Below are 114,486 nucleotides of genomic sequence, written 5' to 3'. Positions count from 1 at the left end.
TGGGGCGGCCGACGAAGAACCGCATCGCGATGTCGTAGACCACCACGAGGGTGATGATCGCGATCAGCGGGGCGATCAAACGGCCGAACCACTCGTTCAAGCAGTCGATGGCCTTGGCAATGGCATTCATGGTGGGAAGTCTCGTGAGGGACCAACGAAGGCCGGCGGCCTCTCCGGGGAGAGGCCGCCGGCGGTGAGGTGACCTGACGGGCGGGCTTACTCGCCCATGCAGGCCTCGATCTCCTCGAGTGACGGCAGGTTGTCGGTCACTCGGCTCATGTTGAACGGCACCGAGACGTCGCGCCAGTTGGCGTAGTTCTCGAGGTAGCTGATCATCGAGTGGTAGATCTTGGCGTGCATCGGGTCCTCGCAGGCGCCCTGCACGATCACGTCATTGGTGATGTCCTGGATCTTCTTGAGGTCTTCCTCGGACAGCTGGTTGATCGTGGTGCCGTCGTCGAGGAACTTCACGGTGCCCTCGGTGGACTGCTTCTCGGACCAGGCCAGCGACCAGGCCATGGTGGCCTGAGCGGCGATCTTCAGCTTCTCCTGGGTCTCCTCGGACAGCGCATCCCACGACTCCTGGTTGATCATCACGCCGAAGACGCTGGCGGACTGGTGCCAGCCTGGGGTCATCCAGTAGTCGGCGACCTCACCGAAGCCCGCCTTGTAGTCCACGCCCGGGGTCGAGAATTCGGCGCCGTCGACCACACCGCGTTCGATGGCCTGGTAGATCTCGCCGCCGGCCAGGGTGACCTGGGAGCCGCCGAGCTGCTCGAGTACGCGGCCCTGGTCGCGGCCGGACAGGCGCAGGCGCTTGCCTTCGAGATCGGCCAGGCTCTCGATCGGGGTGCCGCCACGAAAGCCGGACTCGTTGTTGGTGATGCCGTAGGGCAGGTAGACCATGTTGTACTGGCCGTAGACTTCCTGGTAGAGCTCGAAGCCGCCCCACTGGTTGATCCAGTTCAGGTAGTCGACGCCATTGAACAGGCTCGTGGTGGTGGCGAGCGGCGAGAACGCCGGGCTGCGACCCGCCCAGTAGCCGGGCCAGTCGCCGGCGGCCTGGATGCTGCCGGTCTCGGTGGCGTCGAAGACTTCGGTGCCGGGCATCAGGGTGCCGCCGGCGTAGAATTCGATCTCGACCTCGTCGCCGGCGAGCTGATTGACCAGCTCCGCCCAGTGGCGGTCGATCTCGATCAGGTCGAGGTTATCCGGCCAGGTAGTGGTCATGGTCCACTTTTCCTGAGCGACGACGCTGCCGGACATGGCGGCCAGGGCGATGCCCGCGGCCAGGCCCGTCAGGGTAAACTTGGTGGTGTGCTTCATGCAGGTGCTCCCCGTGGGTTGTTCTGATTGTTGCTCGGAAGGCGATCGGGGCCTCCCTATCGATCGATAACTGGCGATAGCAGGCGGTGCCTTGGTATCCGGCACCTGGGGGTAGTGCTGCGCCGGTGGGCGGATCGTCACCGTGCGGCGCCATGGCCCCATCAAGCTAGCACGCGGCGCCAGACTTGTTCGATGCCGGTTGATGCACCGGAATGAGCCCATTTTTTGGCAGTCGCTCAGTCTTTTTGGCGACAAAAACTATAGCGTTATCAGTAAAATGAAAGGTTTATCGCGTGATTTATGCTGCGTTGCGATAGTTCAGCCAAGCGTTTAATCGCCTCTTTTATTAGACCAAAGTTGATTTCCCCGGGAGCCTCGTCATGCCGCCTTCTATGACCTTTGTCGTGCCTCCGGCGCTAAATGCCTATCAGAGCACAATGAGAAGGGGGCGCTGGCGCGGGCTGGTGGCGATAGTGGCGTCATACGAGTGCGCCGTTGCCGCCGCGCGTCGGGTCGTCGACGACCACGCCAGGCAACCGTCGGCGTCGCGTTCGCTTTGGGTCGCCAGCCAACCGGTGGCCGGCCTGGCGGCCGAGGTCGCCGTACTGCCGCCGGGCAAGGCCAGGACTCGCCTGGGCGCCGAGCATGATCTGGTGGTGATCGATGCGGTGTCACCGGGCGAAGGCCTCGACCCGGATGCCCTCGGGGCACTCTCGGGAACGCTGGTGGCGGGGGGCCTGTTGGTGCTGCTGCTGCCGGACAATGGCGGCCGTGCCCCGGACGCCGACTACCGTCGTCTCGCCGACCATCCTCGGCCCTGGGAATCGCTCTCGAGCCGTTTTCTCGAGCGCCTGCACCGCCGCTTGGGGACGCTTGACGCCGTGTTGACCTGGCACCCGGGCGAGGGGACGGTCGACGTGCCTGGGAAGCCAGCCGGTGTGGCGGGGGCGAGCGCGGTGGCCACGCCGTCCCGGCAGCGTCAACCGGGCTTGGATGCTGACTGCCTGAGCGCGGATCAGGCGGAGGCCGTGGCGCGCCTGGTGCGGTTGCGGCGGCGCCGTCCGCTGGTGATCACCGCCGATCGCGGGCGCGGCAAGTCGGCGGCACTGGGCATCGCCTGCGTGCGCTGGCTGGCGCGCGGGGAGGCCGACGGCGACGCCGTCGATATCGTGCTGACGGCGCCTCGAGCGTCGTCGGTGGATGCGGTCTTCGAGCGCCTGGTGGCCCTGCGTCCAGCGGCCCGTCGCGATGGCCTCACGCTGACCGATCCCGGCGGACGGGTGCGCTTCGTCGCCCCGGACGTCTTGAGCCAGGGCGTGGCGGAGCACGAAGAAGGGGGGGCCGGCAGCCTGCTGTTGGTGGATGAGGCCGCGGCCATTCCGGCCGCCTTGCTGGCGACGTGGCTTGGTGCCTTTCCGCGTATCGCCTTCGCCACGACCGTGCATGGCTACGAGGGCTCGGGGCGAGGGTTCGCCCTGCGCTTTCGAGCCGTGCTCGACCGGCTGACGCCAGACTGGAAGGCCTTGCACCTGACAACACCGATCCGCTGGGCCAGCGGCGACCCGCTGGAGGCGGCGACCGCCGACCTGCTGCTGCTCGATGCCCAGGTCGGCGCGCCGAGCCACGAGCAAACCGATGCCGATGTTGGCGACGGCCTGATTCGAACGCTCGATCGCGACGCGCTCAGCCGCGACGAGACGCGACTTCGCGGTGTGTTCGGCCTACTGGTTCAGGCGCATTATCGCACCACGCCGGCGGACCTGCGGGCGCTGCTCGATGCCCCGGCAACGCGCATTCTCGAACTTGCCGATGCGGCAGCCCCCCGCGCCATGACCGGCGTGCTGGTCAGCACCGATGAGGGTGGCTTCGATGTGGAGCTCGCCGAGCGAGTGGCCCGTGGCGAGCGGCGGCCCCGGGGGCACTTGCTGGCCCAGTCGTTGGCGGCTCACGCCGGCGAGCCCGAGGCGCTCACGGCGCAGCTACGTCGGGTCACGCGGCTAGCCGTCCATCCGGACCTTCGCCGCCGCGGCCTCGGCGCACGGTTGCTGAACGAGGGCATCGCCGCTGCCAGCGCCGATGGTCGGGACCTTTTCGGGGCCAGCTTCGGCGCCGATGGCGGGTTGCTGGCGTTCTGGCGTGCCCAGGGCTTCGCCGTGGTGCGCCTGGGGTTGACCCGGGAAGCCGCGACCGGCGAGCACGCGGTGATGGTCGCCCGCGCCACCAGCGAGCGCGGCGTGGCGTTGCTTTGGCGATTGCGCCAGCGCTTCGCCAGACAACTGCCGGCGCTGTTGGCCTTCGAGCTGAACGACCTGGCGCCGGACGTGCTGGTGATGTTACTGGCCGAGACCGCCACCCATCCCGCAGGCACAGAGCCTGCGCCAGGCGACATCCCCCTCGAGACGGCGCTTTCGTCGTCGGACCTGCGCGACCTTCACGCCATGGCCCACGGCGCCCGAGACCCGGCGCTGGTGCGTCCGGCCATCCAGGCGCTGGTGCAATGGGGCGCAGTCTCCGGGCGCCTTGGACCGAACGGCGCAGTCTCCGGGCGCCTTGGACCGAGCGGCGCAGTCTCCGGGCGCCTGACACAGACCACCGGCGCTGCCGATGCCGCTCTAGGACTGGCCGCCTGGGCCTGGCAGGGTCGCGACATGGAACACCTGGCCCGGTCGCTTGGGTTGAGCGGTCGTCGCCAGGTGCTTGAGGCGCTGCGTAGCGCCGTGGCACAACTGCTGGCGTGACGTGGGTGCTTCCCCTCGGCGAGGGGCGGCGGTAGAGTGCCCCGGGTCCATCATCAAGACGTGAAGCGCATGAACGCACATCTCGAACAGCTGTCTCCGACCGCCGTGTGGCGCCACTTCCGCACCCTGTGCAATACGCCGCGGCCTTCCGGTCACGAGGCGGCGCTGGTTACCAAGCTCGAGGCCTGGGCCGACGCCCGAGGGCTCGCCCACGACCGCGATGACTACGGCAACCTGCGCATTCGACGTGGGGCGAGCCCGGGCCACGAGTCGGCGCCGGGTATCATTCTCCAGGGCCATCTGGACATGGTGGCCCAGGCCAACAGCGACCACCCCCATGACTTTACTCGAGACCCCATCGAGACCCGGGTCGTGGATGGCTGGCTGACGGCGCACGAGACCACGCTAGGCGCCGATAATGGCCTTGGTGTCGCCGCCGCGCTGGCGGTGCTCGAAGATGAGACCCTGCCCCACGGCCCCCTCGAGGCGTTGTTCACCCTGGAAGAAGAGTCCTCCATGGGGGGAGCCTTGCACCTGGCCGAAGGCTGGCTCGAGGGCCGGCTGTTGTTGAACCTCGATTCTGAGGACCGTGGACAGGTGTATATCGGCTGTGCCGGGGGAGCCGATGTGGTCGTCGACGCCCAGCTGCCGCTCGAGGCCCTGGGCGACGACGAGGTCGTCCTGACCCTGTCACTGTCCGGGTTGCGGGGTGGGCACTCCGGCATCGATATCGACAAGGGCCTGGGCAATGCCAATCGCTTGCTGGTGCGGGTGTTGCGGGCGCTGGACGGCTGCGAGACGCGCCTGGTCGAGTATCGCGGCGGCACCCTGCGCAACGCCATCCCCCGTGAGGCCTTCGCGAGCCTCGCCATGCCGGCCGGCGAAGTGGCCGCTGCCCAATCTCGAGTGCTGGCCCTCGAGGCCGCTATCCGCGCTGAACTTGCGGGGATCGACGAGGGGCTGGCACTGGCCCTGACTCCGCTCGAGTCCGCCGCCGATGTACCCGCGAAGGAGGCACTGTCGCGCCACGCCACACGCCTGCTGGTGGCCGCATTGCACGCCGCGCCCTGCGGTGTCGAGCGCATGAGCGTCGAGGTGCCCGGGGTCGTGGAAACCTCCAATAACCTGGGGGTGGTCAGCCTCGAGGGGGGCCGCTTCCATCTTTGTGCCCTGGTGCGCTCGCTGCGCGACAGCGCCACCACCGACATGGCCGAGCGCTTTCGCGCGTTGTTCGAGCTGATCGGCGCCCGCACTCGGGTCGAACACGGCTACCCCGGGTGGACGCCTCAGCCGACCAGTCCCCTGCTCGAGCGCTTCTGCGAATTGCATCGCGCGCGTCTGGGCGTCGAGCCTGAGATCAAGGTGATCCACGCCGGGCTCGAATGCGGCATTCTCGGCGGCAAGTACCCGCACCTCGAGATGATCTCCTTCGGTCCGCTGATCCGCGGCGCCCACTCACCCAACGAGCGGGTCGAGATCGCGTCGGTCGAGGAGTTCTATGCGCTGCTGCGCACCTTGATCGCCGACCTGGCCGAACGGCCCGACGGTGTCGCCAGCTGATATGCCGGATATCGAGTGGATGCAACGGCTGATGGGCGATCCCGTGCTCACCGCGCTGGTGTTGGGTATGGCGTTCGCTGTGATACTGGGATTCGGCGCTGCGTTTGCCCTCGGAGCTCGCGCTCGACGCCTGGCAGGGCGACTCGATGCCGCGCGCCAGGCTCTGGACGCAGGTGAAGAGCGCTTTCGCCGGCGCGATGAGGCGGCGCATCGGCTGGAACAGGAGCTCGCCGCCAGCGATGCTCAGCTGGATGCCAGTCGCGAGCAGATTGGCGCTCTCGATGCGGCGCTCGACCAGGCGCGGGAAGGGCTTAGCGGACTGCGTGAGCGTAGCGCTCGCCTGGAGACCGAGCGCGACCAGATGGCGGTGCGCCACCGCGAGCAGCTGGCCTTGCTCGAAGAGGCCCGGGAGCGGCTCAAGAGCGAGTTTCACCAGCTTGCCGGCCAGGTCTTCGATGAGCGCCAGCAGGCCTACCAGGTGCAGAGTCGCGAGGGGCTCGAGACGTTGCTCAAGCCGTTCCGCGAACAGGTCGACCAGTTCCGCCGTCGGGTGGAAGATCTGACCGGCCAGCACAGCCGCGACGCGGTCACCCTGAAGGCGCAGATCGACCAGTTGGCCGGCCTCAATGCGCGGCTCGGGGAAGAAGCCGCGGGGCTGGCTCGGGCGCTCAAGGGCGATCAGAAGACCCAGGGCAACTGGGGTGAGCTGATGCTGGAAACCGTGCTGGAGCGCAGCGGTCTGAGACGCGATGTCGAGTATCGTCGTGAAGTGTCGATGAACGGCGAGCATGGCCGCCAGCGGCCCGATGCGATCATCTACCTGCCCGAATCGCGCCATCTGATCGTCGATGCCAAGGTGTCGCTGAGCGCCTGGACCCGGGTGGTCAATGCCGCCGACGATGACGAGCGCGAGGCCGCCATGGGGGCCCATTTGCAGTCGCTCAGAAACCACGTGCGGGGCTTGTCGGCCAAGGACTACCCGAGCCTGCCGGGCCTGCATTCGCCGGACTTCGTGTTCCTGTTCGTGCCGGTGGAGCCGGCCTTCGCCGCGGCCTTCGAGCGTGATCCTACGCTGTTCCAGGAGGCCTTCGACCGTCAGGTGGTGGTGGTCACGCCGACGACCCTGCTGGCGAGCCTGCGCACCGTGGCGGGGCTGTGGAGCATGGAGCGTCAGAACGAGAATGCGCGCCTGATCACCGCCCGTGCCGAGCGTCTGTTGGCCAAGTTCTCGGGGTTTGTCGAAAGTCTCGATGACGTCGGCAAGCATCTCGATCGCGCCCGAGAGAGTCACCACCGGGCAATGAACCGACTGTCACAGGGCCAAGGCAGCCTGGTGGCCCAGGCTGTCGAACTCGAGCGGCTTGGCGCTCGCATGAAGAAACCGCTGCCCGACGAGCTGCGCCATGCCGCCGAGCAGGACTCGCCTGCTCAGCAGCCATCACGCCAGGGCCTTGAAGACTGAGCAAGACGGTTCCGCCTGGGCTGACGCTGGTGCGCCGCGATCAATAAAAAACCGCCCTATTAGCCTGTGGCCAATAGGGCGGTTTACATCGGCTACCTCGGCGATGTCAGCCCAGGTAGGCGTTGAGCATCCAGATGGTCTTTTCCTGCTCGCGGATGTAGTCACCAACCTGAGAGGCGGTGCCTTCGTCATCGGCATCCGATGCCAAGGACAGCAGCTCCCGCTGCTGCTCGATCAGGGTCTGGAACCCCGTCAGCACGCCGCGAACACAGGCTTCACCGTCGTGCACGTCCTTGTCTTCTTCAATCTGCGACAGCTTGGCGTAGTCGCTGTAGGCGTGGACCGGCTTGTGGCCCAGGGTCAGGATGCGCTCGGCGACTTCATCGACCTTGACCAGCAGGTCGGTGTAGAACTCCTCGAATTTTTCGTGCAGTTCGAAGAAATTGGCGCCCTTCACGTTCCAGTGATAGCCGCGCACGTTCATGTAAAAGATCTGGTAGTTGGCCAGTAACTCGTTGAGCTTGCCGGCAAGATCGCTGGCGCTGCCTTCGTGCAGGCCAATAGCGTTGGTATCGCTCATGCAATGCCTCCTTGATCGCGTTTTGACGCCCAGTCTAGCGCTGGCGGTGGCGTGGGGTAAGCGAATCGTGTCCATCGCCACCATAGCCTTACTCCATGACATAAGGACGACAGATGACGTTTTCAAGCGTCGCGTCGCACGCGATGGCCGCCGCCGAGGATCGCTGCCCGGCATCTTGTGCAGGTGACCAAAACATTCGCCGCGCCCGGCGCAACGTCGCCAGCGTTCATTCGCTTTAACGCCTCAACGCCTCGTGCCGAGGTCCCGAGGCCGGACCGGGGGAGGCACGAAGCGCGAGGCGTGGCGCCATCGGCGAGGCGTGTCGGCCGGCCTGCGGCGTTGGGCTATGGGGTCGCCGCCGCCGTTGCCTTGATGACCCGGATCAGGTTTTCGCTGCGATCGGCCAATAGCTCGGCACAGCGTGACAGCGCCTCATCAAGTTCCATCGGCCCGTCGGCCAGGGCGAAGGCGGCGCTGACGCCTTCCTCCAGCGCGGCCTGCCAGCCCGGTGCCATGCGACCGGCCAGCAGAATCACGGGAACGCCGTGCTGGCGGGCGGCCCGGGAGACGCCGATGGGGGTCTTGCCCGACAGGCTCTGGCCATCGAGCTGACCTTCGCCGGTGATCACCAGGTCGGCGGCCTTCAAGCGTGCCTCCATCCCGGCCTGCTCCATGATCATCTCGATCCCCGGACGCAGTCGGCCCTTGAGAAATGCCGCCACGGCGAAGCCCATGCCGCCGGCGGCGCCGGCACCGGGCAGGTCGCGATGGTCATCACCCAGCGCCTTGGCGGTGTGGTCGGCTAGATGGGCCAGCGCTCGGTCGAGGCGGGCCACGTCGTCTTCGGTGGCGCCTTTCTGAGGGCCGAAGATGGCGCTGGCGCCGTGGTCGCCGAGCAGCGGGTTGTCCACATCGACGGCGGCTTCGACGTCGATCTCGCCGAGTCGCGTGTCGAGGCCCGAGAGATCGAGGGTCGCCAGTCGCTCGAGCGCCGCACCGCCCGGGGCGAGTGGCTGGTTATCGGCGTCCAGCAGGCGGGCGCCGAGAGCCACCAGCATGCCGGCACCCCCATCGTTGGTCGCACTGCCGCCCAGGGTCACCAGCAGGCGCTCGGCGCCGGCGTCCAGCGCCTCGAGAATGAGTTCGCCGACGCCGTGGGTGGTGCTGTTAAGCGCGGTGCGCTCGTCCCGGGTCAAGGCCTGCAGACCGCTGGCCTCGGCCAGTTCGATGTAGGCGGTGTGGCTGGCGCTGTGCCACCCCCAGGCGGCGTCGCAGGGGCGACCCAGTGCGTCCTGGACCCGGGCGCTGCGTCGCTCGGCGCCGGTGGCGGCGAGCAGAGCATCGAGACTGCCTTCGCCACCGTCGGCCAGCGGGCATTGGTCGATGGCAAGTGAGGGATCGGCACGCAGGGCGCCCTCGGCGATGGCGCGGGCGGCGTCGCGGGCGGGGAGGGCATCCTTGTAGCTGTCGGGGCAAATTAGCAGGTTCATGATGGGCTCATCTCACGCAGAAATTTTGTGGAAACAATTTCCACATAGATACACTAGCCGATCCTGCGACGAACAGCACCCCCGAGGATGCGTTTTCTGGCGGCACAGGACAGCGTAGACTCCATGAAGTATTCCACAGGGGTCTTGAGGAGGTCGTGATGCGCATGCCCAAATCCATGCCCCCGATCCGCCGGTCGAGAGCGTCGAGCGCTCTCGTCTCGCTGAGCGTGATCGGGGTGACGTTGGCCATGGCTGGCTGCCAGGCCACGCCGACCGACCTGCCCCAGGCACAGCCGGCGGTATCGACCAGCTGCGAGTGGTCGCCGGCGCCCGGTAGCGTCGCCATGACCGATGTGGTGGCGGCGCTCGAGCGCCGCGACTTTCTGGTGCGCGATACCGATGCCGCGCTCGGTGTGGTCAGCGCCGAACGGGTCGAGCGAGCGACCTATCACAATGCCGATGCGGTGCGCCCCCAACTCGGTGGCTTCGTGCTGGGCGGCAGCGGTGGGCGAGTCGGCGGGGGCGTCGGTGTCGGCGTCGGATTCGGCGGCGGCGGGTGGGGCGGCTGGGGCACCATCGACGATGCCACCCGCGTCGAGCGGGTCTCGGTTGCTCTCGATGCCGAGCGGATCCGAGTGACGCGGGATATTCGCCTGTTCGACTGGCGCGGCGATTTGCGCGAGTCACGCACCGCCAGTGATAGTGAGTTCTGTGTGGCGCTGCGCAACGACCTGCTGGCAGCCGGCCCCGAATCCACCGAGGAGACACGCTGATGCGCCTTGCGTTGCTGTTGATGGTGGTACTGGGGGTGAGCGGCTGCGTCACCTCGGCGCCATCCTCCGAGCCTGCCCGGCAGATGGCGGTGATGGCCGATGCCGAGCGAGCCCTCGATGAGAGCCTGGCGCTGCTGATGCAGCGTGGGTACGTCATTACCATGGCCGATGGAGGGCTGGGCCGCATCGACGCCTCTCTGGCGCGCTCGCCAGGCTACCGGGTCGAGGTGAGGGTGACCGAGAACATGCCATCCGGCGCGAGCATCGCGCTGCAGGCCTTTCGCGGCGGTCGCCTGCTGCCGGCGACGACGGTCGAGCCGCTATTTGTCGAGCTTCAGCGGCGACTCGCCGAGGCGCCATAGGGTATGCACAGGACGAGCATGAGGATCCATCGTGAATAAGGGAAACACGGGCCGGGGCTGCTGGTCGCTGCTGGTCGCTCTCGGCGCCGCGCTCATCGCTTCGCCACTTCAGGCCCACCCCCACGGCTGGGTCGATCTGTCGGTGCGCCTGGAGGTCGATGATCGGCAGCGGCTGACGGCGCTGCGCCAAGCCTGGCGCATGGATCCTTTCTACAGCCTGGTGCTGCTCGAGGAGATTGCCGCCAGCGACCAAGGCATGGAGGCGGCGCTGGATCGGTTGGGCAGCGAGATCGCCGAGACCCTTGCGCCCCAAGGGTTCTTCACCGAGGCCAGCCGCGATGAAGAACCACTGAGTTTCGCTCATGTGACCGATACCTCGGTGCTCAATCGCGATGGCCGTATCGTGCTGCACCTTCGCCTGCCGCTGGCCGAGCCGGTGCCCCTGGACAACGCTCGCCTGACCTATCGGGTCTTCGATCCGTCCTACTACATCGAAGTCGTGCACGAAGCCGACGACGACGGGGTGCCCCTGGCGAATGCCCTGGTGGTGCCCGATGGCCTCGACTGCGTGCATCGAATTCTCGCCCCGGACCCGGATCCGGCACAGATTCAGGCCGCGGCCGAGCTCGACAGAGACGACCGCGCGGCGCCCGGACTCGGGCGCTTCTTCGCCGAAACTGGCGTGGTGGAGTGTTAATGGGAGGCGCACACAAGAGCTCGAACGCGGCGCTGTGGTGGCTATCCCTGTTGGCGCTCGGTGTTGCTGCCATCGCGTGGCTGGTGGGGGCCGGAGACGGTGGGCTGGGCGCCGTCGGGCGCTGGATCTTCACCACCCAGCGTGACCTCCACCATGCGTTGACCGATGCGGTGACCTCGCTGGACCGTGCGCCATCGCTGCCAGCCTGGTGGACGCTGCTGGCCTTGAGCTTCGGCTATGGGGTCTTCCATGCGGCGGGCCCCGGCCACGGCAAGGCGGTTCTCTCGACCTATCTCGTGTCCCAGGGCGGGGCGTGGCGCCAGGCCTTGGCCTTGTCCTGTGCGGCGGCCCTGCTACAGGGGTTGGTGGCCGTCCTGCTGGTGCTGGCGCTAGTGGAGGGGCTCGGCTGGATGACGCGGGAGGCGCTCGGCAGCGTGGTCTGGGTCGAGCGCTTGAGCTTCGCCCTGGTGACCGTGCTGGGTCTCGGGTTGTGCCTGAGGGCATGCCGCGATCTCCTGCGCCTGAGGCGATCAACGGCACCGGCCGGGGCGTCGGTGTTGGCCTCAGCGCCACCACTCGGGCAGCCCGGCGCCACCGGCCATGGCCGCGTCGAGGACGCGTTCGACGCCCGCCAGCCCGAACCGGTGTTCACCTCTTTCGCCGCGGTCACGGCGGCAACAACGACGCCTTTCCCGGCGGTGGGGCATGCCCCCGGTGCTGCCTGTTGCTCCGGCCACCATCACCTCACGCCACACGCCATCGAGGGTCGACGTAGTGCGCTGTTGGCGGTGCTGGCCATCGGCGCGCGTCCGTGCAGCGGTGCGGTGTTGCTGATGGGGGTCACGGCCTTGCTCGGGCGTCCATGGATGGGCGTGGTGGCGGTGTTGTGCATGTCGCTGGGAACGGCGCTGACGGTCTCCCTGTTGGGGCTGGCAAGCGTACTGGCCAGGGGATGGGCCGAGCGGCGCCTCGCCGCAGCGCCTTCGCCGAGCCGTCTGGCCTGGGTAGCGCCACTAGTCGCCCTCGCCGGCGGTGTGGTGATCGCAGCGCTCGGGGTGATGCTGAGCCTGCAGGTGGACGAGGGCGCAGGCAGCCTGCCGCTGTTGATGAGGCCGGCGGGGACAGGATTGACGGGGCCTTGAGTCGAAGCGCCTGTCTTCAGCGCGCAATGGCGGATGCTACTTGTCGAGCTTCAGGCCGCTGACCAGCGCCAGCACGGTGTCACGCATCGTCGCCAGCGATGACTTGTCGTAGGGGGCGGCCTGGCCCTGCCCCCATACCGGGCCGGGCCAGGCGGCGTCGTCTTTCTTGCGCACGATCACGTGCAAGTGCAGCTGCGCCACCATGTTGCCAAGGGTGGCAACGTTGAGCTTGTCGCCGCCTTGATGGGCCTTCAGGGCCTGCCCGACCCGAGAGGCTTCGCGCCACATCTGTTGCTGATCGTCTTCGCTCATGTCGAACACCTCGACGGCGCCTTCACAGCGCGGAATCAGCACCAGCCAGGCGTAGCGGGCATCGTCCATCAGGCGCAGCTGGCACAGCGGCAATTCGGTGATCGGATAGCTATCGTCGACCAGACGTGGGTCGAGGGCGAAGTCGGTCATGTCGGGCTCCGATGGGCGGCGTTACCCACAGGGTACACCAGCGGTGCGCCGGTCGGCGGATTTCCCCGCTGCGCACGTGGCGGGTATTCTGATGGCCGCTGTCTTTCCGGTGCTGTGTTCGGCGCCGTCTGTCGCTCAAGGAACGCGCATGACACTCTTCGAGGCCATGGCCCTGCTCGGTATCGGCGTTGTCGCCGGCTTCATCAACGTGCTGGCGGCGGGGGGATCGATGCTGACGCTGCCGCTGTTGATGTTCTTCGGCTTGCCGCCCCAGGTGGCCAACGGCACCAATCGGGTGTCGATCACCCTGCAGAGTGTCTCGGCGGTGGCCAACTTCTTTCGTGCCGGCGCTCGGCATATTGGCTTGAGCCTGCGCTTGTCGGTGCCAGCGGTGGTGGGGTCCGTTCTCGGTGTGTGGCTGGCGCTTAAGGTCAGCGATGCCTTGTTCGAGACCATCCTGGTGGTGGTCATGGTCGTTGCTGCAGTGATCATGCTGCTGCCGCAGCCGAAGATCGATACCCGGCCACTGACGGCCGAACGCCTGACACCGAGCGTGTACGCCGCGATGTTCGTCATCGGCGTCTATGGTGGCTTTCTCCAGGTCGGCGTCGGCATCCTGTTTATCATCGTGCTCTACCGCATGCTCAAGATCGATCTTGCCCAAGTGAATGCCTTCAAGGTGCTGATCATTCTGGTGTACACCTTGCCGGCGCTTGGCATGTTCCTGTGGCACGATCAGGTGCGCTGGAACTATGGCCTGGTGCTGGCGCTGGGGGCGATGACCGGCGCCTGGTTGGCGGTGAAGGTCAACATGAGCTCGCGGGGGGCGCTGGTGGTGAAGTGGCTTACCGTCGCGATAATCGCGGTTATTATCGTCAAGCTGGTGATATCTTGAACGGCAGGCACAAAGGTGTGCGTTAACGCATCGTCGGCGGCGATAGCACCTCGCCGGTTGATCGCTTCGTGCTAGATTGTGAGTGCATGACGTATGTCGCATACATAAGGAGAGGGCTTCATGAAGAGAACGCTGGCGATTGTACTGGTGTCGCTGTTTACGCTTGCCTTGCTGAATGGTTGCAACACAGTACGCGGCGTCGGTCAGGACATCGAAAAGGGTGGCGAAGCCATCCAGAAAACCACGACCTGATACGCAGGGATGCGTCGTCGAGGCTGTCGGTAGCCTCGACGGCGATCTCCCCACCCCACGGTCACGATGATCGCTGGCCTTGATTGCTGGCCTTGATCGCTGGCCTTGATCACTGGACTTGATCGCGGGATGTGATAGCTAGGCTTGCGCTCGCCGCGTCGGTCGCTGTCCTGTTTCTGTTGTCATATCGCCTTCCCGAATGCCCCCGATGATGTCGTGTAATACGACGCGGACAGTGCTGGCACGCGACCCGGCTGGGTCGGCACGATAGACTGTCCAGGAAGATCGAGACGTCGCCCTTGGCGGTACCCTTGTGACGTTTTTCTGCAAATTCTTCTGTCAGCCTGTTGCTGACAGCGTTGTCAGGCAATGGAGGCCATCATGACCCGAACACTTTTCGCTGCGCTACTGGTTACCCCGCTGGTGCTGGCCGGCTGCACGTCATCATCCAGCTCCGTGGAGCGCGAGCCCGCCCCGGTGCCGCCGAGGATGTCCATGGAGGACGCCTGTGGTGCCGGCGCGGTGCAAGATCACATCGGCCATACCTACACCGAGGCCATGGGGCAGTCCATTCAGCAGCAAAGCGGCGCCGCCAGTCAGCGTGTGCTGCGCCCCGGTGGCGTGGCGACCATGGACTTCCGCGCCGATCGGCTGAACGTGAAACTCGATGCTGCCGATACCATTACCGACCTTAGCTGTGGTTGAGGATGCGCACGGCGTCTTGAGCCGAGCATGAATGACGACGAGGCCGCCCCCCGGGGCGGCCTCGTCGTTTGGGCGGTTTGCGATACCACGATGTGCCGGCTCTCCATCGTCGGCGCAAGATCTGCCGTGGCGGTCTCGCCGCACAAGACGCTGTCAGCGGCTATCCGGCATCGGTGGAGAGCTTGGTACGGCGCTGCTCTTCGTCGGCCTGCTTACGCAGTTTCTTGCGTAGGGCGGCTTTCTCGAAGCGCAGCTTGCGAACCGGCGTGTCCAGCGTCAGCGGAGGCACCGGCGCGGGGTTACCTTCGGCGTCCACGGCCACCATGGTTAGATAGCAGCTGTTGGTGTGGCGAATGATCTTCTGGCGGATATCCTCGGCCACCACCTTGATGCCGATCTCCATGGAGGAGCGGCCCACATGATTGACGCTGGCCAGGAAGGTCACCAGTTCGCCGACGTGAATCGGCTGCTTGAACATCACCTGGTCCACCGACAGCGTGACCACGTAGTTGCCGGAATAGCGACTGGCGCAAGCGTAGGCGACTTCGTCGAGCTTCTTCAGGATCGCGCCGCCGTGCACTTTGCCGCTGAAGTTGGCCATGTCGGGGGTCATCAGCACGGTCATGATCAACTCGTGCTGGCCGGGCAGGCTCTGTTCGTCCATCGTCGGGGGTCCTTTGAGAGCAGGGGAACGCGGTCAAGAGCGTTCTTGACCGGTGTCATGTTACACAGCATAACGCCTTGCCGTCCCCAGGGAACGGCAAGGCGTCGTCGTGCGCGGCGAAGGCTAGGCCGATGTCGGCCAGCGGCGTGTGCCCGTGAGGCTTAGAACCAGGTCAGGCCGATGGAAATCAGGATGCCCGTGACGAACAGCTGAATCAGGCAGAAGCCCATGATGTCCTTGGCCTTGAGGCCGGCGATGCCGAGCACCGGCAGGGCCCAGAACGGCTGCAGCAGGTTGGTCCAGGCGTCGCCCCAGGCCACGGCCATGGCGGCGCGGGGAATCTCGACGCCTAGCGCCTGGGCGGCGGGGATCACCACCGGGGCCTGAACGGCCCATTGGCCGCCACCGGAGGGCACGAAGATGTTGACGATACCGGCGCTCAGAAAGGTCCAGAACGGCAGGCTGGTTTCGGTGGCGAATGAGATCATCCACTGAGACATGGTCTCGGCCAGGCCCGACTGGATCATGATCGCCATGATGCCGGCGTAGAACGGGAACTGGATGACGATACCGGCGCCGCCCTTGATGCCCTCGTTGAGGCTGTTGAGCAGGCTCTGCGGGCGACGGTGCAGGACGATGGCCAGGAACAGGAACATGAAGTTGACCACGTTCAGGTTCAGGCCGCCGCCACCGACGAAGTAGCTGATCAGGTAGATCAGGCCCGGCACGCCGACCAGCAACGCCAGGGTGACGCTGTTCTCCAGGCGCTCGGCCGGGCGGGTGATGCGCGGACGATTGTCGTCGTCATCGCCGAGCAGCGCCGGGTCGATGTAGACGCTTTCCTTCTCACCGGGCAGCATCATGCGATTGACCAGCGGGACGGCGATGAACAGGGCGGCGACGATGGCCAGGTTGAACCACGAGAAGATCGTCTCGCCGGTACCGATCACGCCGATCTGCTCCATGGAGAAGTGGCCGTCGGTGGCGATGGTCAGCGGCACCGAGCCTGCGAGTCCGCCGTGCCACACCACGAAGCCGGAGTAGGCGCTCGCCACCAGCAGGCGATAGTCGACCCTGACCTTGCGTGCCAGCTCCTTGGCGAACAGCGCGCCGACCACCAGGCCAAAGCCCCAGTTGATCCAGCTGGCGGCCAGCGACACCAGCGTCACCAGCAGGATGGCCGCACCGGCGTTGTTGGCCAGGCCTGCCAGCGACGCCAGCAGGCGCTTCACCGGGGGGGAACTCGCCAGCATGAAGCCGGTGACCAGCACCAGCAGCATCTGCATCGAGAACGTCAGCAGGTTCCAGAAGCCGTCGCCCCAGTACGTCAGCACCGCCAACGGCGACTGGCGCTCGATGGCGATGGCCGCACAGGCCGCGACGATGGTCAGGATCAATACGAAGACATAGGGGTCGGGCAGGTAGCGTTCGACCAGTTTCACGGCGGGACGTGATAGCGCTCTGAGCATGGCGTGTATCGCTTCTTCTGATTGTGGGAGTGGGGCATGTTGCGTCGCCCTTGCCGAAGTTACCGTGCCGCAGCGCTCGTGGGGAGTCAAAGGCTCCTGTCAGGCATGTACAACCGGGCACAGCCTCACGCGGCTGACGCTGGCGGCAGGCCGGCCTGGCCGCGCCAACGCGTGCTGCGATAGCGGAGATAGTAGGCGATAAGGACCGTGGAACGCACTCCCGTAAAGCCGAGAAACGCCAGCCATAACCCATGGTTGCCAAGCCCCTGGGTTAGCCACCACAGCGGCAGGTAGGCCGCGAGGCCGACGAAGATCGAATTGCGCATCTCGCGGATGGCCGTGGCGCCGATGAAGACACCATCGAGCAGGTAGCTCCACACCGCGATCATCGGCATCGCCACCATCCAGGGCAGATATTCCGCAGCGGTGGCACGCACTTCCGGTAGCCCTGTGAGCAGGGCGACCAGGGCATTGCCGCCGACGGCGAAGGCCAGGCTCGCCGCAAGCGCCGTGAGCAGAGAGCACAGTGCGGCGCCGCGCACGGCCGCCGCGAACTCATCGAAGCGGCGCCGCCCGATGGCGTGCCCGGTCAGCGCTTCGGCGGCGTTGGCGAAGCCATCGAGCGCGTAGGAGGTGAGCATGATGAACTGCAGCAGCACCGCGTTGGCGGCCAGCACCGTGTCGCCCTGGGCGGCGCCCTGGGCGGTGAAGAAGGCCTGGGCGAACAGCAGTCCGAGGGTGCGCACGAACAGGTTGGCGTTGACCGAGAACAGCTCCGCATAGGCCGATAACCGGGCCAGTCGCTGGCGCAGGAAGTGGCCACCGAGTCGCGCCAGGCGTCGCCGACACCACCATAGCCCGACGGCCACCGCCGAGTAGTCGGCGATGACCGTGGCCCAGGCCACCCCGTCGCTGGTCAGCCCCAGTCCGATCACGAAGACCAGGTCGAGGACGATGTTCACGCCGTTGTTGACCAGCAGCAGGGCCAGGGTCACTCGGGTGTTCTGCTGGCCGAGGAACCAGCCGAGGATCGCGTAGTTGGCCAGTACCGCCGGTGCCGAGAGCAGGCGGATCGCCGCGTAGCTTTCGGCCAGGGCGGTCGCCTGTGGGCTGCCGTCGAGTAACCACAAGCCCAATTCGACCAAGGGGCCGCCGAACAGGATCAAGATGACGCCGATGCCTACCGCCAGGATCAGCGACTGGCCGAGCAGATGGCGCACGTCGTCGTCGCGTTCGCGCCCGGCGGCCTGGGAGGTGAGCCCGGTGGTGCCCATGCGCAGGAAGCCGAAGCCCCAGTAGAGAAAGCCGAACAGGGTAGCGCCCAGGGTCACCCCGGCGAGGTAGCGCGAATCCGGCAGGTGGCCGACCACGGCGGTATCCACCAGACCGAGCAGCGGCACGGTGATGTTGGACAGGATGATTGGCCAGGACAGCGCCGCGATACGCGGCAGGCTCGAAAAGGCAGTCTTTGCAGGGGGCACGGGGAACACTCGGCCAAAGGCATCAGAGGATGGCGGGGCGGCAAGCCAAGTGCAAGGACGATGCCGTGAGGCCCTGGCCGACGAAGGCGGGTGTGCTGTCCTCGACGCCAGGGTGAGGCGCTGCCGACGGTCTCGGCGCAGAAGGCGCCAGTATCGGGACAGTCCGCCCGGGTGCCGCGGTCGGGCTCTCCAGCACTCCCCAGGACGCCGCCTCGCACACCGCCCGGCCTAGGCCGCGGTGATGATGTGGTACTTGTCCATCAGTTGATCGTGGGTCTCGGCGCGCTCGGGGTCGAGCGGGATGCAATCCACCGGACACACCTGCTGGCACTGTGGCTCGTCGTAGTGGCCGACGCACTCGGTACACAGGTTCGGGTCGATGACGTAGATCTCCTCGCCCGGGGAGATGGCGCCATTGGGGCATTCGGGTTCGCAGACGTCGCAGTTGATGCACTCGTCGGTGATCATCAGAGACATTGAGGGTCCTCGCACAGAGTCGTGGCCGTTCGGCCAAGGTCGCCGGAGCGTCGTGGTGCAACGAGGCCTGTCCTCGTGCCTGGAACGCGCCGGGGTCGCGGCAGCGCCGCGATAAATCCAAGTGGTTTGGTCAGGTATTGTACTGGCTGTGCATCATTTCGGCGACCTTGGGATGAACGTGTTTGGACACGTCGCCGCCGAGGCGGGCGATTTCCCGTACCAGGGTGGAGGAGATATAGGAGTTCTCCACTTCCGGGGTCAAGAACACCGTCTCGAGATCCGGCATCTGGGCGCGGTTCATGTTGGCCAGCTGAAGTTCGTACTCGAAGTCCGAGACCGCCCGCAGGCCGCGCACCAGCACCCTGGAGTCGTGGGCCTTCATGAATTCCGTCATCAGGCCGGAAAAGCCGACCACCTCGACGTTGTCGTGGCCCGCGACGACGTCCCGGGTGAGGGCAATGCGGGTGTCCAGGTCGAACATCGGGCTCTTGCCCGGGCTCATGGCGATGGCGACCACGACCTTGTCGAAGAGCCTCGCGGAGCGCTCGATCAAATCGTAGTGGCCGTTGGTGATCGGATCGAAGGTGCCGGGGTAGATGGCGGTGATCATCGCCGCTCTCCTGTCAGTTCGGGCTAGGTGTGTCGGGCCTGTTGATTCGAGTGTCGAGTGTTGAGTCTAGCGTGCCGGGCTTGCCATCGCGGCCAGTAGAACGAGGACCCGGGGTGCGGGTCCATTGGCGTGACATCCCGCGGGCATGGCGGTGGCGGGTGGACGCTAGGCGTCGTCCCCATCGAGGCTACCGAAGGGGTTCTTCACCGCCAGGGAGATCGGCTGAGCGTAGCCCGGAATGCGGATGCTATCGGCACTGATGTCGAGTTCAGGACCTTCCAGCACGCCTTCCCCGAAGCGGTAGCGCACCGCGAAGTGGCCGGCGTCTGCCTCGTGGCGATAGGCCCGGGCCCGGGCCCGGGTCTGCTCGCGGCGCTCGCGCCAGTCGCTGAGTGCCGCCTCGCCGTGGCGCTTCTTCAGCAGGCGCTCGGTCGCGGCGGGGGAGATCAGCACGCCGGTGGCGTTGTTGCCACCGAAGCCCTTGGCATTGATGAAGGTGGCATCGGCGTCGAAGGCGAGGGTGTTCTGGAAGAAGCGCAGGCGCTCGCCATGCACGTCATCGGCGATGGTATCGACCGTGGCGATGCCCGGCAGCAGACCGTGGGCGAAGCTGCCGAGGGCACTGACCGCTTGATCGCCGGCGGCACTGCCCTGGGAGTGGCCGACATAGGCCTTGATCGCCACCACTGGCCACTGCTCGATGCCGTTGGCCTTGGCCACCACGTCGAACACATGGGACTCGGTGGTGCGATTCTTGGGCGTCGAGGTGCCGTGGGCATGCACGTAGGTGCGCTCACGCAGGGCCTTCTCGCCGAGCATGTCGCGGACCAGCGCACAGGCCTTGCCGAGGGTAATGTAGTTGCCGATGCCGGGGGCCGAGATCGAGCGCTTCCAGCCATCGGCGTTGACGAAGACGTCGGGGGCACTGGCGAGAATATCGGCACCGACTTCCAGGGCCAGCTCGTCGTCCATCAGCATCACGAACTGGCTGGCTTCCCCCATGGTGAAGCCGCAGTTGCGAGCGAAGGGACGGCTGGCACGCTGGTAGTCGGCGTCGGTGAGCAGCTCCAGCGCATCCAGCGCCTTCAGGCTATCATCGTCGGCCAAGGCCCCCATGGCACGAAAGCCTTCGATGACCTCCGGCGTGATCGGGGCATCGGCGGTGCCGACCATGACCACTCGGCGGCGTCCGGCGCGGATGTCGTCGACGCCCAGGCGCAGGTTGTACAGGAAGCTGGCACAGGCGCCGAGGGCGGCGCCGGTGGCACCGACGCTGCCGAGCACATAGGCGTTGAGGAAGTCGGCTGGCATCTGGCCGTAGCCCAGCGGCATCTGCTTGGAGGTGGCTCGCTTGCCGGAGACGAAGCTCTTGAGCAGACCGCCCCAGCCCTCGTCGTCGAGCTGGCCGATGGAGTTGCCGGCGTAGACGGCGATGGCATCGGGGTCGAGCCGGTCGCGCAGCCTGTCCCATTCGAGGCCACTGTCACCGAGACAGTCACTGGCGGCGAAAACCGCCATCGACAGGCCGCGGGGGTGGTGCACGCTGCGATACAGCTGGCTCGGCTCGAAGCCCGAGGGCAACTGGCCGGCGGCGCGCACCTGGGCCGGGCGGGTCTCGGGCAGCATCACGTCCATCGGCCCTGCGGGCACCGTGACCTCCAGGGTGCCGCGGTCGACCTCGCGTACCTGCCAGGTCGGCGGCAGGTCGTCGGGCAACTGGCGCCGACGCAGACGGAAGGTCAACGGCGCCTCGAGCGCCAGGTTGGCGCGGCGATTGGCGGGCAGCCCCTCGTCATTGAAGCGAGGATCTTCGATACGCCGAATCAAGGTGTGATCGAGCACACGATCACGCACCTCGGCCACCAGCGCCGCGGCATCCAGCTGCTGACCGGAAGCGTCGTGCCAGACATCATCGGCGTCGCGATGGACCAGGCGCATCATGGCCGCCAGGCCTAGCAGAGTCTTGGCCTGTTCGGCCTCGGGTAGGGCGTCGAGCACGGTACGCCGAAAGGCCTGATGGCCCGAGGTACGGCCGGCCGGATTGACGCCGCCCATGCCCACGATCACCGGTAAGTGTGACAAGCCGGGGTCCTCGTTGGAAAACGGGTGAAAGTCTCGCGCTCGGGGCGGTCGACGGTGGGCGTACCTGGCGCGGCAAACTGGGTGGCCGGGCGGGTACGGGCCCAAGCGAGACAACGGCGAGGCGACTTGCCTCAAGCCATGCCTCGTTCGCCCCTAGCAAAACGCCGTTCGATATTGCCATGGGAGAGCGTGTCAGGCCAGCGATCTTAGCATTTGGCCTAGTTGACGTCATGCGCGTTTCGGTCATGCATCCTAGGCGGTTGCACCAGAAATGTGCGTGTTTTGGCAGAACTGGATGCGCGTGACGGTAAAGTAGCGGTAAAGACGTGGCGAGGTCTCGCGCCGGCCGCGGCGGCAGGCTCAGGTCGCGAGCTCGGGTCGTGAGCTCGGGTCGCGAGAGAGGCCCTGTCGTCCCGATGCGGGACTGATAGACTTGGCGCATCGTCTTTTGCACCCGTTCTCTCGCACCCGTTCTCTGTCGAGCCTTCCCATGCACCCAGCTTCGCGCGTTATATCCAGCAGTCAGACCGGCCCCCATGAGGACCTGCCGAAACGAGTGTCACGGTCGCTGTCCCACGTCTGGCGCAAGCCGATCGCCGGCCACACCCGGGCAGCCTTCGCCGAGGCCGACGGCTGGCGTCGTTCGTTGGGTGAGCGAGGGTTGATTCTGGATGCCTGTTGCGGCGTGGGAATGTCGACCCGAAAGCTGGCCGAACGCTTTCCCGAGCACTGCGTGATCGGCGTCGACCGCAGTGCCGATCGGCTGTCGCGGGACCATGGCGAACTGCCGGATAATGCCCGGCTGGTGAGAGCGGATCTGGTCGACTTCTGGCGGCTGGCACTGGACGCCGGGTGGCGGCCCGAGCGGCACTACCTGCTCTATCCCAACCCCTACCCCAAGTCCGTCCAGCTCAAGATGCGCTGGCATGGCCACCCGGTGTTTCCGGCCATTGTCGCGCTTGGGGGACGGCTCGAGGTACGTTCCAACTGGCGGTTGTACATCGAGGAGTTCGCCATCGCGGTGGCCCAGGCTAGCGGTATCACCGCCCCGCTCGGGCCTTTCGATCCGGGTGATGACCCGCTGACCCACTTCGAGCGCAAGTACCACGACAGCGGCCAGCCGCTATGGCATCTGGTGGTCAACCTGGCGCATCGCCCGGGGCTGATGCCGGGCTTCTAGACGCCCGAAGTCGACCGCGCGATGTTCGAGCGAGTGCCGACAGCGGTTTCGGTGCAGCGCCCTGGTAGAGAGCTCTGGTGACAGGGCCTTGGTAGAGAGCTTTTGTAGAGAGCTTTGGTGGGAGAGCTCTGGGACAGAACTCTGTCGCCTTCCGAGCCCTGGCGCCGGCGGGCGACGAGGCCGGCGTCGGTAGGTACTCGCTCACCGCGCACCTCAACCTACCCCAGCGTACCTCAACGTACCTCAGCGGCTTCTTCGTCAGGCTCTTGGTTGTCGGGTTCCCCCGGCCGCTGGCGAGCGGCGGGGCCGGCGTCGGTAGGTACTCGCTCACCGCGCACCTCAACCTACCCCAGTGGCTCCTTCGTCTGGCGCCCGGGAAGCGGGCCGTCAGGCCTAGCGACCGGGCCCGCGGTCGAGTTGGCGGAAGTTCTCGCCCAGGGTGCGCCGCAGCCACAGCGCGATCGGGCCACTGCCCGCATCGCGCCGGCTCACGGTCTCCACTTCGATGCGCGGTGCTTCACCGAGGGCATCACTCGCGAGTCGCACCAGGCGTTGGCGAAAGGGCGGATAGTGGGCGATATGTTCCGGGATCAAGGCCCAACCGAGGCCCCGGGTGGCGAGTTCGGCCATGGAATAGAAACTGTTGAGCCGCCAGCACTGGGCGCTGGTCGCCGCCGGGCCCGGCTCGCGGTCGGCCCGTCGCCGCGAGGCGATCATCAACTGGCGATGGTGGGCCAGGTCGGGTGGCGAGACGTTCCGATGTCGGGCCAGGGCATGTGTGCTGCCCACGACCCAGTGCTGGCGAAGGTTGGCGATCCGGCTGCCCTCGAGGGGGCCTGGTGCGCGTACGTGGCTGAGCAGAATGCCAAGGTCGGCGGTGCGCTCTTCGACCCAGCCGGCGACATCCCCCTGGGCGCCATAGAGCAAGGTCAGGGACAGCGCCGGATAGCGCGAGGCGAGGGCCTCCAGGGTGGCATCCACCGGCGGCATCTCGACCAGCGCCTCGTCGATGGCGAGGACCAGCTGGGCCTCTTCGCCGAGGGCGAGTGTCTGCGCCCTGGCGTTCAGGCGCTGGCACTGGGCGATCACCGAACGCGCCTCCGGCAACAGCGCCTCACCTTCGGCGGTGAGTGTCGGCGAACGTGACCTTCGATCGAACAGCACACAGTCGAGATCGAGTTCCAGGTTGGCGATGGCGGTACTCACCGCCGATTGAGCCCGGCCCAGGTGGCGTGCAGCCGCGGAAAAGGACCCGCGTTCGGCGCAGGCGATGAACAGCTCGAGTTGATCCAGGCTCCAGCGCATGGGCAAGGCTCCGGGGCAGTAGCGGCTTAATCTATCTGATTTTTAGATAGTAGCTACCTGGCCTGTATCGGTAAACCCACTAGAATGGGCCGCACAAACGATCAATGTCGCTGCCAATAGCGGCGGGAGAGGCAATCAATGCGTTCCTGGAAAGAGCGTGTGATGCACATGGTGCTGTTCGAATTCGGCGGGTTGGTCATCGTGACGCCGTTGGCCAGTGCGCTGAGCGGTCACGGCCTGGCCGAGATCGGCATCCTGGCCGTGGGCCTGGCGACGGCAGCGATGGCCTGGAATCTGGTGTGGAACTGGGGCTTCGACCGCATCGTGCCGACCCGCCAACGTAGCCTGTCCCAGCGTCTTGCCCAGGCCTTCGGGTTCGAGCTGGGGCTGTTGGTGATGACCCTGCCTGCGGTGGCGTGGTGGATGGAGATTGGACTAATCGAAGCCTTTTGGCTCGATGCCGGCTTTATGCTGTTCTTTCTGATCTACGCGATGGTCTTCAATACGGTGTTTGATCGCGTCATGCAGCGGAGGTTGGCCAAAGGAGCGACCCGATGAGCTATGTGTACCTGGCGCTTGCCATCATCGCCGAGGTGATCGCCACCTCGGCGCTGAAGGCCTCCGACGAATTCAGCCGCTTCTGGCCGAGCGTGGTGGTCGTCGTCGGCTATGTGGTCGCTTTCTATCTGCTGACCCTGACTCTGCGCAGCGTCCCTGTGGGTATCGCCTACGCGCTCTGGGCCGGGCTCGGCATCGTGCTGGTGACCCTGATCGGTATCGTTGTCTATGGCGAGAAACCGGACCTGCCGGCGGTGCTCGGGTTGAGCATGATCATCGGCGGCGTTGCGGTCATCCAGGTATTTTCCTCGGTGTCCTCGCATTGACAGCGAGCCTGGTTCGCTGTCAGCGCTGCGTGTCAGTGATGTTTCCCATCGGCACCTGCCATGCCATCGGCGCCCTCGCCTGCCGGGCCGATCACCGGTCGGCCCCGGCGGGCTTTGCCAGGGACAAGGCTCAACGGGAGGACGATTCATCCGCCGGCGCCTTGTTGCCGAGCAAGTCCGTCTGGCCTTCTGGCGGCATCGTTTCGCCGACCGATTCCTCGATGGCCGATCGCTCCGACGCCAGTCCGCCTTCGGCGGCGGTTGTGTCAGCGGCGTCGCCCGCCTGGGACGTCGCTTCGCTTGTTGCTGTGGTGCTCGGGGCGACCCGAGACGATGGTCGAGGTGCCGACGATGACGGGGTCGATGGCTGGGACAGCGACACCACGGGCACGCCCTGGGGAAAGATGATCTCGCGGGCCTCGTCAGGCATCGAGATGCCGGCCTCGGTCAGGGTGTTCTTGATCTGGCGCAGCACCGCCGAGCGGAGCTTGATGCCGGCGATGGCATGGCCGTCGTACCAGAAGTAGGCCTTGAGGTTGACGGTGGAGGCGCCGAGGGCATCGACCAGTACCATCGGTTCGGGGTGCGCGATGATGGCTGCGTGGCCGGTCAGTATCTCGTGAATCAACCGCTGCGCCCGAGCGACCGAGTCGTCGTAGCCGATGCCGATATCGACGCTGGTGCGAAGGCCCGGCGAGGTGGAATAGTTGATCACGGTGGTCTTGAAGATCGTCGCGTTGGGAATCTGGATATGGTTGCCCTCGGCGGAGAGCAGCACCGTGGAGCGGGCGTTCATGTTCTGCACGATGCCATTGTGGCCGCCGACGGCGATCCAGTCGCCGCGCCGAAAGGGCTGGCGGATCGACATGATCAGGGTCGCGAGAAAGTTCTCGGCGATGTCGCGAAAGGCGAAGGATACGATGATGCCGATCATGCCGGCGCCGCCGACCACGGAAAACGCCAGTCCGGTCAACCCGGCCACCTGCAGGATGAGATAGATGCCGAGCAGCAGCACCGGGAGGGCGATGGCCCGGGCCAGTACCTGGCGCAAGAAGGGCGAGGCGATGCGGTTTTGCAGCACGCGGCGGGCCAGGGCCGCGACCAGTCGCGCCAGTAGCCAGGCCAACGGCAGCACCAGTAACGAGAGCAGTACCAGCGGCACATGGGTGAGCGCTTCGCGCCCAACGCGGCTGAGCTCATCGACGACCGGCGAGAGCGACAGCGTGAACTCCGGCTGCACTTCGATGCGGTTGACCACGGCAACGACGCCCTCGGTCTTGGTCGCCAGGGTTCCGGCCCAGTCCCGGTGGTTGCCTGACGTCGCCGCGCCGTCGAGATAGACGATGCCTTCCCTTACCTCGACGGAGAGGCCGCGATACCAACCGGCAGAGTCGAGAATGCCGGTCAGGCGAGTATCGATGGCGCCATCGTCGGTGCGCTCAGATACGGCCACCGTCTGGGCGCCGTCGAGACTCGTGGCGTCCTGGGCGAGGGCGGTGCCCACCAGTGACAGCGCGAGCAGCAGTACATGAAGTCTCCAGCGCATGGCCTCTCTCCGTGAACGCCTGACTCCTTGCAGCATGCTTGCAATTGGCCCACGCCGCCACTCGCAAGCCGGAGGCGGCCAAGGCGCCATTCGCTGGCGCCTTGGCCTGGGCGGCGCTGATGCAAGCCGGTCGTAGCGTGACCATGCTGCCGGCGCAGGCCTTCTCCCGACCCCGTCATCACGTGACAGTCGAATCCTTGATCGTCAGGCGGTAGACTCGGCCCTCGTTTCGCCGGGCACCGGCGCGACCCGAATTCAGCCCAGGAAAGCCTTCATGTTTCGCCGTTTGTCGCCGTTACGGTCGTCGTTGTTCTCTCGCTTGCAGGCGGCCCACCGCCTTGCCCCCGTGATCGCCGTCCGCAGCATCCTGCTGGGCGGCCTGTGCTCTGTGCTGCTGGCGTCGCCGGTGCAGGCGGCCGGCTTCAGCCGCCTGGCCGAGCTGTCCAATGACGGCTTTCTGATCAGCGCCGAGGCGCGCCTTCTGCCCACCGGCGCCCAGCCGGGCGAGACGCTCGGCGCCATCTCGCCGGATCGCCTGCTCACCCCGGCCTCGGTGACCAAGGTCTACACCGCCGCGGCCACGCTCGACGCCTGGGGCCCGCAGCACCGCTTCACCACCGAGCTCAAGAGTACCGCCCGCACCGGCGCCGACGGCACCCTGGCCGGCGACCTGGTGTTGGTGGGGGGCGGCGACCCGAGCCTGACCAGCGAAGACCTGTGGCGGCTGACCCAGCGTTTGCATCAGTCCGGCGTGCGTCGAGTGACCGGACGCCTGGTGGTCAGCCAGGCGCGCTTCGGCCCGGTGGCCTGCGCCACCACCGATCGCTGCAGGGCGCTGGAGCGCTCCGACAACGCCTATAGCGCGCTGTTGACCTCCGCCGGCGTCAACTACGGCAGCTGGTGCGTGCAGGTGGCCCCTGGCGCCGTCGGCGGCCCGGCCCGCATCACCGGCTGCAATAGCCAAACGCCGCTATTTGCCGTCGACAACCGGGTCACCACCCAGGCGGCCAATGCCGGCACCAGCCTCGATGCGCTGCGGGTCGCCGACGGTGGCGTCGAGCGCCTGACGGTGAGCGGTACCATTTCGGCCAATGCCCTGCCCCAGGAGGTCTACCGCGCCAGCGCCGACCCGGCTCACCAGACCGCCGAGACCCTGGCGGCCATGCTCTCGCGTTCGGGCATCGTGGTGGATGGTGGCAGCGCGACCTCCATGGAGCCGGCGCCGGCCAGCGCACGTCGGCTGGCCGCCGTCGATGGCAAGCCGCTCCAGGAAATCCTGCTGCGCATGCTCAACTACTCGAATAATTACATGGCCGATGTGCTGGCGCTTGATCTTGTGACCACGCCCCGCGCCGAGCTCGACCAGGCCGGCCAAGCCCTCGAGGCGTTCGTCGCCGGTGTGCCCGGCCATGGCCCGGTGACGCTGGAAAGCGGCAGCGGTCTGACCACCGACAACAAGACCTCGGCCCAAGGCGCCAACGCGCTGCTCGAGTATATGTTTCAGCGCCCGGCATTGTTTCCCGTATTCGCCGCCGGGCTGCAGGCGCCGGCCAATGGCCCGATGCGCTTTATTCGTCGCGGCTCCTCGACCTTCCAGAGCCACGTGATGCTCAAGACCGGGACCCTCAACCAGCCGGTGGCGGTGCGCGCGGTGACGGGCTACTTTCGCACCGCGAGCCACCGCTGGGGGGTATTCAGCGTGCTGGTCAACGGCACCGCCTCGACGCCTTACATCAGTTGGTCTCGCGTGCTGGACCTGGCCTCGTTGGACCTGGATCGCATGATTTCCGACCACTGACAGGCGCCGCAGCGCCCATGATCTCCTAACGAGGATGTCTCGATGAAGCCCGGACACACCGGCTGGCGGCACCTGATTCACTCTACCCGTTACTCGTTCAAGGGCCTCAAGGCCGCCTTTCGTCACGAGTCCGCCTTCCGCCAGGAGCTGTGCTTGTGCCTGGTGCTGGTGCCATTGGCCTGGTGGATCGGTGACACGCCGGTGGAGTGGATCCTGCTGGTGGGGAGCTGCTTTGTGGTGTTGATCGTCGAGCTGCTCAACAGTGCCATCGAGAGCGTTGTGGACCGCATCGGCACCGAACATCACGTGCTCTCGGGGCGGGCCAAGGACATCGGCTCGGCCGCGGTGATGCTGGCCCTGACCATGGTGGTCGTGACCTGGGCGCTGCTCGCCTGGGACAAGTTCGTCGGCTTCTAGGGGCGCCCGCCTGGGCTAGCTACCGAAAGGCGTGGCGAAAGACCTGGCGAAAGGCCTGACGAAAGACCTGCCATGAGGTGTCGTTGCACGGGTCGGGGGCCACGATGTGGATGGATCGTGGGGATTGGCTAGGCGCCGCGTGCCTCGCTTGAGTATGCTCAAGGGAAGGGAGAGCGTTGTCGCCGCCAGGAAGGGCGGGGGCGGCGCCATCGCCACCGCCATCAAGGAGAGCCGCCATGGACACGACCCCAGATTTCCTGCCCCGGGACGATGTCCCGGCGGCCCTTCACGGCGTGCTCGACAAGGCCTGGGGCCGGCTCAGCGATAGCCTGGTCAAGGCCGACAACCTGGCCGAGATGAACAAGCAGGAGCCGCCATCCGAGGTCTATCACGCCCTCGATGCGCGTCGTCGGGCACAGCTTGCCCGTACGCTGGCGATCTCGACCTTTGCCGTCGATAGCCTGGTGCGATACCCCGAGTGGCTGGCCTGCCTCGACTCCAGCGGTGAGCTCGATCGTGCACTGTCGGCCCAGGCGCTGAGCCAGCTGCTCGGTGAGTCACTCGAGCTTGCCGAGGATGAAGCCGCGATGCAGGCGGCCCTGCGCCGGTTCCGCCGGGCGCGCATGCTCGCCATCGTGTGGCGCGACCTGAACCGTGAAGGTGATGCCGGCTCTGATGCCGGTCGGGATGCCTGGGCCACTGGCGCCGCGGTATCGCGGCTGGCCGAGGTGTGCCTGGAGGGCGCGCTTGGCTGGCTCGAGGCCTTCTTCGAGCCGCGCTGGGGGCGGCCCGCTGAGCGCCCCGGCGGCGCCGAGCAGCGCCTCGTGGTGCTCGGCATGGGCAAACTCGGCGCCGGCGAGCTCAACCTTTCCTCGGATATCGACCTGATCTTCGCCTATCCCGAAAAGGGCGAGACGGTCGGCGGGCGCAAGGCGCTCGACCACGTCGAGTACTTCACCAAGCTCGGCCAGAAGCTGATCGCATCGCTCGATGCGGTCACCGCCGATGGCTTCGTGTTCCGCGTCGACATGCGCCTGCGCCCGCTCGGCGACGGCGGTCCCCTGGTCGGCAGTTTCTCGTCCCTGGCCGGCTACTACCAGGACCAGGGCCGCGAGTGGGAGCGCTACGCCATGCTCAAGGCGAGGCCCGTGGCCGGCGACGTGGATGCTGGCTTCGAGCTGCTCTCCAGCATTCGCCCCTTCGTCTATCGCAAGTATCTGGACTTCGGCGCCATCGAGTCGCTGCGTGAGCTCAAGGCGATGATCAATCGCGAGGTCAAGCGCAAGGGCATGCAGGGCAATATCAAGCTCGGCCCCGGCGGCATTCGCGAGGTGGAGTTCGTGGTCCAGGCGTTCCAGCTGATTCGCGGTGGGCGCGATACCGAGCTTCAGGTCACCTCGCTCAAGACCGCCATGCAGCGCCTGCCTGAGCTTGGGCTGCTGCCCCAGGCGGTGATCGACGATCTGCTGCCGGACTACGCCTACCTGCGCGATCTCGAGCACGCCATCCAGGCCCTGGAGGATCGCCAGACCCAGGCCCTGCCGGACGATGCTCTCGATCGTGAACGCGTCGCCTTCGCCATGGATGCCGAAGGCTGGCCGGCGCTGATGGCGCGGCTCGACGAGGTTCGTGCCCGCGTGCGTCAGCACTTCGATGCGGTGATCAGCGACCCCGAAGACGAGGTCGAGGAGGATGCCGACGATGCGGCCGACCTGGACACCTGGCGTCAGCTATGGCGCGGCGAGCCAGATGACGACGAGGCGACGGCGACGCTGGAGAAGGCCGGCTTCGAGGACGCCGCCACGGCGCTCAAGCGGATCAAGGACCTGTCGGGTTCACGCCAGGTGCAGGCCATGCAGCGCATCGGCTTCGAGCGCCTCGACGCGCTGATGCCGCTGCTGCTCGATGCGGTGGTCGAAAGCGACGCCCCGGACATGGCGCTGGAACGCGTGCTGCCGCTGATCGAATCCGTCCTGCGCCGCACCGCCTATCTGGCGCTGCTGCGGGAGAACCCCGACGCCCTGGGCCATCTGATGAAACTGTGCGGCTCGAGCCCATGGATCGCTCAGCAGATCGCCCGCCATCCGGTGTTGCTCGATGAACTGCTGACGCCGGATACGCTCTACACACCCGCCGACAAGGAGCGCCTGGCCGATGAGTTGCGCCAGACCCTGGCGCGCATTCCCGAGGATGACGAAGAGGCCTTGCTCGAGGCGTTGAGAGTATTCAAGCACGCCCAGGTGCTCCACGTGGCGGCCTCCGACATCGCCGGCACCCGCCACCTGATGAAGGTCAGCGACTTTTTGACCTTCATCGCCGAGGTGGTGCTCGATGCCGTGCTGGCCATGGCCTGGAAGACCCTGACCCGAAAGCACGGTTTCCCCATCGGTCACGACGGCGAACGGGCCGGCGAGGTGCCGGAGTTTCTCGTCGTCGGCTACGGCAAGCTCGGCGGCATCGAGCTCGGCTATGGCTCGGATCTTGACCTGGTGTTCCTGCACGACTGCGCGTCCCAGGGCGAGACCGACGGCAAGCGCCCCATCGACAACGGCGTGTTCTTTACCCGTCTCGGGCAGCGGGTGATTCACTTGCTTTCGGCGATGACCCCGGCAGGATCGTTGTACGAGGTCGACATGCGTCTGCGACCGTCCGGCAATTCGGGGTTATTGGTCAGCCCGCTCAAGGCCTTCGCCGAGTACCAGCGCGAGCAGGCCTGGACCTGGGAGCACCAGGCCCTGGTAAGAGCTCGGGTGGTCTCCGGCCACGAGCGCCTGGCCGAGGGCTTCGAGGCGGTTCGCCGCGAGATCCTCGGGCGTGATCGCGACCGAGACGCCCTGCGTGACGAGGTGGTCAAGATGCGCCACAAGATGCGCGACCACCTAGGCTCCAAGCCGAGCCAGGGTGACGATGGCAGCTTCGACCTCAAGCATGACCCCGGTGGCATGGTCGATATCGAGTTCCTGTGCCAGTACGCGGTGCTGGCGCTATCCCACCAGACGCCGGAACTGATGCGCTTCAGCGACAACATGCGCATCCTCGAGACCCTGGAGGAAACCGGCCACCTTGACCCCGCCGAGGCCAAGGCGCTGCGCGAGGCCTACCTGGCGGCCCGCGCCGCCAATCACAGCTCGGCGCTGACCCGAGAGCCCGCCCGCGGCGACGCCGCGGCCTTCAAGCCGCACCGCGATGTGGTGATAGGCGCCTGGAAGACATGGCTGGAGCCGGAGGGCTGACAGCCCCGAGTGATGGAGGCGACATGCGCCAAAGCGACACGATGTCTCGCTTCGAAGCCACGCTACTTCGTCCGGTGAGCTCGGGCTCCTCGGGCACGGGCGACCCATGGGCGTTTGTCATTCTGCCCAAGAGCGCGAGCGCGAAGCTCCCCAGGCGAGGAAGGACGACGGTAGAGGGCAGCCTCGATGGTGTTGCCTTTCAGGCCACGCTGGAGCCGGATGGGCAGTTGAGCCATTGGCTGCGGGTCGATGCACCGCTGCTCGAACGAACAGGCGCCACCTTTGGCGATAGGGTTGCGTTGGAGATCATGTCGGCCGCGCAGGAACCGGAGCCCGAGGTTCCCCCCGACGTGCAACGCGCACTGGCACAGGCACCCGAGGCCCTGGCCGTTTGGAAGGCCACCACCACCATCGCACGTCTGGATTGGCTACATTGGATCACCTCGGCCAAGCAGGCCAAGACGCGTGAGAAGCGCATCGGTGATGCCTGCCATATGCTGGCCGCTGGAAAGCGGCGCGTATGCTGCTTCGATCCATCGGGCTATTACAGCAAGAGTTTCGCTGCCCCCCAGGCAGCGGAATAGAGACACCTGGATCCCAGGCCGAAGGCGCGCCTCCCGATGCCTGGAAACGCTATGCGAGCCTCGACCGATCGCCCGTTTCTCCGTCTGCGATGGCCGGGCTGGAGCAAGGCCCACGCGGTCACCGACGACAGGAGACGCGGGATGAGCGACGTTGTTCTCACCACTTTCGACTGGGTTCCCGAGACACCGCGAGGCTATGTCCGCGATCTTCGCGTGCGCTGGGCGCTGGAGGAGGCCGAGCTGCCTTATCGCGTGGAGGTCACCCCCTTTGGCGACCGCACTGCCGAACATTTCTTGCACCAGCCCTTTGGACAGGTGCCCTGGTTGACCGATGGCGACATCGTGATCTTCGAGAGCGGCGCCATCCTGCTGCATCTAGGCGCGAGCAGTGACGCGCTGTTGCCTGTCGATCCGCAACGTCGCAATGAGGTGATTCAATGGTCGTTTGCGGCGCTCAATTCCCTCGAGATGGCGAGCCTGCCGTGGTCGCTATTTCTGTTCTCTGGTGACACCGAGGAGACGCCGGGCAAGCAGCTTCTGGATAAGTTTCTGGCGGCTCGCCTTGGGCATCTGGAGGCAGCCTTGGTGGGCCGTGAGTGGCTCGCCGAGACGTTTTCGATGGCCGATATACTGACGGCGGATGTGTTGCGCCTCGTCGACCGGTTCGACGGTCTGGCACAACATCCAGCCTGCCGAGACTACGTCGCACGTGCCACGGCGCGGCCGGCCTTTCTCAAGGCACACTCGGACCAGATCGCACATTTCGCCGCCGCGGACTGAAGTCAATGCGGATGTCGGTGGGCGGCCGGATGGCGCCTCGAGTGTCGGATTCACCGGTGCCTGAGCACGACGGCAGGCGCCATTGTCTGACGAGGGCGGCGGTTCGACAGCGGCCCCTATCGAGCGATTGTCGCCAATACCCGATCGAGCCCCCGCAGGTCGATCACCGTCGGGGTGTCGGTGGGGAAGGGTGAGCCCTGGGGTCTGCGGTGACGCCGATGCAGCCAGTCGTCTCCATCTGGCGTGTGGCGCAGCAATACCGGTGGCTCCGGCTTGTTTCTGCGCAGTGCCAATCCTCTGGCAACCTTGGCACTGATCTTCAAACCCACGGATCTTGGCGACGGCCCCGGATCACGGCGGAAGGTCTCAGGGGCATGTCATCGGCCAAGGCCCGGCTGGGGTTCTGGGTCTCTGACACCGATAAGGGAGTCGAAGCTCGCGGCATCTACATCGAATCAGGGTCTGAGTACGAGCAGGTTCCCGTGGCTCACGCGGCTCACGCGCAGTGGGTCGGTGGCAATGGGCAGTCCATGGAGATGGTGGTCAATGGCGTCACGCTGACCTGGACCCCAAGCAATGGCCCGCAGCAGACAACGCTGCCGATCGAGCCTGATGCCCGCGCCAACCAGATCACCGTCTACCCCAACCCCGGCATATATCCTTGGAAGCGTGGTGTTGATCCAGATGGGGAGGCGTAGCACCACACCTGCTTCTGTTTAGATTCAGGCTGAGAGGTCGGGTAACCGCGGTCATCTGGCTTTACGCTTGTTTCTTCCGTGGTCTGCCGCCTTTGAGTCCATTTGCTCGGGCAGCGCTACTCTTGGCGGCACTACGGCTTTTGCCGCCTTTTGCACCGAGCTGGCGGGCCATCCACTGTCTGGAACCAAACTGCCCCTCCAGGAGAGCTGGCACATAGAGGTCAGCATCTAGCTGAGGCCAGTGCAGACCTAGCCCCGAGGGCGATAATTCAATCTCGGATAAGTCGTCCGGTGTGGCATCGGCGAGCCCTTCCACAAGATGCGGGGGGATCGCGAGCTCGAGTCCTGTATGAAGACTAACGATCACTCGATTGCTACGGCGATCGTATCGGGCTGCCGTGGCATGAACATGACTGCGTTCGGCGGCCATACGGGCCTCTGCCTGCTTGATGACATCATCAGTCATAGCCATGAATTTCTCTCCACTTGGCGCATAAGGCCAACAGTTCTACCGATAGTGCCGACGCAATACGGTTGAGCTCCTTCGAGTTGAATTGGTAGCTCTCACGCAACTCGGGGGGACCACTTGGGCAGTGCAAGATGAAGACCGCTTCACCGCCGTTGCCGATGATGTGCACATGCGCCGGTCGATGGGATAGATGACGGCTCTCATGCCATCGAAACGGAGAAGGGTTGGCATAACGCTAGTCTAGCATAAACCTAAGCGTTTAGGTTTGTGCAGAACAGGCGACGTCGAGCGACGGCGTACACTACCCAGCCTTTTACTTAAAACTCGGACAGTGCTCAGCCGCACGGCCAACGACACCATCAGCGTGGCGTGGTGCACCAGCCGGTCGATGGCGGCCATGGCCATCATGCTGTCGGGGAAGATACTGCCCCAGGTGCTGAAGGGCTGGTTGGCGGTGATGATCAGGCTGGCCGACTCGTAGTGGTGAGCGATCGACTCGAACGGCGTATTCCGGCGATCGTGACCGGTTTGCTCATTGCTCTCTCGCTGGCCCGGGTTTTGTAAGCTGACCGGTCACGATGGGTCGACCTCTGTCGTTTACGGGCCGGTGTTCTTGCGCATCGATGCTCCTCTGAGTGTCAGGCGGTAGGGCTGTGCAACACCCGATCGAGCCCCCGCAGGTCGATCACCGTCGGGGTGTCGGTGGGGAAGGGTGAGACCCTGGGGTCTGCGGTGACGCCGATGAAGGCGGCGCGGTTGGAGCGGGCGGCTCGATAGTCGTTGTAGGAGTCGCCGATCATCACCGTGGCTCCGGGCGTCAAGCCGCGGCGGACCATCAGGTTGCCCAGTGCGGTGACCTTATCCGGCGGGGCGCCGATGACCTCATCGAAGTAGTGGGCGAGGCCTCGGTGTTCGACGGTGTCTTGCAGTTCCTGGTGGGGGGTAGCCGACAGCAGTATCAGCGGTACTCGACCCTGCCACCTTTCCAGGGCCTCGAGGGCGCCGGCAATCATCGGCGCCGCCGCGAGGCGCTCGGCCACGGTATCCTTGAAGCAGTGGCAGAGCTCGTCGATGCGGGCCTGGGACACTGAGCGCCGGAGTATCTGCCCTTCGATATGGCGGAACTTGACCTCCCGCGGCTGGCCGCCACGGCGCCCCAGGTAGGCGGCGACGGCCTGTCGGACCGGCGCCGACTGGTCATCGTAGAGAGCTGCGAAGGCGGCGCGCTTGAGTGTCGCCGAATCCATGATGACGCCGTCGAAGTCGAAGACCAGGGCATCGAAAACGGGTGCGGTTGTCGCCACGAGTCGGTCCTTGTGTGTGCGTTGGCGCTCGATACGGCGACGCCCGCAGGCGCTTGCTTGGCGCGTCTGCGGGCGCCTGTTTAGCACGTCTGCGGGCGCCTGTTCAGCGCGTCTGCGGGCGTCTGTTCAGCACGTCTGCGGGCGCCTGTTCAGCACGTCTGCGGGCGCCTGTTCAGCGCGTCTGCGGGCGCTGGGCGGGACGACCAATGGATCCACCGCCCAGGCGATCAGGCCTGTCGTTTCAGCTTGCCGGTGACCCAGGACTTGGCCGGCGTCTGGCCGAGCAGGACCAGGATGATCACCGACGTCAACACCAGTGACAATGGGTTGGTGAACAGGGCTGCCACAAACTGACCGCCCTGGTCGCCCACCGATGACATGGCCTGGCGGTAGGTTTCGTCCAGCAGCGGGCCGAGAATGACGCCGAGGATGATCGGCCCCATCTGAAAGCCGAACACCTTGAGCCAGTAGCCGAGGATACCAAACCCGAGCATCCAGTAGACTTCGGTCATGTTGCTGTTGATGGAGTAGGTACCCACCACGCACAGCACCAGGATCAACGGGATCAGGATCGCCTTGGGCACTTCCACGACCTTGGAGAATACCTTGATACCGGTGAGGCCGAAGATCAGCAGGAAGATGTTGGCGAGCGCCAGGTTACCCACGGTGAACCAGAAGATGTGGGGTGACTCGATCATCAGCATCGGCCCCGGGTTCAGGCCGTGAATGACCAGGGCGCCGATGATCACCGCGGTAACGGCATCGCCGGGCATGCCGAGGGTCAGCATCGGCACATAGGCCCCGCCGACGGCGGCATTGTTGGCGGTTTCCGGTGCGACCAGGCCTTCATAGGCGCCCTCGCCGAAGGGCACCTTGGGGTTCTTCACGGTACGCTTGGCGTGATCGTAGGCGAACAGCGACGCGATGTCGCCGCCGGTGCCGGGCAGGGCGCCGACCACTACACCGATGATGGCGGTGCGGATCGACAGCGGCAGGAACTTGAGCACCATGTTGAGCGGCGGAATGATCTTGTCGACCTTCTGTTTCACCGGCACCTTGTTGAGATTGTGCAGCTGATAGAAGGCCTCGGCGACGCCGAACAGGCCGATCATTACGACCACGTAGTGGATGCCGCCGAGCAGCTGCATGCTGCCCATGGTCAGGCGTGGCTGGGCGGTGACCATGTCCAGGCCGACCAGGCCGATCCCGGCACCGAGCGCGACCGAGAAGATGCCCCGGGCCAGCGATTTGCCGGATAGCGTGCTGACCAGCAGCAGGCCGAGCACGGCGATCAGAAAGTAGTCACGCGGGGCGAATTCCAGCGCCATGTCGGCAAGATAGGGTGCCGTGCCGGCCAGTACGAGGGTACCGATCAGGCCACCGATCACCGACATCACGGTGCTCAGGCCGATGGCGCGACCGGCCTCGCCCTTCTGGGCCAAGGGGTAGCCATCGAAGGCCGTGGTGACCGCCGAGGGGGCACCGGGAATGTTCAATAGAATGGCGGTGCGTGAGCCGCCGTAGACGCCACCGACATAGATGCCGACCATCAGCGCCAGGGCGTTGTTGATGTCCCAGGAAAAGGTGAAGGAGATCAGGATGGATACGGCCATGGTCACCGACAGGCCGGGAATGGCGCCGATGTAGATGCCACCGAGGGTACCCAGTGCGGTCAGCAGCAACAGCTGCGGATCGAACCAGGCCATCATGAAATAGGCGAAGGTTTCGTTCATGGTAGCCTCCGGGCTCACGGCAGATAGACGCGGAACACCAGGGTGAACAGCACGTAGATGATGGCGACGGCAGCAGCCGAGATGATCAGCGAACTGAGCACCTTGCCGTTACGGTAGTAGATGAACATCACCGCCAGGAAGACGAAGGTGCTGGCGTAGAAGCTGACCCAGGCGATGGCGATCAGGTAGACGATCGAGATCAGTGAGAAGGCGATGATATGGGGCTGAAAGTGCTCGGCCAGGAAGGCCTTGAGCTCGTCGCCGTGAGAGCCAAGCTCGGGGGCGCGACGCTTGCGCCGATGACTGACGAGGATGACCACCGAGGAGGCGAACATGATCAGCCCCAGTCCCATGGGGAAGGAGCCGGCGGAGTTCAGCGAGGGGATACCGTTGATCTGGTAGGCCTCGTACAAAAAGGCGCAGCTAAACAGCAGCAGCAGCCAGTCGAAGACCTTCTCGCCTGGCTTTACGATCTCGTAGTCTTGGTTCATGGGGGACTCCAGAAAGGCCGGGCGATGCCCGGCCTTTGGCTGTCGTGATGACGCTAGTCGCGCCGTGGTCGGGCCAGCCTTACTCCGCGTTACCGGGGCGGGCGATATCGAGCTCCTCCGGGGAGGTCTCGACGCTGCCGGCATCGAACATCGACCAGGCGGTCACCGACTGCCAGTTGTCGAGATACTGCTGGGCCTCTTCACCGCTCAGGTTGAGCGACTCGGCGCCAAAGTTCTCGAGGAAGGCCTGGAACTCATCGTCGGCGACCGCCTTCTGGTAGGCGTCTGCGAGCACGGTCTTGACCTCGTCTGGGGTCTCTTCGCGCACGAACACGCCCCAGAACGGCCCCCAGGGCAGGAAGCTCTCGATGTCGGGCAGCGCCTCGGTGATCGGCGGCACGCCGGGCAGTGACTCGATCTCACGCTGGGTGACGATCGCCAGCCCCTTCAGCTTGCCACCCTTGATCTGCTCGCCGGCGGCGGCCAGGCTCAGTGGCATGAAGTCGATATGGTCGCCGAGCATGGCGGTGATGCCGGGACCGTCGCCACCGAAGGTGACGGTGTTGACGTCGAGCTCGCCAACGGAGTTGATCATGGCGTGCACGGTGCTCGGCAAGCCGCCGGCCCCGGTACCGCCCATGCGCAGTTCCCCCGGGTTCTCTTTGGCGTAGGCCAGCAGGTCGCTGAAGGAATCGAACGGACTGTCGGCGGGCGCGGCGATGACCACCAGGCCCTGGCCGATGATGTTGATGGTGTGCATGTCGTCATAGCCGAAATCGGCCAGGCCCATCAGGCGATACAGTTGCGGGTTCTCGGCGCCGTAGAGCAGGTTGTAGCCGTCGGGACGTTGGGTCATGACGTGGTTCATGCCGATGACGCCGGTGCCACCGGGACGGTTGGTCAGGATCATCGTGGTGTCGAGAATGTCCTCGACGTGAGGCGTAAGGCTGCGCGCAACGTTATCGGTAGCGCCACCGGCGCCCCACTGAATGGTGCCGGTGATGTTGCGTTCGGGATACTCGGCCTGGGCGCTGCCGACCATGGCGAGTGAGCCAAGCGCCATGGCGATCGACGCGCCGAGCGACTTCAGGGGCGGATGAATCATGGAATCCTCCGGGGGATGTTGTTGGGGGCCATCCGACGCAGCAAATGGTCGGCGGCAGCCCTTCTCGTCGGGGCTTTCGGGATTGTCGTGGAGTCGGCCAGGAACCCTCGTTGGAACCGGGACTTCTATCGATATGCTTAGCGCGTTCGCTTTACGAACTTAAGTGCTGTAGGCGAACACTAGAACTCACTTCCAATAGTGTCAATGCGTTTGGGGCGCATCTTCTACCATGGTCGAATGCCGGTTCCCGGTGGCGCCTGAGGGGGCACCGCCAGGGAGTCGTGAACCCTCGGCCGCGATGGGAGGCGCAAGCGAAATGAGAAAGATGTGGCGCGCCAGACGCTTGAGCGGTGATTCGTGCATATAGTAGTAGGAGGTCAGGGCGTGGAAAGCGAGGCGTCATGCCCACGCAGGGACCGCGTCGGGGGTGCGCCGGTAATTTGCGAACAAGCGGGCGCTATGCGAACAAGAGGCGATGGTGTATAACGTCTCGTATTCGATATCTAGAACTAACTTCCAATAAATGCAGGCGCGGTTCCGGCCCTATGGTCGATGCGCGCCCGGAGGACTGCATGCGTGCCATTGCCACGGTCTGCCTGAGCGGCGACTTACGCTCCAAGCTCGACGCCATCGCCCGGGCTGGCTTCGAGGGTGTCGAGATCTTCGAGAATGACCTGATCTCGTTCGATGGAACCCCCTCTGATATCCGCGACCTGTGTGAGACGCTCAAGCTCAAGATTGTCGCCTTCCAGCCCTTTCGTGACTTCGAGGCCATGCCGGAGCCGGCGCGTTCGCGCAACCTGCAGCGTGCCGAGCGCAAGTTCGATGTCATGCAGGAGCTTGGCACCGACTTCATGCTGGTGTGCTCGAATGTTTCGCCCCAGACGCTGGACGATCGTGACCGGGTGGTGGCCGATCTTCGTGAGCTCGCCGACCGCGCCGCGGCGCGTGGGCTGCGCATCGGCTTCGAGGCGCTGGCCTGGGGGCGCCATATCAGTGACTATCGCGATGCCTGGGATGTCGTGAAGCGGGCCGATCATCCGGCGCTAGGGGTCGTGCTCGACAGCTTCCATATCCTCTCGCGCGGGCATGATCCTGCGGCCATCGCCGATATCCCCCGGGACAAGATCTTCTTCGTTCAGGTCGCCGACGCGCCGCTTCTGGACATGGACGTGCTGCAGTGGAGTCGTCACTTTCGCTGCTTTCCCGGGCAGGGCCGGCTGCCGCTGGCGCCGTTCATGGAGGCACTCGCCAAGACCGGCTACGACGGGCCGCTGTCCCACGAGATCTTTAGCGATGCCTTCCGTGCAGCGCCCACCGATGTCACTGCCATGGATGGCATGCGCTCGCTGATCTATCTCGAGAACCTGCTGCCCAATGGCCCCTGGGCCGAGGGCATTCCCCCCGCCAGTGGCTATCATGGCGTGCACTTCATCGAGTTCACCCTCGATGAGGACAGTGCCGCGCCCCTGGGGGAGTTTATTGGTGCACTGGGCTTTCGCCACGTCGGGCGCCACCGCTCGAAGAACGTCGAGCTGTGGAAGCAGGGCGAGATCCACCTGGTGCTCAACTTTGAGACCGACAGTTTCGCCCATACCTTTCGCCTGCTGCACGGTACCTCGGTGTGCGCGGTGGGCTTTCGCGTCGACGACGTGGCGGCGGCCCTGGCCCGGGCCAGGGCCTTCAAGGCGCCAACCTATCGGGGCCAGGTCGGTGAGGGCGAAATGGAAATCCCGGCGCTCCGAGGCGTCGAGGGCAGCCTGATCTATCTGGTGGATGAAGAGACCGCGCTGGACCGTCAGTGGCAGACCGACTTCGAGTTATTCGACCAAAAGACGCGAGATGAAGCCGGACTTGCGCGCATCGACCACCTGTCATACGTGTTGCCGGCGCCTCAGCTGCTGGGCTGGCAGCTCTATTACCACACGGTGCTCGGCTTCAAGGCCGACACCGAGCACGAGATCGTCGACCCCCGCGGGATGATGGTGAGCCAGGCGGTCAATAGCCCCGATGCCAGCATCCGTATTCCGCTGACCGTGTCGCAGGCCCAGGACACCAACTCCGGACGTTTCTTGAGCGAGTTTCGCGGCGGCATTCAACAGATCGCCTTCGAGAGCCGGGATATCCTTGCAAGCGTCGACGAGCTCACAGCCCGGGGCCTGCCGCTGTTGCGTATCCCTGGCAACTACTACGACGACTTGGAGGCGCGCTTCGATCTTGATCCTGAGTTCGTCGAAGCGATTCGTTCGCGCAATATCCTGTTCGATCGCAACGACGCCGGCGATTTCCTCCACGCCTACACCGATACCTTTTCGGGGCGCTTCTTCTTCGAGATCGTCGAGCGTCGCGGGGGCTACGAGCGCTTCGGTGAGGCCAATGCCGGGGTCCGCCTGGCGGCCCAGGCAGCGCAAGGATAAGCCGAGCCACCCTCTAACAGCCGAGCATTCGCTCGCACGGAGACAACAATGAAACTGGGGTTGATCGGCAAGGCCATCCTGAATTCCAGCTCGCCGGACCTGCATGTTCGGCTCGGTGAACTCACCGAGATTCCCACCACCTATGACCTGTTCGATGGCAATGAAGTGCCGATCGACTCTCTCGAGGCCAAGGTCAAGGAGGTGATCGCGGCGGGCTATCGTGGGGTCAACGTCACCTATCCGTTCAAGGAGCAGGCGGTTCATTTAGCCGACCGCGCCACGGATGGTGCGCGCATGGTCGGCGCGGCCAACACCCTGATCTTCGAGGCCGAGGGCATCGTTGCCGAGAACACCGACTTCACCGGCTTCATGAGCGGTTATCGGGCCACGCTCGGCGAGCGCGCTCCGGGGCGAGTGTTGTTGATCGGTACCGGCGGCGTGGGCAAGGCGGTGGCCTTCGGTGTCGCCCAGCTTGGCGCCAGCGAGGTATTGCTGGTCGATATCGACGTGGCCAAGGCCGAACAGCTCGCCGGCGAGCTTGAGAGGTTCGGCTTCAAGGCGTCGGCGCTGGCGTCGGACCGGGTCGCGGCCATCGCACCCGAGTGCGATGGCCTGATCAACTGCACGCCGATTGGCCATGAGAAGAGTCCGGGCTGTCCGCTGCCCGTTGGCGTGCTGCGCGGCCACCACTGGATCTTCGATGCCGTCTACGTGCCGGCGGTCACTGAATTCGTCGCTGCCGCCCGCCAGCAAGGCGCCAGGGTGATGAGTGGCGTCAGCCTGTTCGTGTTCCAGGGCGTGGACGCCTACAAGCGCTTCTGTGAGGATGAGGGCAAGCGCGCGGCGGCCGATGCGCAGGCCGCGACCCTCTTCGCCCACTATCGGCGTGAACTGTTGAAGGAGAATGTGTGATGAGCAAGGGCAAGGTGCTGGTGCTGCATGGTCCCAATCTCAATCTGCTGGGGACCCGCCAGCCGGAGATCTATGGCCATGAGACCCTGGCCGATATCGACAACGGCCTGCGCCAGCATGCCTTGCTTGAGGACTGGGGCCTGGCATCGCGCCAGTCCAACCACGAGGGCGAGCTGATCGATGCGATTCACGCCGCCCGCCTCGACGCCACCCAGGCCATCATCATCAATCCCGCCGCCTTCACCCACACCTCGGTGGCTATTCTCGATGCCCTGAACGCATTCGAGGGCACCGTGATCGAAGTGCACCTATCCAACGTGCACAAGCGTGAGAGCTTTCGTCACCACTCCTACGTCTCACTGCGTGCCGACGGTGTGATCGCGGGCTTAGGCAGCCAGGGCTACTACGCTGCGCTCGATGCGGTGATCAAGGCCGGATAGCGCCGCGCCGCTATCGCTTGTGGCAAGGCGGGGGTGCCTATGGCGGCACGTCGAGGCGGCCTGTCGAGGCGGCGGCCGGCGACGGCGACCCGCATCAGTTCGTGACCGCCGGTGTTTCAAGCAAGAAATCGACCATCAGATCACGCACGCAGGCGAACATCTCGCCGCCCTGCAGCGTGGGGCAGTGACGCTCGCGTGCCGCCGCGATCCAGGGCGTGAGCTCGGGGCTGGTGATGACGTCGCCGACGATGGTGCCGGCCGAGAGTCCTGCGGGGTCGAAGGGCAGTGGGTCGTCGGTAGCCATGCCGCAGGGCGTGGCGTTGATGACCAGGTCGAAGCCGGCGGGGTCATCGCCGCCGACGGTCACCGGACACAGGCCTAGCGAGGCCAGGCGTGCGATCAGCCCATCGCGGCGCTCAGCGTCGCCGTCGTGGATCGAAAGGCTCGCCACGCCGGCACGCACCAGGGCTTCGGCGATGGCGGATCCGGCCCCGCCGGCCCCGGCCAACAGCGCGCGGCGTCCAGTGGGCACCAGGCCCTTGGCGCGCATTGCCGCGACATAGGCGAGTCCATCGACCTGATCGCCGTGCCATCCCCCGTTCCCGGTTCGGCGCATGACATTGACCGCACCGAGAAAGGTAGCGCGCTCGCTGGCGCTGTCGCACAGCGAGTAGCTTGCGAGCTTGTGCGGCACGGTGATGATCAGGCCGTCGAGGTTCTCCGCGGCAACGACGCCTCTGACGAATCCATGGAGGTCTTGCGCCGCCACGTGGGCGGGGGCCAGCACCGCGTTGTGGCCGCGTTGCTGGAGTGCCTGGGTCACGCCCTGGGGCGATTTCACCTGGGCGATGGGGTCGCCGAGAATCAGGTACAGCCGCGAGCTGCCATCGAGGCCCCCCAGCAGGCTGGTGGGGGCCCCTTGGGAATGTCGCCTTTCGTCGGCATCATCGAGACCCACGCCATGACCGGGCGCCGGGTGTCGCCCCTGCGCCCCGCCTTGGTCTGGTGGCCGAGTCCCGGGCGTCGTTGTGGACATGGGCGTCGTGGGCTTGTTCATGGACGGTTCTCTTGGGCGCTACGGCATCGTGGGGGTTAGTGTAAGCGCCTTTTTCATAAAAATAGAACGATGTTCAACTAAAGAATCATGTTTTGAATTACCGTCGGTTGGTTATTCTCCCTTCAGGCTTCACCACAAGTCGTCGCCGCCATGGCACCCTATGGCCATTCAACGGTGCTCTGGTGCCTTGGTGCGGGTGCCTTGGTGCGGGTGCCTTGGTGAGATTGGGGCGGCAAGCCTTGCGCCTCTCGTCCCTAGCGCACCAGGGCGCTGCAGCACGAACACCGCCGATTCGGGAGAGAGTCATGGCTGGCGTAATGGAGAGAACCCTGGGAATTCTCGAGCTTCTGGCCAGGGAGGCCGAGGGGTTGCCGCTGGCGGCGATCGCCGAGCGATTGGGCATGCCCAAGAGTGCTGCGCACCGACTGCTCAGCGATCTTTCGCGCTACGGCTATGTGCGCCAGGAGCGCGAGCAGGGCGACTATCTGCTGACCACCAAGCTGACGTCGCTGGGGCTTGGCTTCCTGAGCGCGTCGGGCATCGTCGATGCGGCCCAGCCGCTCCTCGACCGCTTGGCCGATGTCAGCGGTGAGCTGGTGCGGTTGTCGGTGGTGGACGGGCGTAGCCTGACCTGGGTGGGCAAGGCCCAGGGCGCCCGTGGCGGGCTGCGCTATGACCCGGACATGGGGGCCGTTGCGCGGCTGTCCTGTAGCTCCTCCGGGCTCGCCTGGCTGAGTACGCTCAGCGATGAACAGGCGCTCGAACTGGTCGCGGAACAGGGCTTCGGTCGCCCGGAAGACTACGGGCACAACGCCCCGGTGACCGCCTCGGCGCTGATCGAGGCGCTGGCCGAGACCCGGGCTCGGGGCTTTGCCATGGCGCTGGAAACCTTCGCGCCGGGCATGCACGCCATGGCCGCGCCGGTCAGGCGCGGCGACCACTCGGCGATCGGAGTCATCAGTATCGCCGGGCCCGGCTTTCGGCTGACCGAAGAGCGGCTGGTATCGCTCGGCGACAGCCTGCTGGCGGTGGCCGATGAGCTGGCGGCATCGGCGCCAGCGTCGGGGCTGTTGCGCACCGGCAGGTGAATCACGCAAGGCGCAGGCGCCGAAGATTCCCCTGGTCGGCGAGGTTTACGGCATGTTCTCGGCGCCACCGCACTCACGTTGTCAGCAAGGAGCTTTATATGGACCCACTGCGGATCGGTGTGATGGGCACCGGGATCATCGGGCGTGAACATGTGGCGCTGATCCAGTCTTCCCCCGACACCACCCTGGCGGCGATCGCCGATGTGACCGACAGCGGTCGGGCCCTGGCCGAGCGCCATGGCGTGCCCTGCTTCGCGGACTACCGCGAGATGCTCGATCAAGGACGCCTGGACGCGGTCATCGTGGCGCTGCCCAACGCCCTGCACGTGGACGCGGGACTGGCTTGTATCGAGCGAGGCCTGCCGACGCTGATGGAGAAACCCATCGCCGACACCCTGGCGGGAGGCCTGCGTCTGGCCGAGGCGAGCGAGGCGGCCGGGGTGCCGATGCTGGTCGGTCATCACCGTCGCCACAGTCCTGACATGGTGGAGTCCCACCGAGCCATCCAGGCCGGTGAACTGGGAGATCTTTATACCGTTAGCGGGATGTGGTTGTGTCGCAAGGACGACGACTACTTCGATCAGGCCTGGCGGCGAGAGCCTGGCGGCGGCCCGATCCTGATCAACCTGATCCACGAGATCGACTGCCTGCGCTTTCTTTGCGGCGAGATCGCCACTGTCCAGGCGGTCACCGCCAACAAGGCTCGCGGCTTCGATGTCGAGGATTCCTTCGCCGTGGTCATCACCTTCACCAACGGCATGATCGGTTCCTTCGTCGGCAGTGATGCCGTGCCCTCGCCCTTCATCTGGGACGTTGCCTCCGGGCAGTCGCCGAGTTTTCTGCACGAGCCGGGCAATTGCTATGTGATCGGGGGGCGCAACGGCAGTCTGGCCGTCCCCGGGATGGAGCTGTGGCGCTACGACGACAACGGCCACTGGCGCGATCCGCTGGTCCGCCACCGCCTGCAGCCGCCTCGCACCCATTGCTACCCCGAGCAGTTGAGCCACTTCGTCGCGGTGGCCAGGGGCCAGGTCGAGCCCATCGTCAGTGCGCGAGAAGGTGTCATGACGTTGGCCGCCACCCTGGCGGTTGCCAAGGCAGCGCGGGAAGGTGGCACGGTGAAGGTCGGTGACATGCTGTGCTGATCGACTGAGCCAGTCGCTTATACGAGGTGGCAAAGGCGCAAGCAGGCTCGCCGCGTCCAGGCGATTCGTCCCGCGCTCGCAGGCGAACGATTGCCGCCTTGATTGCTATCGCCGACGTCTATCGAGGTCTTGTCCATGCCACGGATCTATTCGCTATCTCATCTGACCACCGAAGGGCTGACGCCACCGCAGATGATCGCCTTGGCGGCGCAGGTCGGCTATGACGCCGTGGGCTTGCGTCTCCTGCCCACCACGCCAGGCGGGATGGCCTTTCCATTGATGGACGAAGCCGCTCTGCTTCGCGACACTCAGACGGCCATCGCCGAGAACGGGGTGGGCGTGTTCGATCTGGAGCTGGTGCGCCTGGATGACGCCTTCGAGTTGGAGCGATATCTGCCCTTTCTCGAAGTGGGGGGCACCTTGGGGGCGAGGGCGGTGCTGGTGGCGGGCGATGATGCCGACCGCTCACGCCTGATCGACAACTACGCGGCGTTGTGTGAAGCGGCCCGGCCCTTCGGCCTCAGCGCCGACCTGGAATTCATGCCCTGGACGACGGTGAGCGGCCTGATCCATGCCAGCGACATCGTCGCTAAGGTCGCTCAGCCCAATGCCACGGTACTGTTCGATGCGCTGCACTTCGATCGCTCACGAAGCCGCCTCGAGGATCTCGACGCGTTGCCGCGCCACTGGCTCAATTATGCTCAGATTTGTGATGGCCCGGTGCCGGGCCCAACCGCTCATGCCGAGATGATCCGCGCAGCGCGGGAAGAGCGCTGGTTACCGGGGGAGGGGGGCATCGACCTGGGCGCTATCTGGCGACGCCTACCCGAGGACCTGCCGGTCAGCGTCGAGGTGCCGGATAAGCGCCGTATCGCCGCGCTAGGCGCGAAGCGCTGGGCAAGCGATGCCCTGGCGGCCAGTCGTGGACTGATCGAAGGGCTGTAGCGCGGGGGGCCGTCACGACGAGGCGTCGACCGGACCATCTTGGTGTACTCCAGCGCCAGCATGCTTGGCCACCCGCCAGCCCATCACCAGCGCAGGCCCCAGGGTGGTACCGGGGCCCGGATAGGTACCGCGGAACAGGGACGCCATGTCGTTGCCGCAGGCATAGAGCCCGTCGATGGGGCGGTCGTCTGCGTCCAGCACACGCCCGTCGCCGTCACCCTTCAGGCCTGCGCTGCAGGCCAAATCGTAGGGCCACACGGTGAGGGCATAGTAGGGTCCCGGCCCGAGCGGCCGCACGCAGGGATTGGGCGTCTGGCGCGGATCGCCGTTGAAACGGTTCATGGCGCTCGATCCGCGGCCGAAGGCGGGGTCGTCGCCGAGGGCCGCGTGGCGATTGTAGTCGTCGACCGTGGCCACAAGGCCCGCAGGGTCCACGTCCAGCTTGCGCGCCAGTTCGGCGAGGCTTCGCGCCTCGATCAGGTAGCCGTCGCGCAGGTGGCGACGCATGCCCTTGACGCCGCGGAAGACCATGCCGAACAGGTACCGCTGGAGAAAGGCGCGATCGACGATCAGATGGGCCGGAACGTTCCGGTCCGCGTCTCGATCGGCCAGCATGCCCATGACGAAGTCATGGTAGGAATCGGACTCGTTGACGAAGCGCCGTCCGGCGGCGTTGACGGCAATCAGGCCCGGCTTGGCCCGGTCGAGAAGGATATGCGGCCACACCGACTGGCTGCCATCGGGATGCGTGTGCACCGAGCAGGGCATCCACAGCGCCGGGCTGTCGAGGCCTTCGGCCAGGTGGGCCCCCTTGGCCAGAGCGCGGTCGATGCCGTCTCCGGTGTGGGTCTCGGGGGCCAGCGAACGGTGGAGTGCCGCGCCGGGAAACAGGCGCTGTCGCAGCTGTGGGTGGTGCGTGATGCCACCCGTTGCCAGCACGACACCGCGCCTTGCCTGAACGCGGCGGCGTCCCTGGGGGCCCTTGACGACGGCGCCGGTGACCTTGCCGTCCTCGAGGATCAGGTCATCGAGCGAGGTATCGAAGTGAATCGGCACGCCTGCGTCGTGCAGGCTGGCGAGCAATTGAGCGACGAGCGCATTGCCCATGACCAGCCGGGTGCCGCGGGGGTAGCGCAGGCGATCGATGGCGTAGCGCAACAGGGTCTGGGTCGCGGTCTTGAAGTTTGCGGGCGACGCCAGCGGGTGGAGCAGCGCATCGATCTCGTTGCGCGCCGCCATCATGCCCCCCAGCGCCATGAACTCCGGACGCGGGGGTCGCACGCGATTGAAACCTTCGCGGCCGAGCCGTCGTCCGTCGTATTCCATCGGCGCCAGGGCGCGGCCGCCGAAGGCCTCGCCGGGCTGATTGCCGATGTAGTCGGGATGGGCCTTGGCCGCGACCAGGCGCACCTGGGTGCGGGCGTGAAGGTCCTCCACCACCGCGGGGCCGGCCTCGAGGAAGGCGCGTCGAAGATCGGCGCCGCCGCGCTCGCCGACCACCGCCTCGAGAAACCGAGCGGCATCGTCCAGCGTGTCGGGTACGCCGGCCTCGACGCTCAATCGCGTGCCGGGAATCCACAGGGTGCCGCCGGAGGTCGCGGTGATTCCGCCGACCTGGCCGGTCTTTTCCATCAGGGCGACGTCAAGGCCATCGAGGGCAGCGATCAGCGCCGACGTCATGCCGCCGGCGCCGGCACCGATGACGAGCAGATCGACGCTGTCGTCCCAACAAGGGGTGGGGTGATGCATGGCGAGCTCCTGTGAGGGGGGGGGAGGGAGCGTCTTAGGCGTCCCGAAGCCGACGCTTTTGTCTTAGGCGTCCCGCAGCCGACGCTTTTGTCTTAGGCGTCCCGCAGCCGACGCAGGTAGGCCAAGCTCTCGGCGATGGCATCGTCCTCGCTGCCCTGGGCGTCGCGGTAGTCCGGGTGCAGGTAGTCGATCTCGAGCGCCAGCAGGCCTTGGTAGGCATGGCGTCCAAGTTCGCGGATGACGCCGGGGATGTCGATCAAGCCGCGCCCCAGCGGCACGCTGGGCCAGAAGCCGAAGGTGCGAGGGTCGCCGCGGTGGGCCTGGATATCCTTCACGTGGGTCGCCCTGGCCCAGGGGGCGAGACGCTCGATGGCGTGCCAGGGATCTTCCAGCATGCGCAGGTTGTTGCCGGTATCGAGGCAGGCACCGAGGTGCGAGTGGTCGAGGGTCTCGAGAAGCTCCACCAGTTCGTCGGTGAGCAGATCCACGTGGTTTTCGATGGCCAGGGTGATGCCGCGCTCGGCACCGTAATCTGCTGCCCGCCTGAGCAAGGGCAGCAGGGCGGCGCGGTGGCTTGACCATTCGGCGGGACGGGTGCGACGTCCGCCGGCGCAGATACGCATCACGTCCGCGCCGAGGGTCGCGGCGATGTCGATATGCTGGATCAGGTCGTCGAGGGCCTCGGGGCGAGCACCGGAGCCGAGGCCGTCCGGATGGCCCCAGGCCCAGGCGCGCTCGAGGCCGGCGGCGTCGAGTCGCGCGCGAATGGCGGCCAGACGCGAAGGGCTGTCGTCGTCGAGCATGAAAGATTCGAGCGACACGCCTTCGACGTCGAAGGCCACGGCCTTGTCGATCACATCATCCAGGGACATGGATCTCGCTGGCGCCTGCTCGAGTCCGGGGTAGACCTCCGCGAAGAAGCGGTGGAAGCAATAGGCGTCGATGGCAAGATGCATGGCGGACTCCTGTGCGTCGTCCTTGGTAACAAAGTGGAACGGTATTCAACTTTTTTTCGTTGTGCAAGCGAAATCCCTTGAGCGAGGCTTGTCTCGGGAGGCTTGTCTCGAGAGTGGTTTGTCTCGGGAGGCTTGTCTCGAGAGGTCGGCGACGTGAGAAGCGAACGCGGGGCGAGTCGGTTCGGGCCGGAGCCATGGCGCGGCCGCGCCACGCAAAGGGGCCTGGCTCGCGCCTAGAAGCATCAACGGGCAGCGTTTCGAGGCTGGTATAGATATTTAGTGGAATGGTGTTCGGATTTTGTGGACGACGTGGAAATACCTGGCTAACGTGTTCGAAGTGAGAACGTGTCGTTCGATAGGCGAACTCGGACGTCATGATCACCCCAGCGGTTAATAACAACAGCCATACGTCAGCCCGAGCGCGTCGAACGCTGACAGCGATATCGGGCGTCACAGGAGATCTCACCATGATCCGTCGCTTGCTCCCGCTTGCCGCCATTCTCTCCACCACCGCACTGATGGCGTCTCAGGCCCAGGCGGACTACCCGGAACGCGATATCAATGCCACCATCCCCTGGGGCGCCGGCGGTGTGACGGATCTCGTTGCACGCTCGGTGATTCCCCACGCCGAAGAGGCGCTGGATGAGTCGATCATTCCCCAGAACCGCCCCGGTGGCGGTGCCGTCATCGGTGTGAACTATGTGCGCACCCAACGTCCGGATGGCTACAACATCCTGATTGGCACCCAGGACACCACCCTCTACCCGGTGCTCGGTGTCGCCGACTTCGACTATGACGACTTCTCTGTCCTCAACGTGATCGGCCAGGGCCTGGTGGTGATCGCGGTACCCGCCGACAGCCCGTTCGAGACGATGGAGCAGCTGGTCGACAAGGTGCTCGCCGAGCCCGGCACGATACGCATGGGGGACGTGGGGGTGGGGGCGACGCCGCATATCACCGAGACCATCATCGACTCCGCCACCGACGCAGACTTCGATGTGCGCAAGGTCACCTTCGGCGGCGACGGCCCCGGTATCACTGCGATGCTCGGCGATCACATCGACTTCATGCCGCTGAGCCTGCCGCCGGCGGTCGAGTACCTGAAATCCGGCCAGATCCGTGGCCTGGCGATCCTTGCGAACGAGCGCATCGACTTGCTGCCGGATGTGCCCGCTATTACCGATGCGCTGCCCGAGGCCGAGAACTACTTGCCCTGGGGCTCGTTTCAGGGGGTCTTCGTGCGCAAGGACACCCCGGATGACGTCAAGCAGACCCTCGGCGATGCCTTCGAAACCGCCATCGGCGATCCCCAGTTCCAGGATCTCTACAACAACAAGCTCGGCGGGGTGACACTAAACCTGCGGGGCGATGAGGCTCAGGAGTACATCGATAACTGGCAGGCCCTGACCACCTGGCTGCTGTACGACGTGGGGGCGGCCAAGGTCTCTCCGGAAGAGTTCGGCATCGCCCGTCCCCAGGGGCAGTGATTCGACGCATCGATGTGGCCAGACGAAGACGCCCGGGACCGCTGGTCTCGGGCGTCTTGCCTTGGTGGCGGGCCTGGGAGCCGCCGACCCGGATTCGCTCGGTTGGGTCTACAGATCCTTGACCAGGCGCAGGGCGTCGTAGATGGCGGCATGGGTATTGCGTGAGGCCACGGCGTCGCCGATGCGAAACAGCTGGAAGCGTGCCGTGGGTTGGCGAACAACGCGCTGAGGAAGGCCAGCGATCAGGGCCGCGTGGTCGACTTCGCCGGCGTTGCTCGAGTGGGGCTTCAGCGCGAAGTAGAGATCATCCAACGGGGTGATGCCGCAGTTGGTCACCACTTGATCGACGTCGCGTGGGTCGTCGATAGCGCGATAGTCGCTGGCGACATGAGCGCGCAGCGCAGCGCCGTGGCGCGCCACCGACGCCAGCCGGTAGGTCGGGGTGAATCTGACGCTGGGACGCTGCAGCGAGCGCATGTAGGGCACCAGGTTCATGGCCATGATCTCCGGCGAGAACGCGCGGTCCGGCGTCATGATCTCGAGCGTTGCACCGCTGTCGGCGATGATCTCCGCTGCCTGCAGGGCGCCATGGTCGCCGGCATCGTCGAACAGCAGGACATTACGCCCTGGCGCGACATGCCCCGAGAGGATGTCCCAGCTGGTCACGGTCAACTCATCGCCGGCGCTCAGCCCGGTATAGGCCGGGTAGCCGCCGGTGGCAACGATCACGACGTCCGGTTCGACGGTCATGACGTCCTCGAGCTCGGCGAGCAGGTTGTAGCGGATATCGACGCCAAGGGCCGCGCAGCGCTCCAGTCGCCAGTCGATGATACCCATCATTTCCCGGCGCCGAGGGCTCTGGGCGGTGAGGCGAACCTGGCCACCGGCGTCGCTGGCCGCCTCCATGATGATCACCTCATGGCCGCGCTCTCCCGCCACTCGCGCGGCTTCAAGTCCCGCCGGACCCGCGCCGATGATCACGATCCGGCGGCGCGTGTCGGCGGCGGCGATGGTATGGGGCATGGTCGTTTCACGGCCGGTGGCGGCGTTGTGGATGCAAAAGGCCTCGCCGCCCTGGTAGATGCGGTCGAGGCAGTAGTTGGCCCCGACGCAGGGGCGAATCTCCTCCTCGCGGCCCTCGATGATCTTGCGTATCAGGTGCGGGTCGGCCATGTGGGCGCGGGTCATGCCGACCATGTCGATCTTGCCCGAGGCGATGGCGTGCCTGGCCGTGGCGACATCCTGAATCTTGGCGCCGTGGAAGGTCGGAAAGTCGAGCTCGCGGCGAATCTCTCCGGCGAAGTCCAGGTGCGGTGCACTCGGCATGCCCTGAATCGGGATCACGTCGGTGAGCCCGGCATCGGTGTCGATATGCCCGCGCACCACGTTGAGAAAATCGACCAGGCCGCTGTCCTTGAGGCGCCGGGATATCGCCATGCCATCGGCGGCATCGAAGCCGCCCGGCAGGCACTCGTCACCGGTGTAGCGTACGCCGAGCAGGAAGTTCTCGCCGACCCGCTGGCGGATCGCCGCCAGCACCTTGAAGGTGAAGCGCAGGCGGTTGTCTAGGCTGCCGCCATAGTCGTTGTCGAGGGTATTGGTCAGCGGTGACCAGAACTGGTCCATCAGGTGGCCGTAGGCCTGGATCTCGAGCCCGTCGAGCCCGGCGGCGTGCATGCGCTCGGCGGCATCGGCGTAGTCGCGTATCAGACGCTCGATGTCCCAATCCTCGACCTGTTTGGGAAAAGCGCGATGGGAAGCCTCGCGGCGATGGGAAGCCGATATCGCGGGCAGCCAGTCGCCCTTGTCCCAGCGCGTACGGCGTCCCAGGTGGGTCAGTTGGATCATGACCGCGGTGCCATGTTCGTGGCAGGCATCGGTGAGCTCGCGTAGCCAAGGCACGACCTCGTCGCGATAGGCCAGGATGTTGTTGAACACCGGAGGGCTGTCGCGGGCGACCGCCGCCGAACCGGCCGTCATGGTCAGGGCAATTCCCGCCTTGGCGCGCTCCACGTGGTAGGCGCGGTACAGCTCCTTGGGCATGCCGTCGACCGGGTACGCCGGTTCATGAGCGGTCAGCATCAGTCGATTCTTCAGCCGCAAGTGTTTGAGCTGAAAGGGTTGGAGCAAAGGGTCGCGGGAGGTGGGCCCGGTGGACGCAGCATCGTTGAGTTCGGGGCGGTTGGACATGGGGGCCTCATCACGGTGGTCGGCGGTGTTGTCTTTGTTGTCGTACCGGCACTGCCTGAACAACGCCCTGTACACTAGTGTCAATATAGACGACAGTGATGATCAGGCAAGTGACGTAGTACGCTGTTTCGACAAGCCAAGACGCCAGTGGGTACTTGCGGTAAATCGGGTACTTCCGGTAAATCGGACGATTCAGGCAAATCGGGCGAACCAGGCAAATCGGTAATTCAGGAGAGACGCCGTGAACGATAGCGCCGACAAGAGCCGCCGAGACGACTGGGTGGATGCGGCCTACAGCGCCCTGGTGACGTCGGGGGTCGAGGCGGTCAAGATTCTGCCGCTGGCCAAGGCCCTCAAGACGTCCCGCACCAGCTTCTACTGGTGCTTCAGCGATCGCGATGCATTGCTCGCGGCGCTGATCGAGCGTTGGAAGGGCAAGAATACGCAAGGCTTAGAGCGCCAGGCCGAGCGCTACGCCGCGACGGTGGTGGAGGCCACGCTGAACGTCTTCGACTGCTGGCTGGACGAGTCGATCTTCGACTCCGAGTTCGAGTTCGCGGTGCGTCACTGGGCGCTCAATAACGCTCAGGTGGCGGCGGAGGTCGCGGCGGCGGACCAGCGCAGGCTCACCGCGCTGACGACGATGCTGACGCGTTTCGGCTATGCCGAATCCGAGGCCAGTGTGCGCGCCCACACGCTGTATCTCACCCAGATCGGCTATATCTCCATGCGCACTCGCCAGACCAAGGACGAGCGCATCCGGCGCGTCGCCGATTACGTGCTGGTGTTCACCGGTGAGCCTTGCCAGCGCGACGATCTCGCCCGCTTCGCTTCGCGCCACACCGGCTGCCTTGTCACCTGGATGAACGATTTCGGCGCGACACCAGAAAAGACGTCGCGACCCGTCAGCGCCTCGGGGCCCTAGTGGCTGCCGCGACGAATAACATCGGAATGGCGGCACAGTAACGAGGTGCCCGTCGATGGAATCTTGCCAGAGTGCGCGCGCCCTGGGACGCTCACGGCGAAGTGGGACAGATGTTGGGCCTGTCATTACTACACTCATTGTTCACCATGCCTGGGCCGCAGTGGGGGCTTTGGCGGAACACTCGTTGATCGTCTGGTCACCCTGATGGGAACCGGGCGATCCTTCCGGCGCTACTCGGCGCGTTGCTGCGCGATGCCCGCCTGATGCTTGATGTCTCGCATTGGAGGCTGTCCATGGATAAGCAACAAGTGTTGTCGTTGCTACAACGCACCAAGTCTGCCCACACCCTGGAGCGAGAGCTCTATCTCGATGACGTTGTCTACCGCCAGGACCTCGAACAGATATGGCATCGGGAGTGGGTGTTTGTCGGGCATACCTTTGAACTGGAAAAGGCGGGGCAATTCCTTGCGCTGAGCATCGGCGACTACCCGCTGGTCGTTGTCAGGGGCAACGATGGCGAGATTCGAGTCTTCCACAATGCCTGTCGGCATCGCGGATCGAAGGTATGCACTCAGGCCAGTGGCAAGGTCGCCAAACTGGTGTGTCCGTACCACCGCTGGACCTACGAACTGGACGGCACACTACTGTATGCCGGTGATATGGGTGAGGGCTTCGATCCTGGCCAGTGGCCATTGAAGCAGGCTCACTGCGCCATCATCGAGAGCCACATTTACGTCTGCGTTGCCAAGCAGCCGCCGGATTTCGCCGCCTTTAGTGAGGCGATGCGCCCTTTTCTCACACCTCATGGCCTCTCTAATGGCAAACTGGCCTTCGAGTCCAGCATTGTCGAGAAGGGCAACTGGAAGCTGGTGATGGAGAATAATCGCGAGTGTTTTCATTGTGATGGCGCCCACCCCGAGTTGGTTCGCTCGTTTCTTGATCGCCCCGCCGTGGCTGGTGCCGACGCCGAGGATGCCGAGCTTTCTTCGTTCTGGCAGCGCTGTGAAGCCGCCGGCCTGCCCAGTCGTCTGCTGCTGGGACCGCGTAGCCAGTATCGCCTGACCCGGATTCCCCTGGCCGGCAAGACCTCGAGTTACACCATGGACGGGCGTCCCGCCGTGTCTCGTCGGCTTGATGCGTCGGGTGTGGATAACATCGGTGCACTGCTCTACTACCACTACCCCTCGACCTGGAACCATGTTCTTGGTGATCACGCCTTGAGTTTTCGGCTGCTCCCCCTGGGCCCAGCGGAGACCCTGGTCACGACGAAATGGATCGTTCACAAGGACGCCGTCGAGGGGGTGGATTACGACCTGGAACACCTGACTCGGGTGTGGAAGGCCACCAATGATCAGGACCGGGAGCTGGTCGAGGCAACTCACCAGGGCGTCTCTTCGCCTTCCTACACGCCTGGCCCTTACTCCGTTGCCACGGAGCTTGGCGTCATTCAGTTCATCGACTGGTACGTCAGTGCCATGCAGGAGCGCCTGGTGTGAGCCGGATGGGCTGGGCCGTTCCGATTGGCGTGGAATACGCGGTCATAGGCCCGATCGAGAGGGAGAGCAGTGAAGGGAAAGGAAGTGAAGGGAAGTGAAGGGAAGGGAAGAGAAGAGAAGAGAAGAGAAGAGAAGAGGGCAAGCGTGAAGAGCAGGTGCTGATCACCGAAACGGGCTGTCGCCCGCTGCCACATTACCCTTCAGGGGGATTGATGCTGCTGGTGTGATCGCCATCCTTGGGCTGCCGGCCATCTTCTTGGCTGCAGGAAACCAGAGCACGGATCAACGCCGCCCGGTTGGCGCCTGGGGCGGCGTTGCGACTCCTGTGCAGGTGGTGGTCTATTTCCTTTGTCGATGGGACTCGCAGCCGGACTCAGTTGGTGGCGACACGCCGATCACGGGGCTCGCTCATTAGTCCCTTGATGATGGCGTAGCAGGCGACCAGCAAGACCAGGGTAAACGGCAGGCCAGTCGACACCGCCGCGGCCTGCAGCGCACCGAGACCTCCGCCAACGAGCAGCGCGATGGCGATGGCTCCCTCGATGATGGTCCAGAAGATTCGCTGGGGCTTGGGTGCATCGACCTTGCCACCGGCGGTGATCGAGTCGATGACCAATGAGCCGGAATCCGATGAGGTGACGAAGAACACCACCACCAGCACGATGCCTACCACGGAGGTAATGGTAGACAGCGGAAGCTCTCCGAGCATGACAAACAACTTCAGCTCAAGCGCGGCGTCTTGCACGCCCTGGAAGCCGCTGCCGACCATCTGATCGATGGCGGTGCCACCGAAGGCGGTCATCCACAGGATCGAGACCAGTGTCGGTACCAGCATCACCGAAATGAGGAACTCCCTCACGGTGCGCCCACGGCTGACCCGGGCGATGAACATGCCGACAAACGGTGACCAGGAGATCCACCAGGCCCAGTACACCGCGGTCCAGCCCTGACTGTAGTTGGCGTCTTCGCGGCCGAAGGGCATGGACAGGGCCGGCAGGTATTCCAGATACGAGACGATGTTGTCGAGGAACCCGCCCAGAATGAGCAGGGTGGGGCCGACGAAGATGACGAAGAACAACAGCAGAAATGCCAGGGCCATGTTGACCATCGACAGGCGCTGCACGCCCTTGTCGAGGCCGGCAAGTACGGACAAGAGGGCGAGTCCGGTGACGCCGGTGATCAACACCACCATGGTGATGTTGTTGTTCGGAATACCAAACAGATAGCTGAGTCCCGCCGAGGCCTGAGTAGCGCCGAAGCCGAGCGACGTGGCGAGGCCAAAGAGGGTGGCAAAGACCGCGAGAATATCGATCAGGTGACCCGGCCAGCCCCATACCCGCTCGCCCAGGATCGGGTAGAACACCGAGCGCATCGTTAGCGGCAGGCCCTTGTTATAGGCGAAGATGGCCAACGACAAACCGACCATGGCGTAGGCCGCCCAAGGGTGCAGGCCCCAATGATAGATGGTAGCCGCCATGCCGAGCGACAGCGCTGCGGCCTCGTCACCTGCCGCGCCGCCGAGTGGTGCCCAGTCGCTGCGAACGCCGCCCTCGCCCAGGGTGATTCCGCCAAGTGACGTGCCGAAATGGCTCATCGGCTCCGACACGCCGTAGAACATCAGGCCGATGCCCATACCCGCGGCAAACAGCATCGCGAACCAACCGGTGTAGGTGTAGTCCGGCTTGGCGTCGGGACCGCCAATGCGAATCTTTCCGAGCGGCGATACGATCAATCCGGCGCATACCAGGACAAAAATATTGCCGCCGAGCAGAAAAAACCAGGTGAGATTACCGGTCAGCCAATCGCGGATTCCATTGAATAGAGGCTCGACCTGATCCTGCAGCGCTAGCGTAAGAATGACGAAAACCAGCACGATAAGCGATGAAATCGTGAAGACCTTTCCGTGAAGATCAAGGTCGATACCCAGCGTATGTGCCCGGATATTGTCTTGGCCGATCACGTAGTCGGTATCGATCATGTCGGTCGCGCCTTCGGGCTTTCTTATTCCTTCCCCTTGCGGTGCTTTTGCGTCGCCACTCGCATCAGGGTTTGCGGAGTTTCTTGTCATTGTTGTGCTTCCTTGTAGGCTTGTTTTTTTCCGTAATTCGGTGGGCGATAGTTCTCTTTTTGGTTTATTTTTTTGTGAAGTGCTTCACGTTCTTTATCGACAGTTATTCATTATTTTGAGTGATGGCTCACTATGTTCAAATGTTTGTTTTGGGAGATCATTGGTTATTTGGTCGTGCGGTGCGCCACAACAAGGCCACAAATTTCTGCCGTTGGGAAGAGATAAGCACACCGGTATTTCCGGTTCTGCATATTTCTTTAGGCAATATCTTCGTCGAAAAATAACGTCAAAAAACCTTCTTTCGCACGAAAAAAGCCACGCCAAAGTGATAGTAAGTCAGCGGTATGAAAGGCATTTGTCGGGAGTTTTTATGCGGGGGCGGTAGCTCAGGAGGTGCGATAGGGAGGCAGCTCACATTGCTCGAGAAACCAGTCGCGAAAGCGGGCCAGGGTCTCGTCATCTTCGCGCTCTGGCGGGTAGGCCAGGTAGTGATGGGTGTCTTCCAGCACTACCTCTTGGGCAACGGGTCGCACCAGGCGGCCCTGTTCCAGCAGGTGTTTCACCAAGTGGCCCCAGCCCAGGGCAACGCCCTGATGGCTCAGGACCATCTCGATTAACATATTGTAATCATTGGCATTGAAGATATGGGGACTGTCGGATGGGCGCTCATCGAGGGAGGTGGCGTGGATCGCTAGCCACACCCCCCAATCGACGTGCTCGGCAACCTGTGAACGACCGTAAGGGCTCAGGTTCAAGAGGACGCCGTCGCGCAGCGCATCGAGACGCGCTATCTCGGGGTGCCGCGCCAGATAGTCTGGTGTGCAGACGGGAAAGATCACGTCATGAAACAGCGCCAGGCTGCGGTAGCCCTCCTGGACATTGGCCATCTTGGTGATGAACACATCCGGTCGCACCCCCGGTTCGAGCGCCAGAAAATTCTGGGTTGTCATCAGGTTGAGGTCGATGTCCGGGTTGGCACTGAAGAAGCTCGGTAGCCGGCTGGACATCCACAGCGCCGAGAAGGCTGGCGAGCAACACACCGTCAGCGGGTGCTTGCCCGCGCTGCCATGGTTCTTGCGAATGCGGTCGGCGGCCTGGGCGATGTTGAGAAACGACAGCTGCGCCGCGTCGAAGAAGATCGAGCCGGCCTTGGTCAACTCCACCGAGCGCCCGGTTCGCTTGAACAAGGGGGTGCCGAGGCTCGTCTCGAGTTCTCTGATCTGGCGGCTGATGGCCGCCTGGGTCACGCACAAGGATTCTGCCGCCCGGGTGAAATTCAGGTACTTGGCTGCGGCCACGAAGGATTTCACTGCACGCAGCGAAGGCATCTTGATCAGCGTCTGGTCTGGCGCAGAGGGCTTGGTCATAACGAGAGGTCATCATTACTCGGGAGAAAAAGTCGATTCCTGGCCCGAAGCAGGCCGCCCTACACTGTGCTTAGGCCAGGCCGCGAAAGGCGTCAGACTCGCTGTGAGCGTATCCGAATTCCCGTCGGCACGACAGTATCGCAGGATTCTCAGTCGATTAGGGCCCACGACCACCATGACAATGATCACCATCGAGGGAGGTCCGCTCCGTCGATAGGCCCTTTCAAGAGAGCAGTATCATGGACCAAGCCCGTGTGTTGGAACTCATTCGCCGGCGCCAGCCGCAGCATACGCTCCCCCGCGAGCTCTACACCGACGAGGCGGCCTATCGGCAGGACCTTGCCCAGCTCTGGCATCGGGAGTGGGTGTTCGTGGGCCACACCTTCGAGCTGGAGAAACCCGGCCAGTATCTGGCACTCACCATCGGCGACTACCCCATCGTCGTGGTCAGAGGCAACGACGGTGAGGTTCGCGCCTTCCACAATGTCTGTCGACACCGTGGCTCCAAGGTCTGTACCCAGGCCAGTGGCAAGGTGGCCAAGCTGGTCTGTCCGTACCATCGCTGGACCTACGACCTGGACGGTAAGTTGCTGTTTGCCGGCAATATGGGGGAAGGCTTCACGCCGGGTGACTATCCGCTACAGCAAGCACACTGTGCACTGCTCGACAGCTATATCTACGTCTGTGTCGCCGAAACAGCGCCCGACTTCGCGACCTTTCGGCGAGCCGCCGAGCCCTTTTTGGCGCCTCATCGGCTCGCCAACTGCAAGGTCGCCCACGAGTCGAGCATCATCGAGCGGGGCAACTGGAAGCTGGTCTTCGAGAACAACCGCGAATGCTTCCACTGCGAGGGCGCGCATCCTGAGCTGCTCAACTCCTTTGTGGAAAACCTCGCGGTGGCGGGAGTGGCCGGCGCTCAAGACCCCGAGCTCGAGGCCTTCTGGGACCGCTGCGAGGCCGCCGGGCTACCGAGCCGATTGGCCATGGATGAGGCCGGGCAGTACCGCATGACGCGTATCCCTTTAGCAAAACAGGCGCTTAGTTACACCATGGATGGCCGGCCCGCGGTGTCTCGGCGGCTCGATGCCGGCGATGAAGCCAATATCGGCGCACTGCTGTATTTCCATTACCCGTCGACCTGGAACCATTTCCTCGGCGACCACGCCCTGAGCTTTCGCCTGCTGCCACTAGGGCCGTCGCAGACGATGGTGACCACCAAGTGGCTGGTGCATCGCGATGCCGAGGAGGGCGTGGACTACGACATGGAGCATCTGACCCGAGTGTGGAAAGCCACCAATGCACAGGACCGTCAACTGGTCGAGGACACCCACGCCGGTGTGGCATCACCGACCTACGTGGCTGGACCCTATTCGACCGCGGCGGAGCAGGGCGTCATTCACTTCGTCGACTGGTACTGCGCGATGATGGAGGCTCGCCTCTCGTCTTGATAGTGGTACATACCGAGACCCTGAAAGACTCAGCAATTTGCGTGTCAATATTTCGAGCCCTTCCTTTGGCCACGAGGCGAAGGAGGGGCTTTTTTATGCCCTTGAAACGGTTTTTTTCATGCCGTGGCCGATGCCGTGGGCGGCTTCATCGTGCAAAAAAAGGCCTTGCCTAGAGATAACCTCAGGTGATGGTTTGTGCGACGAAAATGTCGTTGGACCGGGAAGCGTCGAGGGCACTAGCGTTGAGTGAACAAGAGCCGGAACATTTCAGCAGGTCCGGCAAGCCGTGATGTTTTACCTGACGAATCGGGAATTCCGATGAATGAATATAATGATAATGAGATATTGTCGGTCCGCAACGTGTACAAGGTCTTTGGTCCACGACCAAGCGAGGCCATGAAAATGCTCGATGGCGGCGCCGGGAAGGACGAGATCTTCGATCAGACCGGTCAGGTGGTCGGCGTCTTCGATGCCAGTTTCTCGGTAAAACGCGGAGAAATATTCGTCATCATGGGGCTCTCCGGCTCCGGAAAGTCGACCATGGTGCGCCTGTTCAATCGCTTGATTGAACCGACCTCGGGCAGCATCTTCCTGAACGGCAAGGAGATCACGGGGCTCAAGGACAAGGATCTGCTGGGGGTCAGGCGCCGGGACATGAGCATGGTATTCCAGTCCTTCGCCCTGATGCCGCACATGACGGTGCTGGACAACACCGCCTTCGGCTTGGAGGTGTCCAACGTCGGCGAGCAGGAGCGCTACCGACGCTCCCGGGAAGCCTTGGCCCAGGTCGGCCTGGCGGGACACGAATACAGCTTTCCCAATCAGCTGTCTGGCGGCATGCAGCAGCGTGTCGGTCTGGCTCGAGCACTGGCCAATGATCCGGCCATTCTGCTGATGGACGAGGCCTTTTCGGCGTTGGACCCGCTGATTCGCAGCGAGATGCAGGGCGAGCTGATCAAGCTCCAGGCCGAGGCGCAGCGCACCATCGTGTTCATTTCCCACGATCTCGACGAAGCGCTGCGCATCGGCCACCGCATCGCCATCATGGAAGGTGGCCGGGTGATTCAGGTCGGCACCCCCCAGGAGCTGCTCAACAATCCCGCCTCTCCCTACGTCGAGGCCTTCTTCAAGGGCGTCGATGCGTCGCGCCTGTTGACCGCCGGTGATCTTGCCGAAAACGCCGGGGATCGCGTGGTTCGCTCGGACAGCGATGCGCAGGGCAAGGCGTCGAATCACCCCTATCGCTATCTCGTCGACGATCGCGACCGCTTGCTCGGCGTGTGGGATGCCAGCAGCGACACCCCCAAGCGCATCGCTCGTGAGGATCTGTGTACCGCCGGACCGGAAACGTCATTGCACGAGATGCTAGGGCTGGCCTCCTCGGTGCCCTACCCGATACCGGTGGTCGCCAATGAAGGGACCTTGTCCGGCGTCGTGTCCAAGGACGCGCTGCTCAGGTCGCTGTGCCGCCAAGTCTGACCCGGCGGCAACGGTTTGCTCAGTCACGTTCCGGGCTCGACTCACCCTCGATACGGCCTCGACAACAACAGCAAGGAAGGTAGGTATTCACCATGACCGAGTCACTGCTGCTCGACCCCTTTCAGGTGCTCCATTTACCGCTCGGTGTCTGGGTAGAAAGCGCCCTGAACTACGTGGTCGATCATTTCCGTTACCTGTTTCGCGCCGTGCGCTGGCCCATCGATCAGGTGCTCGACACCATCGAAGGCATGCTGCTCGCGGTGCCCCCCACGCTCGGCATCGTGCTGGCGTCCTTGTTCGGCTGGCAGGTGGCAGGCCAGCGCATGGGCATATTCTGCGCCATCACGTTGTTTCTGCTCGGACTGATCGGTGTCTGGGACGAGTCGATGACCACCCTTGCCCTGGTGTTGACCTCGGTCTTCTTCTGCGCGGTGTTCGGGGTGCCGCTTGGCATTCTGTGCGCTCGCAGTGATCGCCTCGAGCGAATCATCAGGCCGGTGCTCGATGCCATGCAGACCTTGCCGGCGTTCGTCTACCTGGTGCCGGTGGTCATGCTGTTCGGCATCGGCAATGTGCCCGGGGTGCTGGTCACCATCGTCTTCGCCCTGCCTCCCCTGGTGCGCCTGACCAACCTCGGTATTCGCCAGGTGGCCGAGGACAAGATCGAAGCGGCGCGGGCCTTCGGCTGCACGCCGTGGCAGATGCTGCGCAAGGTCCAGCTGCCGCTGGCGACGCCGACCATCATGGCAGGCCTGAATCAGACCCTGATGCTGTCGCTGTCGATGGTGGTCATCGCCTCGATGATCTCGGTCGGCGGGCTTGGCCAGATGGTGCTGCGCGGCATCGGTCGACTGGACATGGGCCTGGCCACGGTCGGGGGCATGGCGCTGGTGCTGCTGGCGATCTTCCTCGACCGCCTGACCCAGGCCATGGGGGAGCGCAGCGACGTTACTCGCGACAACCGGCGCTGGTTTCACAAGGGGCCGCTGGGCATCTGCCTACGCCTGGCCGGACGCGGGGTTGCGCCGACGGCAAGCGCCAAGCCCTGATCACGGCGCAGTGCCCTAACTCAACAACGACTCGACGACGATTCAATAGCGATTCAATAACAACGTACAACGAGGACGATTCCCATGACGATTCTTCACCATCGCCACTCGGCCCAGGCCGCCGCCATCACGCTCGGTCTGCTGCCATTGGCGTCGCTGGCCGCCGAGCCAGGCGCGGGCGTGTCGGTCACGCCCATTTTCCCGACCATCGCCGAGGAGCGTTTTCGCGGCGAAATCGCGATACTCGGGCTCGAGGAGCTCGGCTACGAGGTCGAGGAGGTCAAGGAGACCGATTATCCGACCATGATGATGGCGTTGTCCTACGGCGACGCCGACTTCACCGTGCACCTGTGGGACAAGCTCCATTCAAGCTTCTACGAGCGTGCCGGCGGTGACGACGTCATGGTCAAGGAAGGCGACGTCATGGATGGCGTCATCCAGGGCTATCTGATCGACAAGAAGACCGCCGATGCCTATGGCATCGACTCCCTCGAAGACCTCAAGGACCCCGAGATCGCCGCGCTGTTTGATACCAATGACGACGGCAAGGCCGACCTGACCGGCTGCAATCCCGGCTGGGGCTGTGAGGTGACCATCGATCACCATCTGCAAGCCTATGACCTGACCGATACGGTGACCCAGAACCGTGGCTCCTACTTTGCCCTGATGGCCGACACCATCACTCGCTATCAGCAGGGTGAGCCGATCCTCTATTTCACCTGGGTACCACAGTGGATCACCGCCGAACTCGTGCCGGGGGAAGACGTGGTGTGGCTCGAGGTGCCCTACACCGATCTGCCCGACGGCAACAACGACGTCAACACCGAGTATCAAGGCAAGAACCTTGGCTTCGCGGTGGATACCGTCAAGTCGGTGCTGAACAAGGACTTCGCCGAGGACAACCCGGCGGCGGCTGCCTTCCTGGCCCAGGTGCATATCACCACCGACGACGAGAGTGCCCAGAACTTGAAGATGCAAGGGGGCGAAAACAGCGAGGCGGACATCGAACGCCACGCCCAGGAGTGGGTCGCCGAGCATCGCGACACCTTCGATACCTGGTTGGCGACGGCCCGCAGCGCTACCGAATAGGCCCCGGCGCAGACGCATAACGGGGCGTCTATGACCGGGTGCCTGGCCGATTCGCCGGGTGCCGGGTCGCGCGGCCCGCTCCCCTGGTTTCCTTTGTGCCGACCAAGCACCCCGTGCCTCGGGGCCTTGGCTGGCCAACCCGATCCCGTCATCCGCCAGAGCGCCGTTATTTGAGCCGTTATTTGAGCCGTTATCCCGGCCGGTGGCACTGCCGCGGGGCACAGGTGAATCCAATGAATCTCTACGATTTTATTCAGGAATTTACGCTGGATGATCTTCCCGGTTCGACCCGCGAGCGTCTTGTCGTTTGCCTACGCGACATCCTGGGCGTCGCCGCGGGGGCACGCGACAGCGTCGCCAGTCGCGCCCTGCGAGAGTACGCGCTCGCTCATCATCGGCCCTCGGCGCTCGCCAGTCGTCTGCTGTTCGACGGACGCGCGGTACATCCTCTAGGGGCCGCCTGGGCAGGCGGCTTCAGCATCGACAGTCTGGATGCCCACGAGGGGCATTTCACCTCCAAGGGCCACGCCGGCGCGACCGTGGTCCCGGCGCTGCTGGCGCTGGTCGATGCCTTTCAGGATCGAGGACGGGCGATCACCGGCGCGGCACTGCTGGAAGCCCTTTGCATCGGCTACGAAACCGCGCTGCGCGCCGGCCGGGCGCTGATGGCGTCGACCCCGCAGTACCATGCCTCGGGGGCGTTTTCGGCGCTTGGCGTGGTCTGTGGCGGGGCGCGCTTGCTCGGCCTAAACGAGGCGAGCTTTCGTCATGCCCTCGGCATCGCCGAGTATTTTGCGCCGCGCTGCCCGATGATGCGCCTGATCGACCACCCCAGCATGCTGCGCGATGCGCATGGCGCCGGGGCTCATGCCGGTATCAATGCGCTGCTGCTGGCGCAGGCTGGGGTCACCGGGGCGCCGGCGGCGCTGGTGGAGCTTGGCGACTCCGGGGCCTGCTGGGACGATCTCGGTCGGCGCTGGGAGATCGATGCTCAGTACTTCAAACCGTGGCCGGTGTGCCGTTGGGCCCAGCCGGCGCTGACCGCGGTACAGGCGCTGCGCGAACGGTCTCCCGACTGGGACGCCAGTACCGTCGAGCGTATTCGGGTCGAGACGTTCCATGAGTCGATGCGCTTGCAGGGGCACGCCCCCACCACCCCCGATGAGGCGCAGTATGCCCTGGCCTTCCCCTTGGCGGCGCTGATCTGTCGGGGCCGCGTCGGCGCCTGGGAAGTCTCCGAGGCGGCGCTTCAGGCCGCCGACATCCGGGCGCTGAGTCAGCGCATCGAGATCGTGGAGGCGCCGGATCTCTCGCGAGCCTTCCCCGAGCGGTTGCTGTCCCGTGTCTGCGTGCGCCTGGTGGATGGCCGTGAACTCCTTTCGCCCACGACGGCGGCGATCGGTGACCCCGACAAGCCGATGGGCGAGATCGCCCTGCACGATAAATTCATCACCCTCAGCTCTGCGTCGTTGACGCCGGCGCATCAAGCCTCGCTAGAGGCGTCGATCGTCGCGCTGGTGGATGCCGGCGACTGCGCTGATCTCTTGTACTGGGCCACCCTGGGGACGAGCGATCGGGCGCCGGCATGCTCGGCGTGACGCCGGGCGTCGACGTTGACGAGTCGACCCGCTGAGCGGGGAAAGGTCGATAACCTGAGGTCATCATTTGGGCTAAGGAAAGATTGATTTCGGCGTGCCGGCAACCCCCCTAGTCTGGAGCAAGCGCAACGCCGCTAGGGTTGTCGGCTGGCGACGCGGCAGCCGAGACACACCGACACGGCCCTGGTCCTGACGATCCGCCGGATCGCGATGTTCATCCGGATCATGGCATCCAACAGCAACAACAACGCCGAGGAAAACCAATGAACTTCGATGGCATCTGGGTCCCCATCGTCACGCCGTTCGACAGCGACGGTGATATCAATATTGCTGCCCTGCACGCCCTGGCCGATGCCCTTGTCGACCAGGGGGTCCATGGCCTGATCGTCGGCGGCACCACCGGCGAATACTATGCGCTCAGCCATGACGAGCGGCTGGCCATCCTGGACAGCGTGGCGATCCATGCCAAGGGGCGCGTGCCGCTGGTGGCCGGCATCAATGCCACCACCACCGATGAGAGTCTGGCGCTCGGCCGTCACGCCAAGGCGCTCGGCTACGATGCCATTCTGATTGCGGCGCCGTACTACAGCCACCCGACCCAGGACGAGTTGCTGCACCACATCGAGCGCCTCGACGACGCCCTTGATCTGCCGATCATGCTGTACAACTTCCCCGACCGCACCGGCACGCCGATGGATCTTGCGCTTCTTGCTGCCCTGCGCGCACGTCCCAATGTCCAGGCGATCAAGGAAAGCACCGGAGCCATCGATCGGCTACACGCCCTCGCGACGGAGCATGCCGATCACCTGCAGCTGAGCTGTGGCATGGACGATCAGGTGCTGGAGTTCTTCGTCTGGGGCGCGCGCAGCTGGGTATGTGGCGCCGGCAACTTCCTCGCTCCCGAGCATCTCGCGCTGTATCAGGCTTGCGTGGTGGATCGCGACTTCGTGACCGGCCGCACGCTGGCCGAGCGCCTGCTGCCGATGCTCAACCTGCTCGAGCAAGGGGGCAAGTTCTGCCAGTGCATCAAGCACGGTTGCGCCTTGTCGGGGCACGATGTCGGCGCCACTCGAGCGCCGCTGATGGCACTGTCGGAATCCGAGAGCGCCGCGCTTGAAGCGATCGTCGAGGAGCTACGGCGCCATCGAGGCTAAGGTCCGGTGCAGGAGACGTTTGCCATGCAACTGAGGTGTCATCATCTACCCCAGGACGACGGTCGTTGTGGCTGGTATGACCTGCTGCCATCGCCGCCGCCCAGTGTGCCGTTGGTGGGCCAGCAGAAGGCCGATTGGGTGGTGCTGGGGGCCGGCTACGCCGGCCTCGCCGCGGCCCGGCGCCTGGCGGAGTTGGCGCCGAATGCCGCTATCGTCCTGATCGATGCGCGGCGGGTCGGGTTTGGGGCGGCCGGTCGCAACTCCGGCTTCATGATCGATCTGCCCCATGACCTGACCTCGCACAGCTACACCGGCAGTCGCGAAGCCGATCACGCCATGATTCGCCTCAACCGAGGGGCAATCGACTACACCCGCGAGATCGTCAAGCGCCACGCCATCGCCTGTGACTGGCGCGAACAGGGCAAGCTGCACGGCGCCGCGCAGCAGCGTGGACTGGCGTCGCTGGCAAGTTTTGCCGATGGTCTCAAGGCGCTTGGCGAGCCCTTCACCGAGCTCGATGCCCAGGCCATGAAGGCCGCCACCGGCAGCGATTTCTATCGCGGGGGCCTGCATGCGCCGGGCTGCGTGCTGGTGCAGCCGGCGGCGCTGGCCCGGGGCCTCGGGCAGACCCTGCCTGATAACGTCACGTTGTACGAGGACAGCCCGGTGAACGACATTGCCTTCGGCTCGCCCCATGTGCTGACCACGCCGTGTGGCCAGCTAAAGGCCCCCAACCTGGTGCTGGCCAACAATGCCTATGCCGCCCAGTTCGGTGGCCTGGGGCTCAAGGGCAAGCTGCTGCCGGTGTACACCTTCGCCAGCATGACGCGGGAATTGAGCGGCGCCGAGGCGCAGGCCCTGGGCGGTGAGGCGAGCTGGGGATTGATCCCGGCCGACCCGATGGGGTCGACGGTCCGCCGGCTCGCCAACGGTCGGCTCTGTATTCGCAATACGTTCTCCTACCAGCCGTCGCTCAAGGCCAGCAAGGGCGCGCTGGCTCGGGTAAGGGCGGCGCACCGGCGCTCCTTCGTGCGTCGCTTTCCCATGCTCGACGGCGTCGAGTTGACCCACACCTGGGGCGGTGCGCTGTGCCTGTCTCGCAACGGCGGGGCGCCGTTCGGTGAAATCGCCCCCAGGGTCTTCAGCGCCGTGTGTCAAAACGGCCTGGGCCTGACCCGCGGCACCATCTCCGGCAAGCTCATCGCCGACTACGCCCTGGGCGCCGAGAGCGATCTGCTGTCGATCATGCGCCAGCAGCCCAAGCCATGTCGCAACCCCCCGGAGCCACTGCTCGGCCTGGGCGTACGGTCTTCCATTGCGTGGAAGGAGTGGCAGGCAGGAATCGAGTTGTAAGACCCCATCACGAGGATAATGACAATGACCGATACGCTGACGCCGGCGGCCATCGCCGATCAGATCGCGCGACTCGACTATCGCGCCGAGGCCTTCATCGATGGCCAGTTCGTGGCGGCCCGTTGCGGCGCCACCTTCGCTACCTATAACCCCGCAACCGGGGAGGTGTTGACTCGGGTCGCGGCCTGCGACGGCGACGATGTCGACGCGGCCGTTGTGGCCGCTCGCGCCGTGTTCGAGCGCGGCGACTGGTCCCAGCTGCCGCCCGCCGAGCGCAAGGCGGTGCTGCAGCGCTTCGCCGACCTGGTGGACGAGCATCGCCTGGAACTTGCGGTGCTGGAATCGTTGGAGGCGGGCAAGCCGATCGGCGAGTGCTTCAATGTTGATATTCTCGATACCGCCAACACCCTGCGCTGGCATGCCGAGGCCATCGACAAGTTGTATGACTCGCTGTCGCCGTCGGGCAGCGGGGTGGTATCGATGATCACGCGCGAGCCGATCGGCGTCGTCGGCGCCGTGCTGCCCTGGAACTTCCCGGCGATGATGGCGGGCTGGAAGCTTGGCCCGGCACTGGCCGCGGGCAATAGTGTGGTGCTAAAGCCCGCCGAGCTGACCTCGCTCAGCACCCTGCGCCTCGCCGAGCTTGGCCACCAGGCGGGCCTGCCCAACGGTGTACTCAATGTGGTGCCAGGGCTTGGTCATGTCGCCGGCAAGGCGATCGGCCTGCATCCGGATATCGACCTGGCCGCCTTCACCGGCTCCACCGATATCGGACGACGCTTTCTGGAGTACTCTGCCGCCAGCAACCTCAAGCGCGTGGTGCTCGAGTGTGGCGGCAAGAACCCGCAGATCGTCATGGCCGACGCCACCGATCTGCCGGCGATTGCCGGCAATGTCCTGGCGTCGGCGTTCTGGAACATGGGCGAGAACTGCTCGGCGGGGTCGCGGCTGATCGTGCAGCGCGAGATCAAGGAGCCTCTGCTCGACGAGCTGCGTCGCCAGCTCGACGCCGATTGGCGAGTGGGAGATCCCCTCGATCCCGGTGTGCAATTGGGTGCCCTGATCGAAAGGGATCATCTGGACAAGGTGCTCGGCCATATCGAGAAGGCCAAGGCGGAAGGACTCGAGGTGGTCGCCGGCGGCTCTCGGATCGGCGATACCGGCTACTTTATCGCGCCGACCATCTTCGATGAGGTGCCCGCAAGCGCGGCGCTGGCCCAGGAGGAGATCTTCGGGCCGGTGCTGGCGGTGATTTGCGTGGACAGCGAGGAAGAGGCCATCGCCGTTGCCAACGACACCTGCTACGGCCTTGCCGCGTCGCTGTACAGCAATGACATCAATCGCGTGCATCGCATGGCGCGGGCCATTCGTGCCGGCACCGTGTCGGTCAATTGCTTCTCGGAAGGGGACATCACCACGCCCTTCGGTGGTTTCAAGCAGTCCGGCTTCGGCGGGCGTGACAAGTCGATCTTCGCCCACGACCAATACTGTGAACTGAAGACGACCTGGATTCAGCTCGCCGGCGGATAGTCGTCCACGTCCATGATCGATGCTCCATCGCCACCTCGGCCACGCCGACCAGGTGGCGACTTGGTAAAGGAGGCCAGGATGAACAGCGCCATCAGCAGTGAATTTCTCAACCCTGTCAGCACCCAGACCTGGTCCAATGGCCGCCATCTGGTGCGCTGCCTGAAGATCATTCAGGAAACCCGGGATGTGCGTACCTTCTGCTTCAGCATGCAGCAGCCGGTGCTGTTCTTCTTCAAGCCGGGGCAGTTCGTGACCCTGGAGCTCGAGATCGCGGGCGTCCAGGTCATGCGCTCCTACACCCTCTCCAGTGCGCCCTCGATCCCCTACAGCTTCTCGATCACGGTCAAGCGGGTACCGGGCGGTGTGGTATCGAACTGGCTTCACGATCATTTCGGCGAGGGCGATGAGATCGCGGTACACGGCCCGGTCGGGCAGTTCAACTGCATCGATCATCCTGCCGATAAAGTGCTCTATCTTTATGGCGGGGTCGGCATCACGCCGGTGATGTCCATGGCGCGCTGGTACTTCAATACCAATACCGATGTGGACATGGTGTTCGCCCACAGCGCGCGCTCCCCCAGCGATATCATCTACCGGGCGGAGCTGGACTACATGTCCACCCGTATCGACAACTTCAAGCTGCATCTCATCTGCGATCGTAACGAAAACGGGCAGGGGTGGGCTGGGTACCGCGGAATGCTCCGTCGCGAGATGCTGCATCTGATCGCCCCGGACTTTCTCGAACGAGAGGTGTTCTGCTGCGGCCCGGCACCCTATATGCGGGCGGTGCGCGCGCTACTCGACGCCGAAGGCTTTGATTTTTCTCATTATCACGAAGAATCTTTCGGCGCCACGCCGGCCGAGGACATTGCGCTGGCCGAAGACAATGCCGCCGAGGCGCAGGAGCTGGAGCAGGAGTTCGACGCGGCCGACCTTCTCGACGTCTGCTTCCAGGCGTCCGGCAAGTCGGTACGGGTGGCGAAGGGCACCATGCTGTTCGAGGCCGCCGCCAACGCCGAGCTGACGATTCCCAAGGGCTGCGGCATGGGCATCTGCGGCACCTGCCGGGTCAAGGTCCTCTCCGGTGAGACCGATATGCAGCATAACGGTGGCATCACCGACGAGGAGGTGGCGCTTGGCTATGTGCTCAGCTGCTGCACCAGCGTCAACGGCGCCGTCGAGGTCGACTATTGAGGCGCGGCCCGTCACCGTCCCCGGGGCCTAGTGGCTGCCCTGGCGCGGCTGGCGCCGTTTGGCGGTCGCCAGCACGATGCCGGCGACGGTGATTAGGGCCGCGCCTATCCAGGTCTCGGGGCGGGGCACATCGCCGAAGAATACGAACCCGAACAGCGCCGCCCAGACGATCTGCAGGTACAGAAAGGGCGAGACCAGCGAGGCCGGGGCGTAGCGCATTGCCAGAATCAAGGTCAGCTGGCTGGCGGCGCCCATCAGGCCGACGAACAGGAACAGCGGCAGGTGCCAGGGGTCGATCGGGGTCCAGAAGGCGGGCACCACGACGGAGCTGACCAGGGCACCGGCGAGGCCGGCGTAGAACAGTGACGTCAGCGGGTGGTCGTCGCGACCGAAGCGTCGGGTGGTGAGCTGGTAAAGCGCAAAGCACAGGGTCATGCCGAAGGGCAGCAGGATGGCCGGCTGGGAGCGCCAGTCGATGGGGCCGACGCAGATCAACACGCCGCCGAAACCGACCAGGATCGCCAGGCCCTGGCGCCAACTGACCCTTTCCTTGAGCAGCGGTATCGCCATCAGCGTGACCAGCAAGGGCGAGCTGAAGTTGACCACGTAGACCTGCAAGAGCGGCAGGGTACGAAAGGCCAGATAGGCAAAGGTGCTGGCGCCGAGCAGCAATAGCCCGCGCAGGCACTGACCGCTCAGCGAGGTGGTCTTGAGCATGGCCATGCCCGGGCCACGCCCGAGCCACATGAGATAGCCGATCAGCACCAGCATATGACCGACATAGCGGGCCCACACCACCTGTACCGGCGAGTAGTCCTGGGCCAGGGTCTTGACCCCGGTGTCGAGCATGGTGAACAAGAGTCCCGCCGCCAGCATGAACAGGATGCCCTTCATCGGGCGATCCCGTGACAGCGCTTGGGGCGGCGTCAGGGGCGCTGGCTCGGCGGTGGTAGCGGGGGGCGCGACAGGACTTGCATCGCTGGGCGTCGGGGGAGGCGAGGGCATAAGAGACCGGGTGGGTGAGAGGCCGATGGCGGGTCGAGGCCGCGGCTAAAAAGTAGCAGGCTAAAAGAGTCAACGGACCGATTCTACGCGCTCCCCGTGGGCCCCGCCAGGCGATGGCCCACTTTCGCCTGCGGCAAGACGTGGGTGGAGCCTTCCTTCCGGGATCCCGCACGCTGCCGTTTTACGCACCCACACGCTGCGGTTTTACGATCCCTGGTGCACGACCTCCAGCGCTGCGAATTCACCCTCCCAAGCGTTGCCATTTCCTTATTCTGAGTGCCGCACTCCCAGTACCCCGAGGGCGGCGTCGCGAGCCTTGACGGCGCGGTCCAGCGCCGAGACACCCTGTCGGTAGAGGACGTCGGTGGGCACTTCGATACTCAGCGGCATGTCGTCGGCGATGACGGCGAGCAGGCCAGCAAGGTCGGCCTGGCCGTCGCCGGGAAAGCCACGCTCGCCCCTGGCCTGCCGGATGATCTCGTCCATGCTGTCGGGCACTGGCCCTGGCACGTCACAGAGCTGGACGTAGCGCATCCACTCGCGGGGGACTGCCGCCAGGTCCCCGAGGCGACTGCCGGAGCGGTCCAGGTGAAAGGCATCGACCAGCAGGCAGGCGTTGGCATGACCACCGGCGCGCACCGCGTCGATGATACGCCTGGCCTGAAGCAGGTCCTTCACCGCGGTCCAGGGCATGAACTCCAGATGCGGGTGAAGGCCCGCTGGGGCCGCCAGCTCACATAGCGCGGCGAAGTGGTCGGTCAGACGCGCCGGGTCGTCGTCGTTGCCGGCGACCAGGATCTCGCTGGCGCCGAGTTCGGCGCCGACCTCGACGAAGCGGGCGAAGTCACGGGCCACGTCGGTCTCCGGCGTGAGCCTTAGGATCTCGATGTCGGCGACCTGCATGCCGGTGTCACGAAGGCGCTGGAGCGTGGCCTTGAGCAGCGCCGAGTCCTCGAGAATCGGGTAGCTGACTTCTTCCGCGGTGGCCGGCACCAGGCGCAGCCCCACGCGGTCGTAGCCCGCCCGGGCGGCGACTTCGACCATCTCCGGCGGCGATAGCTCGAGGACCGTCAGGGCGGCGAGGGAAAGCGGATGTCGGTTCATGCGGGCCTCTCGTTGACGTTGAGACTGCGACGCTGGGGAGCCGTACCCTGCGCTGCGGCGTGGCGCCCGGCGATGAAGCCAAAGGTCATCGCCGGGCCCAGGTTGATGCCGCCGGCGGGGTAGAAGCCGCCCATGATGCTGGCCATGTCGGTACCCGCGGCGTAGAGACCGGCGATGGGGCGGCCGTCGGCATCGAGCACGCGGGCGTGTTCGTCGCAGGTGAGACCGGCGAAGGTGCCGAACGAGCCGGGGACCACCCTGATCGCGTAGAAGGGGCCGTGCTCGATGGGCGCGATGCAAGGATTCGGCGTCACGCCGGGATCGCCCTGCTTGCGGTTGTACGGCGTGCTGCCGCGTAGGAAGGCCGGATCCTCGCCGCGTCGCGCGGCTTCATTGTAGGTTGCCAGCGTCTGCGTCAGGCCCTCGGCATCGATGCCACACGCCCGGGCCAGCGCCGCCGGTGTGTCGCCGCGTTTTAGATAGCCCCGAGCGATCCAGTGGCGGAAGGGCAGCGGGAAGGGACGGGTGATGCCGATGCCGTAGCGGCGCTGGAAGCGGTGATCGCACACCAGCCAGGAACACACCGCTTCGCCGTCGGGGACGGCCTTGAGCATGGCATCCACGTAGTCGTAGTAGCCGCTGGCTTCGTTGACGAAACGCTTGCCGTTGGCCAGCACGCCGATAAGTCCCGGCTTGCCGCGATCGATGATGTGGGGGAAGTGACCGACGCTACCATCGCGCCAGGGCACCAGGGAGACCGGCGCCCAAGCCACGGGAGAGTAGAGGGAGTGATCCACGCCGCCGCCCACGGACTCGCCCAGCGCCAGGCCATCGCCGCAGGCGCTCGCCGGCGGCAGCGGCCAGTGTTCTTCGCCGGTCGGCGTACGTGGAAACATCGCCTTGCGCCGCGCTACATGCCACGGGAAGCCGCCGGCGGCCAACACCACGCCGCACCGAGCACGCAGGGTGACGTCGCCGCGGGGTGTGCGTGCCACGACAGCGGTGACGCGGCCTTGTTCCTCGATCAGCCGGTTGGCCGGCGACGACACCCAGGTCTCGACGCCGAGGTCGTCGGCGGCCTTGGCCAGGCGCCCGATCAGGGCCACGCCATTGACCAGTTGCATGGCACGCCGGTGGCGGACGAGGTCCCACAGGTGTCGCGTCATGCGCTTGGTCACGTGGACGAAGGCGCTTGCCGAACGAGTGGCATTGAGGAAGGCGGCGAGGTCAGGCCCGGCCTGGATCGGCATGCCGAGAAAGGCGGTTTCGCGCATGGTGGTGCGCAGTTTGTGAAGGGTGGCAGGCGCCAGCTCCCGGGCATCGAAGGGCGCGGCGATCAGCGAGCGTCCTCCGCTGCCGGCCCCCGGCGTATCGGCATGAATGTCGGGGATAGCGTTGCCCGGCTCGAAGCGTAGCGCCGTGTGGTCATGAAAGAACTCGGCCATTTGTGGCGCGGCGTCGAGGAAGGCGTCGATGCGCGGGCCATCGAAGCGTTCGCCAAGCTCATGCTCGAGATAGGTGCGCACCGTCTCGCGGGGCTCATCGATACCCGCGGCCCGCGCCAGCGGGTTGCGCGGTACCCACATCCAGCCACCGGACCAGGCGGTGGCGCCGCCCAGGCGGTCGGCTTTCTCGAGCACCACCACGCTGAGCCCACGGTGGGCCGCGGTGACGGCGGCCGACAGGCCAGCGGCGCCGGAGCCGACCACGACCAGGTCGACGTCGCGAGTCGACCTGCGTGTCGGCACACGGGATGAGGCACGGGGAGACACTCCAGTCGAGCAGACGGGGTCGGGGGCTAGGGGCGGGGGCGAGCCCGCGGTGGCCGAGCAGGGGCTCGGCTCGGTCTGTGCCGGAGACGTGGGCGTTTGCATGGATGGGCCTCTGTGGCCGAGATCGGTCCTGAGCGACGTGGGCGTTTGCATGGATGGGCCTCTGTGGCCGAGACCGGTCCCGAGCGACGTGGGAGCGGGCCTCGCTGAACCGTCGGCCGACCCCGCGTGGCGCTGACAGGCAGTACCGAAAGGGCGTGGCGGCAGGCGGTATCGAATGGGACGTACCGGCGAGGCGCGATGGCGCGAATCCTCGAGATATTGGAACGATGTTCCAAAATAAACTAGAACATCATTCCACTAATTGCAATGTGCCATTCATCACAAGGTCCTTCTATCGCAAGCCCCTTTCCTCGCAAGGTCCTTTCACCGCCAGGGTCATTCGCCGCACGCGCCTGCGGCCTGCGACAAGAGGGGAGGCTTCGAGAGGCTAGCCGCCGAGGGTCACGAGCCCAGCCTGGGTCAAGGCCCAGATCACCGCGCTCAGGGTGAGGAAGCTGGCCACGGTGCTGGCCATCAGGGCTGCGGCGCCGATGCCCTCCATGCCAAACCGAGAGCCGAGCAACGGATAGACGCTGATCATCGGGCAGCTGGCGAAGAGCAGGCCACCGGCGACCAGCACCGGGTCGAAGTCGGGCGACACGGCCAGCACCAGGGCGAACAGCACAAGCACCGCCAGCGGGTGGAGCAGCAGCTTGCCGAGCATGATCTGGGAGACGCTGCGTGCCATGCCGCGAACCTCGAGTCCGTAGAGGGTTCCGCCAATGACGAACAGCGCCGCCGGCGCCGCGGCCTGGGCCAGCATCTCGATGACGCGGGTGATCGGCGCGGGAACGGGCAGTTCGGTGGCCGAGATCGTGAGCCCCACCACCAGGCCGATCAGGATCGGGTTCTTGGCTAGCCGCGTCAGGGTATTGCGCACGACGACCCAGGGGCGGGCGTCACGCTGCAGTCCGATCTCGGCCAAAATCAAGGCGCCGGGGATGATCAGCAGGTTTTCGATCAGCATGGTCAGGGCGAGCACGAAGCCTGCGGTGTTGGTCCCGAAGACCATCGCCGCGACCGGAAAGCCGACGAAACCACTGTTGGAGGCGGACATGCCGAGCGCCTGGATCGCACTTTCGCTGATCGGCTTGTGCTGGGCCCTGGCGGCGTAGAACCCCGCGCCGAACACCAACAATGAGCCGAAGCCGTAGGCGAACACGAACGACAGGTCGAGGACCTCATCGAGTGGGCGCTGGGTCAGCGCTCGAATCACCAGCGCCGGTAGCGTGCAGTAGAGGACGAAGGTGCCGACGCCGGACAGCTGGACCGGCGAGATCAGCCCCCACAGGCGAGCGACAAAGCCGATCCCGATCAGCAAAAAGATGGGAGCGGTGATGGACAGGATCTCGAGCACGCAATGCCTCCTTGCGGGTGAATCGGGTAGTGCCGGCCTGGCCATGATCGCGGAACGTCGGTGCACACATTGTGCCGCCTGGGGGCGATGCCGGTGCGGCCGGGCGCTGCGCCAAGCACTGCATCTCGTCACCGGGCATGGCACCGGGCATCGCACCGGGCATTGCACCGGGCATGGCACCGGGCATCGTCGTTAGCGGAACAGGCGCGAGCTGGCGCTGGCCTGGGAAATCTCCTCGGCGGCGCGCAGTAGCGCCGCGGCGAGGGCGGCGATGCGCCCTTCGTTCAGCCGAGCGCTGGGGCCGGCGATGCTCAAGACCCCCAAGGGGGTGCCACTGACCGGGTGGCTGATCCGCGCCGCCATGGCCGCGGTGCCCAGGGCGACGCTATCACTCAGGCGGCTGTAGCCGCGTACCCGGGTCTCGCGCAGATAGGCCCGCAGGGTGGCTTCATCACGCGGGGCGTTGGGGCCAAGCTCGGGGGAATCGTCCATGCCCTGTTCGTGGACCAGGGCCAGGGCCTCGGCGTCGTCCAGGGTGGCGAGCCAGGCGTGGCCGCTGGCGGTACAGAACAGGCGCGCCTCGCGGCCCTGATCGGGGTCATAGCGCAGGCCGCTCTTGGCGCCCTGGGCCTTGGCGATCCAGGTCAGATGGCGTCCTTCGATGACCGATAGCCGCACCAGTTCGCCGCTGTCCTCGGCCAGACGGTCGAGTATCGGCTGGAGGACGTCGTTGGCGCCGGTACTGGCCAGGTAGCGAAAGCCCAGCGCCATCAGGCGGGTGGTCAGGCGGTAATACTGCGTCGCTGGGTCCTGGCGTACGTGGCCGAGGCGGATGAGCTCATTGCAGATGCGGTGGGCCGCGCTCTTGGGAATGCCCACACGCTCGGCGATGACCAGAAGCGGTACGCCGTCGGCGTCGCCGGACAAGAGCTCGACGACGGCCAAGGTGCGTTCGATCAGACTACCGGCCATGTGCTCGCTCCTTGCGGGCCTGGTGTTCGGGCGGTGATGCGATGGGCGTGGCAGGCATCGGCGTCCTCGTTCAACTCACGTGGGCACGAATCTGGCGCGCCTTCTCCTGCAGCAACGGCAGGTACTGGCGCAGCAGGGTATCGAAGTCGACGCGTGCGGCATTGGTGCTGATGTTGATGGCGCCAATCAGCGAGCCGTTGGCGCTGAACGCCGGCACCGCGAGCGAGCGCAGGCCAGAATCCAGTTCCTGGTCGGAGATGGCGTAGCCTTGTTGGCGAACCTCGAGAACGGCACGCCTGAGCTCATCGCTGTCGGTGATGGTCTTGTCGGTGTAGCGCTCGAGCTGGACCCGGTCGAGATAGGCCTGGAGCTGGTCATCGGGCAACTGCGCCAACAAGACGCGGCCCATGGACGTATGGGCCGCCGGCAGTCGTGTGCCCACCGACAGGGTGATGGCCATCAGACGCTGGCGTGAGGCCGAGCGCGCCACGTAGGTCACGTCGTCGCCGTCGAGCACGCCGAGCGACGACGACTCGCCGCACTCGGCGGTGATGTCCTCGAGCACCTGCTGGATCACGTTGCGATAATTGTTGGCCGACAGGAAGGCGTAGCCGAGCTGCAGCACTCGCGGCGCGAGTTCGAAGTAGCGCTGGTCCTTGCGCACATAGCCCATCGCATGCAGCGTCAGCAAGAAGCGCCGAGCCCGGGCGCGGTTCATGTCGGTGCGAGCGGCGACCTCGCTTAAGGTCATGCGCGGGTTGTTCTCATCGAAGGCTAGAATGACGTCGAGGCCGCTGGCCAGCGCCGTGACGAAGTCACGGTCGTCGGGGCTCAGGGCGGCGTCTTTGAGTGCCGTATCCATCGCAGGCGTCCTTGATAATGATCGGTGAAGAGTGGCGACGAAGCGATCGGCAGCCAGCGCCAGTCGCATAGGATGAGTTGCTCGGGATCTGCTGGGTAATTTAGCATATTTGTTCGAAATGCGAACACATGTACGACTATTGGGTGACGCTCATCGCTCACCCCAACCCCCTTGGAGGTCCTACCATGCCCTCGGCCCTGTTGAGCCATCCCTTCATGAGTGCGGCGGCGCTCGAGGCCTGCCGCGACGACGCCTATGTTCAGTCGATGCTGGCGTTCGAGCTGGCGCTCGCCGAGGTGCAGGAAGAGGCCGGTGCCATTCCCGCCGGCGTTTCGCGCCGGATGCGCGACTGCCTCGAGGGGCATGCCTTCGATGCGATGGCGATTGGCGCCGGCATCGCCACCGGGGGCAACGCGGCCATTCCCTTCGTCAAGGCTGGCCGCACCGCCTTGCCCGAGGAGCTGAAGCGCTACTGGCACCTGGGCGCGACCAGCCAGGACGTGGTCGACTCGGCGTTGATGCACCTGATCACTCCTCGCCTGGCGGCCATCGATGCCTTGCTGGTGCGCTGCCGGAGCGCGGCCCTTGGCCTGATGCGTGATCACGACGAGACACCGATGGTCGGGCGCACCCTGATGCAGCAGGCATTGCCGATTGCCTTCGGGGTCAAGGTGGCCCAGTGGGCACTTGGCCTGGAGGCGGCGCGGCGTCGTCTGGCGACGATCCTCGAGGCGGGGCTGCCGGTGCAGTTCGGCGGTGCCGTCGGGGTCCATTCGGGGTGGGGCGATCAGGGCCTTGAGCTGATGGAGGCATTGGCCGAGCGCCTGGGCCTTGCCGCGCCGGTGCTGCCCTGGCACACCGATCGTCAGCCCATCCATGCCCTCGCGACGGCATTGGATGCCTGCGCGGGCGCCGCCGAGACACTGGCCCTGGATGTGTCGCTGCTGACCCAGACCGAGGTCGGTGAGGTGGCGGAACCCGCCGCTCCCGGCATGGGCGAGTCGTCATCGATGCCGCATAAGCGCAATCCGGTGCACTGTGCCTTGATGCGCGGCGCGGCGCGTCGGCTGCATGGCCACACCGGGGTGATCCTCTCGGCCACGGCTCAGCCTCTTGAGCGGGGCCTTGGCGAATGGCATGCCGAATGGGCGCCGCTGTCCGAGAGCGTGTTGCTGCTCGAGGGCATGCTCGAACACGCCGCTATCTTGCTCGAGGGCCTTGAGGTCAACGCCGAGCGCATGAGCACCAATATGGCGATCACCGGGGGTGCGATCATGGCCGAGCCGGTGGCGCGCCTGCTGACGCCCTATCTGGGGCCCGATGCGGCCAAGGCCCTGGCCGCCGAGGCGGCGGAGCAGGCCCGCCGACAGGGCACGCGATATGTCGAGGCGCTGGAGGCTGCGCTGACGGATCGCCAGTTGCTCAGCCGCGACGAGGCTGCGCTGACGGATCGCCAGTTGCTCAGCCGCGACGAGGACGGCGATGGGCTTCGCCGCGGCGAGCTCGAGAGCGCGACGGATCCAGCCTTATACCTTGGTAGCAGCAAAGCTCAGGTCGAACGCGCGGCTCGCTGGCTGGAGGGGGCGTAACCGCATGAATTAACACTATAAAACGAAGTTTGAAGGGAGCAGGCCGAGTCCGCTCCCTTTTTTTTGTGCATTTGACGGCATTTCGGGGGCGGATTATTGTGTTCGTATCACAAACCAATGTTCGGATAGCGAATAAGTGAGTCGAAGACTCCCTGTTGTTATCGAGAACCGTCGAGAACCGTCGAGAACCACACAGAGGCGAACCATCATGGCCGAGATTCTCAGCCTGCATGACGCGGTCGCGCGCTACGTCGAAGACGGCGCGACCGTGGCCATGGAAGGCTTCACGCACCTGATTCCCTTCGCCGCCGGGCATGAAGTCATTCGTCAGGGCCGGCGCGATCTGACGCTGATTCGCATGACGCCGGATCTCGTCTATGACCAGCTGATAGGGGCGGGCTGTGCCAAGAAGGTGATCTTCTCCTGGGGCGGCAACCCCGGCGTGGGATCGCTGCATCGCTTGCGTGACGCCGTCGAGAAGGGCTGGCCGCGCAAGATCGAGATTCTCGAGCACAGCCATGCGGCCATGGCGTGCGCCTTTGAAGCGGGGGCCGCGGGCCTGCCGTTGGCCATTTTGCGCGGTTATGTCGGCAGCGAGCTGCCTAGCGTCAACGACCAGATCAAGTTCATCGACTGCCCCTTCACCGGCGAGCGCCTGGCGGCGGTGCCCTCGGTGCGACCGGACGTATCCATCGTGCATGCACAGAAGGCCGATCGCGCCGGGAATGTGCTGGTCGAAGGCATCGTCGGGGTGCAGAAGGAGGCCGTGCTGGCGGCCAAGCACGCCATCGTCACCGTCGAGGAGATCGTCGACGACCTGACCACCGAGGCCGACTATCACCCCAACGCCTGCATCATCCCGGGCTGGGCGATCGCCGCCATCGCGGTGGCCGAGAAAGGCTCACTGCCATCCTATGCCCACGGCTACTACCCTCGCGATAACCGCTTCTACAAGGAGTGGGACGCGATTGCCCGCGATCGCGACGCTTTCTCTCGCTGGATCGAGGACCATGTGATGAACGGGAGGGATGCCTGATGAGCGCCATCGACACCACCACCGCGTCGGACTACACCGCCGGCGAAATGATGACCGTCACCGCCGCCCGGGCGCTGGAAAACGGCATGACCTGCTTCGTCGGCATCGGCCTGCCGTCGGAGGCCGCCAACCTGGCGCGCCTGACCCACGCCCCCGATGTGGTGCTGATCTATGAATCCGGCACCCTGCAGACCAAGCCCGAGGTGCTGCCGCTGTCGATCGGCGACGGTGAGCTGTGCGAATCGGCACTGACCACCGTCTCGGTACCGGAAATGTTTCGCTACTGGCTGCAGGGTGGCAAGGTCAACGTCGGCTTCCTCGGCACCGCCCAGATCGATCGCTACTGCAATCTCAATACCACCCTGATCGGCGACTACCAGGCACCCAAGGTGCGTCTGCCGGGCGGTGGCGGGGCCCCCGAGATCGCGACCAACGCCGGCGAGGTCTTTATCACCCTGAAGCATTCGCCCCGCGCCTTCGTCAAGGACGTGGACTTCATCACCACGCTCGGCTTCGGCCGCGACGGTAAGGGCCGCGACAAGGTCCCCCACATCGGCAAGGGCCCGACGCGGGTGATTTCCGATCTATGCGTGATGAAGCCCGACCCCGACGATCGCGAGCTGACCGTGGTGTCGTTGCATCCGGGCGTGACCCGCGAGCAGGTCCAGGAAGCGACCGGCTGGGAGATTCGCTTTGCCGCGGATCTCGAGACCACCCCGGTACCGAGCGCACGTGAGCTCGAGGTGCTGCGTGAGCTGAAGGCGCGTACCGAACGCGCTCACGCCGGGCAGTAAGCGCATTCTTTCGGTGCCATCCCGTCGCTCCCGGGTCGCGCAGGCGAACGCGGCGCAAGGCGTATAAGGCGCTAGAGGATGGCCACCGTGGTCGCGACGCGAGTATCGACCACGTCAGACTAGCCGCAGCGGGGAGAGGCGTCGCGCGCCCGACGCGCCCCGCCGCCGATCAGGAGTCGAGCATGACCAACGTCTATCTGTGTCACCCACGGCGCAGCGCCGTGGGCCGCTTCGGTGGCACCCTGGCCAGCGTGCGCCCGGATGATCTAGCCGCCGATATCTTCAAGGCGGTACTGTGCCAGGCGCCGGATCTCGATCCGGCGGCCATCGAGGAAGTCTTCATGGGCTGTGCCAACCAGGCCGGCGAAGACAACCGCAACGTAGCACGCATGGCGTCGCTGCTGGCCGGGGTTCCGCCGTCGGTGCCCGGTACCACCATGAACCGGCTGTGTGGCTCCGGCATGGATGCGGTGGGCACCGCCTTTCGCGCCATCAAGGCCGGCGAGATGGACCTGGCGCTGGCCGGCGGCGTGGAATCCATGTCCCGTGCGCCCTACGTGATGGGCAAGGCCGACAGCGCTTTTTCCCGTGGTCAGAAGATCGAGGACACCACCATCGGCTGGCGTTTCGTCAACCCGTTGATGAAAAAGGTCTTCGATACTCACTCGATGCCCGAGACCGCCGAGAACGTGGCCGAGCAGTTCGGGATTTCCCGGGAAGATCAGGACGCCTTCGCGGTGCGCTCTCAGGACAAGGCCGCCAGCGCCCAGAAGGCCGGCCGCTTCGCCGAGGAAATCGTCGCCATCGAGATCCCCCGGCGCAAGCAGGAGCCGCTGATCTTCGATGCCGACGAGCACCTGCGCCCCGGCACCACGGTGGAGAAGCTCGGCAAGCTGTCGACGCCATTCAAGGACAACGGCAGCGTCACCGCCGGTAACGCCTCGGGGGTCAACGACGGCGCCGCCGCCATGCTGGTGGCCAGCGAAGAAGCGCTGAAACAGCATGGTCTGACGCCGATGGCACGGATCGTCGGCATGGCCACCGCCGGCGTCGAGCCGCGTATCATGGGCTATGGTCCGGTGCCGGCGGTCAGGCGGTTGCTCGAGCGTACCGGCGTGTCCCTGGACGACATCGACGTTATCGAACTCAACGAGGCCTTCGCCGCTCAAGCGCTCGCCTGCCTGCGCGATCTTGGCCTCAAGGACGATGACCCTCGGGTCAACCCCAATGGCGGCGCCATCGCCCTCGGCCACCCGCTGGGCATGTCCGGCGCGCGGCTGCTGATGACCGCGGCCCACGAACTGCACAAGCAAGGCAAGCGCTATGCCCTTTGCACCATGTGCGTCGGCGTCGGCCAGGGTATTGCTACCCTGATCGAACGAGCCTGATGACGCGCCCAGCCCCCGCGTAGCGGCGATGAAGGCCCCCGCGTAGCGGCGATGAAGGCTCTGCGTCCTATGCCCGCCAATGGAGACTCCTGATGGCATTTGCAACGATCAACAACCGCGTCCTGGCCTATCGGCTGCTGGGCGCAGAGGCCCAGCCGCTGCTGATACTGGGCCATCCGCTCGGCATGAACCAGTCGGTATGGGACGACGTCCTGCCACGGCTGCTGTCGCGCTATCGAGTGCTGACCTGGGATCTGCCTGGCCATGGGGTGAGCGAGCCTTTCGCCGAGCAGAGCGACGTCACACCGGCCGAGCTTGCCGCCGACGTGGTGGCGCTGGCCGACCTCGCTGGCGCTTCCCGCTTTCACTTCGCCGGTACCTCCATCGGTGGGGTGGTTGGCCAGGCGTTGGTGGAGCACCACCGCGAGCGCCTGCTGTCGGTGACGCTGACCAACACCGGCGCCGTCATCGGTACCGCCGAGATGTGGAACACCCGCGCCGCTCGCGTGCGTGACGAGGGGCTTGCGTCCATGTCCGGGGAGATCGTGCCGCGCTGGTTCTCCCAGGCGGCGTTCGATGCCTCGCCTGCCCTGGAAGCAGGCTGGCGCACTGCCATGGGGCGTGGTGATGACAACTCCTATGCGCTGTTGTGCGAGATGCTTGGCCGCGCCGATTTCCGCGGCCGGCTCGAAGCCGCAGGGGTGAAGGTCAACCTGCTGGCGGGCCGTGAAGACCTGGCGACGCCGCCAGAGAGCCTGGAAGCGCTCGCCGGCGAGTTTGCCGACGGCGCAGACGCCGCGGCCCCGACGGTCTTCGAGGGCGTCGGCCACGTGCCCTCGGTCGAAGTGCCTGAGCGCTTCGCCGCCTGGTTGCTCGACGCCCTGGCGGTGGACCTTGGCGATATCGGCGCCCAAGGCGTCGACTACGAGGTCGGCTTGACGACGCGCAAGCAGGTGCTGGGCGAGGAGCACGTGGCTCGTTCCACCGCTAACGCCACTTCCCTCGATGCGCCCTTCCAGCAGATGATCACGCGCCTGGCCTGGGGCGAGCTGTGGAGCAATGACGATCTGACGCGTCGCGAGCGCAGCATGATCACCACGGGCATCCTCGCGGCGCTCGGGCGTGAGGAGTTGACCCTGCACCTGAAGACCGCCCGACGCATCGGCTTGAGCGAGGCAGAGCTGCGTCAGGTGCTGATGCACGTGGCGATTTACGGCGGCGTGCCCGCGGCCAATCATGCCTTTGCGCTGGCCAAGGAGCTGGGTTGGGGCACGGGCGACTGAGGGCAGGCCCGACGCCTTAAGGCGACTAAGCCTGGCAGGCCGCCATGCTTGCCGGCGCTCGTGCGGCAGTGGTAAAGAGGGCGCCGAGGAGCGCTGCTGGCGTCAGGCGGCTGGCCGATAGTGGCGGTGGATGACGGGGGAGAAGCCCAGGCTTCTTCCCCGTTCGTGTTGTATGGCGTCATCGGTGCCGCACCGCGTGACTCGATCGCATGACTCGAGCGCGAGCATCCTCGTGACCCTTGTGGATCTTGCTAGGCTAAATCAGGCAGCGAGTCCTCCGGGAACCGGAAGCCCTGGACCATGGTCGGTGACAGGAGAGCAGACACGAGGTATTACCATGTGGTGGAAGATTCTGGCAGCGTTGCTGCTTATCGTCGGTGTTGTCGCACCGGCCGGCGCCGAATGGCGCTACGCAAACGAGCATCCGGTTTTCGGCGAGTCGCCGACGGCCCTGGCATCGTCCGTCTCCGGCGGGCACGATCTGGCCCTGGTCTGTTGGCATGGCGTGCCGACGATCTCGGTGGTGGGGTTCGAGCAAAAAACCGGTAGCGACCGGCGCAAGGCCCTGGATGTGGTGGTCGATGGTCTGGGCTTTCGCCTCGAGGCGCTGCATTCTCCCCCCGACGGCGTCTGGTTCGCGCCGGCGCCTTCTCAGCTGATGCGAACCCTCAAGCGTGGCAATGTCGCGGTGGTGCTTCCGATGCAGGCCAGCACCAGCCGTTACTCCCTGGATGGCTCCGCCGAGTCCATCGACCGCATGCTGGCCGCCTGCGATCGTTAGCGGTCCTGGCTTGCCCAGACCCGAACGGTGTGCAAGGCGAGCGACCGTCCTCGGCGACTTTTTTTCACGCGGATCCTTTTCATGCTCAATCACCGCATCAAACTGCGCCATCTCAATGCCTTTCTCGAGGTGGCCAAGCGCCGCAGCTTCGCCCGGGCCGCCGAGTCGCTGGCCATCACCCAGCCGGGTATCTCGAAGGCGGTTCGGGAGCTCGAGGAAATCGTCGGCGCGGTGCTGTTCGAACGGGGCGTCCAGGGCGTGAGCCTGACCCAGGCCGGATTGACGTTGTTACGCCACGCGGGACCGGCGATTCGCGCGCTGGAGGAAGGCGTGGGGGCCCTTGCCGATGTTCACGTCGGCCAACGCTGGCTCAGGGTCGGCGCACTCTCGACCGTCGAGAGTCGGCTGCTGCCGGCGGCGATTCAGCGCTGGCAGCTGGAAAGCCAGGGCCAGGAGGTCAGTGTTCGTGTGGTGACCGGCCCCAGTGCCTTCTTGCTGTCGCGCCTGGCCCTCGGCGAGATCGACCTGGTGGTGGGGCGCATGACCGAAGCCAGGGAGATCCGCGACCTGGCCTTCGAACATCTCTATTACGAGTCGCTGCGCCTTGTCGTGCGCGCCGGCCATCCGCTGGATGGCATAGCGCTGGACGATGCCGACCGTCTGGTCGACTTCCCCTGGGCGGTGCCGCCGCACCAGACGACCTTGCGCCAGCAGGTCGAGAGCTTCTGCGTGCGCCACGCCATCGCGGTGCCGACCCCATGTCTGGAAACCTTGTCGCTGCCGCTGTGTCAGCGGTTCACTCTCGACGGTGACGCCATCTGGGTCGCGCCCTTCGAAGCGGTGGCCGAGGAGCTTGAGACCGGGCGGCTGGTGGAGTTGTCGCTGCAGTTTGAACGCCATGGCGGTTCGGTCGGGCTATGTACCAATACCGCCATGGCCTCGTCACTGGCCCTGGACGCCTTCTGCGAGAGCCTGCGCCAGGCGGCGGCCGAGCGGCCCCGCTAGCGCGCTGGCGTCATCAAGCCAAGTCATGGCAACCACCGAGCATGAGGTCAGGCGGGGGCCTTACCGAGGCCGCTCATCGAGTCCGAAACGCTCGTACAACTCGCCGGGGGCCTCATGACGTGCCATCTCGCGCTTCATCAGGGCCTGGAAACGTGCTTCGGTGGCGTCGTCACGAAAGGGGGCCGTCTGTCCGGGGTCCCGGTTCAGATCGTACAGGCAGGTCGCCGTCTCGGCGAAACCGCCACCCTGAAGCGGCGGACGCTTGGCATCGGCCTTGGCACTCATGCGCAGCACCGGCGCTCCCTTGGTGAAGTTGAAGCCGCGATAGAGCTCGGCATCCGCCACTTCATGCGGGGTGAACAGGCTCGCCGTGTGCATCGGCATCAGGGTGTACTCGAATAGCGGCTTGTCCTCCATGTCCTGGGGATAGAGGAAGTAGGTCAGGTCGCCGTCGGTGGCATTGAGCGCGCCGCCGAAGATGCCGTACATGGCCAAATCTCGGACGCTGTCCCGCCGTCCTTCCAGCAGTGGCAGCAGCGACTGGCCGAGGCCGTGCTCGCCCGCAGGCAAATCGAACAGCGCCAGCAAGGTAGCGCTGAGATCGGTAGTCTGAGACAACGCCTGGCAGCGCGTGCCCCAACTGTCCGGTAGCGATGGGTGGTGGATCATCAAGGGAATATTGGCGATTTCATTGAAGAATGGCATGCGGTTCTTGCCCCACCAGCCGTGTTCGCCAAGCATGAACCCGTGGTCGGTTGTCAGCACCACGGCGGTGGAATCCCACAGATTATGGGTATCGAGATGGTCGAGCAGACGGCCTAGCTCGTCGTCGCAGAAGGCCACGAGAGCGCCGTAGTTGGCACGAATCTCCTCGATTTCATCGCTGGTCGCATCCTCCGTGGTGCGGTACTTCGGCCAGGTGTAGATCGGCCCCTGGTAGCGGGTTGGAAACTGCTCGCGATACTTGGCGGGGGCGGTGAATGGCTCGTGAGGATCGAAGCACTCCAGGTGCAGAAACCAGTGGTCTTCGACGCCGTTGGCTTCAAGAAACGACAGCGCCGAATCCACGCATTTGGCCACGGGATAGTCGTCTCTGGTGTGCAGTGCGGTTTCGTTGAGCATGCCCTGGACTCGGTGGCCGATGCGCTCTCCGCCGAACTGTTCAGGGTGATACATCTCGCGGAAGCGCTCGATGGGTGGCTTGACCATGGCGACCCAAGGGTCGCTTTCCTGGCCGCGAATGAAATCGAAGCTCGAATAGCGATTGTGGTAGGTCGAGCCGCCGTCCTCGAAGTAGTGGTTGTGGTCGGTGACCAGGTGGCTGTAGACGCCACCTTGCGTCATTGTCACGGCGAAGGAATCGTCGAAGATTTCGAGGGGCCCCCAGCTGCGGTGCATGAAATTGAGCCGACCGGTATGCATGTCGCGTCGCGCCGGCATGCACGGCATGCTGCCGATGTAGTGGCGATCAAAGACCGTCGAGCGCGCCGCGAGACGGTCGAAGTTCGGCGTTGGAATGGCACCGCCGTAGCAGCCGAGGGCCGAGCGGTTGAGGGAGTCGAACAGTACGTAGATCACGCGCATGGCGGCATCCTGAGCGTCATGGAGAAACGGGTGGTATCAATCAACGAGGCTCCTGGCAGCCCGATATCGCAGCGCCGTTCGGCGAGGGCAACAGGCACGTCGGCCAGGGAGGCGAAGGGCGGGCGACGGGGGCGCCCGCCCCACATCACTCGCCGATAAAGTCGAGTACCTGCTGGGCGAAGCCTTCTTCCCAGTCACGTCCATCGAAGTCGGCTAGGATCTGCGCGCGTACGCTGTCGGCGAAGGCCTGACGTTCGTCATCGCTTAGTTCGATCACCTGCATGCCGTTGTCTTTCAGGGCGTCGACGATCGTTGCCTCCTGCTCGATGGCGAGCTCGGTGGCATAGGCCATGGCCTCTTCGGCGGCCTTGTCGATGGCCGCCTGGTCGTCGTCGGAAAGCGCCTCATAGGTGGCGTTGTTGATCACCAGAGGCTGACCGACCAACTGGTGGTGGGTCAGGATCACGCTGTCTTGAACCTCGTAGAGACGGTTGGCATAGATGGTCGGCAGCGGATTTTCCTGACCATCGGCGACGCCCTGATTCAGTGCCTGAAAGAGTTCCGGGAAGGGAATGGGGGTAGGGTTCGCCCCCATGCCCTTGATCACCGACAGCGACATCGGGTTGGTCACCGCGCGCAGCTTCACGCCGTTGAACGCCTCGGGGCTCCGCGGTGTTTGCCCGGCCATGGTCACTTCGCGAGTGCCGAAGTAGTAGTACTCGAGGATGCGCAGGCCGGCATCGTCGAGCAGTTGCTTGCGCCATTTTTCGCCATATTCCGGGGCATTGAGCACGCCGAGTAGCTGCTCCCAGTCGTCGAAGAAATAGCCGGCCATGGTGACGGAATACTCGGGCACGACATCGGCGAGGATCGGAAAGGACGGCTTGCCAAGATCGATGGCGCCGCTGTAGAGCTGATTGAACAGTTCTCGTCCGTTGCCGAGGTGTCCGCTGTCGCTGACCTGCACCGTGACCCGACCCTCGGAATACTCTTCCACCAGGTCGGCGAAGCGGTGCATGCCTTGGGTGACCGGCTCATCGGGCATGTTTTCCAGCGCCAGGCGCAACTCGGTGTCGGCGGCAAGCGTCGGCAGGCTGGTGGCGACGGTGGCGAGTGCCAGACCGGCAAGGCCGAGCAGTGGCGCGACCCTGGCGGCGGTTTTCGGCATGGTTGTCGGCATGGTTGTCGGCAGCCACGCCGGCGCGGCATCGCGCGGGGTGTCGAGGGGGGTGTCGAGGGGGGGATTGCATGAGGTGATCGTCGGCGTCATGGGGCGTGCTCCGTTGTCTTTGTTGTCTGGGTGAAGGGCGGGCCTAGATGCCCGAGGGGCAGCTTGAATCGGTCGATGGCGTTGGCCCTGCGGGCTTAGAGCCCCAGCGCTCTCGGTACCGCCAGCACCAGTTCCGGTACCGCGGCCATGATGGCGAGGCTCGCGATCAGCGGGATCAGAAACGGCGCCACCGCCAGGGACACCCGAGCCAGACTGAACTTGGTGATGCCGCGCATCACGAACAGTGACAGGCCGATGGGCGGAGTGAACTGGCCGAGCATGATGGCGAACACCGAACACACGCCGAAATGAATCGGATCGATGCCGAACTGTTGGGCCGCGATCGGCGTGAGCATCGGCGCCAGGATCAGCATCAGGATGGCGTTCTCGATCACCGCGCCGAGTACCAGGAAGGTGAGCATGGCGGCAAACATGAAGCCGCCGGTGGAGTCGATGTGCTCGCTGGCAAATGCGGCGATCATCTGCGGCAGTTCGGCGTCGGTGAGTACCCACCCGAGCAGCAGCGCGGTGGCGATCAGAAACAGCAGGCGTGAGGACTCGATGACGGTGTCATAGAGCACGTTGTAGAGCGTCTTTAGCGTCAGGTCGCGGTAGATGAAGGTGGTGATCAGCAGCACGTAGATGACCGCCGCTGCGGCGGCTTCGGTAGCGCTGAAGATGCCAAGGGTCATGCCACCGACGATGATCACGGGGGTGGCGAGCGCGGGCAGGGCACCGATGAAAGCGCTGGCCAGACGCAGCCAGCCGTCCCAGCTATGGTCCACGTAGCCGTGGCGCCAGCCAACGATGAACACGTAGATCATCAGCGCCAGGGCGATGAGGAAGGCGGGCAGAATGCCGCCGAGAAAAAGGCCGGTGATCGATACGCCGGAGGCGGCGCCGAACAATACCATGGGCAGGCTCGGAGGCAGGATCGGCCCGAGGGCCGAGGACGCCAGGGTAATACCGGCGGAAAAGTCGGCGTCATAGCCCTTGCGGGTCATCGCCTTGTACTCGATCTCGCCGAGGCCTGCGACGTCGGCCAGCGCCGAGCCGGACATGCCGGAGAAGATCAGGCTCGAGCCGACGTTGACATGGCCGAGCCCGCCGGGAATGCGCCCGACCAGGCGCACGGCGAAGTCGAAGATGCGATCCGAGATGCCCGAGGCGGTCGTGATCTTGCCGGCGAACATGAACAGGGGAATGGCCAGCAAGGTGAAACTTGCCAACGAGAAGGAGATCTTCTGAGCGACCAGCGACAGCGGAAGGCCTTCGATCAGGATGTAGATCGCCGAGACCAGAATCGCCGAGAACGAAATCGGAAAGCCTGCCAGCAACAACACCATCTTTAGCAGCAGCAGATAGAGAATGAGATCAGTCATGGTCGGATCCTTCGGCGTGGCTGGAGGGTGCTCCACTCGCGGCGGCCTTCAGGCGGCGACGGATATGTCCCAGGGTGAACAGAGCCATCAGCGCACAGGCGATCGGTACGATGACCATGATGTTGCGCAGCGGCCAGCGCAGCGCCGGCAGCTTGTCAAAGCGCAGGCTCTGGTAGAGCTCGATGCCGCCGACCACCAGGATCACCAGGGTGACCAGGGCGAGCACGTCGAACCCCAGGCGCAGCAGGTTCGCCCTGCGTGGTGATAGCCATTCATCGACCATTTCCACTCGCAGATGGCCGTCTTCGCGTTGCACGCCGATGGCGCCGATGAACACCAGCCACACCAGCAGATGAGCGGCGAGCTCCTCGGTCCAGTCGAGGGGGTTGTTGAAGACGTAGCGGGTGACCACCTGCATGGCGGCCAGGGCGATGAAGGCGACTAGCGCCACCGAACCGATGATGTACTCCGGTGCGCGGCGTACGCGATCATCGGCCGGTGCGGTGTGATGAGCGTGGCCGCTGTCGTGATCGGGGGCCTGAGTCGGGCGATTGTCCAGGGGCGGGGCGGCGGGAGGGGGGCCACCGCCGGTCTTGGCGTCAGGTGAACTGGCGGTCGGCTTCGAGGGCGAGCCGTGAGACGGGTGAGCCATGGTCGAGTCCTCTTCGGGATCTTGTCGTTGTGGCCTCGGCCGCCCGTAGGCGGTGTCAGGGTGCCGCGGGCGAACCGCAGGGCATGCCAGCAGCCTAAGAGAACCATATGGCTAGAGAAAGCGACACTTTCTCCCATTTTGATGAACTATATGGTTAAGTTTTAGACATTGGTCGGGGAGCGATTACCTTGAGTCAGGAGGCGTTCTTTGTCATCGGCAGTGCCTGAGCCGACGATTGGGCGACCACCTACACCTGGCAGGGGCGGCAGTTTGGCGACGAGAGGGACGGGAGAGGCTCCGCCATGTGCTTGAGCGAAGTCTGTTGAGCTAAGTCTGTTGAGCCAAGCCCGGTGAGCCAAGCCCGGTGAGCCAAGCCCGGTGAGCCAAGCCTGGTGAGCCAAGCCCGGTGAGCCAAGCCCGGTGAGCCAAGCCCGGTGAGCCAAGCCCAGTGCATCCAGCCAAGAGGGCCCGTGGCTAACGGGTGACCGGCCAACGGCGCCGAGCACGGACTGCCAAGGCGGGCCCGAGGGGGAGCCCAAGGCGCGCATGCAACAGAAACGGAGCAAGGCCAGCGCAACACGGAAAAGGAGCGAGCGATGACTACCAGCGGGCGCAACGTCACCCTGCGCCATATGCGCGTGTTTATGGAGATCGTGCGCCAGGGCAATCTTCAGCGCGCCTCGCAGGCCCTCAATATTACCCAGTCGGCGGTGTCCAAGTCGCTGCGCGAGCTGGAGCAGGAACTCGGCGTCGTGCTGCTCAAACGTGGACGCAAAGGCACGACGTTGACGCCGGCGGGCGAGGCGTTCCACGAGCACGCCGCCCAGAGCCTGGTGACCTTTTCCCGCGCCATCACGGCGGCCCGCGACCCCGGGCAAGAGCGCGAGGTGCTGCGCATCGGCGCCCTGCCGACGGTGGCGGGCTCGGTGGTGCCACGGGCCGTGGCCGCACTCAAGGCGCGCCGGCGCGACGTTGGCGTCCAGATCATGACCGGGCCCTACGAGTTTCTGGCCGGGCTTTTACGCGGCGGGGAGCAAGATTTCATCGTTGGAGGCATGATCAAGCGTGACAATGTCGGGCTATCGTTCGAACCGCTTTACGAGGAGGAGATCGTCGCCGTGGTCCACGCGGCGCACCCGTTGTGCGCCGAGCCGGCGGTCACGGCCCTGGGCCTTTCGCGCTACCCCATTGTGGTGCCCCCCGAGGGCACTACGGTGCGTGGCCTCGTCGATGACTACTTCCTCGCCTCCGGTGTCGGGATCGGGAGTGACTGGACCGAGGCGCTCAGCGATCTGTTCTCTCGGGTCTATACCAGAGACCAGGACGCCGTCTGGCTGGCGCCGCGAGGTACCGTGGAGTTCGATCTCGACCAGGGCACCCTGGTCCGCCTGCCTCTGCATAGTCGTTTGCTGCGCGTGCCGGTGGGCGTCACCTTTCGCACCGATACCGCGTTCTCGCCGCTGGGGCTTGCGTTTCTCGAGCTGCTGCGCGGCGAGGTGCGCCTGCGGGTCAGGGCCGACGCGCTCATCGATGATCCGTCATAACCATAGGGTTATGGTGTGGCGGCAAGGACTCAATTGGCAGGCCTGCGGCGAGTCGCCACACTCGGGGCATAACGAAAATGACAGCAGCAGCGCATCGAATATCTTCCAATAACGCGCGCTGCTCCAATCACCCTGCCAGCCCTGAGAGAGAACGCCATGACCATCACCCGGCGCTTCGTCGAACGCGACCGCAATGCCCATCCGCCTGCCTATGCCCCCGGCTACAAGACCAGTGTGCCGCGCTCGCCCGGCCAAGCCCTGGTCAGCCTGCAAAGGCCCAGCGTGTCGGAGCTGACCGGCCCCGATTTTCGCAAGCTGAACATGGGGCCCCACGACAATGACCTGCTGCTCAACTACCGAGACAGCGAGGACAGCGCGGGTCTGCCCATCGGTGAGCGCATGATCATGTTCGGCCGCGTGGTCGATCAGTTCGGCAAGCCCGTGCCGCACACCCTGGTGGAGATGTGGCAGGCCAACGCCGGCGGGCGTTATCGGCACAAGAAGGATGGCTACCTGGCCCCGCTCGATCCCAACTTCGGGGGCGTCGGGCGCTGCCTCACCGACGACGACGGCTGGTACCACTTTCGCACCATCAAGCCGGGTCCGTATCCCTGGCCCAACGGCATCAATACCTGGCGCCCCGCGCACATTCACGTGAGCGTGATGGGGCCGGCGATTTCCACGCGCCTGATCACCCAGATGTACTTCGAGGGCGACCCGCTGATTCCGATCTGCCCCATCGTCCAGACCCTGAACGACGACGAGGCGGTGCAGACCATGATCGGCCGGCTCGACATGGCCCGCTCCAACCCCATGGACGCCTTGGCCTACCGCTTCGACCTGGTCGTGCGCGGCGAGCTGCAGACCTATTTCGAAAACCAGTAGGCCGCATCACGAAATCGAGAGGCGCTCGCCACAGCGGCCTGCGCCGGCCCTGACCACGAGACGGGCAACCGAATCAGCCTGCCTGGAGCCGTCGGCGACGCCTGACGGCTCAGGCGCGAGGAGACAAGCATGGAACAACCGAACTTCACGCCTACCGCCGAGTTGATGCTGCGCGAGACAGCCTCACAGACCGCCGGTCCCTACGTGCACATCGGCCTGGCGCTGGATGTCGCCGGATTACCCGAGCGCGAAGAAGAGATCTGGAACCGGATGGCCGGTGACGGCGCCGATGGCGAGCGAATCGAGGTGGTCGGCCGCGTGATCGACGGCAACGGCGACCTGGTGCGCGATGCACTGATCGAAGCCTGGCAGGCCGACGGTCGGGGGCAGTATCAGGCCGAGTTTGAACTCAAGGCACCGTTCAACAGTTTCGGTCGCACCGCGACCACGGCGCAGGGCGACAGCGAGTGGACGCTTCATACCGTCAAGCCCGGCGCCATCACGCGCAGCGATGGCAAGACGATGGCCCCTCACATTTCGCTCGCCGTGTTCGCTCGTGGGGTGAACATTCAGCTGCAGACCCGCCTGTACTTCGACGATGAAGCCGAGGCCAACGGGCAATGCCCGGTGCTCAATGCGGTCGAGTCCCCGGCCCGGCGTCAGACGCTGATCGCCAAGAAGGAAGCCGGTGATGGCGGCATCCCGCGCTATCGCCTGGACATCATCTTGCAAGGTGATGGCGAGACGGTGTTCTTCGACTTCTGATCGATGACGACGTCGGTGGGTATCGGTGGGTATCGGTGGGTAGAGGGAGGTCATCGCCCGCCAACGACCGAGCGTCAGTGACCGACCGCCAATGACCGAGCTTTCAGGCGCTTGGTTTCAGGCACCGGGTTTCAGGCGCTTGGTTTCAGGCACCGGGTTTCAAGCACCTGGTTTCGAGTCGCTGGATCGAAGCAGTCACTGCAGCGCCGCGTGCCGAAAGGCCCGCGGCGCTTGTTGATTGTGTTCGGGATTCGGCACCCAGCAGGCGCTTGGGCCAGGCGACGTTCGGTGTGGATACGCTGTCGTAGAGGTACAGATATCAGGAAGGCACGTCCCCGCGTGAACTCCTCGTTATCTACGCTCTGTACCACTGCCCGCCATTCGCTACGAGAGACGCCCGGCGCTGGCGTCTTGCTCAATTGACACCTGTTACGCCTCGGGTTACGGTCTGGTCATGATACGAAGCGTCAAGCACAAGGGGTTGGCCAAGTTCTTAACGACCGGCAGTACCGCCGGTATTCAGGCTGCCCATGGCAAGAGGCTCCGCCTCATTCTCGGTCGGCTGCATGCCGCCATCGACGCCCGAGACATGGACTTGCCAGGGCTCAAGCTTCACGAACTCAAGGGCGATCGTATTGGCGTCTGGTCGGTTGCGGTCAGCGGCAACTGGCGCGTGACGTCCATATTCAGCAATGGCGACGCCGAGGTCGTGAACTACGAAGATTATCATTGAGGTACGGTCATGATGATGCACACCCCCCCCCATCCCGGTGAAGTGATAAAAGAGCTTTGTCTCGAGCCACTTGGGCTGACCGTCACGGCGGCGGCCCAGGCGCTTGGTGTCAGCCGCAAGACGCTTAGTGCGGTGCTCAACGGTAAGGCGGGTATTAGCCCCGAAATGGCGGTCCGTCTTTCCATCGCCTTCGACACCTCGGCAGAGAGCTGGCTCAATCAGCAGACCCAGTATGAGCTGTGGCATGCCGAGCGGCATCGCCATGAACTCAAGGTCACAAAGTTATCTGCCTGACCACGGTAGAGTGCTTCCTGCCGCCAGGCGCGCCGGTGCTCACGGCTGTCGTCACGATGCACGACGCGAACCGAACGGCCTGGCTCTAGTTACTTGATCCGAGTTACCTGATCCGAGTTACCTACTCCGAGCACCCGATCCGAGCCGCCTGACTCGAACGAGCCCCGGTGGTTGTCCTCAGAATTTCCGAGATGTCGAGACAAGACCATGACCATACACCGCATCAACCCCACGCCACGCTGGTCGGATATCACCGTCTTTCAGGGTATTGCCCACTTCGTCGAGGTGGCCGAGGCCGACACCCGCGCCGATATCAAGGGCCAGGTCGGTCAGATATTCGCCCAGGCCGAGGAGTCGCTGGCGAAGGTCGGCAGCGACAAGACTCGCGTCTTGTCTGTGACCATCTACGTGACCGATTTCGCCAATTTCGCGGCGCTCAATGAGGTCTGGGATGCCTGGTTTGCGCCCGGTACCGCGCCGAGTCGCGCCTGCGTCAAGGCCGAGCTCGCCAATCCCGAACTGCTGGTGGAGATGGCCTTCGTCGCCGCCGCGGGAAAGGCGTATCAATAGCACCGGTGCTGGTGCGCAGTGGCCTAGTGCAGTAACCCTGCATGGCACATTGGCTGGCCGCTGCTTCGGGGGAGACGAGAACCGGCTGCGCTCAATGCTGCGAAGCGCTGCAGGGTGAGCGCAGGCTGGCAAGAGCCACCCGCTCGCATCATGTCGGGCGATGGGCGGAGTCTGGGCTTCTAGCCCCTGACGTCAAGCGGTGCTGTCGGGGGCAGGTAGCATCGATTCCCGGCCCTGCAGGCGGCAATCACCGAGCCTATGGGTACTTCCCCGTTCGGCGGTTTTCCACCAGCACCTCGAGGATCTCGTTGGCGGCCTTCATGGTCTCGCTCGGCGCCTCGCCCCGGCGCCGGCTGCAGACGATGGGGGAGGTGATGTGCTTTTCGGCCAGGTACAGGTAGCTGATGCCATCCCGGTTCTGGCGCTTGACCTGCTCCGGCACCAGGGTGATGCCGAAGTCGGACACGATCAGGCCCAGGGCCGTCTGCATTTCATGGGCCTCCTGCACCACGTTTACCTTGAGCCCTCGCCGCCGGAACATGCCCAGCACCAGGTCGGCGAGGCTTGGTCGTGGGCTCGCCGGGTACAGGATCAGCGGATACTTCGCCAATTCTGCCAGGGTCGGCGTGGTGCCATCGAGCGGATGGCCCACCGGAACCGCCGCCATCATCGGCTCTTCGAACAGCACTTCCTGCTCGACCTCGGGGTCGTCGATGCGAAGTCGGCCGAAACCAATGTCGATTCTTCCCGCCTTCAGGGCCTGCACCTGCTCCACCGTGGTCAACTCGGCCAGGGTGAGTTCCACGTTGTCCTTTTGTCGTAATCCACGCACCAGCAGCGGTAACTGCCCGTAGAACACCGAGGGCACGAAGCCGATGCCGAACAGCTCACGGTTGTGGCGGACCAGACGCCGTACGGCGGCGACCGTGGTGTCCAACTTCTCGAGTATCTGAATAGCGTGCTCATGAAAGAGCTGGCCGGCCGGTGTCAGGGTCAATCCGCGTGGCCCGCGAAGAAACAGCTTGGCGCCTATTTCTTCTTCTAACTGATTGATTTGACGAGTCAAAGGGGGCTGCGCCATATGCAGTCTGGCGGCCGCCTTGGTGATGTTCAGCTCTTCGGCGGTGACGCTGAAGTAGCGTAGGTGGCGTAGCTCCATGATACCTCCAGGGTATGGCGTGGCACCCAAACCATATTGGTTCATGATCCCGGATACAACCAGACTGCATTCAATCGCCGGATCATGGGCATTGTGAGACGGGGCGTCGATCAGCAAAGCGTTTGGCGTTCGCTGTACGCCCCAGGTCATGTAAGACCAAGCTCACAAAGGTATTCCTTGATCGCTTACGGCAGTCATTCCATTGCGCTTAGCCACGAGTCCCGGAGACGCCATGTCTGTCCTGATTGAATCCATCGAGACGCTGCTGGTCGATCTGCCGACCATCCGACCGCACAAGCTGTCGATGGCCACCATGGCGACCCAGACCATGGTGATTGTGCGGCTGCGCTGCGCCGATGGCGTCGAGGGCATCGGCGAGGCTACCACCATCGGCGGCCTGTCCTACGGGCCGGAAAGCCCCGAGAGCATGAAGCTCAACCTGGATACCTATCTGGCGCCGATGCTGGTGGGGCAAGCCGCAGACAACCTGAATGCGCTGATGGCGCGGCTCGACAAGGTCGCCAAGGGCAACACCATCGCCAAGTCGGCGCTGGAGACGGCGCTGTTGGATGCTCAGGGCAAGCGCCTCGGCGTCAGCGTCGCCAGCTTGCTCGGCGGGGCTCGCCACACGCACCTGCCGGTGCTGTGGACGCTGGCCAGCGGCGACACCGAGCGCGATATCGAGGAGGCCGAGCGGCGCTTGAGCGACCGCCGCCACCGTGACTTCAAGCTCAAGATCGGAGCCAACCGGCTGGACGATGACGTGCGCCACGTGGCCGCCATCAAGGCCGCGCTTGGCGATCGGGCGAGTGTGCGCGTCGACGTCAACCAGGCCTGGGATGAGCCCACCGCCGTGCGCGGCATCTCGGCGCTGCAAGAGGCCGGAGTGGAGCTGATCGAGCAGGCGACGCCGGCCCACGAGCACGCAGGGCTGACCCGGCTCGCCAATCGTTTCGAGGTGGCGATGCTGGCCGATGAAGGCGTTCAGGACAGCCGCGACGGTCTATCGCTGATCCACCACGGTTTCAGCGGCGCCTTCGCCCTCAAGATCGCCAAGAGCGGCGGCCCCCGCGGGGCGCTGCGCCTGGCACACCTGGCCCAGGCCGCCGGTATCGGGCTCTATGGCGGCACCATGCTCGAGGGCACGATCGGCACCGTCGCCTCCTTGCACGCCTGGGCCACGCTGCCGGAAATGACCTGGGGCACCGAGATGTTCGGCCCGCTGCTGTTGACCGACGACATCGTCACCCGGCCGCTGACCTTCAGCGAGTTCGGGGTCACGCTGCCAGGCGGCCCGGGGCTTGGCGTCAGCCTCGACGAAGACAAGCTCAGGGAATATGCCCGCCGCTAGGTCGGCGACCCTGAACCACACGCCAAGCGCCCAGATCGAGCGCCCAGACCAAGCGCCCAGATCGAGCCAAGCGCCCCGAGACCAGGGGCCACCGAACCCGAGGAGAATCGAGATGCTGTTCCAAGTGGAAATGACCGTGAAGCTGCCGACCGACATGCCCGCCGAGCGCGCCGCGCAGATCAAGGCCACCGAGAAGGCCTACTCCCAGGACCTGCAGCGCTGCGGCAAGTGGCGCCACCTGTGGCGCGTGGCCGGCAGCTACTCGAACGTCAGCATCTTCGACGTCAAGGACAATGCCGAGCTGCAGGAGCTGGTCTCGAACCTGCCGCTGTTCCCTTACATGGACATCCAGGTCAAGCCGCTGTGTCGCCACCCGTCATCGGTGCGTGACGACGACAGCTGAGTTAACGCCGCCCTGGCAGTCAGGGCGTAGCCGCTCGCAAGAGCCTCCTGCGGGGGAGGGCCCCGCGCCATGTGTTTGTCGATAAGCGCTACCGAGTGAACAGGTGTTGCCACAACGAGTGTTTGCGGCAGCGGCAACATCGCTAGCAGAGCACCGCTAGCAGCACACGACTAGCGGCACACGACGAGATTGCCAAGAAGAAAAACAACCACCACGCCACACCGTGAGGATAGCGACATGAATAGCGCCAACGATAACAGCAGCATGCCGGCCGCCGGGGCCCAGCGCATCTTCGATACCCCCGAGGTCCAGGATTTTCTTAACGCCGTCAGCGGGTTCGACAAGAGTGCCGGCAGCGAACGGGCCAAGGAAATCATCCATCGCCTGCTGTCCGACATCTACAAGCTGGTCGATGACTTCGACGTCAGTCCCGAGGAGTTCTGGCAGGCGGTGTCGCTGCTCAATGCCCTGGGCAAGGACACCCAGTTTGGCCTGCTGGCCCCGGGGCTTGGCTTCGATCACTACCTCGACATGCGCATGGACGCCCGTGACGAGGCGCTCGGCCTTGCCGGCGGCACGCCGCGGACCATCGAAGGCCCGTTGTACGTGGCCGGTGCTCCGGTCAGCGAGGGCGAGGCACGCATGGATGATGGCAGCGATACCGAGGCCGAGGTGATGTGGCTGACAGGCCAGGTACGCGATACCGACGGCAACCCCATCGCCGGCGCCCAGGTCGAGATCTGGCATGCCGACAGCAAGGGCAACTACAGCTTCTTCGATCCGTCCCAGGCCGACTATCACCTGCGTCGCACCATCCTGGCCGACGCCGAGGGTCGCTACCGCGCACGCAGCATCATTCCTTCCGGCTACGGCTGCCCGCCGGACAGCCCGACCCAGCAGGTGCTGGATCTGCTCGGCCGTCACGGTCAGCGACCCGCGCACATTCACTTCTTCGTCTCGGCTCCCGGGCACCGTCACCTGACCACCCAGATCAACCTGGCCGGCGACCCCTATACCTTCGATGACTTCGCCTTCGCCACCCGCGAAGAGCTGGTGGTCGATGCCTCGCGCATCGAGGACGCCGACAAGGCGCGTCAGCGCGGCATCGATGGGCCGCATACCGAAGTGGTGTTCGACGTCGAGCTGGCAGCGACCGAGGCCGCCGATCTGCAGGACCGTCACAAGCGCCCGCGGGCCCTCGAAGACGCCTGATTTTCCCTCTATCCGATGACTTCCACGGCCAGGGCGTTACTGCCAAGGCCCGGGGAGACTCACGCTGGCGCCGACGGGGTTCGCCCCCTGTGTGCCGAGTGATGAAGCAGGAGACCGATCATGACTAGCAACCTCGACCGTATTGAAGCTCGCGTCCGCGGCGCCGTTGTCGACGACCCCGAAGCCGGCGTCTTTCGCTGCCATCGCAGCATGTTCACCGACCCGGAGTTCTTCGAGCTCGAGATGAAGCATGTGTTCGAAGGCAACTGGCTGTTCATGGCTCACGAAAGCCAGATTCCCGAGCCCGGCGACTATTTCACGCTCAACATGGGGCGCCAGCCGGTCGTCATCACCCGTGACAAGGAAGGCCAGCTGCACGCGCTGATCAATGCCTGCGCCCACCGTGGCGCGACCATCTGTCGACGCAAGCGTGGCAACAAGGGCACCTTCACCTGCCCGTTCCACGGCTGGACCTTCAAAAACGACGGTCGTCTGCTCAAGGCCAAAAACGAGAAGAACGGCGCCTATCCGGAAGGCTTCAAGCAGGAAGGTTCGCACGATCTCAAGCAGGTGCCGGTGTTCGCCAACTACAAGGGCTTCCTGTTCGGTAGCCTCAGCGACGACGTGATGCCCCTGGAGGACTACCTCGGCGAGACCATGAAGGTCATCGACAACATCGTCGATCAGGCGCCGGAAGGGCTCGAGATCCTGCGCGGCACTTCGTCGTACACCTACAGCGGCAACTGGAAGCTGCAGGCAGAGAACGGCGCCGATGGCTACCACGTCAGCACCGTGCACTGGAACTACGCCTCGACCATGGACCGTCGCAACTACGACGAGGGTGGTACCAAGGCGGTGGACGCCGACGGCTGGTCCAAGGCCAAGGGCGGTTTCTACTCCTACGAGAACGGCCACATGATGCTGTGGACCCGCCTGTTGAACCCTGAGGTGCGTCCGGTCTACAGCAACAAGGAGTGGATCGAGAAGGAGCTGGGCGAGGCGCGGGCCGACAATATCGTCAACCAGACCCGCAACCTGTGCCTGTACCCCAACGTCTACCTGATGGACCAGTTCTCGACCCAGATCCGGGTGCTGCGTCCGCTTTCCGTGGACAAGACCGAGGTCACCATCTACTGCTTCGCGCCCAGGGGCGAGTCCGCCGAGAATCGCCGGGTGCGCATCCGTCAGTATGAGGACTTCTTCAACGTCAGTGGCATGGGGACGCCGGACGATCTGGAAGAGTTCCGCGGCTGCCACAACGGCTACCAGGGCGCCATCGCCGAGTGGAACGACCTGTCGCGCGGTGCCAAGCAGTGGATCGACGGCGCCGACGAGGACGCTCAGGCCATCGACATGAAGCCGCTCAAGAGCGGGTCCTCTCCCGAGGACGAGGGACTCTACGTGCTGCACCACCAGCACTGGGTCGAGGAAATGCTGCGCGCGATCGACAAGGAACGCCGTCAGTTCATCGCCGTTGAGCCCGCTACCCAGTCGGCTTGAGTGCCACGTCCAGAGGAGGAATCGTCATGTCCATCAGCTACCACGATATTCAAGGCTTCATCTACCGCGAAGCGCGCTTGCTCGACGACCGCCAGTGGGACGAATGGCTTGAGTGCTACAGCAAGAAGGCGGTGTTCTGGATGCCTTGCTGGGACGACGACGACACGCTCGTCGACGACCCGCAGTCCGAGATCTCGCTGATCTACTACCCCAATCGTGAAGGGCTCGAGGATCGCGTCTATCGGATCAAGACCGAACGCAGCGGGGCGAGCACGCCGGAGCCGCGCACCATCCACCAGATCACCAATCTGGAGGTGCTCGAAGAAAACGGCGACACGCTCAAGATCCGCTTCAACTGGCATACGCTTGCGCACCGCTACAAGCAGACCGACGGCTATTTCGGGGTGTCTTTCTACACCCTGGACGTCAGTGGTGAGCAGCCCGTGATCACCGAGAAGATGGTGCAGCTCAATAACGATTACATCCACCAGGTCATCGACGTCTACCACGTCTGATCTCGGTGGGAGGAAACGAGTGGGAGAACGACCATGAGCTACTCCATCGCACTGAACTTCGAGGATGGTGTCTCGCGCTTCATCGAATGCAACGAGGGCGAGACGGTGCTCGATGCCGCCTATCGCCAGAAGGTCAACCTGCCGATGGATTGCTCCGACGGCGTCTGTGGTACCTGCAAGGGCCACTGCGAGCAGGGCGACTTCGACCTGGGGGATGAGTATCTGGAAGAGGCGCTGTCGGAGGAGGAGCGCCACGAGGGACAGGTGCTGACCTGCCAGATGGTGCCGTCATCGGACTGCGTGATTCAGGTGCCGGTGGCCTCGACCATGTGCAAGACCGAGGTCGGCAAGCGCACCGCGACCGTGTCGGCCGTGGCTCCCCTATCGGACGACAGCATCGAGCTTGCCATCGATATCGAAGGCGACGCCCTGGGCTTTCTGCCTGGGCAGTATGTGCACCTGGAAGTGCCAGGGGCAGGCGCGCACCGCAGCTACTCGTTCAGCTCCTTGCCGGGCGATTCCCGCGCCAGCTTTCTGATTCGCAACGTGCCGGGCGGGCTGATGAGCGGCTACCTGGGTGACACGGCCAAGCCAGGCGATCAGATCGCAGTGACCGGTCCCATGGGCAGCTTCTATCTGCGTGCCATCCAGCGTCCGATTTTGATGCTGGCAGGTGGCACGGGGCTGGCGCCCTTTCTGTCGATGCTCAAGCAGTTGTCGGAGGCCGGCTGCGACCAGCCGATTCACATGATCTATGGCGTGACCAAGGACGATCATCTGGTCAAGTGCGAGGAGCTGGACGCCGCGCGTGACGCGATCGCCGACTTCGACTACGTCACCGTGGTCGCCGACGAGGATAGCGCCCATCCGCGCAAGGGCTACGTCACCCACCACATGGATGACGGCAAGCTGCACGACGGCGATGTGGATGTCTACCTGTGCGGCCCGCCGCCGATGGTCGATGCGGTGCTCAAGCACTTCGATAGCCAGGGCATCAAGCCGGCAAGCTTCCACTATGAGAAGTTCACGCCCAACTGATCGCCGCAGGCTTCGGCTCCGGTCCGCGAGAGGCCGGTGCCTCAAGACCCTGGACCAGGGACGGTCACCAGGCGCCAGGCGCGCCGGAGCCTGTCAGTCAGCCGACAGAACAAGACCGCGAATAAAACGATAACGATAACAATCACAACCTGACGAGATTCGACCATGACAGATCATACCCATTCCGTCGTTGTTCCCCCCGCTGCCAGCCCCCTGAAACGCGCCATCGGCGTCGCCGGCCTGGCCCTTGTCACGGGCACCATGTCCGCTGCCGCCCTGGCCGATCACAGCGTCAAGCTCGGCCTGATGTTGCCCTATTCCGGTACCTACGCGGCCCTCGGCGAATCGATCACCAACGGGCTCAAGCTTGCCATCGACCAGGAAGGTGGCAGCCTCGGCAGCCACCAGGTCGAGTACGTCGAGCTCGACTCCGAAGCCGACCCGTCCAAGGCGCCCCAGAACATGAGTCGCCTGGTCAAGGGTGAGGGCGTCGACGTGGTCATCGGCCCGGTGCACTCGGGCGTTGCCATGGGCATGTTGCGAGTGGCCAAGCAGACCGGGGCCATCACCATCATTCCCAACGCCGGACTCGAAGCCGCCACCAATCAGCTGTGCATGCCCAACGTGTTTCGCACCTCATTCAGCATGTGGCAGAACGCCTACCCCATGGGCCAGGTGGTCTACGACCAGGGCCATCGCAAGGTTGTCACCATCACCTGGGATTATGCCGGCGGCAAGGAAGACCTCGCCGGGTTCGAGCAGGCCTTCAGCGAGGCCGGAGGCGAGATTATCCAGCAGATTCTGGTGCCGTTTCCGAGCACCGAATTCCAGACCTACCTGGCCCAGATCGCCAGTCTCGAGCCTGACGCCGTCTATACCTTCTTCGCCGGTGGTGGCGGGGTAAGCTTCGTGCGCGACTACGCCGCGGCCGGGCTCAACACCAGCATTCCGCTGTTCGGCTCGGGCTTTCTGACCGACGGCAACCTCGCCGCACTGGGCGATGCCGCCAACGGCGTGCAGACCACCATGCACTACGCCGAGACTCTGGATACCCCGCAGAACGAAGCCTTCGTCAGCGCCTATCAAGAGGCCTATGGCGAGGCGCCGGACACCTACGCGGTGCAGGGCTTCGACGCCGGCAAGATGTTGAGTGCCGCCTACACGTCCCTCGACGGGGAGGCCGATCGCGAGGCACTGATCGCGGCACTGGAGGCGGTGGAGCTCGACAGCCCACGTGGACCGGTCAGCTTCTCCGCGTCTCACCATCCCATCCAGAACGTCTACCTGCGCGAGGTGAAGGACGGCGAACATCACGTCAGTGCCATCGCCAGTGAGCAGCTGGAAGTTCCCGATAGCGGCTGCTCGATGAAGGGCTGATCCCCACTTGAGCGTAGGACCGGGCCCAGCATCCGCAGGCTGGCCGAAGGGCTCGCCTGCATGACAGGCGCCCTCGGCGTCTGAGGCGCGGGGTTCGGTTGTCGCTACCGCTGAGCGCTTTTCGCGTAAAGCGCTCGTCACAGGAGCAATATCATGGATCTTGCCTTCTTCGGGGTTCAGCTGCTCAACGGCCTGCAGTACGGCCTGTTGCTGTTCCTTATCGCCAGTGGCCTGACGCTGATCTTCGGCATCATGGGCATCATCAATCTGGCCCATGGCGCCATGTACATGATCGGCGCCTATCTGGCCTTCGATCTGACCCAGCGCCTGGGCAACTTCTGGCTGGCGATCGCGATCGCCGTGCCTATCGCCGTGGCACTGGGGCTTATTATCGAGCGCTTGTTTCTCGACACCCTCTACCGTCGCGACCACCTCTACCAGGTGCTGCTGACCTTCGGCCTGATCCTGGTGCTCAACGAGGCCCAGCGCATCATCTGGGGCGGTGACGTGCACTCGGTCGCGCTGCCCGAGCCCTTTACCGGCTCCATCGCCCTGACCGACAACCTGCAGTATCCGGTCTATCGGCTGTTCGTGGCGGCGGTGTGCCTGGCGCTCGCTGGGGCCATCTACTGGGTCATCCGCCACACCCGGCTCGGCATCATCATCCGTGCCGGTGCCGTCAATCGCGAGATGGTCGAAGGCCTTGGCATCAACATTCGCACCCTGTTCACCCTGATCTTCAGCGTCGGCGTGGCGCTTGCCGCCTTCGCCGGCATGATGGCGGCGCCGATCTCGTCGATCGCCCCGGGCATGGGTGACAGCATTCTCATCACCTGCTTCGTGGTGGTGGTCATCGGCGGCATCGGGTCGATCAAGGGGGCCTTCTTCGGTGCGCTGTTGATCGGCATGGCGGAGACCTTCGGACCGGTGCTGGTGCCGAGTCTCGCCAGCATGCTGATCTACCTGATCATGGCGCTGGTGCTGCTGATCAAACCGCGCGGGCTATTCGCCTGAAGGAGACCGTCATGTTGCACAGATATCCTAAGCGCGTGCTGGTGCTGATGCTGGCCCTGCTCGCCCTGATGATTGCCTATCCGGCCTGGGGGCCGGCGGTATTCGGCGATTCCAGCGCCTTCTTCATGGAAAAACTGACCCTGATGCTGATCTTCTCGCTGTTCGCGGTGAGCCTCGATCTGCTAGTCGGCATCCTGGGGCTCGTCAGCCTCGGTCATGCGCTGTTCTTCGGTATCGGCGCCTACACCCTGGCCATGGCCAGTCCCGATTTTAGCCCGGCATCGATGTGGTGGATGTTGCCGCTGGTGATGGCAGTGTCCGGGGGGGTGTCGGTGGTGGTGGGGCTGCTGGTGCTACGCACCAAGGGCATCTTCTTCATCATGACCACCCTCGCCTTCGGCCAGATGCTGTTCTATTACATCAGCACCGCTAGCTTCACCGGCGGCACCGACGGCGTCTTCATCATGTTCCGCCCAAGCCTTGCCATCGGTAGCGCCGATGGGGCCTCGCCGCTGATCAACCTGGATGATCCCCTGACGTTCTTCTACTTCTGCCTGGCGCTGCTGGTCGTCGTTTACCTGTTCTTGCGCTGGCTGACCCGGTCGCACTTCGGCCAGGTGCTGGATGGCATTCACGATAACGAGCATCGCATGCAGGCACTCGGCTACGCGACCACCGGCTACAAGCTGATCGCCTTCGTCATCGCCGCCATGATCGCCGCCGTGGCGGGCATGCTGGCGGCCATGCAGTACGGTTTCGCCAACCCGGCCCAGCTCGGCTGGCACCATTCCGGCGAGGTGCTGATGATGGTTATCCTCGGCGGCATGGGTACGATCTTCGGGCCGATTCTCGGTGCCTTCGCCTACGAGCTGTTGCTCTACTTCTATGAGCACCTGACGCCGCATTGGCCGATTCTGATGGGCCTGACCATCATCCTCGCCGTGCTGGTACTGCCCAAGGGCATCGCCGGGTTGATGCTGCATCCTTCCCGTCGCTCGCGGGCCAGTGGGGCCAAGGACACAACGCTCGTCGAGCGCCTGACGCCCAAGGCCGGTGATCCCTCTACGTCACCGCGGCCCACCGCCAAACCCTCGTCAGGGAGGAGCTCCTCATGAGTGCCGTCAGCGCAAGTGCAAGAGCCACGCCCGCGCCGTCGTCGTCAGCGGCGAAAAGCCAGGCGCCCATGCTCCAGACCCGTGGCCTGACCCGTAGCTTCGGCGGCCTGCTGGCCGTCAACGACGTCGATTTTCGTGTCGAAAGTGGCGAGATTCACGCCATTCTCGGCCCCAATGGTGCCGGCAAGAGCACCCTGATCAACCTGCTCTCCGGCGAGATAGCGCCGACCCGGGGCGAGATCCTCTATCGCGGCATGGCCATCCAGGGCAAGAAGGCTCACCAGGTCGCGCGACTCGGCATCGGCAGGAGCCATCAGAAGACCAATATCTTCCCGCGCCTGACCTGCCTGCAGAACTGCCAGCTGGCCGCGCGGATCCATCACGGCGGCGTCATCGGCAGCTGGCGCTCGCGCCATCGTGCCAGGGAGGTCGATGAGCGAGCCCTGCAGGCGTTGGATACCTGTGGCCTGGTGTCCCGTGCTCATGTGCCGGCGTCGGGCATGAGCTATGGCGAGCAGCGCCAGCTGCAGATCGCCATGGTGCTGGCCACTCAGCCGCGTCTGATGTTGCTCGATGAGCCCATGGCCGGCATGGGGCGGGAGGAAACCGATCAGGTCGCGGACCTGCTCAAGGGGCTGGCGAGTGAGTACACCATCGTGCTGATCGAACACGACATGGACTCGGTCTTTCGCCTCGCCGACCGCCTTACCGTGATGGTCGACGGCTGTGTGCTGGAGAGTGGCGACACCGAGACCATCCGCAATAGCGACACCGTGCGCGACGTCTACCTCGGTCGTCACGATGCCAAGGACGCAGATGAGACCAGTCCGGCCAATGATCAGGAGGCCAAGGCATGAACGCACTATTCGATTCCAAGGATCGGGCTAGCGTCGATCTCGACGCGCCCCTGATCGAGGCCAAGGGCCTGCACACCTTCTATGGCGAGAGTCACATTCTGCACGGCATCGACCTGACGCTGCAGCCGGGCGAGACCATGAGCCTGCTCGGGCGCAATGGCATGGGCAAGACCACGACGCTGAAGTCGATCCTCGGCTTCGTGCCGCCGCGCCACGGCGAGGTCAGGGTGATGGGCGTGGATACCGCCAAGCGTCGCCCGTGGCAGATCATTCGGCAGGGCATCGGCTATGTCCCGGAAGGGCGTGGCATCTTTCCTGGCATCAGCGTGCGCGAACACCTCGTTATGGTGGCCAGGCCAGGTGCGAACGGCGCCGGGCGCGATGGTGACGGGGGCAACGGTGACAGGGTTAATGGCAACGAGGATTGGAACATCGAGCGGGTGCTCGAGACCTTTCCACGCCTCAAGGAGCGCATCAATCACGATGGCTCGCTGTTGTCCGGCGGCGAGCAGCAGATGCTGTCGATCGGCCGAGCGCTGATGCTCAACCCGCGGCTGGTGATCCTCGACGAGGCGACCGAGGGCCTGGCTCCGCTGATCCGCGACGAGATCTGGTCGATCATCCGGCGCATCAAGGACTCCGGCATCGCCAGCATCATCGTCGACAAGAACATCGATAATCTGCTCAAGACCGCCGATCGCCACCTGCTTATCGTCAAGGGCAAGGTGGTGTTTGACGGTGACAGTGAAGCGCTGACGGCGGACCCGGAGCTTCTCAACACCCATCTCGGCGTGGGTTGAGGCGCGGCGACCCTGGCGTGCCCGATAGCGGTCCAGGCGGTGAGCGGTGTCAGGGCCAAGCGGCGGACGCGCCCCGAACTTGAATTCGAAGAAGGAACGATCATGAAGCGATTTACCGATAGCGTGATGCTGGTCACCGGTGCCGCCCAGGGCATCGGCCTGAGGGTGGCCGAGCGCGCCGCCGAAGAAGGCGCACGCCTGGCCCTGGTCGATCGCGCCGACCACGTGCATCAGGTGGCGCAGGAGCTTGCGGCCAAGGGCGTGGACGTGCTCGCGCTGACCGCCGATCTCGAGACCTGGGAAGGGGCCGAGGACGTCATGACCCGTGCCCGCCAGCACTTCGGTCGCCTCGATGTGGTCATCAACAACGTCGGCGGCACCATCTGGGCCAAGCCCTACGGCCACTACGAGCCGAGCCAGATCGAAGCCGAGGTGCGTCGCTCGCTGTTTCCGACGCTATGGTGCTGCCGCGCGGCGCTGCCGCACCTGATCGAGAGCCGAGGCAATATCGTCAACGTCTCCTCGGTGGCGACCCGTGGTGTCAATCGGGTGCCCTATGCCTCAGCCAAGGGCGGGGTGAATGCGCTGACCGTGACGCTGGCCATCGAGATGGCCGAGCACGGCGTGCGTGTCAATGCCACCGCACCCGGTGGCACCGAGGCGCCACCGCGGCTGACGCCGCGTAATAGTGAAGCGCAAAGCGAGCAGGAGAAGCGCTGGTACCAGCAGCTAATCGATCAGACCAACGACTCGAGCCTGATGCATCGCTACGGCACCCTGGACGAGCAGGTCGGTCCGATCCTGTTTCTGGCCTCGGACGATGCCAGCTACATCACCGGCACCGTGGTGCCGGTGGCCGGCGGCGATCCGGGGTAGCGGTATGGCTCCATGGACTCGCGGCCTTGAGTCGCTTGGCGGTGAGCCGAGCGAGACGGATAGCGCCGGGCCGCCGGCTGACTGGCCAGGTGTTCTCGAGGCATCCCGCTAGACAACGGTTATCCTCCTTGGCTCGTGGCTCTTTTTGGGCACGAGCCTTTTTTCGTCTGCCGTCGTCTGCCGTGTCCCGTCTTTTCGTGCCCCGGTTTTGGTGTTTGGGCGTGTGGTACCTGAACGTGTGGTGCTTGGTCTTGTGGCGCCTGGACTTGTGGCAAGAGGGCCTGCCCCTCGGGGAAGGCGGTTTGCCGCTCTGGCCGATGCTCGCTCGACATCAGCAATGGGATTGGCACTGGCATGACATCGACATCGAGCGCTGTGCCCGGTGTCACCGTCGGTAGTACAAGATAGCCACACCATCACATAGCCAATCGCAAAGTTAATCGCACAGTCAAACAGCCCACCTCGACTGTCGGGCCTCAAGGAGTTTCAGCATGTCGCAACGCCAGCCCAGTAGTCCGCTTCCCTCGACTCGGCGCTTCGCGCTCGGCAGGGACCTGTCGCTTTCTGCCATCACCGCTGGTTTCGTGGCGGTGCTGATCTCTTATTCGGGCCCCCTGGCGATCTTCTTCCAGGCCGGCGCCGCCGCCGAGATCTCACCGGCCATGATGACGTCCTGGGTGTGGGCCATCTCGATGGGTGCGGCGATATCGGGCATCGTGTTGAGCCTTTGGCTCAAGGTACCGGTGGTGACCGCCTGGTCGGCCCCCGGGACGGCGCTGTTGGTCACGCTGTTTCCGGAGCTATCGCTCAACGAAGCGGTGGGGGCCTATCTCAGCGCGGCGGTCATCCTGCTGGTGATCGGCCTGACCGGCACTTTCGACCGTTTGATGGCGTTGATACCGAAAGGCGTTGCCGCCGGCATGATGGCAGGGATCCTGTTCCAGTTCGGTCTCGGTGCCTTCCAGGCCGTCGAGACCTCTCCCTGGCTTGCCGTCGGCATGATCCTGGCGTACTTCGTGTTCAAGCGGCTGTGGCCGCGCTACTGCCTGATTCTGCTGCTCGTCACAGGGATCGTGCTCGCCGTGTTGCTGGAAGGGGCAAGCCTGGCGGGCGTCGGCCTGCATCTCGCGGTGCCGCAGTTCATCGTCCCTCAGTGGAGCCTCGCGAGCACCCTGAGCCTGGCACTGCCGCTGGTGGTGGTCAGCCTGACCGGCCAGTTTCTGCCCGGCATGATGATCCTGCATGGCGCCGGCTACGCCACCCAGGCCAAGCCGATCCTCGTGGTGGCGAGCCTGACGTCCTTCGCCACGGCCTGCTTTGGGGGTATCACCACCGCGGTCGCCGCCATTACCGCTGCGCTGTGCACAGGCAAGGATGCCCACGAAGACCCCGATAAGCGTTACGTCGCCGGCGTCGCCAACGGCGTCTTCTATCTGGTCGGGGGGCTCTTCGCCGGCACCATCGTGGCGCTGTTTGCTGCCTTGCCCGGGGCCTTCGTCGCCGTGCTCGCCGGCCTGGCGCTGATCGGTGCGATCATGAGCAATCTGGTGGGCGTGATTCAGGCCGACGATCACCGTGAGGCCTCGGTGATCACCTTCATGGTCACCGCCTCGGGCATGACCCTGTTCGGGCTCGGTGCGGCCTTTTGGGGCGTGGTCATCGGTGCCGTGGCGGTGAAGCTGTTGCACGCCCGCGGGTAGTCAGGCGGCGAAGGAACCACTGCATGAGAATGCCGTGCTCGGCATCTTGTGGGGCCGGCCTACCGGCCACCGGCGCTGCCCAAGGACTTCACTTAACCGACTGTCAACCAGGGGCTTCACGCTCAGGCGGCATCCGGCCTGTCATCAGTCGTGATATTTGTTCGGCGCTTCCCTGACGGGGACGAGTCGATGAGCGTTTCTCGCAATAGGCGGTACTCTGGCTGCCGGTAGTGTCTTGTCGGGGCAGGCTCCTGGCGATGAGATAGCTTGCTGGCGTAGGCGTCAGCATGGTTCATTTTCGCCGGGAACAGGTAGCCGCTTGCCCTCGGGCGACAGCGTATCCGGCGGTGGAGTCGATGCTCTTGGATACGTGGTACGCGGTAGTGGGTATCAGGCCTCTGGTTGCGCCTTATCTTGCGAGTGGTGGTCGATGGGAGCGTTCCAACAAGCGGGCTATCTGCCAGATGCCTATGCCTTGAGCGAGGCTGGCATCGATCGTTGCACGCATTTTCGATGCAAAGTTAAGAACAGGGTATAGATACAACACTCTGCCGGAAAGATCGGGGACTGCACGTAGGGTTACGGCAAAGGTGTTATCTGGCGGGCCTTGGTTGGTCCGGTGAGTCCTTGCTCAATTCGCGCGGTGAGGGTGAATGGCGCAGGGCGGTCGCGTCGATCATATCATTTGATTTAGGCTTTTACGGGCGCTGCCTTGCTGGGTACGATTTTCGTTGGTTTTATGCTTATGATTTTTAATCTGTTTTATGAAATTTTTGTGTCAATGGGGAATGGTTGGGATAGTTAAATTCGATGGTGCTTTTTTAGTCTGTTTTGTTTTTTACTCCCGTTGAACGACACCGTCTGGCGCGAAAGAGGTAGGCGCTTACTGATGAATAAATGCTCGACTATTATTGATTTGTAAGTCTGTTGTTAGTCTCATGGCGCAGTGTGGAGTTGGTGGTTTTGTCATGGGTCAGCGTTGTTTTTTTTGAGATGATAATTTAGAGACGTATTTATTATTTTTAAATGGTATTAAGGTGAAGGTTCTTTGTTTGCTGTAATTTCCTCGTGGCGGCTAAGGTCGAATCTTCCTTTGGCATGTTGTCGCTATTTTATCCAGGCGGTTTTTTCAACAAGCATTGTTAGCACGTGATGGTGTGCGATTTGTGTCGAGATTTATAGGTTAAGCCTGTTTGGTGTATGGGTTTGGACCGTCGTTTAATGCCGGGCTATTTGTGGTAGATGGCATCGTGTCTCAGTGTCAAGACCCTCCTCGCACGGAAGCTTCACTTTCTTAGATGCCTTTCTCGATGTCTCTTCTCGTGCTCGAGAAAGCGGCCGTTGGGTCAAGTGTGTCGCAATGTTAATTACGAATCGTGTTGGTTTCAGGTTGCTTTTTTTGACTTTTATCCTGAGTCTTTTCTATCGTTTTCGAAATGGCGCAATCTATGCCTTGGGGCTTGCGTTGACTGTCGTCGGGTGGCAGGCATTCGCCAGAACGGTGCCCGTGTTTCAAGATGCTCCATCGGACTGTAGTGGTTCGGGTACGGTCACCGTTGCGCGCTTTATCCACGGGTCTTTTGAGCTTCCAAGCGATACCACCTCATTTAATTTGGGGACCATGGTTGGCGGTTGCTCTGCCAGCGCAACGGGTCCGGGCGCGGCGACGGTTTACGGTGCCTATTCCGTTGCGACGGCAGAAGGGACGACGGCCATCGGATTTCACTCTTCCGCAACAGGGCAGTGGGCGACGGCTCTGGGTCTGGATAGTGTGGCCGACGGCATCGCGAGCGTGGCGGCGGGGTTCGGTAGTCAAGCGCTAGGTATTAATAGTGTCGCCATCGGCGGTAGCTACGCTTCTCCCTCTGGTGACGGTTTTCTTGCGACGGTTGACTCGGTGATCGCCGGGGACTGGTCGGTGGCTATCGGCAGCAATCAGGTTCGTGGGGCCCAGGCGATTGGTGTGGGCAGTGTGGCTCTGGGGGGAGAGGCCAGGGCGGGTGCCGCGGATGCCATCGCCATTGGCACCGGAAGTACCGCATCGGGAACCCGCTCGATTAGCCTTGGCTATCGCAACAGCGTCACCGGTGATGCGAGCGGTGCTATCGGCGATCCGAATACGATCACCGGCACAGGATCGTATGCGCTAGGAAATGACAACACGATCGACGCGAACGTTGCAGGTGCCTTTGGCAATAACAATGCCATCGGCGCCGCGGCAACCGCGGCCCGGATCGTCGGCAATTCAAACAGTGTAGTCGCCCCGAATGGCATCATCGTGGGTAACAACTCTTCCGTACTGGCGGCAAACGGCGTGGCACTCGGTGAAGGCGCACAGGTGTCCGGGGTCAACGGCGTTGCGCTGGGAGCAAACGCCATCGCGTCGACAGACAATAGTGTGGCATTAGGCGACGGCGCCACGACACAGGCTCCCGTAGCAACGACGGCGGTGACATTGGGCGGTACGTCTTACCCATTTGCTGGCGGTGCACCGGTTGGTACTGTCGGTATCGGTTCTGCCGGCAATGAGCGCACGATCACTCACCTGGGAGCCGGTAGGTTGACCGCCGGGAGTACCGATGCGGTCAACGGTAGCCAACTGTTTGCGACCAACCAGTATGCTGCTGCGGTTGATGCTCGTGTGACCGCCAGCGAAAGCGATATCGATGCGCTGCAGACTAACACCGCCACCCTGACCGAGGGTGCGGTGGTGTACGACCGCGATGGCGGCGGCGTGCTGACGCCGGGCAGCGTGACGCTATTGGGCGATGGTGCCGGTGGCGGCACGACCATCGGCAATCTGGCCGAGGGCACCCTGTCGGGGACCAGCCGTGAGGCGGTCACCGGCAGCCAGCTATTTACCACCAACCAGAACGTCTCGTCGCTGGATACTCGGGTAACGACCAGCGAGGGCGATATCACCGCCCTGGGCGGCCGGGTCACGACTAACGAAGGCGGGATTACCTCACTGGGCGGTCGGGTTACGACTGCCGAGACCGGTATTACGACTCTCGATGGTCGGGTCACGGTGAATGAAAGCGATATCGATGCGCTGCAGACCAATACTGCCACCCTGACCGAGGGCGCGGTGGTGTACGACCGCGATGGCGGCGGCGTGCTGACGCCGGGCAGCGTGACGCTATTGGGCGATGGCGCCGGTGGCGGCACGACCATCGGCAATCTGGCCGAGGGCACCCTGTCGGGGACCAGCCGCGAGGCGGTCACCGGCAGTCAGCTATTTACCACCAACCAGAACGTCTCGTCGCTGGATACGCGGGTCACCACCAGCGAGGGCGATATCACCGCCCTGGACGGCCGGGTCACGACTAACGAGGGTGGGATTACGACTCTTGATGGTCGTGTTACCACTAACGAAGGTGGGATTACCACGCTGGACGGCCGGGTTACGACCGCCGAGACCGGCATTACGACTCTTGATGGCAGGGTCACGACCAATGAGACCGGTATTACGACTCTCGATGGTCGGGTCACGGTGAATGAAAGCGATATCGATGCGCTGCAGACCAATACCGCCACCCTTAACGAGGGCGCGGTGGTGTACGACCGCGATGGCGGCGGCGTGCTGACGCCGGGCAGCGTGACGCTATTGGGCGATGGCGCCGGTGGCGGCACGACCATCGGCAATCTGGCCGAGGGTACCCTGTCGGGCACCAGCCGCGAGGCGGTCACCGGCAGTCAGCTATTTACCACCAACCAGAACGTCTCGTCGCTGGATACTCGGGTCACCACCAGCGAGGGCGATATCACCGCCCTGGGCGGCCGGGTCACGACTAACGAAGGCGGGATTACTACGCTGGGCGGTCGGGTTACGACCGCCGAGACCGGCATTACGACTCTTGATGGCAGGGTCACGACCAATGAGACCGGTATTACGACTCTCGATGGTCGGGTCACGGTGAATGAAAGCGATATCGATGCGCTGCAGACCA

Annotated in this window: 98 protein-coding genes and 3 pseudogenes (1 of these 101 only partly in view); 64 read left to right on the top strand and 37 right to left on the bottom strand. The window is 64.6% G+C overall.

The window, feature by feature from the left end; translation table 11 throughout:
* A protein-coding gene (locus ACUN9Y_RS15830; protein ID WP_445461692.1) for a TRAP transporter small permease subunit crosses the window boundary here: on the bottom strand, positions 1–130 show its start. 389 nt of this gene lie to the left of the window's left edge; the window shows 130 of its 519 coding nt (coding positions 1–130); the start codon lies at positions 128–130; its stop codon lies beyond the left edge, outside the window.
* Between the two features lie 86 nt (positions 131–216).
* Complete coding sequence (dctP, locus tag ACUN9Y_RS15825) at positions 217–1,326, bottom strand: TRAP transporter substrate-binding protein DctP (RefSeq protein ID WP_445461691.1); 1,110 nt, start codon at positions 1,324–1,326, stop codon at positions 217–219.
* A gap of 473 nt (positions 1,327–1,799) precedes the next feature.
* Here dctP and ACUN9Y_RS15820 point away from each other — a divergent pair, with 473 nt between their 5' ends.
* The 3 genes from ACUN9Y_RS15820 (at position 1,800) to rmuC (ending at position 7,086) form a co-directional block, all read left to right on the top strand.
* Positions 1,800–4,064: a GNAT family N-acetyltransferase gene (locus tag ACUN9Y_RS15820; RefSeq protein ID WP_445461690.1), complete on the top strand. Its 2,265-nt coding sequence runs from the start codon at positions 1,800–1,802 to the stop codon at positions 4,062–4,064.
* 69 nt (positions 4,065–4,133) lie between these two features.
* Positions 4,134–5,624, top strand: coding sequence for an aminoacyl-histidine dipeptidase (locus tag ACUN9Y_RS15815; RefSeq protein WP_445461689.1), 1,491 nt, complete (start codon positions 4,134–4,136; stop codon positions 5,622–5,624).
* 19 nt (positions 5,625–5,643) lie between these two features.
* Positions 5,644–7,086, top strand: a complete 1,443-nt coding sequence (gene rmuC, locus ACUN9Y_RS15810; RefSeq protein WP_445461688.1) for a DNA recombination protein RmuC — start codon at positions 5,644–5,646, stop codon at positions 7,084–7,086.
* Between the two features lie 106 nt (positions 7,087–7,192).
* Here the strand turns inward: rmuC and ACUN9Y_RS15805 are convergent, their stop codons facing one another.
* Entirely contained in the window at positions 7,193–7,666 is a 474-nt protein-coding gene (locus ACUN9Y_RS15805; protein WP_445461687.1) for a Dps family protein, read from the bottom strand.
* 344 nt (positions 7,667–8,010) lie between these two features.
* Positions 8,011–9,156 carry a glycerate kinase gene (locus ACUN9Y_RS15800; RefSeq protein WP_445461686.1) on the bottom strand — a complete coding sequence of 382 codons (1,146 nt, stop codon included), beginning with the start codon at positions 9,154–9,156 and terminating at the stop codon, positions 8,011–8,013.
* A 158-nt stretch (positions 9,157–9,314) separates the two neighbouring features.
* Between ACUN9Y_RS15800 and ACUN9Y_RS15795 the strand changes: the two genes are divergently transcribed.
* Genes ACUN9Y_RS15795 through ACUN9Y_RS15780 form a run of 4 tightly spaced genes read left to right on the top strand, consistent with a single transcriptional unit; the run spans position 9,315 to position 12,130 of the window.
* Positions 9,315–9,929, top strand: coding sequence for a hypothetical protein (locus ACUN9Y_RS15795; RefSeq protein ID WP_445461685.1), 615 nt, complete (start codon positions 9,315–9,317; stop codon positions 9,927–9,929).
* A complete protein-coding gene (locus ACUN9Y_RS15790; RefSeq protein WP_445461684.1) occupies positions 9,929–10,291 on the top strand; it encodes a hypothetical protein in 363 nt (120 codons plus the stop codon). Before ACUN9Y_RS15795 ends, ACUN9Y_RS15790 begins: the two co-directional genes overlap by 1 nt.
* A 31-nt stretch (positions 10,292–10,322) precedes the next feature.
* Positions 10,323–10,988 (top strand): DUF1007 family protein, encoded by a 666-nt coding sequence (locus ACUN9Y_RS15785; protein WP_445461683.1) that lies wholly within the window; start codon positions 10,323–10,325, stop codon positions 10,986–10,988.
* Positions 10,988–12,130 (top strand): nickel/cobalt transporter, encoded by a 1,143-nt coding sequence (locus ACUN9Y_RS15780; protein WP_445461682.1) that lies wholly within the window; start codon positions 10,988–10,990, stop codon positions 12,128–12,130. Before ACUN9Y_RS15785 ends, ACUN9Y_RS15780 begins: the two co-directional genes overlap by 1 nt.
* Positions 12,131–12,166: 36 nt before the next feature.
* Here the strand turns inward: ACUN9Y_RS15780 and ACUN9Y_RS15775 are convergent, their stop codons facing one another.
* Complete coding sequence (locus tag ACUN9Y_RS15775) at positions 12,167–12,592, bottom strand: HIT domain-containing protein (protein ID WP_445461681.1); 426 nt, start codon at positions 12,590–12,592, stop codon at positions 12,167–12,169.
* A gap of 148 nt (positions 12,593–12,740) precedes the next feature.
* Between ACUN9Y_RS15775 and ACUN9Y_RS15770 the strand changes: the two genes are divergently transcribed.
* The 3 genes from ACUN9Y_RS15770 to ACUN9Y_RS15760 all read left to right on the top strand — a co-directional run bounded on the left by ACUN9Y_RS15770 (position 12,741) and on the right by ACUN9Y_RS15760 (position 14,444).
* On the top strand, positions 12,741–13,487 hold the full coding sequence (locus ACUN9Y_RS15770) for a sulfite exporter TauE/SafE family protein (RefSeq protein ID WP_445461680.1): 747 nt from the start codon (positions 12,741–12,743) through the stop codon (positions 13,485–13,487).
* 120 nt (positions 13,488–13,607) lie between these two features.
* The gene (locus tag ACUN9Y_RS15765) at positions 13,608–13,739 is read left to right on the top strand and encodes an entericidin A/B family lipoprotein (protein WP_445461679.1); all 132 of its coding nucleotides are present in this window, start codon (positions 13,608–13,610) and stop codon (positions 13,737–13,739) included.
* Between the two features lie 381 nt (positions 13,740–14,120).
* Positions 14,121–14,444 (top strand): I78 family peptidase inhibitor, encoded by a 324-nt coding sequence (locus ACUN9Y_RS15760; RefSeq protein WP_445461678.1) that lies wholly within the window; start codon positions 14,121–14,123, stop codon positions 14,442–14,444.
* Positions 14,445–14,604: 160 nt separating this feature from the next.
* Here the strand turns inward: ACUN9Y_RS15760 and ACUN9Y_RS15755 are convergent, their stop codons facing one another.
* The 6 genes from ACUN9Y_RS15755 to ACUN9Y_RS15730 form a co-directional block, all read right to left on the bottom strand.
* Positions 14,605–15,108, bottom strand: a complete 504-nt coding sequence (locus ACUN9Y_RS15755) for an acyl-CoA thioesterase (RefSeq protein WP_445461677.1) — start codon at positions 15,106–15,108, stop codon at positions 14,605–14,607.
* Positions 15,109–15,269: 161 nt separating this feature from the next.
* A complete protein-coding gene (locus tag ACUN9Y_RS15750) occupies positions 15,270–16,577 on the bottom strand; it encodes a short-chain fatty acid transporter (protein WP_445461676.1) in 1,308 nt (435 codons plus the stop codon).
* Between the two features lie 125 nt (positions 16,578–16,702).
* Positions 16,703–18,058 carry an MATE family efflux transporter gene (locus ACUN9Y_RS15745; RefSeq protein WP_445461675.1) on the bottom strand — a complete coding sequence of 452 codons (1,356 nt, stop codon included), beginning with the start codon at positions 18,056–18,058 and terminating at the stop codon, positions 16,703–16,705.
* Between the two features lie 228 nt (positions 18,059–18,286).
* Positions 18,287–18,535: a YfhL family 4Fe-4S dicluster ferredoxin gene (locus tag ACUN9Y_RS15740; protein ID WP_445461674.1), complete on the bottom strand. Its 249-nt coding sequence runs from the start codon at positions 18,533–18,535 to the stop codon at positions 18,287–18,289.
* A 130-nt stretch (positions 18,536–18,665) separates the two neighbouring features.
* The gene (gene coaD, locus ACUN9Y_RS15735; protein WP_445461673.1) at positions 18,666–19,145 is read right to left on the bottom strand and encodes a pantetheine-phosphate adenylyltransferase; all 480 of its coding nucleotides are present in this window, start codon (positions 19,143–19,145) and stop codon (positions 18,666–18,668) included.
* 165 nt (positions 19,146–19,310) lie between these two features.
* Entirely contained in the window at positions 19,311–21,200 is a 1,890-nt protein-coding gene (locus tag ACUN9Y_RS15730) for a beta-ketoacyl synthase (protein ID WP_445461771.1), read from the bottom strand.
* A 517-nt stretch (positions 21,201–21,717) separates the two neighbouring features.
* Here ACUN9Y_RS15730 and trmB point away from each other — a divergent pair.
* Complete coding sequence (trmB, locus tag ACUN9Y_RS15725; RefSeq protein WP_445461672.1) at positions 21,718–22,407, top strand: tRNA (guanine(46)-N(7))-methyltransferase TrmB; 690 nt, start codon at positions 21,718–21,720, stop codon at positions 22,405–22,407.
* Between the two features lie 393 nt (positions 22,408–22,800).
* Here trmB and ACUN9Y_RS15720 read toward each other — a convergent pair whose 3' ends face one another.
* Positions 22,801–23,712: a LysR family transcriptional regulator gene (locus tag ACUN9Y_RS15720; RefSeq protein WP_445461671.1), complete on the bottom strand. Its 912-nt coding sequence runs from the start codon at positions 23,710–23,712 to the stop codon at positions 22,801–22,803.
* A gap of 138 nt (positions 23,713–23,850) precedes the next feature.
* On the opposite strand from ACUN9Y_RS15720, the gene ACUN9Y_RS15715 reads away from it, so the two are divergent.
* Both ACUN9Y_RS15715 and ACUN9Y_RS15710 read left to right on the top strand, forming a co-directional pair.
* Complete coding sequence (locus tag ACUN9Y_RS15715; protein WP_445461670.1) at positions 23,851–24,270, top strand: PACE efflux transporter; 420 nt, start codon at positions 23,851–23,853, stop codon at positions 24,268–24,270.
* On the top strand, positions 24,267–24,596 hold the full coding sequence (locus ACUN9Y_RS15710) for a DMT family transporter (RefSeq protein WP_445461669.1): 330 nt from the start codon (positions 24,267–24,269) through the stop codon (positions 24,594–24,596). The genes ACUN9Y_RS15715 and ACUN9Y_RS15710 overlap by 4 nt, the downstream gene beginning before the upstream one ends.
* 130 nt (positions 24,597–24,726) lie before the next feature.
* Here the strand turns inward: ACUN9Y_RS15710 and ACUN9Y_RS15705 are convergent, their stop codons facing one another.
* Complete coding sequence (locus tag ACUN9Y_RS15705) at positions 24,727–26,142, bottom strand: mechanosensitive ion channel domain-containing protein (RefSeq protein WP_445461668.1); 1,416 nt, start codon at positions 26,140–26,142, stop codon at positions 24,727–24,729.
* 274 nt (positions 26,143–26,416) lie between these two features.
* On the opposite strand from ACUN9Y_RS15705, the gene dacB reads away from it, so the two are divergent.
* From dacB to ACUN9Y_RS15675, 6 genes are all read left to right on the top strand, one after another.
* Complete coding sequence (gene dacB / locus ACUN9Y_RS15700) at positions 26,417–27,940, top strand: D-alanyl-D-alanine carboxypeptidase/D-alanyl-D-alanine endopeptidase (protein WP_445461667.1); 1,524 nt, start codon at positions 26,417–26,419, stop codon at positions 27,938–27,940.
* Positions 27,941–27,982: 42 nt separating this feature from the next.
* The gene (locus ACUN9Y_RS15695; protein WP_445461666.1) at positions 27,983–28,357 is read left to right on the top strand and encodes a diacylglycerol kinase; all 375 of its coding nucleotides are present in this window, start codon (positions 27,983–27,985) and stop codon (positions 28,355–28,357) included.
* 236 nt (positions 28,358–28,593) lie between these two features.
* On the top strand, positions 28,594–31,590 hold the full coding sequence (glnE, locus tag ACUN9Y_RS15690; RefSeq protein WP_445461665.1) for a bifunctional [glutamate--ammonia ligase]-adenylyl-L-tyrosine phosphorylase/[glutamate--ammonia-ligase] adenylyltransferase: 2,997 nt from the start codon (positions 28,594–28,596) through the stop codon (positions 31,588–31,590).
* Between the two features lie 23 nt (positions 31,591–31,613).
* Positions 31,614–32,174, top strand: a complete 561-nt coding sequence (locus ACUN9Y_RS15685) for a YdeI/OmpD-associated family protein (protein ID WP_445461664.1) — start codon at positions 31,614–31,616, stop codon at positions 32,172–32,174.
* Positions 32,175–32,315: 141 nt separating this feature from the next.
* Positions 32,316–32,954, top strand: a complete 639-nt coding sequence (locus ACUN9Y_RS15680; RefSeq protein WP_445461663.1) for a glutathione S-transferase family protein — start codon at positions 32,316–32,318, stop codon at positions 32,952–32,954.
* Between the two features lie 218 nt (positions 32,955–33,172).
* A complete protein-coding gene (locus tag ACUN9Y_RS15675; protein WP_445461662.1) occupies positions 33,173–33,652 on the top strand; it encodes an S-type pyocin domain-containing protein in 480 nt (159 codons plus the stop codon).
* Positions 33,653–33,713: 61 nt separating this feature from the next.
* Here ACUN9Y_RS15675 and ACUN9Y_RS15670 read toward each other — a convergent pair whose 3' ends face one another.
* The 7 genes and pseudogenes from ACUN9Y_RS15670 to ACUN9Y_RS15640 all read right to left on the bottom strand — a co-directional run bounded on the left by ACUN9Y_RS15670 (position 33,714) and on the right by ACUN9Y_RS15640 (position 38,754).
* A complete protein-coding gene (locus tag ACUN9Y_RS15670) occupies positions 33,714–34,124 on the bottom strand; it encodes a DUF2442 domain-containing protein (RefSeq protein ID WP_445461661.1) in 411 nt (136 codons plus the stop codon).
* A pseudogene (locus tag ACUN9Y_RS15665) lies at positions 34,111–34,296 on the bottom strand (hypothetical protein); the annotation flags it as partial. The pseudogene ACUN9Y_RS15665 and the gene ACUN9Y_RS15670, both read right to left, overlap by 14 nt.
* Positions 34,297–34,481: 185 nt before the next feature.
* Positions 34,482–34,622, bottom strand: a pseudogene (locus tag ACUN9Y_RS15660) (ATP-binding protein); the annotation flags it as partial.
* A gap of 137 nt (positions 34,623–34,759) precedes the next feature.
* Complete coding sequence (locus ACUN9Y_RS15655) at positions 34,760–35,425, bottom strand: HAD family hydrolase (protein ID WP_445461660.1); 666 nt, start codon at positions 35,423–35,425, stop codon at positions 34,760–34,762.
* Between the two features lie 227 nt (positions 35,426–35,652).
* Positions 35,653–37,158, bottom strand: coding sequence for a tripartite tricarboxylate transporter permease (locus ACUN9Y_RS15650; protein WP_445461659.1), 1,506 nt, complete (start codon positions 37,156–37,158; stop codon positions 35,653–35,655).
* Between the two features lie 14 nt (positions 37,159–37,172).
* Positions 37,173–37,649 (bottom strand): tripartite tricarboxylate transporter TctB family protein, encoded by a 477-nt coding sequence (locus ACUN9Y_RS15645; protein WP_445461658.1) that lies wholly within the window; start codon positions 37,647–37,649, stop codon positions 37,173–37,175.
* 79 nt (positions 37,650–37,728) lie between these two features.
* Positions 37,729–38,754: a Bug family tripartite tricarboxylate transporter substrate binding protein gene (locus tag ACUN9Y_RS15640; RefSeq protein ID WP_445461657.1), complete on the bottom strand. Its 1,026-nt coding sequence runs from the start codon at positions 38,752–38,754 to the stop codon at positions 37,729–37,731.
* 572 nt (positions 38,755–39,326) lie between these two features.
* Here ACUN9Y_RS15640 and ACUN9Y_RS15635 point away from each other — a divergent pair.
* The 3 genes from ACUN9Y_RS15635 to aroQ are packed head-to-tail and all read left to right on the top strand — an operon-like array spanning position 39,327 to position 42,523.
* Positions 39,327–41,171 (top strand): bifunctional sugar phosphate isomerase/epimerase/4-hydroxyphenylpyruvate dioxygenase family protein, encoded by a 1,845-nt coding sequence (locus ACUN9Y_RS15635; protein WP_445461656.1) that lies wholly within the window; start codon positions 39,327–39,329, stop codon positions 41,169–41,171.
* Positions 41,172–41,219: 48 nt separating this feature from the next.
* A complete protein-coding gene (locus tag ACUN9Y_RS15630; protein WP_445461655.1) occupies positions 41,220–42,083 on the top strand; it encodes a shikimate dehydrogenase family protein in 864 nt (287 codons plus the stop codon).
* Positions 42,083–42,523: a type II 3-dehydroquinate dehydratase gene (gene aroQ / locus ACUN9Y_RS15625; RefSeq protein WP_445461654.1), complete on the top strand. Its 441-nt coding sequence runs from the start codon at positions 42,083–42,085 to the stop codon at positions 42,521–42,523. Before ACUN9Y_RS15630 ends, aroQ begins: the two co-directional genes overlap by 1 nt.
* Positions 42,524–42,617: 94 nt before the next feature.
* Here aroQ and ACUN9Y_RS15620 read toward each other — a convergent pair whose 3' ends face one another.
* A complete protein-coding gene (locus ACUN9Y_RS15620) occupies positions 42,618–43,580 on the bottom strand; it encodes a shikimate dehydrogenase family protein (RefSeq protein ID WP_445461653.1) in 963 nt (320 codons plus the stop codon).
* A gap of 305 nt (positions 43,581–43,885) precedes the next feature.
* Here ACUN9Y_RS15620 and ACUN9Y_RS15615 point away from each other — a divergent pair, with 305 nt between their 5' ends.
* The 3 genes from ACUN9Y_RS15615 to ACUN9Y_RS15605 all read left to right on the top strand — a co-directional run bounded on the left by ACUN9Y_RS15615 (position 43,886) and on the right by ACUN9Y_RS15605 (position 46,758).
* Complete coding sequence (locus ACUN9Y_RS15615) at positions 43,886–44,668, top strand: IclR family transcriptional regulator (RefSeq protein WP_445461652.1); 783 nt, start codon at positions 43,886–43,888, stop codon at positions 44,666–44,668.
* 98 nt (positions 44,669–44,766) lie between these two features.
* Positions 44,767–45,813: a Gfo/Idh/MocA family oxidoreductase gene (locus tag ACUN9Y_RS15610; protein ID WP_445461651.1), complete on the top strand. Its 1,047-nt coding sequence runs from the start codon at positions 44,767–44,769 to the stop codon at positions 45,811–45,813.
* 135 nt (positions 45,814–45,948) lie between these two features.
* On the top strand, positions 45,949–46,758 hold the full coding sequence (locus tag ACUN9Y_RS15605) for a sugar phosphate isomerase/epimerase family protein (RefSeq protein WP_445461650.1): 810 nt from the start codon (positions 45,949–45,951) through the stop codon (positions 46,756–46,758).
* A 12-nt stretch (positions 46,759–46,770) separates the two neighbouring features.
* On the opposite strand, the gene ACUN9Y_RS15600 is transcribed toward ACUN9Y_RS15605, so the two are convergent.
* Both ACUN9Y_RS15600 and ACUN9Y_RS15595 read right to left on the bottom strand, forming a co-directional pair.
* The gene (locus ACUN9Y_RS15600; RefSeq protein ID WP_445461649.1) at positions 46,771–48,507 is read right to left on the bottom strand and encodes an FAD-dependent oxidoreductase; all 1,737 of its coding nucleotides are present in this window, start codon (positions 48,505–48,507) and stop codon (positions 46,771–46,773) included.
* A 92-nt stretch (positions 48,508–48,599) separates the two neighbouring features.
* A complete protein-coding gene (locus ACUN9Y_RS15595) occupies positions 48,600–49,463 on the bottom strand; it encodes a sugar phosphate isomerase/epimerase family protein (RefSeq protein ID WP_445461648.1) in 864 nt (287 codons plus the stop codon).
* A 467-nt stretch (positions 49,464–49,930) separates the two neighbouring features.
* Here ACUN9Y_RS15595 and ACUN9Y_RS15590 point away from each other — a divergent pair, with 467 nt between their 5' ends.
* Positions 49,931–50,950 (top strand): Bug family tripartite tricarboxylate transporter substrate binding protein, encoded by a 1,020-nt coding sequence (locus tag ACUN9Y_RS15590; RefSeq protein WP_445461647.1) that lies wholly within the window; start codon positions 49,931–49,933, stop codon positions 50,948–50,950.
* Positions 50,951–51,058: 108 nt separating this feature from the next.
* On the opposite strand, the gene ACUN9Y_RS15585 is transcribed toward ACUN9Y_RS15590, so the two are convergent.
* Positions 51,059–53,140: an oxidoreductase gene (locus ACUN9Y_RS15585; protein ID WP_445461646.1), complete on the bottom strand. Its 2,082-nt coding sequence runs from the start codon at positions 53,138–53,140 to the stop codon at positions 51,059–51,061.
* Positions 53,141–53,381: 241 nt separating this feature from the next.
* Between ACUN9Y_RS15585 and ACUN9Y_RS15580 the strand changes: the two genes are divergently transcribed.
* The gene (locus ACUN9Y_RS15580; RefSeq protein WP_445461645.1) at positions 53,382–54,065 is read left to right on the top strand and encodes a TetR/AcrR family transcriptional regulator; all 684 of its coding nucleotides are present in this window, start codon (positions 53,382–53,384) and stop codon (positions 54,063–54,065) included.
* Between the two features lie 293 nt (positions 54,066–54,358).
* Entirely contained in the window at positions 54,359–55,561 is a 1,203-nt protein-coding gene (locus tag ACUN9Y_RS15575) for an aromatic ring-hydroxylating oxygenase subunit alpha (protein ID WP_445461644.1), read from the top strand.
* A 373-nt stretch (positions 55,562–55,934) separates the two neighbouring features.
* Here ACUN9Y_RS15575 and ACUN9Y_RS15570 read toward each other — a convergent pair whose 3' ends face one another.
* Positions 55,935–57,629 (bottom strand): BCCT family transporter, encoded by a 1,695-nt coding sequence (locus tag ACUN9Y_RS15570; RefSeq protein ID WP_445461643.1) that lies wholly within the window; start codon positions 57,627–57,629, stop codon positions 55,935–55,937.
* Between the two features lie 386 nt (positions 57,630–58,015).
* Positions 58,016–58,996, bottom strand: a complete 981-nt coding sequence (locus ACUN9Y_RS15565; protein ID WP_445461642.1) for a LysR substrate-binding domain-containing protein — start codon at positions 58,994–58,996, stop codon at positions 58,016–58,018.
* A 239-nt stretch (positions 58,997–59,235) separates the two neighbouring features.
* Between ACUN9Y_RS15565 and ACUN9Y_RS15560 the strand changes: the two genes are divergently transcribed.
* The 9 genes from ACUN9Y_RS15560 to ACUN9Y_RS15520 all read left to right on the top strand — a co-directional run bounded on the left by ACUN9Y_RS15560 (position 59,236) and on the right by ACUN9Y_RS15520 (position 70,890).
* Positions 59,236–60,444 carry an aromatic ring-hydroxylating oxygenase subunit alpha gene (locus tag ACUN9Y_RS15560; RefSeq protein ID WP_445461641.1) on the top strand — a complete coding sequence of 403 codons (1,209 nt, stop codon included), beginning with the start codon at positions 59,236–59,238 and terminating at the stop codon, positions 60,442–60,444.
* Between the two features lie 396 nt (positions 60,445–60,840).
* Positions 60,841–61,923 carry a quaternary amine ABC transporter ATP-binding protein gene (locus ACUN9Y_RS15555; protein WP_445461640.1) on the top strand — a complete coding sequence of 361 codons (1,083 nt, stop codon included), beginning with the start codon at positions 60,841–60,843 and terminating at the stop codon, positions 61,921–61,923.
* 92 nt (positions 61,924–62,015) lie between these two features.
* The gene (gene proW, locus ACUN9Y_RS15550; protein ID WP_445461639.1) at positions 62,016–62,972 is read left to right on the top strand and encodes a glycine betaine/L-proline ABC transporter permease ProW; all 957 of its coding nucleotides are present in this window, start codon (positions 62,016–62,018) and stop codon (positions 62,970–62,972) included.
* Between the two features lie 84 nt (positions 62,973–63,056).
* Entirely contained in the window at positions 63,057–64,061 is a 1,005-nt protein-coding gene (gene proX / locus ACUN9Y_RS15545) for a glycine betaine/L-proline ABC transporter substrate-binding protein ProX (RefSeq protein WP_445461638.1), read from the top strand.
* Positions 64,062–64,294: 233 nt separating this feature from the next.
* Entirely contained in the window at positions 64,295–65,659 is a 1,365-nt protein-coding gene (locus ACUN9Y_RS15540; RefSeq protein WP_445461637.1) for an MmgE/PrpD family protein, read from the top strand.
* A 263-nt stretch (positions 65,660–65,922) separates the two neighbouring features.
* On the top strand, positions 65,923–66,813 hold the full coding sequence (locus ACUN9Y_RS15535) for a dihydrodipicolinate synthase family protein (RefSeq protein WP_445461636.1): 891 nt from the start codon (positions 65,923–65,925) through the stop codon (positions 66,811–66,813).
* Positions 66,814–66,837: 24 nt separating this feature from the next.
* Positions 66,838–68,166 (top strand): NAD(P)/FAD-dependent oxidoreductase, encoded by a 1,329-nt coding sequence (locus ACUN9Y_RS15530; protein ID WP_445461635.1) that lies wholly within the window; start codon positions 66,838–66,840, stop codon positions 68,164–68,166.
* A 24-nt stretch (positions 68,167–68,190) separates the two neighbouring features.
* Positions 68,191–69,696: an aldehyde dehydrogenase gene (locus ACUN9Y_RS15525; RefSeq protein WP_445461634.1), complete on the top strand. Its 1,506-nt coding sequence runs from the start codon at positions 68,191–68,193 to the stop codon at positions 69,694–69,696.
* Positions 69,697–69,774: 78 nt separating this feature from the next.
* A complete protein-coding gene (locus tag ACUN9Y_RS15520; RefSeq protein WP_445461633.1) occupies positions 69,775–70,890 on the top strand; it encodes an FAD-binding oxidoreductase in 1,116 nt (371 codons plus the stop codon).
* Positions 70,891–70,917: 27 nt separating this feature from the next.
* Here the strand turns inward: ACUN9Y_RS15520 and ACUN9Y_RS15515 are convergent, their stop codons facing one another.
* From ACUN9Y_RS15515 to ACUN9Y_RS15490, 6 genes are all read right to left on the bottom strand, one after another.
* Positions 70,918–71,784 carry a DMT family transporter gene (locus ACUN9Y_RS15515; protein WP_445461632.1) on the bottom strand — a complete coding sequence of 289 codons (867 nt, stop codon included), beginning with the start codon at positions 71,782–71,784 and terminating at the stop codon, positions 70,918–70,920.
* A 378-nt stretch (positions 71,785–72,162) separates the two neighbouring features.
* The gene (locus tag ACUN9Y_RS15510) at positions 72,163–72,999 is read right to left on the bottom strand and encodes a sugar phosphate isomerase/epimerase family protein (RefSeq protein WP_445461631.1); all 837 of its coding nucleotides are present in this window, start codon (positions 72,997–72,999) and stop codon (positions 72,163–72,165) included.
* Complete coding sequence (locus ACUN9Y_RS15505; protein ID WP_445461630.1) at positions 72,996–74,873, bottom strand: FAD-dependent oxidoreductase; 1,878 nt, start codon at positions 74,871–74,873, stop codon at positions 72,996–72,998. Before ACUN9Y_RS15505 ends, ACUN9Y_RS15510 begins: the two co-directional genes overlap by 4 nt.
* Before the next feature lie 388 nt (positions 74,874–75,261).
* Positions 75,262–76,230: an AEC family transporter gene (locus ACUN9Y_RS15500; protein WP_445461629.1), complete on the bottom strand. Its 969-nt coding sequence runs from the start codon at positions 76,228–76,230 to the stop codon at positions 75,262–75,264.
* 192 nt (positions 76,231–76,422) lie between these two features.
* Positions 76,423–77,202 (bottom strand): IclR family transcriptional regulator, encoded by a 780-nt coding sequence (locus ACUN9Y_RS15495; protein WP_445461628.1) that lies wholly within the window; start codon positions 77,200–77,202, stop codon positions 76,423–76,425.
* Between the two features lie 70 nt (positions 77,203–77,272).
* Positions 77,273–78,064, bottom strand: a complete 792-nt coding sequence (locus tag ACUN9Y_RS15490; RefSeq protein WP_445461627.1) for an IclR family transcriptional regulator domain-containing protein — start codon at positions 78,062–78,064, stop codon at positions 77,273–77,275.
* A gap of 185 nt (positions 78,065–78,249) precedes the next feature.
* Here ACUN9Y_RS15490 and ACUN9Y_RS15485 point away from each other — a divergent pair, with 185 nt between their 5' ends.
* The 7 genes from ACUN9Y_RS15485 (at position 78,250) to pcaQ (ending at position 85,940) form a co-directional block, all read left to right on the top strand.
* Positions 78,250–79,653, top strand: a complete 1,404-nt coding sequence (locus ACUN9Y_RS15485; protein WP_445461626.1) for a class-II fumarase/aspartase family protein — start codon at positions 78,250–78,252, stop codon at positions 79,651–79,653.
* A 208-nt stretch (positions 79,654–79,861) separates the two neighbouring features.
* Positions 79,862–80,689, top strand: coding sequence for a CoA transferase subunit A (locus ACUN9Y_RS15480; protein ID WP_445461625.1), 828 nt, complete (start codon positions 79,862–79,864; stop codon positions 80,687–80,689).
* Positions 80,689–81,483, top strand: a complete 795-nt coding sequence (locus ACUN9Y_RS15475; protein ID WP_445461624.1) for a CoA-transferase subunit beta — start codon at positions 80,689–80,691, stop codon at positions 81,481–81,483. The genes ACUN9Y_RS15480 and ACUN9Y_RS15475 overlap by 1 nt, the downstream gene beginning before the upstream one ends.
* A gap of 182 nt (positions 81,484–81,665) precedes the next feature.
* Complete coding sequence (gene pcaF / locus ACUN9Y_RS15470) at positions 81,666–82,871, top strand: 3-oxoadipyl-CoA thiolase (RefSeq protein WP_445461623.1); 1,206 nt, start codon at positions 81,666–81,668, stop codon at positions 82,869–82,871.
* A 92-nt stretch (positions 82,872–82,963) separates the two neighbouring features.
* Positions 82,964–84,154, top strand: a complete 1,191-nt coding sequence (locus ACUN9Y_RS15465; RefSeq protein WP_445461622.1) for an alpha/beta fold hydrolase — start codon at positions 82,964–82,966, stop codon at positions 84,152–84,154.
* Positions 84,155–84,491: 337 nt separating this feature from the next.
* Positions 84,492–84,935 (top strand): hypothetical protein, encoded by a 444-nt coding sequence (locus tag ACUN9Y_RS15460; RefSeq protein WP_445461621.1) that lies wholly within the window; start codon positions 84,492–84,494, stop codon positions 84,933–84,935.
* 81 nt (positions 84,936–85,016) lie between these two features.
* The gene (gene pcaQ, locus ACUN9Y_RS15455; RefSeq protein ID WP_445461620.1) at positions 85,017–85,940 is read left to right on the top strand and encodes a pca operon transcription factor PcaQ; all 924 of its coding nucleotides are present in this window, start codon (positions 85,017–85,019) and stop codon (positions 85,938–85,940) included.
* Positions 85,941–86,000: 60 nt separating this feature from the next.
* Here pcaQ and ACUN9Y_RS15450 read toward each other — a convergent pair whose 3' ends face one another.
* From ACUN9Y_RS15450 to ACUN9Y_RS15435, 4 genes are all read right to left on the bottom strand, one after another.
* Positions 86,001–87,524 (bottom strand): sulfatase-like hydrolase/transferase, encoded by a 1,524-nt coding sequence (locus tag ACUN9Y_RS15450; RefSeq protein WP_445461619.1) that lies wholly within the window; start codon positions 87,522–87,524, stop codon positions 86,001–86,003.
* A gap of 145 nt (positions 87,525–87,669) precedes the next feature.
* Entirely contained in the window at positions 87,670–88,794 is a 1,125-nt protein-coding gene (locus tag ACUN9Y_RS15445; protein WP_445461618.1) for a TRAP transporter substrate-binding protein, read from the bottom strand.
* A gap of 95 nt (positions 88,795–88,889) precedes the next feature.
* Complete coding sequence (locus ACUN9Y_RS15440) at positions 88,890–90,176, bottom strand: TRAP transporter large permease (RefSeq protein ID WP_445461617.1); 1,287 nt, start codon at positions 90,174–90,176, stop codon at positions 88,890–88,892.
* Positions 90,169–90,828, bottom strand: coding sequence for a TRAP transporter small permease (locus tag ACUN9Y_RS15435; RefSeq protein WP_445461616.1), 660 nt, complete (start codon positions 90,826–90,828; stop codon positions 90,169–90,171). The genes ACUN9Y_RS15440 and ACUN9Y_RS15435 overlap by 8 nt, the downstream gene beginning before the upstream one ends.
* A gap of 596 nt (positions 90,829–91,424) precedes the next feature.
* Between ACUN9Y_RS15435 and ACUN9Y_RS15430 the strand changes: the two genes are divergently transcribed.
* The 6 genes from ACUN9Y_RS15430 to ACUN9Y_RS15405 all read left to right on the top strand — a co-directional run bounded on the left by ACUN9Y_RS15430 (position 91,425) and on the right by ACUN9Y_RS15405 (position 95,619).
* On the top strand, positions 91,425–92,372 hold the full coding sequence (locus ACUN9Y_RS15430; protein ID WP_445461615.1) for a LysR substrate-binding domain-containing protein: 948 nt from the start codon (positions 91,425–91,427) through the stop codon (positions 92,370–92,372).
* Between the two features lie 156 nt (positions 92,373–92,528).
* A complete protein-coding gene (gene pcaH / locus ACUN9Y_RS15425; RefSeq protein ID WP_445461614.1) occupies positions 92,529–93,257 on the top strand; it encodes a protocatechuate 3,4-dioxygenase subunit beta in 729 nt (242 codons plus the stop codon).
* Positions 93,258–93,386: 129 nt separating this feature from the next.
* Positions 93,387–94,022 (top strand): protocatechuate 3,4-dioxygenase subunit alpha, encoded by a 636-nt coding sequence (gene pcaG / locus ACUN9Y_RS15420; RefSeq protein ID WP_445461613.1) that lies wholly within the window; start codon positions 93,387–93,389, stop codon positions 94,020–94,022.
* 454 nt (positions 94,023–94,476) lie between these two features.
* Positions 94,477–94,755: a type II toxin-antitoxin system RelE/ParE family toxin gene (locus tag ACUN9Y_RS15415; RefSeq protein WP_445461612.1), complete on the top strand. Its 279-nt coding sequence runs from the start codon at positions 94,477–94,479 to the stop codon at positions 94,753–94,755.
* Between the two features lie 9 nt (positions 94,756–94,764).
* On the top strand, positions 94,765–95,049 hold the full coding sequence (locus ACUN9Y_RS15410) for a HigA family addiction module antitoxin (protein ID WP_445461611.1): 285 nt from the start codon (positions 94,765–94,767) through the stop codon (positions 95,047–95,049).
* Between the two features lie 207 nt (positions 95,050–95,256).
* Positions 95,257–95,619, top strand: a complete 363-nt coding sequence (locus tag ACUN9Y_RS15405; protein WP_445461610.1) for a RidA family protein — start codon at positions 95,257–95,259, stop codon at positions 95,617–95,619.
* Positions 95,620–95,875: 256 nt separating this feature from the next.
* Here ACUN9Y_RS15405 and ACUN9Y_RS15400 read toward each other — a convergent pair whose 3' ends face one another.
* Complete coding sequence (locus ACUN9Y_RS15400; RefSeq protein ID WP_445461609.1) at positions 95,876–96,778, bottom strand: LysR family transcriptional regulator; 903 nt, start codon at positions 96,776–96,778, stop codon at positions 95,876–95,878.
* A 232-nt stretch (positions 96,779–97,010) separates the two neighbouring features.
* Here ACUN9Y_RS15400 and ACUN9Y_RS15395 point away from each other — a divergent pair, with 232 nt between their 5' ends.
* The 14 genes and pseudogenes from ACUN9Y_RS15395 to ACUN9Y_RS15330 all read left to right on the top strand — a co-directional run.
* Positions 97,011–98,129 (top strand): muconate/chloromuconate family cycloisomerase, encoded by a 1,119-nt coding sequence (locus ACUN9Y_RS15395; RefSeq protein ID WP_445461608.1) that lies wholly within the window; start codon positions 97,011–97,013, stop codon positions 98,127–98,129.
* A 112-nt stretch (positions 98,130–98,241) separates the two neighbouring features.
* A complete protein-coding gene (gene catC / locus ACUN9Y_RS15390; protein ID WP_445461607.1) occupies positions 98,242–98,532 on the top strand; it encodes a muconolactone Delta-isomerase in 291 nt (96 codons plus the stop codon).
* A gap of 237 nt (positions 98,533–98,769) precedes the next feature.
* A complete protein-coding gene (gene catA / locus ACUN9Y_RS15385) occupies positions 98,770–99,744 on the top strand; it encodes a catechol 1,2-dioxygenase (RefSeq protein ID WP_445461606.1) in 975 nt (324 codons plus the stop codon).
* 120 nt (positions 99,745–99,864) lie between these two features.
* On the top strand, positions 99,865–101,244 hold the full coding sequence (locus ACUN9Y_RS15380; RefSeq protein WP_445461605.1) for a Rieske 2Fe-2S domain-containing protein: 1,380 nt from the start codon (positions 99,865–99,867) through the stop codon (positions 101,242–101,244).
* 26 nt (positions 101,245–101,270) lie between these two features.
* On the top strand, positions 101,271–101,759 hold the full coding sequence (gene benB, locus ACUN9Y_RS15375) for a benzoate 1,2-dioxygenase small subunit (protein WP_445461604.1): 489 nt from the start codon (positions 101,271–101,273) through the stop codon (positions 101,757–101,759).
* Between the two features lie 33 nt (positions 101,760–101,792).
* Positions 101,793–102,797: a benzoate 1,2-dioxygenase electron transfer component BenC gene (gene benC / locus ACUN9Y_RS15370; protein ID WP_445461603.1), complete on the top strand. Its 1,005-nt coding sequence runs from the start codon at positions 101,793–101,795 to the stop codon at positions 102,795–102,797.
* Between the two features lie 165 nt (positions 102,798–102,962).
* Positions 102,963–104,174, top strand: coding sequence for an ABC transporter substrate-binding protein (locus tag ACUN9Y_RS15365; protein ID WP_445461602.1), 1,212 nt, complete (start codon positions 102,963–102,965; stop codon positions 104,172–104,174).
* 153 nt (positions 104,175–104,327) lie between these two features.
* On the top strand, positions 104,328–105,188 hold the full coding sequence (locus tag ACUN9Y_RS15360; RefSeq protein ID WP_445461601.1) for a branched-chain amino acid ABC transporter permease: 861 nt from the start codon (positions 104,328–104,330) through the stop codon (positions 105,186–105,188).
* Positions 105,189–105,199: 11 nt separating this feature from the next.
* On the top strand, positions 105,200–106,303 hold the full coding sequence (locus tag ACUN9Y_RS15355) for a branched-chain amino acid ABC transporter permease (protein WP_445461600.1): 1,104 nt from the start codon (positions 105,200–105,202) through the stop codon (positions 106,301–106,303).
* On the top strand, positions 106,300–107,160 hold the full coding sequence (locus tag ACUN9Y_RS15350; protein ID WP_445461599.1) for an ABC transporter ATP-binding protein: 861 nt from the start codon (positions 106,300–106,302) through the stop codon (positions 107,158–107,160). The genes ACUN9Y_RS15355 and ACUN9Y_RS15350 overlap by 4 nt, the downstream gene beginning before the upstream one ends.
* On the top strand, positions 107,157–107,960 hold the full coding sequence (locus ACUN9Y_RS15345; protein WP_445461598.1) for an ABC transporter ATP-binding protein: 804 nt from the start codon (positions 107,157–107,159) through the stop codon (positions 107,958–107,960). The genes ACUN9Y_RS15350 and ACUN9Y_RS15345 overlap by 4 nt, the downstream gene beginning before the upstream one ends.
* Positions 107,961–108,062: 102 nt before the next feature.
* Positions 108,063–108,836, top strand: a complete 774-nt coding sequence (benD, locus tag ACUN9Y_RS15340; protein ID WP_445461597.1) for a benzoate diol dehydrogenase BenD — start codon at positions 108,063–108,065, stop codon at positions 108,834–108,836.
* A gap of 491 nt (positions 108,837–109,327) precedes the next feature.
* Complete coding sequence (locus tag ACUN9Y_RS15335) at positions 109,328–110,536, top strand: benzoate/H(+) symporter BenE family transporter (protein ID WP_445461596.1); 1,209 nt, start codon at positions 109,328–109,330, stop codon at positions 110,534–110,536.
* A 1,771-nt stretch (positions 110,537–112,307) separates the two neighbouring features.
* Positions 112,308–114,486 (top strand): annotated as a pseudogene (locus ACUN9Y_RS15330) (hypothetical protein); the annotation flags it as partial.

Source organism: Halomonas sp. V046, assembly GCF_052645355.1.
Note: the sequence above shows the minus strand (reverse complement) of the source record. Positions and strands in the feature narration are given on the sequence as shown.

Bases quoted from the DNA above. Each gene is read 5' to 3' on its own strand.
- dctP (WP_445461691.1), bottom strand. From the start codon at position 1,326: ATGAAGCACACCACCAAGTTTACCCTGACGGGCCTGGCCGCGGGCATC.
- ACUN9Y_RS15815 (WP_445461689.1), top strand. From the start codon at position 4,134: ATGAACGCACATCTCGAACAGCTGTCTCCGACCGCCGTGTGGCGCCAC.
- rmuC (WP_445461688.1), top strand. From the start codon at position 5,644: ATGCAACGGCTGATGGGCGATCCCGTGCTCACCGCGCTGGTGTTGGGT.
- ACUN9Y_RS15805 (WP_445461687.1), bottom strand. From the start codon at position 7,666: ATGAGCGATACCAACGCTATTGGCCTGCACGAAGGCAGCGCCAGCGAT.
- ACUN9Y_RS15800 (WP_445461686.1), bottom strand. From the start codon at position 9,156: ATGAACCTGCTAATTTGCCCCGACAGCTACAAGGATGCCCTCCCCGCC.
- ACUN9Y_RS15795 (WP_445461685.1), top strand. From the start codon at position 9,315: ATGCGCATGCCCAAATCCATGCCCCCGATCCGCCGGTCGAGAGCGTCG.
- ACUN9Y_RS15790 (WP_445461684.1), top strand. From the start codon at position 9,929: ATGCGCCTTGCGTTGCTGTTGATGGTGGTACTGGGGGTGAGCGGCTGC.
- ACUN9Y_RS15780 (WP_445461682.1), top strand. From the start codon at position 10,988: ATGGGAGGCGCACACAAGAGCTCGAACGCGGCGCTGTGGTGGCTATCC.
- ACUN9Y_RS15775 (WP_445461681.1), bottom strand. From the start codon at position 12,592: ATGACCGACTTCGCCCTCGACCCACGTCTGGTCGACGATAGCTATCCG.
- ACUN9Y_RS15770 (WP_445461680.1), top strand. From the start codon at position 12,741: ATGACACTCTTCGAGGCCATGGCCCTGCTCGGTATCGGCGTTGTCGCC.
- ACUN9Y_RS15765 (WP_445461679.1), top strand. From the start codon at position 13,608: ATGAAGAGAACGCTGGCGATTGTACTGGTGTCGCTGTTTACGCTTGCC.
- ACUN9Y_RS15760 (WP_445461678.1), top strand. From the start codon at position 14,121: ATGACCCGAACACTTTTCGCTGCGCTACTGGTTACCCCGCTGGTGCTG.
- ACUN9Y_RS15755 (WP_445461677.1), bottom strand. From the start codon at position 15,108: ATGGACGAACAGAGCCTGCCCGGCCAGCACGAGTTGATCATGACCGTG.
- ACUN9Y_RS15750 (WP_445461676.1), bottom strand. From the start codon at position 16,577: ATGCTCAGAGCGCTATCACGTCCCGCCGTGAAACTGGTCGAACGCTAC.
- ACUN9Y_RS15740 (WP_445461674.1), bottom strand. From the start codon at position 18,535: ATGTCTCTGATGATCACCGACGAGTGCATCAACTGCGACGTCTGCGAA.
- coaD (WP_445461673.1), bottom strand. From the start codon at position 19,145: ATGATCACCGCCATCTACCCCGGCACCTTCGATCCGATCACCAACGGC.
- ACUN9Y_RS15730 (WP_445461771.1), bottom strand. From the start codon at position 21,200: ATGGGCGGCGTCAATCCGGCCGGCCGTACCTCGGGCCATCAGGCCTTT.
- trmB (WP_445461672.1), top strand. From the start codon at position 21,718: ATGCACCCAGCTTCGCGCGTTATATCCAGCAGTCAGACCGGCCCCCAT.
- ACUN9Y_RS15720 (WP_445461671.1), bottom strand. From the start codon at position 23,712: ATGCGCTGGAGCCTGGATCAACTCGAGCTGTTCATCGCCTGCGCCGAA.
- ACUN9Y_RS15715 (WP_445461670.1), top strand. From the start codon at position 23,851: ATGCGTTCCTGGAAAGAGCGTGTGATGCACATGGTGCTGTTCGAATTC.
- ACUN9Y_RS15710 (WP_445461669.1), top strand. From the start codon at position 24,267: ATGAGCTATGTGTACCTGGCGCTTGCCATCATCGCCGAGGTGATCGCC.
- ACUN9Y_RS15705 (WP_445461668.1), bottom strand. From the start codon at position 26,142: ATGCGCTGGAGACTTCATGTACTGCTGCTCGCGCTGTCACTGGTGGGC.
- dacB (WP_445461667.1), top strand. From the start codon at position 26,417: ATGTTTCGCCGTTTGTCGCCGTTACGGTCGTCGTTGTTCTCTCGCTTG.
- ACUN9Y_RS15695 (WP_445461666.1), top strand. From the start codon at position 27,983: ATGAAGCCCGGACACACCGGCTGGCGGCACCTGATTCACTCTACCCGT.
- glnE (WP_445461665.1), top strand. From the start codon at position 28,594: ATGGACACGACCCCAGATTTCCTGCCCCGGGACGATGTCCCGGCGGCC.
- ACUN9Y_RS15685 (WP_445461664.1), top strand. From the start codon at position 31,614: ATGCGCCAAAGCGACACGATGTCTCGCTTCGAAGCCACGCTACTTCGT.
- ACUN9Y_RS15680 (WP_445461663.1), top strand. From the start codon at position 32,316: ATGAGCGACGTTGTTCTCACCACTTTCGACTGGGTTCCCGAGACACCG.
- ACUN9Y_RS15675 (WP_445461662.1), top strand. From the start codon at position 33,173: ATGCAGCCAGTCGTCTCCATCTGGCGTGTGGCGCAGCAATACCGGTGG.
- ACUN9Y_RS15670 (WP_445461661.1), bottom strand. From the start codon at position 34,124: ATGGCTATGACTGATGATGTCATCAAGCAGGCAGAGGCCCGTATGGCC.
- ACUN9Y_RS15650 (WP_445461659.1), bottom strand. From the start codon at position 37,158: ATGAACGAAACCTTCGCCTATTTCATGATGGCCTGGTTCGATCCGCAG.
- ACUN9Y_RS15645 (WP_445461658.1), bottom strand. From the start codon at position 37,649: ATGAACCAAGACTACGAGATCGTAAAGCCAGGCGAGAAGGTCTTCGAC.
- ACUN9Y_RS15640 (WP_445461657.1), bottom strand. From the start codon at position 38,754: ATGATTCATCCGCCCCTGAAGTCGCTCGGCGCGTCGATCGCCATGGCG.
- ACUN9Y_RS15635 (WP_445461656.1), top strand. From the start codon at position 39,327: ATGCGTGCCATTGCCACGGTCTGCCTGAGCGGCGACTTACGCTCCAAG.
- ACUN9Y_RS15630 (WP_445461655.1), top strand. From the start codon at position 41,220: ATGAAACTGGGGTTGATCGGCAAGGCCATCCTGAATTCCAGCTCGCCG.
- aroQ (WP_445461654.1), top strand. From the start codon at position 42,083: ATGAGCAAGGGCAAGGTGCTGGTGCTGCATGGTCCCAATCTCAATCTG.
- ACUN9Y_RS15620 (WP_445461653.1), bottom strand. From the start codon at position 43,580: ATGAACAAGCCCACGACGCCCATGTCCACAACGACGCCCGGGACTCGG.
- ACUN9Y_RS15615 (WP_445461652.1), top strand. From the start codon at position 43,886: ATGGCTGGCGTAATGGAGAGAACCCTGGGAATTCTCGAGCTTCTGGCC.
- ACUN9Y_RS15610 (WP_445461651.1), top strand. From the start codon at position 44,767: ATGGACCCACTGCGGATCGGTGTGATGGGCACCGGGATCATCGGGCGT.
- ACUN9Y_RS15605 (WP_445461650.1), top strand. From the start codon at position 45,949: ATGCCACGGATCTATTCGCTATCTCATCTGACCACCGAAGGGCTGACG.
- ACUN9Y_RS15600 (WP_445461649.1), bottom strand. From the start codon at position 48,507: ATGCATCACCCCACCCCTTGTTGGGACGACAGCGTCGATCTGCTCGTC.
- ACUN9Y_RS15595 (WP_445461648.1), bottom strand. From the start codon at position 49,463: ATGCATCTTGCCATCGACGCCTATTGCTTCCACCGCTTCTTCGCGGAG.
- ACUN9Y_RS15590 (WP_445461647.1), top strand. From the start codon at position 49,931: ATGATCCGTCGCTTGCTCCCGCTTGCCGCCATTCTCTCCACCACCGCA.
- ACUN9Y_RS15585 (WP_445461646.1), bottom strand. From the start codon at position 53,140: ATGTCCAACCGCCCCGAACTCAACGATGCTGCGTCCACCGGGCCCACC.
- ACUN9Y_RS15575 (WP_445461644.1), top strand. From the start codon at position 54,359: ATGGATAAGCAACAAGTGTTGTCGTTGCTACAACGCACCAAGTCTGCC.
- ACUN9Y_RS15570 (WP_445461643.1), bottom strand. From the start codon at position 57,629: ATGACAAGAAACTCCGCAAACCCTGATGCGAGTGGCGACGCAAAAGCA.
- ACUN9Y_RS15565 (WP_445461642.1), bottom strand. From the start codon at position 58,996: ATGACCAAGCCCTCTGCGCCAGACCAGACGCTGATCAAGATGCCTTCG.
- ACUN9Y_RS15560 (WP_445461641.1), top strand. From the start codon at position 59,236: ATGGACCAAGCCCGTGTGTTGGAACTCATTCGCCGGCGCCAGCCGCAG.
- ACUN9Y_RS15555 (WP_445461640.1), top strand. From the start codon at position 60,841: ATGAAAATGCTCGATGGCGGCGCCGGGAAGGACGAGATCTTCGATCAG.
- proW (WP_445461639.1), top strand. From the start codon at position 62,016: ATGACCGAGTCACTGCTGCTCGACCCCTTTCAGGTGCTCCATTTACCG.
- proX (WP_445461638.1), top strand. From the start codon at position 63,057: ATGACGATTCTTCACCATCGCCACTCGGCCCAGGCCGCCGCCATCACG.
- ACUN9Y_RS15540 (WP_445461637.1), top strand. From the start codon at position 64,295: ATGAATCTCTACGATTTTATTCAGGAATTTACGCTGGATGATCTTCCC.
- ACUN9Y_RS15535 (WP_445461636.1), top strand. From the start codon at position 65,923: ATGAACTTCGATGGCATCTGGGTCCCCATCGTCACGCCGTTCGACAGC.
- ACUN9Y_RS15530 (WP_445461635.1), top strand. From the start codon at position 66,838: ATGCAACTGAGGTGTCATCATCTACCCCAGGACGACGGTCGTTGTGGC.
- ACUN9Y_RS15525 (WP_445461634.1), top strand. From the start codon at position 68,191: ATGACCGATACGCTGACGCCGGCGGCCATCGCCGATCAGATCGCGCGA.
- ACUN9Y_RS15520 (WP_445461633.1), top strand. From the start codon at position 69,775: ATGAACAGCGCCATCAGCAGTGAATTTCTCAACCCTGTCAGCACCCAG.
- ACUN9Y_RS15515 (WP_445461632.1), bottom strand. From the start codon at position 71,784: ATGAAGGGCATCCTGTTCATGCTGGCGGCGGGACTCTTGTTCACCATG.
- ACUN9Y_RS15510 (WP_445461631.1), bottom strand. From the start codon at position 72,999: ATGAACCGACATCCGCTTTCCCTCGCCGCCCTGACGGTCCTCGAGCTA.
- ACUN9Y_RS15505 (WP_445461630.1), bottom strand. From the start codon at position 74,873: ATGCAAACGCCCACGTCTCCGGCACAGACCGAGCCGAGCCCCTGCTCG.
- ACUN9Y_RS15495 (WP_445461628.1), bottom strand. From the start codon at position 77,202: ATGGCCGGTAGTCTGATCGAACGCACCTTGGCCGTCGTCGAGCTCTTG.
- ACUN9Y_RS15490 (WP_445461627.1), bottom strand. From the start codon at position 78,064: ATGGATACGGCACTCAAAGACGCCGCCCTGAGCCCCGACGACCGTGAC.
- ACUN9Y_RS15485 (WP_445461626.1), top strand. From the start codon at position 78,250: ATGCCCTCGGCCCTGTTGAGCCATCCCTTCATGAGTGCGGCGGCGCTC.
- ACUN9Y_RS15480 (WP_445461625.1), top strand. From the start codon at position 79,862: ATGGCCGAGATTCTCAGCCTGCATGACGCGGTCGCGCGCTACGTCGAA.
- ACUN9Y_RS15475 (WP_445461624.1), top strand. From the start codon at position 80,689: ATGAGCGCCATCGACACCACCACCGCGTCGGACTACACCGCCGGCGAA.
- pcaF (WP_445461623.1), top strand. From the start codon at position 81,666: ATGACCAACGTCTATCTGTGTCACCCACGGCGCAGCGCCGTGGGCCGC.
- ACUN9Y_RS15465 (WP_445461622.1), top strand. From the start codon at position 82,964: ATGGCATTTGCAACGATCAACAACCGCGTCCTGGCCTATCGGCTGCTG.
- ACUN9Y_RS15460 (WP_445461621.1), top strand. From the start codon at position 84,492: ATGTGGTGGAAGATTCTGGCAGCGTTGCTGCTTATCGTCGGTGTTGTC.
- pcaQ (WP_445461620.1), top strand. From the start codon at position 85,017: ATGCTCAATCACCGCATCAAACTGCGCCATCTCAATGCCTTTCTCGAG.
- ACUN9Y_RS15450 (WP_445461619.1), bottom strand. From the start codon at position 87,524: ATGCGCGTGATCTACGTACTGTTCGACTCCCTCAACCGCTCGGCCCTC.
- ACUN9Y_RS15445 (WP_445461618.1), bottom strand. From the start codon at position 88,794: ATGACGCCGACGATCACCTCATGCAATCCCCCCCTCGACACCCCCCTC.
- ACUN9Y_RS15440 (WP_445461617.1), bottom strand. From the start codon at position 90,176: ATGACTGATCTCATTCTCTATCTGCTGCTGCTAAAGATGGTGTTGTTG.
- ACUN9Y_RS15435 (WP_445461616.1), bottom strand. From the start codon at position 90,828: ATGGCTCACCCGTCTCACGGCTCGCCCTCGAAGCCGACCGCCAGTTCA.
- ACUN9Y_RS15430 (WP_445461615.1), top strand. From the start codon at position 91,425: ATGACTACCAGCGGGCGCAACGTCACCCTGCGCCATATGCGCGTGTTT.
- pcaH (WP_445461614.1), top strand. From the start codon at position 92,529: ATGACCATCACCCGGCGCTTCGTCGAACGCGACCGCAATGCCCATCCG.
- pcaG (WP_445461613.1), top strand. From the start codon at position 93,387: ATGGAACAACCGAACTTCACGCCTACCGCCGAGTTGATGCTGCGCGAG.
- ACUN9Y_RS15415 (WP_445461612.1), top strand. From the start codon at position 94,477: ATGATACGAAGCGTCAAGCACAAGGGGTTGGCCAAGTTCTTAACGACC.
- ACUN9Y_RS15410 (WP_445461611.1), top strand. From the start codon at position 94,765: ATGATGATGCACACCCCCCCCCATCCCGGTGAAGTGATAAAAGAGCTT.
- ACUN9Y_RS15405 (WP_445461610.1), top strand. From the start codon at position 95,257: ATGACCATACACCGCATCAACCCCACGCCACGCTGGTCGGATATCACC.
- ACUN9Y_RS15400 (WP_445461609.1), bottom strand. From the start codon at position 96,778: ATGGAGCTACGCCACCTACGCTACTTCAGCGTCACCGCCGAAGAGCTG.
- ACUN9Y_RS15395 (WP_445461608.1), top strand. From the start codon at position 97,011: ATGTCTGTCCTGATTGAATCCATCGAGACGCTGCTGGTCGATCTGCCG.
- catC (WP_445461607.1), top strand. From the start codon at position 98,242: ATGCTGTTCCAAGTGGAAATGACCGTGAAGCTGCCGACCGACATGCCC.
- catA (WP_445461606.1), top strand. From the start codon at position 98,770: ATGAATAGCGCCAACGATAACAGCAGCATGCCGGCCGCCGGGGCCCAG.
- ACUN9Y_RS15380 (WP_445461605.1), top strand. From the start codon at position 99,865: ATGACTAGCAACCTCGACCGTATTGAAGCTCGCGTCCGCGGCGCCGTT.
- benB (WP_445461604.1), top strand. From the start codon at position 101,271: ATGTCCATCAGCTACCACGATATTCAAGGCTTCATCTACCGCGAAGCG.
- benC (WP_445461603.1), top strand. From the start codon at position 101,793: ATGAGCTACTCCATCGCACTGAACTTCGAGGATGGTGTCTCGCGCTTC.
- ACUN9Y_RS15365 (WP_445461602.1), top strand. From the start codon at position 102,963: ATGACAGATCATACCCATTCCGTCGTTGTTCCCCCCGCTGCCAGCCCC.
- ACUN9Y_RS15360 (WP_445461601.1), top strand. From the start codon at position 104,328: ATGGATCTTGCCTTCTTCGGGGTTCAGCTGCTCAACGGCCTGCAGTAC.
- ACUN9Y_RS15355 (WP_445461600.1), top strand. From the start codon at position 105,200: ATGTTGCACAGATATCCTAAGCGCGTGCTGGTGCTGATGCTGGCCCTG.
- ACUN9Y_RS15350 (WP_445461599.1), top strand. From the start codon at position 106,300: ATGAGTGCCGTCAGCGCAAGTGCAAGAGCCACGCCCGCGCCGTCGTCG.
- ACUN9Y_RS15345 (WP_445461598.1), top strand. From the start codon at position 107,157: ATGAACGCACTATTCGATTCCAAGGATCGGGCTAGCGTCGATCTCGAC.
- benD (WP_445461597.1), top strand. From the start codon at position 108,063: ATGAAGCGATTTACCGATAGCGTGATGCTGGTCACCGGTGCCGCCCAG.
- ACUN9Y_RS15335 (WP_445461596.1), top strand. From the start codon at position 109,328: ATGTCGCAACGCCAGCCCAGTAGTCCGCTTCCCTCGACTCGGCGCTTC.